Origin of the sequence: Micromonospora sp. WMMA1998 (assembly GCF_027497375.1) — a bacterium.
GTDB classification, from domain to species: domain Bacteria; phylum Actinomycetota; class Actinomycetes; order Mycobacteriales; family Micromonosporaceae; genus Micromonospora; species Micromonospora sediminicola.
This window is the reverse complement of record NZ_CP114911.1, coordinates 6,276,534-6,391,112: the sequence shown is the minus strand read 5'-3', so window position 1 is coordinate 6,391,112 and position 114,579 is coordinate 6,276,534. Positions and strand designations below refer to the sequence as shown.

Annotated in this window: 98 protein-coding genes and 1 pseudogene (2 of these 99 running past the window's edge); 56 read left to right on the top strand and 43 right to left on the bottom strand. The window is 72.8% G+C overall.

Translation table 11 applies throughout. The features are described from left to right. Window positions 1-149, top strand: the end of a protein-coding gene (locus O7600_RS29735) for an aldehyde dehydrogenase family protein (protein WP_281591654.1). The gene continues 1,285 nt to the left of window position 1, outside the view; only the last 149 of its 1,434 coding nucleotides appear in the window; its start codon lies beyond the left edge, outside the window; the stop codon is at window positions 147-149. 60 nt (window positions 150-209) lie between these two features. On the opposite strand, the gene O7600_RS29730 is transcribed toward O7600_RS29735, so the two are convergent. Continuing rightward, window positions 210-614 (bottom strand): ChaB family protein, encoded by a 405-nt coding sequence (locus tag O7600_RS29730; RefSeq protein ID WP_281591653.1) that lies wholly within the window; start codon window positions 612-614, stop codon window positions 210-212. A 143-nt stretch (window positions 615-757) separates the two neighbouring features. On the opposite strand from O7600_RS29730, the gene O7600_RS29725 reads away from it, so the two are divergent. The 5 genes from O7600_RS29725 (at window position 758) to O7600_RS29705 (ending at window position 3,499) form a co-directional block, all read left to right on the top strand. Further along, on the top strand, window positions 758-1,732 hold the full coding sequence (locus O7600_RS29725) for a YihY/virulence factor BrkB family protein (RefSeq protein WP_281591652.1): 975 nt from the start codon (window positions 758-760) through the stop codon (window positions 1,730-1,732). Between the two features lie 87 nt (window positions 1,733-1,819). Then, the gene (locus O7600_RS29720) at window positions 1,820-2,236 is read left to right on the top strand and encodes a DUF2795 domain-containing protein (protein WP_099164666.1); all 417 of its coding nucleotides are present in this window, start codon (window positions 1,820-1,822) and stop codon (window positions 2,234-2,236) included. A gap of 55 nt (window positions 2,237-2,291) precedes the next feature. Further along, window positions 2,292-2,753, top strand: a complete 462-nt coding sequence (locus tag O7600_RS29715; RefSeq protein WP_091578334.1) for an SRPBCC family protein — start codon at window positions 2,292-2,294, stop codon at window positions 2,751-2,753. Between the two features lie 108 nt (window positions 2,754-2,861). Further along, window positions 2,862-3,125, top strand: coding sequence for a hypothetical protein (locus O7600_RS29710; protein ID WP_091578336.1), 264 nt, complete (start codon window positions 2,862-2,864; stop codon window positions 3,123-3,125). 161 nt (window positions 3,126-3,286) lie between these two features. Further along, a complete protein-coding gene (locus tag O7600_RS29705) occupies window positions 3,287-3,499 on the top strand; it encodes a hypothetical protein (protein ID WP_091578338.1) in 213 nt (70 codons plus the stop codon). A gap of 7 nt (window positions 3,500-3,506) precedes the next feature. On the opposite strand, the gene O7600_RS29700 is transcribed toward O7600_RS29705, so the two are convergent. Next, window positions 3,507-3,947, bottom strand: a complete 441-nt coding sequence (locus O7600_RS29700) for a hypothetical protein (RefSeq protein WP_281591651.1) — start codon at window positions 3,945-3,947, stop codon at window positions 3,507-3,509. A 162-nt stretch (window positions 3,948-4,109) separates the two neighbouring features. Here O7600_RS29700 and O7600_RS29695 point away from each other — a divergent pair, with 162 nt between their 5' ends. Further along, window positions 4,110-4,472 (top strand): DUF6401 family natural product biosynthesis protein, encoded by a 363-nt coding sequence (locus O7600_RS29695; RefSeq protein ID WP_281591650.1) that lies wholly within the window; start codon window positions 4,110-4,112, stop codon window positions 4,470-4,472. Between the two features lie 57 nt (window positions 4,473-4,529). On the opposite strand, the gene O7600_RS29690 is transcribed toward O7600_RS29695, so the two are convergent. Further along, window positions 4,530-5,387, bottom strand: a complete 858-nt coding sequence (locus O7600_RS29690) for a hypothetical protein (RefSeq protein ID WP_281591649.1) — start codon at window positions 5,385-5,387, stop codon at window positions 4,530-4,532. 200 nt (window positions 5,388-5,587) lie between these two features. On the opposite strand from O7600_RS29690, the gene O7600_RS29685 reads away from it, so the two are divergent. The 3 genes from O7600_RS29685 (at window position 5,588) to O7600_RS29675 (ending at window position 9,827) form a co-directional block, all read left to right on the top strand. Next, a complete protein-coding gene (locus O7600_RS29685; protein WP_281591648.1) occupies window positions 5,588-7,744 on the top strand; it encodes a SpoIIE family protein phosphatase in 2,157 nt (718 codons plus the stop codon). 9 nt (window positions 7,745-7,753) lie between these two features. Beyond that, the gene (locus O7600_RS29680) at window positions 7,754-8,431 is read left to right on the top strand and encodes an HAD family hydrolase (protein ID WP_281591647.1); all 678 of its coding nucleotides are present in this window, start codon (window positions 7,754-7,756) and stop codon (window positions 8,429-8,431) included. A gap of 100 nt (window positions 8,432-8,531) precedes the next feature. Next, window positions 8,532-9,827 (top strand): cation:proton antiporter, encoded by a 1,296-nt coding sequence (locus O7600_RS29675; protein ID WP_281591646.1) that lies wholly within the window; start codon window positions 8,532-8,534, stop codon window positions 9,825-9,827. An 8-nt stretch (window positions 9,828-9,835) separates the two neighbouring features. Here O7600_RS29675 and O7600_RS29670 read toward each other — a convergent pair whose 3' ends face one another. Continuing rightward, a complete protein-coding gene (locus O7600_RS29670; protein WP_281591645.1) occupies window positions 9,836-10,801 on the bottom strand; it encodes an FAD-dependent oxidoreductase in 966 nt (321 codons plus the stop codon). Window positions 10,802-10,881: 80 nt separating this feature from the next. Between O7600_RS29670 and O7600_RS29665 the strand changes: the two genes are divergently transcribed. Next, window positions 10,882-11,088, top strand: a complete 207-nt coding sequence (locus tag O7600_RS29665) for a DUF3072 domain-containing protein (RefSeq protein ID WP_091583772.1) — start codon at window positions 10,882-10,884, stop codon at window positions 11,086-11,088. A 2-nt stretch (window positions 11,089-11,090) separates the two neighbouring features. Here O7600_RS29665 and O7600_RS29660 read toward each other — a convergent pair whose 3' ends face one another. Beyond that, window positions 11,091-11,591 carry a metallophosphoesterase gene (locus O7600_RS29660; protein ID WP_281591644.1) on the bottom strand — a complete coding sequence of 167 codons (501 nt, stop codon included), beginning with the start codon at window positions 11,589-11,591 and terminating at the stop codon, window positions 11,091-11,093. Between the two features lie 106 nt (window positions 11,592-11,697). Here O7600_RS29660 and O7600_RS29655 point away from each other — a divergent pair, with 106 nt between their 5' ends. Beyond that, window positions 11,698-12,477 carry a helix-turn-helix transcriptional regulator gene (locus tag O7600_RS29655; protein ID WP_281591643.1) on the top strand — a complete coding sequence of 260 codons (780 nt, stop codon included), beginning with the start codon at window positions 11,698-11,700 and terminating at the stop codon, window positions 12,475-12,477. Between the two features lie 7 nt (window positions 12,478-12,484). On the opposite strand, the gene O7600_RS29650 is transcribed toward O7600_RS29655, so the two are convergent. Continuing rightward, window positions 12,485-13,264, bottom strand: a complete 780-nt coding sequence (locus tag O7600_RS29650; protein ID WP_091578364.1) for a glucose 1-dehydrogenase — start codon at window positions 13,262-13,264, stop codon at window positions 12,485-12,487. Further along, window positions 13,261-15,096 carry a glycoside hydrolase family 15 protein gene (locus O7600_RS29645; RefSeq protein ID WP_281591642.1) on the bottom strand — a complete coding sequence of 612 codons (1,836 nt, stop codon included), beginning with the start codon at window positions 15,094-15,096 and terminating at the stop codon, window positions 13,261-13,263. Before O7600_RS29645 ends, O7600_RS29650 begins: the two co-directional genes overlap by 4 nt. A gap of 111 nt (window positions 15,097-15,207) precedes the next feature. Here O7600_RS29645 and O7600_RS29640 point away from each other — a divergent pair, with 111 nt between their 5' ends. Continuing rightward, complete coding sequence (locus O7600_RS29640) at window positions 15,208-15,795, top strand: general stress protein (protein ID WP_091578369.1); 588 nt, start codon at window positions 15,208-15,210, stop codon at window positions 15,793-15,795. A gap of 51 nt (window positions 15,796-15,846) precedes the next feature. Here O7600_RS29640 and O7600_RS29635 read toward each other — a convergent pair whose 3' ends face one another. Further along, the gene (locus O7600_RS29635) at window positions 15,847-16,434 is read right to left on the bottom strand and encodes a DUF1684 domain-containing protein (protein WP_281591641.1); all 588 of its coding nucleotides are present in this window, start codon (window positions 16,432-16,434) and stop codon (window positions 15,847-15,849) included. Between the two features lie 124 nt (window positions 16,435-16,558). On the opposite strand from O7600_RS29635, the gene O7600_RS29630 reads away from it, so the two are divergent. Both O7600_RS29630 and O7600_RS29625 read left to right on the top strand, forming a co-directional pair. Next, complete coding sequence (locus O7600_RS29630) at window positions 16,559-17,041, top strand: MarR family transcriptional regulator (protein WP_281591640.1); 483 nt, start codon at window positions 16,559-16,561, stop codon at window positions 17,039-17,041. Window positions 17,042-17,051: 10 nt separating this feature from the next. After that, on the top strand, window positions 17,052-18,038 hold the full coding sequence (locus O7600_RS29625) for a pirin family protein (protein WP_281591639.1): 987 nt from the start codon (window positions 17,052-17,054) through the stop codon (window positions 18,036-18,038). A gap of 44 nt (window positions 18,039-18,082) precedes the next feature. Here O7600_RS29625 and O7600_RS29620 read toward each other — a convergent pair whose 3' ends face one another. Then, complete coding sequence (locus tag O7600_RS29620) at window positions 18,083-18,211, bottom strand: hypothetical protein (protein ID WP_281591638.1); 129 nt, start codon at window positions 18,209-18,211, stop codon at window positions 18,083-18,085. 143 nt (window positions 18,212-18,354) lie between these two features. Here O7600_RS29620 and O7600_RS29615 point away from each other — a divergent pair, with 143 nt between their 5' ends. Beyond that, window positions 18,355-19,944, top strand: coding sequence for a phospholipase D-like domain-containing protein (locus tag O7600_RS29615; RefSeq protein ID WP_281591637.1), 1,590 nt, complete (start codon window positions 18,355-18,357; stop codon window positions 19,942-19,944). On the opposite strand, the gene O7600_RS29610 is transcribed toward O7600_RS29615, so the two are convergent. After that, window positions 19,893-20,627 carry a hypothetical protein gene (locus O7600_RS29610; protein ID WP_281591636.1) on the bottom strand — a complete coding sequence of 245 codons (735 nt, stop codon included), beginning with the start codon at window positions 20,625-20,627 and terminating at the stop codon, window positions 19,893-19,895. The two genes, O7600_RS29615 and O7600_RS29610, sit on opposite strands and share 52 nt — an antisense overlap. Window positions 20,628-20,947: 320 nt before the next feature. Here O7600_RS29610 and O7600_RS29605 point away from each other — a divergent pair, with 320 nt between their 5' ends. Together O7600_RS29605 and hrpB are read left to right on the top strand one after the other, a co-directional pair. Further along, window positions 20,948-21,772 carry a SigB/SigF/SigG family RNA polymerase sigma factor gene (locus O7600_RS29605; RefSeq protein WP_091578384.1) on the top strand — a complete coding sequence of 275 codons (825 nt, stop codon included), beginning with the start codon at window positions 20,948-20,950 and terminating at the stop codon, window positions 21,770-21,772. Between the two features lie 683 nt (window positions 21,773-22,455). After that, the gene (hrpB, locus tag O7600_RS29600; RefSeq protein WP_281591635.1) at window positions 22,456-24,966 is read left to right on the top strand and encodes an ATP-dependent helicase HrpB; all 2,511 of its coding nucleotides are present in this window, start codon (window positions 22,456-22,458) and stop codon (window positions 24,964-24,966) included. 6 nt (window positions 24,967-24,972) lie between these two features. Here hrpB and O7600_RS29595 read toward each other — a convergent pair whose 3' ends face one another. After that, on the bottom strand, window positions 24,973-25,698 hold the full coding sequence (locus O7600_RS29595; RefSeq protein WP_091578389.1) for a protein phosphatase 2C domain-containing protein: 726 nt from the start codon (window positions 25,696-25,698) through the stop codon (window positions 24,973-24,975). Window positions 25,699-25,914: 216 nt separating this feature from the next. Here O7600_RS29595 and O7600_RS29590 point away from each other — a divergent pair, with 216 nt between their 5' ends. Together O7600_RS29590 and O7600_RS29585 are read left to right on the top strand one after the other, a co-directional pair. Next, window positions 25,915-28,521 (top strand): glycoside hydrolase family 9 protein, encoded by a 2,607-nt coding sequence (locus O7600_RS29590; protein ID WP_281591634.1) that lies wholly within the window; start codon window positions 25,915-25,917, stop codon window positions 28,519-28,521. Between the two features lie 76 nt (window positions 28,522-28,597). Continuing rightward, window positions 28,598-28,918, top strand: a complete 321-nt coding sequence (locus O7600_RS29585; RefSeq protein ID WP_281591633.1) for a multidrug efflux SMR transporter — start codon at window positions 28,598-28,600, stop codon at window positions 28,916-28,918. Between the two features lie 59 nt (window positions 28,919-28,977). Here O7600_RS29585 and O7600_RS29580 read toward each other — a convergent pair whose 3' ends face one another. Then, window positions 28,978-29,490: a GNAT family N-acetyltransferase gene (locus tag O7600_RS29580; protein WP_281591632.1), complete on the bottom strand. Its 513-nt coding sequence runs from the start codon at window positions 29,488-29,490 to the stop codon at window positions 28,978-28,980. Window positions 29,491-30,064: 574 nt separating this feature from the next. Here O7600_RS29580 and O7600_RS29575 point away from each other — a divergent pair. Both O7600_RS29575 and O7600_RS29570 read left to right on the top strand, forming a co-directional pair. Then, on the top strand, window positions 30,065-31,327 hold the full coding sequence (locus tag O7600_RS29575) for an MFS transporter (protein WP_281591631.1): 1,263 nt from the start codon (window positions 30,065-30,067) through the stop codon (window positions 31,325-31,327). Window positions 31,328-31,339: 12 nt separating this feature from the next. Further along, window positions 31,340-31,873 (top strand): GNAT family N-acetyltransferase, encoded by a 534-nt coding sequence (locus O7600_RS29570; protein ID WP_281591630.1) that lies wholly within the window; start codon window positions 31,340-31,342, stop codon window positions 31,871-31,873. A 1-nt stretch (window position 31,874) separates the two neighbouring features. Here O7600_RS29570 and O7600_RS29565 read toward each other — a convergent pair whose 3' ends face one another. Genes O7600_RS29565 through O7600_RS29545 form a run of 5 tightly spaced genes read right to left on the bottom strand, consistent with a single transcriptional unit; the run spans window position 31,875 to window position 36,441 of the window. Further along, window positions 31,875-32,132, bottom strand: coding sequence for a UBP-type zinc finger domain-containing protein (locus O7600_RS29565; protein ID WP_281591629.1), 258 nt, complete (start codon window positions 32,130-32,132; stop codon window positions 31,875-31,877). Then, entirely contained in the window at window positions 32,129-33,709 is a 1,581-nt protein-coding gene (locus O7600_RS29560) for a Na+/H+ antiporter (protein WP_281591628.1), read from the bottom strand. Before O7600_RS29560 ends, O7600_RS29565 begins: the two co-directional genes overlap by 4 nt. A 36-nt stretch (window positions 33,710-33,745) precedes the next feature. After that, complete coding sequence (locus O7600_RS29555; RefSeq protein ID WP_281591627.1) at window positions 33,746-34,711, bottom strand: TIGR03885 family FMN-dependent LLM class oxidoreductase; 966 nt, start codon at window positions 34,709-34,711, stop codon at window positions 33,746-33,748. A gap of 41 nt (window positions 34,712-34,752) precedes the next feature. Continuing rightward, on the bottom strand, window positions 34,753-36,165 hold the full coding sequence (locus O7600_RS29550) for an NADP-dependent succinic semialdehyde dehydrogenase (protein WP_281591626.1): 1,413 nt from the start codon (window positions 36,163-36,165) through the stop codon (window positions 34,753-34,755). Between the two features lie 12 nt (window positions 36,166-36,177). Further along, window positions 36,178-36,441, bottom strand: a complete 264-nt coding sequence (locus tag O7600_RS29545; RefSeq protein ID WP_091578415.1) for a DUF6343 family protein — start codon at window positions 36,439-36,441, stop codon at window positions 36,178-36,180. A 173-nt stretch (window positions 36,442-36,614) separates the two neighbouring features. Between O7600_RS29545 and O7600_RS29540 the strand changes: the two genes are divergently transcribed. Both O7600_RS29540 and O7600_RS29535 read left to right on the top strand, forming a co-directional pair. Further along, a complete protein-coding gene (locus O7600_RS29540) occupies window positions 36,615-37,214 on the top strand; it encodes an antibiotic biosynthesis monooxygenase (RefSeq protein WP_091578417.1) in 600 nt (199 codons plus the stop codon). Between the two features lie 133 nt (window positions 37,215-37,347). Beyond that, window positions 37,348-38,190: a GDSL-type esterase/lipase family protein gene (locus O7600_RS29535; RefSeq protein WP_281591625.1), complete on the top strand. Its 843-nt coding sequence runs from the start codon at window positions 37,348-37,350 to the stop codon at window positions 38,188-38,190. A gap of 28 nt (window positions 38,191-38,218) precedes the next feature. On the opposite strand, the gene O7600_RS29530 is transcribed toward O7600_RS29535, so the two are convergent. The 3 genes from O7600_RS29530 to O7600_RS29520 all read right to left on the bottom strand — a co-directional run bounded on the left by O7600_RS29530 (window position 38,219) and on the right by O7600_RS29520 (window position 40,096). After that, window positions 38,219-38,953, bottom strand: coding sequence for an EcsC family protein (locus O7600_RS29530; protein ID WP_281591624.1), 735 nt, complete (start codon window positions 38,951-38,953; stop codon window positions 38,219-38,221). 37 nt (window positions 38,954-38,990) lie between these two features. Then, entirely contained in the window at window positions 38,991-39,140 is a 150-nt protein-coding gene (locus tag O7600_RS29525) for a hypothetical protein (protein ID WP_172967812.1), read from the bottom strand. Window positions 39,141-39,232: 92 nt separating this feature from the next. Then, entirely contained in the window at window positions 39,233-40,096 is an 864-nt protein-coding gene (locus O7600_RS29520) for a peptidase M23 (RefSeq protein WP_281591623.1), read from the bottom strand. 391 nt (window positions 40,097-40,487) lie between these two features. On the opposite strand from O7600_RS29520, the gene O7600_RS29515 reads away from it, so the two are divergent. From O7600_RS29515 to O7600_RS29505, 3 genes are read left to right on the top strand one after another with little or no spacing between them, the layout of a single operon-like run. Continuing rightward, window positions 40,488-41,408, top strand: a complete 921-nt coding sequence (locus tag O7600_RS29515; RefSeq protein ID WP_091578429.1) for a PAC2 family protein — start codon at window positions 40,488-40,490, stop codon at window positions 41,406-41,408. Window positions 41,409-41,445: 37 nt separating this feature from the next. Next, a complete protein-coding gene (locus O7600_RS29510; RefSeq protein ID WP_281591622.1) occupies window positions 41,446-42,243 on the top strand; it encodes an exodeoxyribonuclease III in 798 nt (265 codons plus the stop codon). Window positions 42,244-42,262: 19 nt separating this feature from the next. Next, a complete protein-coding gene (locus O7600_RS29505; protein WP_281591621.1) occupies window positions 42,263-42,583 on the top strand; it encodes an antibiotic biosynthesis monooxygenase in 321 nt (106 codons plus the stop codon). 275 nt (window positions 42,584-42,858) lie between these two features. Here O7600_RS29505 and O7600_RS29500 read toward each other — a convergent pair whose 3' ends face one another. Then, complete coding sequence (locus tag O7600_RS29500; protein ID WP_281591620.1) at window positions 42,859-43,626, bottom strand: class F sortase; 768 nt, start codon at window positions 43,624-43,626, stop codon at window positions 42,859-42,861. Between the two features lie 5 nt (window positions 43,627-43,631). Further along, window positions 43,632-44,216 carry a hypothetical protein gene (locus O7600_RS29495; protein WP_281591619.1) on the bottom strand — a complete coding sequence of 195 codons (585 nt, stop codon included), beginning with the start codon at window positions 44,214-44,216 and terminating at the stop codon, window positions 43,632-43,634. Window positions 44,217-44,366: 150 nt separating this feature from the next. Between O7600_RS29495 and trmB the strand changes: the two genes are divergently transcribed. From trmB to O7600_RS29475, 4 genes are all read left to right on the top strand, one after another. Then, window positions 44,367-44,993 (top strand): tRNA (guanosine(46)-N7)-methyltransferase TrmB, encoded by a 627-nt coding sequence (trmB, locus tag O7600_RS29490; RefSeq protein WP_281594297.1) that lies wholly within the window; start codon window positions 44,367-44,369, stop codon window positions 44,991-44,993. Window positions 44,994-45,040: 47 nt separating this feature from the next. Next, a complete protein-coding gene (locus O7600_RS29485) occupies window positions 45,041-47,545 on the top strand; it encodes a DEAD/DEAH box helicase (protein WP_281591618.1) in 2,505 nt (834 codons plus the stop codon). A 119-nt stretch (window positions 47,546-47,664) separates the two neighbouring features. After that, window positions 47,665-48,312 carry a hypothetical protein gene (locus O7600_RS29480; protein WP_281591617.1) on the top strand — a complete coding sequence of 216 codons (648 nt, stop codon included), beginning with the start codon at window positions 47,665-47,667 and terminating at the stop codon, window positions 48,310-48,312. A 103-nt stretch (window positions 48,313-48,415) separates the two neighbouring features. Further along, window positions 48,416-49,714: an Nramp family divalent metal transporter gene (locus tag O7600_RS29475; protein ID WP_281591616.1), complete on the top strand. Its 1,299-nt coding sequence runs from the start codon at window positions 48,416-48,418 to the stop codon at window positions 49,712-49,714. Window positions 49,715-49,772: 58 nt separating this feature from the next. On the opposite strand, the gene O7600_RS29470 is transcribed toward O7600_RS29475, so the two are convergent. From O7600_RS29470 to O7600_RS29455, 4 genes are all read right to left on the bottom strand, one after another. Continuing rightward, window positions 49,773-50,717 (bottom strand): iron-siderophore ABC transporter substrate-binding protein, encoded by a 945-nt coding sequence (locus O7600_RS29470; RefSeq protein WP_281591615.1) that lies wholly within the window; start codon window positions 50,715-50,717, stop codon window positions 49,773-49,775. Between the two features lie 38 nt (window positions 50,718-50,755). Further along, window positions 50,756-51,598 carry an ABC transporter ATP-binding protein gene (locus tag O7600_RS29465; protein ID WP_281591614.1) on the bottom strand — a complete coding sequence of 281 codons (843 nt, stop codon included), beginning with the start codon at window positions 51,596-51,598 and terminating at the stop codon, window positions 50,756-50,758. Then, window positions 51,595-52,650 (bottom strand): iron ABC transporter permease, encoded by a 1,056-nt coding sequence (locus tag O7600_RS29460; protein ID WP_281591613.1) that lies wholly within the window; start codon window positions 52,648-52,650, stop codon window positions 51,595-51,597. The genes O7600_RS29465 and O7600_RS29460 overlap by 4 nt, the downstream gene beginning before the upstream one ends. 86 nt (window positions 52,651-52,736) lie before the next feature. Beyond that, complete coding sequence (locus tag O7600_RS29455) at window positions 52,737-53,783, bottom strand: iron ABC transporter permease (protein ID WP_281591612.1); 1,047 nt, start codon at window positions 53,781-53,783, stop codon at window positions 52,737-52,739. Between the two features lie 120 nt (window positions 53,784-53,903). On the opposite strand from O7600_RS29455, the gene O7600_RS29450 reads away from it, so the two are divergent. Together O7600_RS29450 and O7600_RS29445 are read left to right on the top strand one after the other, a co-directional pair. Further along, window positions 53,904-54,836 (top strand): MerR family transcriptional regulator, encoded by a 933-nt coding sequence (locus O7600_RS29450; RefSeq protein WP_281591611.1) that lies wholly within the window; start codon window positions 53,904-53,906, stop codon window positions 54,834-54,836. Window positions 54,837-54,840: 4 nt separating this feature from the next. Further along, window positions 54,841-55,200, top strand: coding sequence for a YciI family protein (locus tag O7600_RS29445; RefSeq protein ID WP_099161654.1), 360 nt, complete (start codon window positions 54,841-54,843; stop codon window positions 55,198-55,200). Between the two features lie 4 nt (window positions 55,201-55,204). On the opposite strand, the gene O7600_RS29440 is transcribed toward O7600_RS29445, so the two are convergent. Beyond that, on the bottom strand, window positions 55,205-55,675 hold the full coding sequence (locus tag O7600_RS29440; protein WP_281591610.1) for a cytidine deaminase: 471 nt from the start codon (window positions 55,673-55,675) through the stop codon (window positions 55,205-55,207). Between the two features lie 133 nt (window positions 55,676-55,808). Here O7600_RS29440 and hrpA point away from each other — a divergent pair, with 133 nt between their 5' ends. Then, window positions 55,809-59,804, top strand: coding sequence for an ATP-dependent RNA helicase HrpA (hrpA, locus tag O7600_RS29435; RefSeq protein ID WP_281591609.1), 3,996 nt, complete (start codon window positions 55,809-55,811; stop codon window positions 59,802-59,804). Between the two features lie 132 nt (window positions 59,805-59,936). On the opposite strand, the gene O7600_RS29430 is transcribed toward hrpA, so the two are convergent. Both O7600_RS29430 and O7600_RS29425 read right to left on the bottom strand, forming a co-directional pair. Then, window positions 59,937-61,592 (bottom strand): D-glucuronyl C5-epimerase family protein, encoded by a 1,656-nt coding sequence (locus tag O7600_RS29430; protein WP_281591608.1) that lies wholly within the window; start codon window positions 61,590-61,592, stop codon window positions 59,937-59,939. A gap of 126 nt (window positions 61,593-61,718) precedes the next feature. Next, window positions 61,719-62,210: an FBP domain-containing protein gene (locus tag O7600_RS29425; RefSeq protein ID WP_281591607.1), complete on the bottom strand. Its 492-nt coding sequence runs from the start codon at window positions 62,208-62,210 to the stop codon at window positions 61,719-61,721. Between the two features lie 67 nt (window positions 62,211-62,277). On the opposite strand from O7600_RS29425, the gene O7600_RS29420 reads away from it, so the two are divergent. Then, window positions 62,278-62,856 (top strand): TetR/AcrR family transcriptional regulator, encoded by a 579-nt coding sequence (locus O7600_RS29420; RefSeq protein ID WP_281591606.1) that lies wholly within the window; start codon window positions 62,278-62,280, stop codon window positions 62,854-62,856. On the opposite strand, the gene O7600_RS29415 is transcribed toward O7600_RS29420, so the two are convergent. Continuing rightward, window positions 62,853-63,785: a LysR family transcriptional regulator gene (locus tag O7600_RS29415; protein WP_281591605.1), complete on the bottom strand. Its 933-nt coding sequence runs from the start codon at window positions 63,783-63,785 to the stop codon at window positions 62,853-62,855. The genes O7600_RS29420 and O7600_RS29415 overlap by 4 nt on opposite strands. A gap of 35 nt (window positions 63,786-63,820) precedes the next feature. On the opposite strand from O7600_RS29415, the gene O7600_RS29410 reads away from it, so the two are divergent. The 8 genes from O7600_RS29410 (at window position 63,821) to O7600_RS29375 (ending at window position 72,502) form a co-directional block, all read left to right on the top strand. Continuing rightward, window positions 63,821-64,552 carry a succinate dehydrogenase cytochrome b subunit gene (locus O7600_RS29410; protein ID WP_281591604.1) on the top strand — a complete coding sequence of 244 codons (732 nt, stop codon included), beginning with the start codon at window positions 63,821-63,823 and terminating at the stop codon, window positions 64,550-64,552. Between the two features lies 1 nt (window position 64,553). Continuing rightward, the gene (locus tag O7600_RS29405; RefSeq protein ID WP_091578476.1) at window positions 64,554-66,488 is read left to right on the top strand and encodes a fumarate reductase/succinate dehydrogenase flavoprotein subunit; all 1,935 of its coding nucleotides are present in this window, start codon (window positions 64,554-64,556) and stop codon (window positions 66,486-66,488) included. Next, window positions 66,485-67,246 carry a succinate dehydrogenase/fumarate reductase iron-sulfur subunit gene (locus O7600_RS29400; protein WP_281591603.1) on the top strand — a complete coding sequence of 254 codons (762 nt, stop codon included), beginning with the start codon at window positions 66,485-66,487 and terminating at the stop codon, window positions 67,244-67,246. The genes O7600_RS29405 and O7600_RS29400 overlap by 4 nt, the downstream gene beginning before the upstream one ends. A 473-nt stretch (window positions 67,247-67,719) precedes the next feature. Beyond that, window positions 67,720-68,904: a zinc-dependent alcohol dehydrogenase gene (locus O7600_RS29395; RefSeq protein WP_098745466.1), complete on the top strand. Its 1,185-nt coding sequence runs from the start codon at window positions 67,720-67,722 to the stop codon at window positions 68,902-68,904. Next, window positions 68,901-69,848 (top strand): SDR family NAD(P)-dependent oxidoreductase, encoded by a 948-nt coding sequence (locus tag O7600_RS29390; protein WP_281591602.1) that lies wholly within the window; start codon window positions 68,901-68,903, stop codon window positions 69,846-69,848. Before O7600_RS29395 ends, O7600_RS29390 begins: the two co-directional genes overlap by 4 nt. Before the next feature lie 80 nt (window positions 69,849-69,928). Beyond that, a complete protein-coding gene (locus O7600_RS29385) occupies window positions 69,929-71,074 on the top strand; it encodes an MBL fold metallo-hydrolase (protein WP_281591601.1) in 1,146 nt (381 codons plus the stop codon). A 109-nt stretch (window positions 71,075-71,183) separates the two neighbouring features. Continuing rightward, complete coding sequence (locus O7600_RS29380) at window positions 71,184-71,861, top strand: sugar transferase (protein ID WP_281591600.1); 678 nt, start codon at window positions 71,184-71,186, stop codon at window positions 71,859-71,861. After that, on the top strand, window positions 71,858-72,502 hold the full coding sequence (locus O7600_RS29375) for a NeuD/PglB/VioB family sugar acetyltransferase (RefSeq protein ID WP_281591599.1): 645 nt from the start codon (window positions 71,858-71,860) through the stop codon (window positions 72,500-72,502). The genes O7600_RS29380 and O7600_RS29375 overlap by 4 nt, the downstream gene beginning before the upstream one ends. 8 nt (window positions 72,503-72,510) lie before the next feature. Here O7600_RS29375 and dgt read toward each other — a convergent pair whose 3' ends face one another. Next, window positions 72,511-74,022, bottom strand: coding sequence for a dGTP triphosphohydrolase (gene dgt / locus O7600_RS29370; protein ID WP_281591598.1), 1,512 nt, complete (start codon window positions 74,020-74,022; stop codon window positions 72,511-72,513). A gap of 62 nt (window positions 74,023-74,084) precedes the next feature. Between dgt and O7600_RS29365 the strand changes: the two genes are divergently transcribed. Both O7600_RS29365 and O7600_RS29360 read left to right on the top strand, forming a co-directional pair. Next, the gene (locus O7600_RS29365; RefSeq protein WP_281591597.1) at window positions 74,085-76,565 is read left to right on the top strand and encodes a Tex family protein; all 2,481 of its coding nucleotides are present in this window, start codon (window positions 74,085-74,087) and stop codon (window positions 76,563-76,565) included. 227 nt (window positions 76,566-76,792) lie between these two features. Continuing rightward, on the top strand, window positions 76,793-77,227 hold the full coding sequence (locus O7600_RS29360) for a hypothetical protein (protein WP_281591596.1): 435 nt from the start codon (window positions 76,793-76,795) through the stop codon (window positions 77,225-77,227). Here O7600_RS29360 and O7600_RS29355 read toward each other — a convergent pair. Then, the gene (locus O7600_RS29355) at window positions 77,190-78,200 is read right to left on the bottom strand and encodes a DUF389 domain-containing protein (protein ID WP_281591595.1); all 1,011 of its coding nucleotides are present in this window, start codon (window positions 78,198-78,200) and stop codon (window positions 77,190-77,192) included. The genes O7600_RS29360 and O7600_RS29355 overlap by 38 nt on opposite strands. 214 nt (window positions 78,201-78,414) lie before the next feature. Here O7600_RS29355 and O7600_RS29350 point away from each other — a divergent pair, with 214 nt between their 5' ends. From O7600_RS29350 to O7600_RS29340, 3 genes are read left to right on the top strand one after another with little or no spacing between them, the layout of a single operon-like run. After that, window positions 78,415-79,545: an aminotransferase class I/II-fold pyridoxal phosphate-dependent enzyme gene (locus O7600_RS29350; protein ID WP_281591594.1), complete on the top strand. Its 1,131-nt coding sequence runs from the start codon at window positions 78,415-78,417 to the stop codon at window positions 79,543-79,545. A gap of 41 nt (window positions 79,546-79,586) precedes the next feature. Continuing rightward, entirely contained in the window at window positions 79,587-80,750 is a 1,164-nt protein-coding gene (locus tag O7600_RS29345) for a glycosyltransferase family 4 protein (RefSeq protein WP_281591593.1), read from the top strand. Further along, entirely contained in the window at window positions 80,750-81,970 is a 1,221-nt protein-coding gene (locus O7600_RS29340) for a glycosyltransferase (protein ID WP_281591592.1), read from the top strand. The genes O7600_RS29345 and O7600_RS29340 overlap by 1 nt, the downstream gene beginning before the upstream one ends. Before the next feature lie 61 nt (window positions 81,971-82,031). Here the strand turns inward: O7600_RS29340 and O7600_RS29335 are convergent, their stop codons facing one another. The 6 genes from O7600_RS29335 to O7600_RS29310 form a co-directional block, all read right to left on the bottom strand. Next, window positions 82,032-83,486, bottom strand: coding sequence for a glycosyltransferase (locus O7600_RS29335; protein ID WP_281591591.1), 1,455 nt, complete (start codon window positions 83,484-83,486; stop codon window positions 82,032-82,034). Then, complete coding sequence (locus O7600_RS29330; protein ID WP_281591590.1) at window positions 83,437-84,711, bottom strand: oligosaccharide flippase family protein; 1,275 nt, start codon at window positions 84,709-84,711, stop codon at window positions 83,437-83,439. Before O7600_RS29330 ends, O7600_RS29335 begins: the two co-directional genes overlap by 50 nt. Window positions 84,712-84,758: 47 nt before the next feature. Continuing rightward, a complete protein-coding gene (locus O7600_RS29325) occupies window positions 84,759-86,042 on the bottom strand; it encodes an O-antigen ligase family protein (protein ID WP_281591589.1) in 1,284 nt (427 codons plus the stop codon). An 86-nt stretch (window positions 86,043-86,128) separates the two neighbouring features. Continuing rightward, complete coding sequence (locus O7600_RS29320) at window positions 86,129-87,136, bottom strand: SDR family NAD(P)-dependent oxidoreductase (RefSeq protein ID WP_281591588.1); 1,008 nt, start codon at window positions 87,134-87,136, stop codon at window positions 86,129-86,131. A 50-nt stretch (window positions 87,137-87,186) separates the two neighbouring features. After that, window positions 87,187-88,083, bottom strand: a complete 897-nt coding sequence (locus tag O7600_RS29315) for an NAD-dependent epimerase/dehydratase family protein (RefSeq protein ID WP_281591587.1) — start codon at window positions 88,081-88,083, stop codon at window positions 87,187-87,189. Next, window positions 88,080-88,808, bottom strand: a complete 729-nt coding sequence (locus O7600_RS29310; RefSeq protein WP_281591586.1) for a sugar phosphate nucleotidyltransferase — start codon at window positions 88,806-88,808, stop codon at window positions 88,080-88,082. The genes O7600_RS29315 and O7600_RS29310 overlap by 4 nt, the downstream gene beginning before the upstream one ends. A gap of 149 nt (window positions 88,809-88,957) precedes the next feature. Between O7600_RS29310 and O7600_RS29305 the strand changes: the two genes are divergently transcribed. After that, entirely contained in the window at window positions 88,958-89,887 is a 930-nt protein-coding gene (locus O7600_RS29305; protein ID WP_281591585.1) for an NAD(+)/NADH kinase, read from the top strand. 6 nt (window positions 89,888-89,893) lie between these two features. Here O7600_RS29305 and pgm read toward each other — a convergent pair whose 3' ends face one another. Next, window positions 89,894-91,537, bottom strand: coding sequence for a phosphoglucomutase (alpha-D-glucose-1,6-bisphosphate-dependent) (gene pgm / locus O7600_RS29300; RefSeq protein ID WP_281591584.1), 1,644 nt, complete (start codon window positions 91,535-91,537; stop codon window positions 89,894-89,896). A 32-nt stretch (window positions 91,538-91,569) separates the two neighbouring features. Beyond that, window positions 91,570-92,802, bottom strand: a complete 1,233-nt coding sequence (gene glgC / locus O7600_RS29295) for a glucose-1-phosphate adenylyltransferase (protein ID WP_099161680.1) — start codon at window positions 92,800-92,802, stop codon at window positions 91,570-91,572. 94 nt (window positions 92,803-92,896) lie between these two features. Between glgC and glgA the strand changes: the two genes are divergently transcribed. From glgA to glgB, 4 genes are all read left to right on the top strand, one after another. Further along, a complete protein-coding gene (gene glgA / locus O7600_RS29290) occupies window positions 92,897-94,090 on the top strand; it encodes a glycogen synthase (RefSeq protein WP_281591583.1) in 1,194 nt (397 codons plus the stop codon). 113 nt (window positions 94,091-94,203) lie between these two features. Beyond that, window positions 94,204-95,016 (top strand): class I SAM-dependent methyltransferase, encoded by an 813-nt coding sequence (locus tag O7600_RS29285; RefSeq protein WP_281591582.1) that lies wholly within the window; start codon window positions 94,204-94,206, stop codon window positions 95,014-95,016. After that, the gene (locus tag O7600_RS29280; protein WP_281591581.1) at window positions 95,013-97,109 is read left to right on the top strand and encodes an alpha-1,4-glucan--maltose-1-phosphate maltosyltransferase; all 2,097 of its coding nucleotides are present in this window, start codon (window positions 95,013-95,015) and stop codon (window positions 97,107-97,109) included. Before O7600_RS29285 ends, O7600_RS29280 begins: the two co-directional genes overlap by 4 nt. Continuing rightward, window positions 97,097-99,202 carry a 1,4-alpha-glucan branching protein GlgB gene (gene glgB, locus O7600_RS29275; protein ID WP_281591580.1) on the top strand — a complete coding sequence of 702 codons (2,106 nt, stop codon included), beginning with the start codon at window positions 97,097-97,099 and terminating at the stop codon, window positions 99,200-99,202. Before O7600_RS29280 ends, glgB begins: the two co-directional genes overlap by 13 nt. 123 nt (window positions 99,203-99,325) lie before the next feature. Here the strand turns inward: glgB and O7600_RS29270 are convergent. Further along, window positions 99,326-99,839 (bottom strand): annotated as a pseudogene (locus O7600_RS29270) (transposase family protein). A gap of 207 nt (window positions 99,840-100,046) precedes the next feature. Here O7600_RS29270 and O7600_RS29265 point away from each other — a divergent pair. Then, window positions 100,047-100,436, top strand: coding sequence for a hypothetical protein (locus O7600_RS29265; RefSeq protein WP_281591579.1), 390 nt, complete (start codon window positions 100,047-100,049; stop codon window positions 100,434-100,436). A 412-nt stretch (window positions 100,437-100,848) separates the two neighbouring features. Here O7600_RS29265 and O7600_RS29260 read toward each other — a convergent pair whose 3' ends face one another. Beyond that, window positions 100,849-107,118, bottom strand: a complete 6,270-nt coding sequence (locus O7600_RS29260) for an RHS repeat-associated core domain-containing protein (RefSeq protein WP_281591578.1) — start codon at window positions 107,116-107,118, stop codon at window positions 100,849-100,851. Window positions 107,119-107,907: 789 nt separating this feature from the next. On the opposite strand from O7600_RS29260, the gene O7600_RS29255 reads away from it, so the two are divergent. Together O7600_RS29255 and O7600_RS29250 are read left to right on the top strand one after the other, a co-directional pair. After that, window positions 107,908-112,083 (top strand): FG-GAP-like repeat-containing protein, encoded by a 4,176-nt coding sequence (locus O7600_RS29255; protein ID WP_281591577.1) that lies wholly within the window; start codon window positions 107,908-107,910, stop codon window positions 112,081-112,083. A 521-nt stretch (window positions 112,084-112,604) separates the two neighbouring features. Beyond that, window positions 112,605-113,969: a hypothetical protein gene (locus O7600_RS29250; protein WP_281591576.1), complete on the top strand. Its 1,365-nt coding sequence runs from the start codon at window positions 112,605-112,607 to the stop codon at window positions 113,967-113,969. A 137-nt stretch (window positions 113,970-114,106) separates the two neighbouring features. Here the strand turns inward: O7600_RS29250 and O7600_RS29245 are convergent, their stop codons facing one another. Next, a protein-coding gene (locus tag O7600_RS29245; protein ID WP_281588100.1) for an IS30 family transposase crosses the window boundary here: on the bottom strand, window positions 114,107-114,579 show its final stretch. It continues 574 nt past the right edge of the window; the window shows 473 of its 1,047 coding nt (coding positions 575-1,047); its start codon lies beyond the right edge, outside the window — the gene reads right to left on this strand; its stop codon occupies window positions 114,107-114,109.

Here is a 114,579-nt window from a genome sequence, read left to right as displayed (position 1 = left end):
TCAACGCGGTCTTCGGCGGCGCGCCGGGCGGCGCGGCCCAGCCGCGCCGGGGCAGCGGCCAGGGCTTCGGGTACGGCCCGGAGCTGCTCGACGAGTTCAGCGCGGTGAAGGTGGTGCACCTGGAGGCGCCGGGCGGCGGCCACTGGTGAGCCGACACCGTCGAGCCCGGGACCTGCGGAGTCCCGGGCTCGACGTCGTACGGTGGCGGTTCAGCGACCGCCGCGCGCCTTGCGGGTGGCGGTGTTGTTGGCCTTCTCGATCGCCTTCACCAGCTCCGGCTTGGTCATCCGCGACCGGCCGCGCACGTCCAGTTTCTTCGCCACCTCCATGAGGTGGTCCTTGGTGGCGTTGGCGTCCACGCCGCCGGCCGTGGGCGCACGGCGGGCCGGTCCACCGCCGGCGGCCTGCTTGTCGCTCGGCCCCTTGCGGCCCTTCGGCTCCCAGTGGTCGCCGACCTTCTCGAACTCGTGCTTGACCGCGGCGAAGGCGGCGCGGTGAGCCCGCTCCCCCTCGCCGTACGTCTCGACCGCCGAGTCGTGCGTCTTCTCCCAGGTCCGCTGCGCCTTGGCCGGGGACCGCTTCAGCGTGCTGGGCAGCACCTCACGCCCGGGCATCTCGTCCACCTCCGTCTCGATCGGGTGTCCCCTGTCGTTCCCTTCCCCTACGGGGACAAACCGGCGCGCGGTTTGTCGATTTCCGCCGTGGGGTACCGCCGGGCCACGCCCGGTGGCGCGGCCGGCGCGTGGAGGAGGCGGTCATGACGGCGACGACACCACCCGCGGTCGGTGACCGGCCCCGGTCCCGTTTCCCGCGACGCATCCGTCAGCTGAACTGGCGCACCTGGCGGGGTGTGCTGGTGCGCAGCGGCCAGGGCTTCGTCAAGGACAACTGCGCCGACTGGGCGGCCGCGCTCACCTACTACGGGGTGCTGGCGCTCTTCCCGTCCACGGTCGTGGTGGTGGCGTTGGTCGGGCTGGTCTCCGACGGTCCGCGCACGGTGGACACCGTGATCGACCTGGCGCGCGAGATCGGGGCCGGCTCGGTGGTCGGCAACGACGCGTTCGTCGGTGTGGTGCGCAACGTGGTCGAGCAGCAGGGGTCGGCGAAGGTGCTGCTGAGCTTCGGCCTGCTCGGCGCGCTGTGGTCCGCCTCCGGCTTCATCGGCGCGTTCACCCGGGCCTCCAACGCGATCTACGGGGTCGAGGAGGGGCGGCCGTTCTACCGCCTGCGTCCGCTGCAGATCGGCATGGCCGCGATCACGCTGCTGCTGCTCGCGGTGGTGGCCACCGGGCTGATCGTCAGCGGCCCGGTCACCGACGCGGTGGGCGACCTGCTGCACGCCGGCGCCCTGGCCCGGACCTCCTGGTCGGTGACGAAGTGGCCGCTGCTGGCCCTGGTCGCGATGACGTTGCTGTCGCTGCTGTTCTGGATCGCGCCGAACGTGCGGCAGCCGCGCTTCCGCTGGCTCACCCCCGGCGGCGCGCTGGCGCTGCTGGTGTGGGTGGCGTCCTCCTTCGGCTTCGGTCTCTACGTGGCCAACTTCGGCTCCTACGACGTCACCTACGGCAGCCTCGGCGCGGTGATCGCGTTCCTGGTCTGGCTCTACCTGTCGAACTGCGCGCTGATGCTCGGCGTGCAGGTCAACGCGGAGCTGCAACGGGGCCGGGCGATGCAGGCCGGGGTGGACGAGCCGGACGAGCCGGTGCTGCCGCCACGCGCGCCGGCCGACTGAGGACCGGCCGCCCGGTTCCGCCCCGGGTGACCGGGTCCCCCGACCCGCGCCGGTTTACCGGCGATCCCCCGGGGCATGTCTGTGGGCATGGAACGTGGCAGCAGCAAGCACTCGCCCAGGGTCGACGATCAGATGAGCAGCGAGGTCAGCGGTCTCGTCCAGGGGCCGGGCACCGGGGGCTCGCGGGTCGACGAGTTCCGCGTCCCCGAGCCGGCCGGCGAGGACCAGCCCGAGGCCACCACGGCCCCGGCCGGAGAGCTGCGCACCGGCGCTCCGCAGGGGATGAGCTCCCAGGACGTGGAGGCGCGCAGCCGCCTCGGCCGGTTCATCGGCATGGCGGCGCTGCCCGGCGACCGCGACACGCTGGTGGCCAACGCCCGGGAGAACGAGGCGCCCGCGGACGTCGTCGCGGCGCTGGAGAGCCTGCCGGAGGGCACGCGTTACCAGACGGTTTCCGAGGTGTGGGCCGCACTCGGGCACAAGAACGAGACGACGCGCTGGTGAGCGGACCGGCCCACGGTCCGCACCACGGCACCGGCGGAACAGGAGGAACCCCGACATGAGCGGCGTTATGGAACACGTGGACGTGGACGTCCCGATCCGGACCGCGTACGACCAGTGGACCCAGTTCGAGGAGTTCCCGCACTTCATGGAGGGCGTGCAGGAGGTACGGCAGCTCTCCGACACGATGACGCACTGGACCGTGGAGATCGCCGGGGTCAAGCGCGAGTTCGACGCCGAGATCACCGAGCAGCTGCCGGACGAGCGGGTCGCCTGGCGTTCCACCGGGGGCACCCAGCAGGCCGGCGTGGTGACCTTCCACCGCCTCGACGAGGGGCACACCCGGGTCACGCTGCAGATGGAGTTCGAGCCGCACGGCGTGGTCGAGCAGGCCGGCGACAAGCTGGGCGTGGTCGACCGCCGGGCCAAGGGCGACCTGGCGCGGTTCAAGACGTTCATCGAGCGGCGCGGTCAGGAGACCGGCGCCTGGCGCGGTGAGGTCGACCGGCCGACTCCCTGAGTCCCCGCTTCCCCCCGTACCGAAGCTTCGATGGCCGCCGGCTCGCCCGGCGGCCATCGCGCTGTCCGGCGGCCGTTTGCGATCATTCCGCCCGGGTACCGCAGGGGAATGACCGACAACGACCGCCACGTGTGGCGCGACGAGGACCGCACTCCCCTGCACGAGCTGGACCAGGCGATCGCCCGGTCGACGCTGGACGGCCAGGCCGACGACGCCACCGGCAACGACGCCGGCGAGGAGGCCGCGTTCGGCCACGGTCCCGAGGCGGTGGACCGGGGCGCCGGCCCGGAGGCCGAGCGGCGGGAGATGACCGACGCGGACCGGGCGTACCGGCCGTCGACCACCGGCCGGACCGGGCCGGACACCATGTGAGGCGCCGGCTCCGGGGGGCCGGAAGCTACCCGGAGCCGGTCACCCTACGCTCGACCGAAACGACAAAAAGTGAGGTACGGGCGGTCGGGAAAACGGACAGCCCATCCAGAATCGGCCGAACGGCTGACGGCGCTCCCCCCATGGCGCGCAAGACTTTCGGGATGGATCAGGGCTCCGCTTTCCTCTCCACCCGTCAGCGCCGCCTCGCCTGGCTGGGCTTCCTGCTCGCCGCCGTCCAGGCGCCGGTCGCCGCGAAGTTCACCGACGACAGCTCCTGGCTCTTCAGCCTGGTGGTCGCGTTGATGGTCGCGACCGTGATCATCGCCGACGACGGCGCGCGCCGCCGTCCGGCCGACGCGCGTTCCTCGGACTGACTCCTCGCTACGCCGGGCGCGCCTCGTGCCCCGGCCGGCCCCGGGAGCGGCGGCGCTCCTTCATCTCCGCCTCGTAGAGGTGCCGCCGGCCGCCGACCAGGTCGTCCCGGGCCTGCCGGTCCATCTCCCGGAACAGCGCGTAGTAGCCGTCGTCGAAGTCCTCGACGATCTGGAAGGTCCACCGTCCGGCGATGACGTTGCGACCGAGCAGGTCGCGGTCGATCCGCTCGGCGAGGGCCGGGTGCCCGGCGGAGCGGAACAGCTGCACCGCGTCGTCCAGCATCAGGTCGGCGTGGCCGATCAGCTGGTGCAGTTCGTAGAGGTGGCCGCGGGCCCGCTCGACGCACTCCAGGGCCTCGCTGAGCTTGCCCAGCGCCTCGACCGTGGCGTCACTCACCCCGTCCGGGCGGCGGTGCGCCCGGTCCGGTCCGTCGTGCGGCTGTCCCATCCTGTTCCTCCACGGGCTCGCTGCGCCGTCCGCGCGGTTTCCTTCTGCCCCGGGACGGGCTGCTCAATCCCGCCGGACGACACCGCCGGTCACCCGGCTGATCCGGGCATCGGCCGGTCGGCCGAGGTCAGCCCGCTCCCGCCGGGGCTAGCCTCGGTCACCATGCGCGTGCCGAACAACCGGGTCGCGACCCCCTCCGCGGCGGTGGCCGCACGGTCGACCCTCACCACGCTGACCACCGCCGTCGGCACCGCCGGGCTCGCTGCGGCCTTCGCGAACCCCGGGCTGCTCGCGGAGGTCGACCAGCACGCCGCCGGCGTGCGCGACAGCCTGCACGGCGACCGCCGGCCGCTGGGCGTGGCGGCCCTCGCCGGCTACGCCGAAGGGCTGCGCGACGCGGCGACGGAACACGGCTGGACGCCCCCGGAGGGGCCGGTCGACTGGTCGGCGCCGGGCTGGCTGCTCACCCGCCTGCTCGCGGTCTGCCTGCTGGCCCGCGGGTTGGACCCCCGACAGCTGGCCTGAGGCACGGCGACGGGGTGTCCGCGATCGCCCCGCGAACACCCCGGTCACCCGCCTCCGTCAGCCGTTGGGCCGGCGGAACTGCTGCGTCTGGTCGCCCGACTGCCCGGAGCGGTAGGTGCCCGCCCCCGACATCGACTCCGGCCCGGTCGGGGTCGGCTGTGCGCCCCGGTCGGCCATCTGCCGCTCGTAGTCGCTGCGACCCGCCTGCTGCGCCTGCCGCTGCTCCCGGAACGCCCGGGACTCCTCGGCGGCCCGGTGCAGCCAGCCGTCCCAGCGGTCCTGCATCGGCTTGATCAGACCACCGCCGACACCCACGATCAGGATGCCCGCCACGGTGGCGAGGAAGGCCACGAGCACCGGTGTGGTCACCGTGGTCGCGATGCCCACCTGGTTGAGCGCGGCGATGATGCCGAGCGCCAGGATGAAGATCGCGGTCACGTCGGCCAGCACCCGGCCGTAGGAGAGCCCGCCGAGCGCGCCGGAGACCAGGTCCCGGACGGCGTTGGCGATGGCGGCGGCGATCACCACGATGACGATCGCCACGAAGGCCCGCGGCAGCCAGGACACCACCCCGCGGATCAGGTCGCTGATCGCGTTGGGCCCCCACACCCCGAAGGCGAACTGCAGGGTGAACAGCAGGACCGCGTAGTAGGCCAGTCTGGCCAGGATGTCGCTGGCGTCGTACCTGGTGCGTTCGAGGGCGCGTTTGATCCCGCCGCGTTCCACGGCGCGGTCGAACCCGACCCGTTCCAGTGCCGCGTCCACGATTTTGAGGACGGCTCGGGCGATGAGCCAACCCACCACGAGGATCGCGATGAACGCGATGGCCCTCGGTACGAAGAGCAGCACCGACCTCCAGAAGTCGGTCCAGGCCGCACTGATGTCGACCTGACCGACCGCGAGGGTTTTCGGCATGATGTCCCTCCTGTCGCGTGAACTGCGCCGCCCGCATACCCGATGACCTCGGCAGCACGCCGAGCCGGACCCGGCCAATTTCCCGACATGCCCTGCCGAACCGGCCCTGACCTGCACTAACGTCCGACCACCGGAGGACCGGGGCCGACTCGGGCCACATGATCGGAACCGGACCGCCACGCTCCGGTTAGGCTGCGGTCATGCCAGGCACCGTCGGTCGGGTTCCCACACCCTCCGTCCCCACTCCGGGAGCATCCGCCGGTCCGGTCGCCACCGGGCCGGCCGCCGCGACCGCCCACCCGTGGGCCGACACGCCCCTGGGTGCGCCGGAGAACTGGGACCCCGCCGTCCGCGCCGTGATGGACGTGGTGCTGGACTCGCCGGTGCCGATGGCGCTGCTTCTCGGCGACGACCTCGTCCTGCACTACAACGAGGGGTACGCGGAGCTGATCGGCGACCGCCACCCGGGCGCGCTCGGCCGGCCGGCGGCGGAGGTGTTCGCCGAGGTGTGGCGGGAGGCCGGCGCCGGCGAGGCGCTGGAGCGCGTCTACCGACTGGGCGAGCCCTTCCTCGAGCGGGAGGCGGTGCTGCCGGCCGACCGGCAGGGCGGGGGCCCGGCCGAGCCGGCCGTGTTCACCCGCGGCCACTCCCCGGTCCGCGACTCCACCGGCCGGATCGTCGGCGTGCTCACCGTGTCGGCGCAGACCACCCAGCTCACCCAGCAGTTGCAGAGCCTGAGCGACTTCGCCGCGGCGCTCTCCGGCACGCTCACGTTGGACGACGTGGCCCGGGTGACGCTGCGCTACTGCCTGCACTCGTTCGACGCCGACCGGGTCTCCCTCGCGGTGGACGAGGGCGCCGCGTGGCGGATGGTCCGGCGCATCCGGGGTGAGCTGCTCGACGAGGCCGACGAGCGACTGCCCCCGCTGTGGCGTCGGCTCGGCGCCGACTCGGCGCTGCCGGCGGTGGTGACGGCGCGCAGCGGTGTGCCCTCGTTCGCCGCCGACGGGCAGCCGCTGCGCGACGTCGCGGCGGACCGGCATGACGAGAAGATCCGGGCGCTCGCCGCGCTGCCGCTGCGCTCCTCGGTGATCCGGGGCGCGCTCACCGTGGGCTATCAGGCGCCGCGGCCCTGGTCCCCGGCGGAGCGGGCGCTGCTCGCCGCGTCGGCCGAGCTGATCGGCCAGGCCGCCGAACGGGCCCGCCGGTTCGAGACCCAGCACGGCACCGCCCAGCTGTTGCAGCGCAGCATGCTGCCCGAGCAGCTGCCCGATCTGCCCCGGCTGCGCATCGCCGCCCGCTACGAACCGGGCGTCGACGGCAACGCCGCCGGTGGCGACTTCTACGACGCGTTCCTGCTGCCCTCCGGCGCGCTGGGCGTGGTCCTCGGTGACGTGGCCGGCCACGACGTGCAGGCCGCCGCCCGGATGGGTCAGGTACGCGCCGCGCTGCGCGCGCTCGCCCTGTCCGACTCCCGCCCGGACGCGGTGCTCGGCGGTCTGGACCGGCTGGTCGGGAGTCTCGGCACCGAGGGCGGCACGCACGAGCTCTTCGTGACCGTGGTGTTCGGCGTGGTCGACGTGGACCGCGAGGCGCTCACGCTGAGCAGCGCCGGTCATCCCGCGCCGCTGATCCGGCGCGGCGGCCCCGACGCCGGCGCCGAGTTCGTCGAGGTGCCGCCCGGCCCGCCGCTGGGCCTCGGCGGCCGGGCCCGGACGGTCACCGTGCCGTTCCGTCCCGGGGACACCCTGCTGCTCTACAGCGACGGGGTGGTGGAACGACGCTGGCAGGACCTGGCGAGCGGGCTGGCCGGGCTGGGCGCGGCGGTGAGCGCCGCGAGCAGTGGCGACCCCCGCGCGCTGTGCGCGGTCGCGACCGCCGCCGTGCCGGGCGCGACCGAGGACGACGTGGCCGTGCTGGCGGTGGAGCACGCGGTCCGACCCAGCCGGTCGGCCGGCATGGAGGTGCCGGCCGAGCCGACCGCGCCGAGCCGGGTCCGGCACTGGCTGACCGCCCAGCTCACCGAGTGGCAGGTCCCCGAGGCGGTGGTCGGCGCGGCGGTGCTGTGCACCAGCGAGCTGACCACCAACGCGCTGCTGCACGCCGGCACCGCAGCCCGGGTGGAGATCGACCTCAGCGCGGAACGCCTGCTGGTCTCGGTCGCCGACTCCGGCACCCGGGGGCAGGTCACCCGGGCCCAGACCGACACGCTGAGCAGCCGTGGCCGTGGGCTCGGCCTGATCGAGGAGCTGAGCGACGCCTGGGGCACCGACCCGACGGTGCGGGGTTCGACGGTCTGGTTCGAGATCCTCATCCCCCGGGGCGGGTCACGCGTCGACGCCCCCGCGGCGGGGTAGGAGGCACCCATGGCCGACGACACGCGCCGCGGCGTCCTCTTCGACGTGGACGGCACCCTGATCGACTCCACCTACCTGCACACGGTGAGCTGGTGGGAGGCGCTGCGTCAGGCCGACCACCGGGTGCCGATGGCCCGGATCCACCGGTCCATCGGCATGGGCTCGGACAAGCTCCTCGACCACCTGCTCGGCGCCGAACGGGACCGCGACGCCGACGGCCGGCTGCGCGACGCGCACGACGCGCTCTACGCCGAGTACTGGGAGCGGCTGGCGCCGTTGCCCCGGGCGCGGGAGCTGCTGCACGCCTGCGCGGAGCGCGGGTTGCGGGTGGTGCTGGCCACCTCCGCGGCCGCGCACGAGGTGACCGCGTTGCGCGCCGCGTTGGACGCCGACGACGTGATCGACACGGTCACGTCCTCCGCCGACGCGCAGGAGAGCAAGCCGGCGCCGGACATCCTGGAGGCGGCGCTGGACCAGTCGGGGCTGACCGCCGACCGGGTGGTCTTCGTCGGCGACTCGGTGTGGGACGTGGCCGCCGCCGGCAAGCTGGACATCCCCTGCATCGGCCTGACCTGCGGCGGCACCGGCCGCGCCGAGCTGGCCGGCGCCGGGGCGGTGGCGGTGTACGAGGACCCGGCGGACCTGCTGGACGCCCTGCCCGAGAGCGCGATCGGCACCCTCGGCTGAACCGCCGCCGAACTGGGCCGCACCGCCAGGCTTAGCCCGACCCCCGACGGGGCACTGCTGGCACCACCGCCCGGCCCACGGGCGACGGAAGGGTGGTGCCGTGGAACCGGTCGATGTCGCGTTCGCTCTGCTGGGCGTCGGTGCGCTGCTGGCGGGGATCCTGCCCCGGATGCTGGAGAAGCGACCGCTGTCCATGCCGATCGCGTTCCTCGGGCTGGGCATGCTGGTCTTCGTGCTGCCGACCGGTCTGCCGGCGCCGGATCCGCTGCGCTCGCCGGAGTTGACCACCCACCTCACCGAGGTGGGGGTGATCGTCGCCCTGATGGGCGCCGGCCTGAAGATCGACCGGCCGTTGAGCTGGGCCCGCTGGTCGTCGACCTGGCGTCTGCTGGCCATCGCCATGCCGCTGTGCATCGCCGCCGTGGCGCTGCTCGGCTGGTGGTGGGCCGGCCTGGTGCCGGCGGCGGCGTTGCTGCTCGGCGCGGCGCTCGCCCCGACCGACCCGGTGCTCGCCTCGGACGTGCAGGTGGGCGAGCCGACCAACGCGGAGGACTCGGAGGACGAGGTGCGCTTCGCGCTCACCTCGGAGGCGGGCCTCAACGACGGCCTGGCCTTCCCGTTCGTCTACGCCGCCATCGCGATCGCCACCACCAGCCTCGCTCCCTCGGACTGGCTGCTCCACTGGCTGAGCGTCGACGTGGTCTACAAGCTCGCCGTCGGTGTGGGCGGTGGACTGCTGGTCGGCTGGTTGCTCGGCAAGCTGTTCTTCCGCGCCCCGAGCGAGCTGCGACTGGCCCGGCACTCCGAGGGCTTTCTCGCCCTGGCCGCGACGTTCCTCGCGTACGGGCTGGTCGAGGTGGTCGGCGGCTACGGCTTCCTGGCCGTGTTCGTGGCCGCGCGGGCGATCCGGGCCGCCGAGCGCACGCACGAGTTCCACTCGGTGCTGCACGACTTCGCCGAGCAGGTGGAACGGCTGCTCACCGTGCTGTTGCTGCTGCTGTTCGGCGGCGCGGTGGTGACCGGCCTGCTCGCCCCGCTGACCTGGCCGGCGGCGCTGGTCGGGCTGGCCCTGGTGCTGGTGATCCGGCCGCTGGCGGGTTGGCTGTCGCTGCGCGGCGCGCCGGGCCGCGCCACCGAGCACTGGGTGATCTCGCTGTTCGGCATCCGCGGCGTCGGATCGTTCTACTACCTGGCGTACGCCACCAGCAAGACCGACTTCCCGCAGGCGGAGCTGCTCTGGGCCACCGTCGGCCTGGTGGTGGTGGTCTCGGTGGTGGTGCACGGCGTCGCCGCGACCCCGGTGATGCAGTTGCTGGACCGGGCCGGCGAGCGTACCCGCGACGGCGCGGAGGAGGGCCGGGCCGCGCAGCCGGTGCTCGACGGCGCCCGGGGCTGACCGCGGGGTCAGCCGGCGCGCAACCGGTCGACGAGCGCGCGACCCAGGTCCCGGCCGGACCGCCAGGCGCTCTGCACCCGGGGCCGCCCGAACGCGTCGCCGGCCAGACCGATCCCGTCGGCGTCCAGGTGGTACGTCCCGCCCTCGGCCACCCGCACCGGCCGGGCGTACGTCCACCGGTGCACGTGGGTCGACGTGGCCGGCTCGGGCAGGCCGAGCAGGTCCCGCACCGCCTGTTCGACGGCCGGCCGGGCGGCGGTGGGTTGGAGCAGGTGCCCGGCGGCGAACTCGGCGGTGGTGTGCGCGACCAGCACCGGGGCCCCGTCGCCGCGCCGGTCGCCGTCGTCGCAGACCAGGCTCAGCACCGGGTGGTCGTTGACGAACGCCCCCCGGAAGTCGGGCCAGCGACGGGACGGGAAGTGCAGCACGGCGGAGAGCGTGGACGCCCAGCGTTGCGCCGCCACCGCCCGGGTGGCCTCGGCGAACGCCGGGTCCAGCAGCAGCGCGGCCTGCGGCCCGGGCATGGCGAGCACCACCGCCTCGGCCGCCCGCCCGTCCACCCGGGGTCCCGGCTCGACGGTCATGACCAGCCGGTCGTGGGTCACCGGAAGGTCGGCGGCCAGGTGTTCGACGAGCGAGCGCAGCCCGCGCGGGGCGGCCCAGCGCACCGGGCCGGTCACCTCCTCGCGCCCGCGCGGCCCGTACGAGACGAGCGTGTCGGTCCACTCCCGCACCAGCCCGGCGGCCTGCCAGTCGGCCACCACGGCGGCGAAGTCCGGGTCGTCGACGGTGAAGTAGGCGGCGCCCAGGTCGGCGGGGCGGCCGTCGAAGCGTTTGCTGGCCATCCGCCCGCCGGTCACCCGGCCGCGTTCGCGCACCTCCACCGGGACGCCGGCGCGGACCAGCTCGGTCGCGCACGCCACCCCGGCGATCCCCGCGCCGACCACCACCACACCCGCCCGGTCCGCCGTCATGTCGTGATCGTAGGCCGCGGCGGGCATGAACCGGCCGGCACGGGGGTAGTGGAACACCTGTTCGAGGAGAGGTGATCAGCATGACCGACCGCAACAACAATCCGGACGCCGCCGTAAAGGACCCGGACGACTGGGTGACCGGCGACGAGCCGCCGACCGCGGCCCAGGAGTCCTACCTGCACACCCTGGCCCAGGAGGCGGGTGAGCAGGTGCCGGACGGGCTGACCAAGGCCGAGGCGTCCCGCCGGATCGACGAGCTCCAGGCGGAGACCGGCCGGGGGCGCTGAGGTCAGCGCGGGGGCAGGCGGTGCAGCTCGACCCGGTCGAGCCGCCCCGTCGCCACCCGCGCGGTCAGGTAGGTCGCGTACGGCTGGGCCCGCCGGTCGGTCGGGGAGCCCGGGTTGAGCAGCCGCAGCCCGCCCGGCGCGACGCTGTCCCACGGGATGTGCGAGTGGCCGAACACCAGCAGGTCGCGGTCGCCGTACGCGGCGGCGCAGCGCTCCTCCCGGCGGGTCTTCGGGCCGGTCTCGTGCACCACCGCGACCCGCAGCCCGTCCAGCTCGACCCGGGCCACCTCGGGCAGCCGGGCGCGCAGCGGCGGGCCGTCGTTGTTGCCGTACACGCCGACCAGCCGGCGGGACCGGGCCTCCAGGGCGTCCAGCAGCGACTCGTCCACCCAGTCGCCGGCGTGCAGCACCACGTCGGCCGCGTCGACCGCCGCCCACAGCGCGGCCGGGAGGTCCTTCGCCCGCTTCGGCACGTGCGTGTCCGCCATGATCACCAGCTCCATTCCCCCATCCTCCCCCACCCCTCGCCGCCGGGCCCCGATCAAGGAGCGCACGACGGCGCGAACTCGTTGATCAACACCTCGGGGTCGGTGGGCCTAGGATGAGGGGGTGGGCGAGGTCGGCGGGCTGCTGCGGGAGTGGCGGACCCGGCGGCGGCTCAGTCAGCTCGCGCTCGCCCACGAGGCGGAGATCTCCCCCCGGCACCTGAGCTTCCTGGAGACCGGGCGCTCCACGCCCAGCCGGGAGATGGTGCTCCGGCTGGCCGAGCACCTGGACGTGCCGCTGCGCGACCGCGACCAGCTGCTGCTCGCCGCCGGCTACGCGCCGGTCTACCCCCGACGCGCCCTCGACTCCCCCGAGCTGAGCCGGGTCCGCGCAGCGGTCCGGCTGGTGCTGCGGGCGCACGAACCCTGGCCCGCGGTGGCGGTGGACCGACGGTGGCGGCTGGTCGACGGCAACGCGGCGGTGCCGGTGCTCACCGCCGGCGCGGCGCCCCACCTGCTGCGGCCGCCGGTGAACGCGCTGCGGCTGACCCTGCACCCGGACGGGCTGGCGCCCCGGGTGCTCAACCTCGGGCAGTGGCGGGCGCACCTGCTGGCCCGGCTGCGCCGGCAGGCGCAGCTCACCGCCGACCCGGACCTCACCGCGCTCCTCGACGAGCTGCGCGGATACCCGGGCGGGACCGACCCGGAGCCGGCCGCGCCGGGGCCGGGTGACGTGGTGGTGCCGCTGCGGCTGCGGCACGGCGACGGCGAGTTGACCCTGCTCAGCACCGTGTCCACGTTCGGCACCCCGCTCGACGTCACCGTGGAGGAGCTGTCCATCGAGACGTTCCTGCCCGGCGACGAGACCACCGCCGCCGCGTTGCGCGCCGCGACGCCGACCTGAGCGCCGCTCAGGCGCCCTGACCCTGGTTCTGCATCAGGCCACCGTCCATGAAGTACGTCGACCCGGTGACGTAGTCGGCGTCGTCGCTGGCGAGGAAGACCGCCAGCTTGGCGATCTCGGACGGCTGGGCGGCCCGCTTCCAGGGGATGCTCTGCACCTGCTCCTCCAGATACTTCGGGTCGTCGATCGCCTCCTGGTTGAACGGGGTGAGCACCATGCCGGGCCCGATGTTGTTGACGTTCATCCGCATCGGCGCGACCTCCAGCGCCAGGCTCTTGGCGAACTCCAGCATCGCGCCCTTGCTGGTGTCGTAGTCGGCGCCGCCGGCCCGGGCCACCTCCTGGTGGATCGAGGTGATGTTGATGATCCGGCCGCCGCCGCCCTGCTCCTTGCGGTGGCGCACGAAGCGCCGGGAGCAGAAGAACGTCCCGTAGACGTTGGTCCGGATGCACCGGTCCCACGTCTCGGTGTCCAGGTCGGCGACCGGGATGCCGGAGGCGTCCACGCCGGCGTCGTTCATCAGCACGTCCAACCGGTCGAACTCGGCCAGCGCCTCGTCGAACATCGCCTCGACCTGGTGCTCGACGCTGATGTCGCCCTGCACCACCACGGCCCGACGACCGACCTTCTCGATCTCGGCCCGGGTGTGGTTGGCCCCGGCGTGGTCGTGCAGGTAGTGCACCACCACGTCGGCGCCCTCCCGGCCGAACTCGATCGCGGTGGCCTGCCCGATGCCCGAGTCCGAGCCGGTGATCAGGGCGGTCTTCCCCGCCAGCCGTCCGGTCATCCGGTTGCTCCCTCCGTGTGGGCCGCGCCGGTCGGCACGGCCGCTCGTTCGCCGGCGCGTCGCGCCACGGCGTCGGTGATCCGGCCCGCGGCGATGATCAGGCCGATGTGCGAGAACGCCTGCGGGAAGTTGCCGAGCTGCTCGCCGGTGGCCTGGTCGATCTGCTCGGCGTAGAGGCCGAGGTCGTTGGCGCGGGCGGTGAGCTGCTCGAACATCTGCCGGGCCCGGTCGATCTCGCCCGCCTCGGCACGGCAGGCGGCCAGCCAGAACGAGCAGATCACGAACCCGGCCGGGTCGTCGTCCCAGCGGCGCAGCAGCCCGTCCCGGGACAACCGCCGCTCGACAACGTCCATCGTGGCGCGCATCCGCGGGTCGTCGGCGGGCAGGAAGCCGACCAACGGCATGATCAGCACCGAGGCGTCCAGGTCGTCGGAGTCGAACGCGCCGGTGAACGCGCCGACCCGCTCGTTCCAGCCCCGGTCGAGCACCACCGCCCGCACCTCGTCCCGGGCGGCGGCCCACCGCGCCACGTCGGCGGGCTCGCCGATGCGTGGTCCGAACCGCACGGCGCGGTCCAGCGCGGTCCAGCACTGGACCTTCGACGAGACGTAGTGCCGCTCCGCGTCGCGCGCCTCCCACATCCCGGCGTCGGGCCGGTGCCAGTCGCGTACCGCCTGGTCGGCCAGCGTGTGCAGCAGGTGGCGGACCTCGGGCGACATCGGGTCGAGGTAGTGCCGCATCAGCCAGGCGGCGTCGAGCACCTCGCCCAGCACGTCGTTCTGTCGCTGCCGCCACGCGTCGTTGCCGACCAGCACCGGCCGGCTGCCCTCGTAGCCGGCGAGATGGTCGAGGTCGTGCTCGGTGAGGTCCCGCTCCCCCTCGACGCCGTACATGATCGGCACCGGGGCGTCGCCGATCCGGCCGATCGCCCGGGCCACCCAGGTGAACTGCCGGTCCGCCTCGTCAGGGCAGGCGGCCCGCCAGAGCGCCTGGAGGGTGAGGCTGAAGTCGCGGAGCCAGACGAAGCGGTAGTCGTAGTTGCGGTCCCCGCCGATCTGCTCCGGCAGTGAGGCGGTGGCCGCCGCGACGACCGCGCCGCTCGGCCCGTACGTCATGCCCTGCACCACCATCGCGCTGCGCCGGACCTGGTCGCGGTACTCGCCCCGGTAGTCGTGCAGGTCGGCCCAGGAGCGCCAGCCGGTGACCGCGTCGGCCACCACCCGGGCGGCGTCGGGCAGCTCCGGGTCGGTGCCGGAGTACGTCGGGGCGTACCCCAGGGTGAACCGGTGGGTGCTGCCGGCGCGGGCGGTGAACCGCCCGACGGCGGCCGCGTCGGTGAGGGTGAGCGGGACGTCGGCGCGCAGGTCCAGGCGGCACACGCCGGCCGCCGCGCTGATCACCCCGTCGCGTTCGACGAGGTAGGCGCGGACCCGGCCGTACTCGAAACGCGGCACGTAGTCGGTCCGCATCGGCACCTCGCCGCTGAGCCCTTCGACCACGCGGGCGAGCACGCGCGGCGGTCGCAGCCCGATCTCGTGGCCGCGCGCGCCGGGCTCCAGCGCCAGCGTGTCGGTGACGGCCGCCGTGCCGGTCGCGGTGGTGAAGACGGTACGCAGGACCAGCGTGTCGTCCAGATAGGAGCGGGTGCTGGTGAACTCGCCCTCGGGGTGGACGCTCCAGTACCCCGCGTCGTCGCCGAGGAGCCGACCGAAGACCGACGGCGCGTCGAAGCGGTGCGGGCACCACCAGTTGACCGCGCCGGCCCGGTCCACCAGCGCCGCGCTGCACCCGTCGGCGAGGAAGCCGTGCTCGCTGATCCGTCCGGTCCGCACGGTCGTGGCTACCCGCCCGGGCCGGAGCCATGCCTGGCCGCATCCGTGCCGTCGGCCGCGTTACCGCCCGCCGCCGACGGGAACGCGGCGGGTTGACGAAGGAGGATGCTCATGACCAGACCCTCGACTCCGACCGCGGCCTGGCGACCCGGAATGCCGGGCGGCGACAACCTCCCGTCCGGCCCGGGCGGTCGCCCGACGCCGCCGAGCGGGGACGGGCACGGGCCGCAGGCCGGTGCGCCGACCGTCACGATCGGTTCGTATCCGGACTATCCGTCCGCCCAGCGTGTGGTGGACTATCTGGCCGACAACCGGTTCCCGGTGGAACGGACCTCGATCGTCGGCACGAACCTGACGCTGGTGGAGACCGTGATGGGGCGGCTCACCACGGGGCGGGCGGCCCTGCTGGGCGCCGGCACCGGCGCCTGGTTCGGCCTGTTCATCGGGTTGCTGTTCGGCATCTTCACCGCGGGCAACTGGTTGGCGGTGATCCTGGTCGGGCTGGTCATCGGCGCGATCTGGGGTGCCGTGTTCGGCGCGGTCGCGCACGCCATGACCGGTGGGCAGCGCGACTTCACCTCGGCCAGCTCGCTGCGGGCCGGCCAGTACGCGGTCACCGTGGAGGCGGAGGTGGCGGAGCAGGCGCGGCAGCTGCTGGGCCGGATGCACCTCACGCCGACCGGCGCCACCGCCCGCTGAGCGGCGCGACACGGCGAGGGAGGGCCCGCGCTGCGGGTCCTCCCTCTCGCGTCAGACGTGGTAGGCCCGCTCGCCGGCGCGCAGGGGCACGTCGACGCGGTTCTCCGGCGGGGCGAGCGGGCAGGCCCACCGGTCGTCGTAGGCGCAGCTCGGGTTGTAGAGGTAGTTCGCGTCCAACCGCACCCGGCCGCCGGGCAGCACCGTCAGGCCGCGTCCGAACGTCCCCTTGACCGTGTCGGTGAGATACCGGCCCCCGCCGTACGCCCCGTCGCCGCAGGTGGCGTCGCGCACCGGCAGGAACAGCCCACCCCCGTACGCCTCGATCCACCAGAGCGTCAGCGGACCCCAGGGGGTGTCGGCGACCGCCACCCGGCGGTAGGAGACCACCCCGTCGGGGCCGCCGGTGTCGATGCTCAGCTCGCCCGAGGTGGGCCGCAGCGGCGCCTCGACCACGGCGTCCGGGTCGGGCGGGAACCAGCGCAGTCCGGTGAAGCCGGGCCGGTCGTCCGGCGGCACCGGGCTGCTCGGGTGGGTGCGAAACAGCTCGTCCCGGGCCGCCCGGAAGCCGGCCAGGTCCAGGTCCGAGAGGTAGAGCCGGGCCACCCGCTCCCGCCAGTCGAGCACGTCGAGATCGTCCATACCCCGACCCTAGCCGGATGGTCAGTTCAAATTTCGACCGACACCTCCTGCCAGCTCCCTGGCGCGCGCTCCGCCGACCAGCAAGGCACTTGTTTAAATTTTAAATAGTGCTACTCTCGGAGCCATGACGGAGAGCCTGGACGCGGAGCGGACGGCCTGCTGGCGCGCCTACATCGAGTCGAGCCAGCGGCTGTTCACCCAGCTGGAGGACGACCTGCGCACCGACAGCGACCTCAGCTTCGCCGACTACCACGTGCTGGTGCTGCTCTCCGAGGCGCCCGGGCAGCGGCTGCGCATGGGCGAGCTGGCCGACCGGCTGGTCTTCTCGCCGAGCCGGCTGACCTACCAGATCACCTCCATGCAGAAGCGCGGCCTGGTGGCCAAGGAGTCCTGCCCGGCCGACCGGCGCGGCAGCGAGGCCGTCCTCACCGCGACCGGGCTGCTGGCCCTGCGCGAGGCCGCGCCGCACCACCTGCGCTCCGTGCGCACCCACCTGATCGACGACCTCGACGACGCCGAGGTCGCCTGCCTCACCCGGGTCTTCGAGCGGCTCGGCCGGCGCCTGCGCGCCGACCGCACCGCGTCGTCCACCCCGGCCGACAACTAGGGAGCCCGCGATGCCCGCGATCACCGTCGACGACGTCCTCGTCCTGCCCCGCCTGCCGAGGCTGGACGAGTCCACCACCTACCGCCCGGTCCGCCGGGTCACCACCGCGCCCAGCGGCTACGAGGGCGAGGGCTTCCCGGTCCGCCGGGCCTTCGCCGGGGTCCCGATGACCGAGCTGGACCCGTTCATCCACCTCGACCAGATGGGCGAGGTGGACTACGCGCCGGGTGAGCCGAAGGGCACCTCGTGGCACCCGCACCGCGGTTTCGAGACGGTGACCTACATGATCGACGGGATCATGGACCACCAGGACTCGACCGGTGGCGGCGGCACCATCACCGACGGCGACACCCAGTGGATGACAGCCGGTAGCGGCCTGCTGCACATCGAGGCGCCGCCGGAGCACCTGGTGACGAGCGGCGGGCTGTTCCACGGCCTGCAGCTCTGGGTCAACCTGCCCCGGGTCGCCAAGATGAGCGCGCCCCGCTACCAGGACATCCGCGGCCGCGAGTCGGCGCTGCTGACCACGCCCGACGGCGGCGGCCTGATCCGGGTCATCGCCGGCGAGGTCGCCGGGCACCGTGGCCCGGGCTCGACCCACACGCCGATCACCATCGCGCACGTCACGTTGCAGCCCGGCGCGGAGCTGAGCCTGCCCTGGCGGCCGGACTTCAACGCGCTGGTCTACGTGCTGGCCGGCCGCGGCACGGTCGGCGTCGACCGGCGGCCGATCCACCTCGGCCAGCTCGCCGTGCACGGTCCCGGCGACGCGCTGCGGATCACCGCCGACCGGACGCAGGACGGCAACACCCCGGCGCTGGAGCTCTACCTGATGGGTGGGCAGCCGATCCGCGAGCCGGTGGCCCACTACGGCCCGTTCGTGATGAACACCCGGGCCGAGCTGATCCAGGCGGTCGAGGATTTTCAGGCCGGCCGGCTCGGGGTGATCCCGACCGGGCGGGTGCCGCACAGCGACGGCCAGGGCGACCGCCCCTGACCTGCTACGGGCGCCCCGGTCCGCCGGGGCGCCCGGCGGCGGTCTCAGGAGACGGCGAAGATCCCGGCCACTCCGAGGATCACCATCAACAGCACCGCCACCAGCGCACCCCGCTCCCCCTCCACCGCCTGGTCGCGGTTGTCGGTCACGGTGTTCGTCGTCTCGGCGGGCATGTCGGTGCCTCCTCGGTTTCGCGTTCCAGGGGTCCGGGGTACCCCAGGCGCGTGCCACCGTCGCCGACCTGCTGCGTCGTGGTGCGGGGCCCGTCCGGGGGTCCTACCGTGTGAGGACGTCGTCGACCTCGGGAGGCTGGAACGTGACCCTGCGGGACTGGTTCCTCACCGCACAGGAACGCGCCAACCCAGGCTCTGAGTTACCCGTCTGGACGAGCGGAAACCTCGCCGAGCCGTTGATTCACGGTGCCACGTACTTCGACCGGCTGGTCCGGGAGGTGGAGGCGCTGACGGCCGGTGACCACCTGTTCTTCACCGACTGGCGGGGCGACCCGGACGAGCGGATGCGCCCGGACGGCCCCACGGTGGTGCAACTGTTCGCGCAGGCCGCCCAGCGCGGGGTGGTCGTCAAGGGCCTGCTGTGGCGCTCGCACCTCGACACGCTCTCCTACAGCGAGGCGGAGAACCGCGACCTCAGCGAGGCGGTCTGCGCGGCCGGCGGCGAGGTGCTGCTCGACCAGCGGGTCCGGCGCGGCGGCTCACACCACCAGAAGCTCGTCGTGCTGCGCCGTCCCGACGCCCCGGAACGCGACATCGCGTTCGCCGGCGGCATCGACCTGTGCCACAGCCGGCGCGACGACGCGACCCACGCCGGCGATCCGCAGCCGGTGGCCATGTCCCCGCGCTACGGCGCGACGCCGCCCTGGCACGACGTGCAGCTCGCGCTGCGCGGGCCGGTGGTCGGCGCGCTGGACACCACGTTCCGCGAGCGCTGGACCGACCCGATGCCGCTGGACTCGGAGAACCCGATGGCCTACCTGCGGGACCGGCTGCGCGGCTCGGACCTGCGCCCGGACCCGCTGCCCGACCAGCCCGCCGACCCGCCGCCCTGCGGGCCGCACCACGTGCAGGTGCTGCGCACCTACCCGGCGGTGCGTCCGCGCTACTCCTTCGCCCCGGACGGCGAGCGCACCGTCGCCCGCGGCTACACCAAGGCGGTACGCCGGGCGCGCCGGCTGATCTACCTGGAGGACCAGTACCTCTGGTCGAACGAGGTGGCCGAGCTGTTCGCCCAGGCGCTGCGCGAGCACCCGGACCTGCACCTGGTGGCGGTGGTTCCCCGGCACCCGGACGTCGACGGCCGGCTCGCGCTGCCGCCGAACATGGTGGGCCGGGAGCAGGCGCTGTCGCTCTGCCACCGGGCCGCCCCCGACCGGGTGCACGTGTTCGACGTCGAGAACCACGAGGGCACCCCGGTCTACGTGCACGCCAAGGTCTGCGTGGTGGACGACGTCTGGGCCAGCGTGGGCAGCGACAACTTCAACCGCCGCTCCTGGACCCACGACAGCGAGCTGTCCTGCGCGGTGCTGGACGACACCCACGACGAACGGTCGCCGGCCGACCCGGCCGGGCTGGGCGACGGCGCCCGGGTCTTCGCCCGAGACCTGCGGCTGCGGCTCTGGCGGGAGCACCTGGACCGCGATCCGAACGGCGCACAGGACGACGACCTGCTGGACCCGGCGGACGCGGTGGCGGCGATCACCGCGGCGGCGGACGAACTGGACCGCTGGCACGCCGGCGGGCGGGTCGGCCCTCGACCGCCCGGCCGGTTGCGGCCGCACCGACCGGAGCGGCTGCCCTGGCGGACGCGGCTCTGGGCGCTGCCGGCGTACCGGCTGGTCTACGACCCCGACGGCAGGCCGCTGCGCGCCCGGCGCGCCGGCACTTGGTGAAGGTCCCCCGCCTCGTCCGGCACCTTGGGGCGGGCGGGATAGGCGAACGACACCCGGGGCGAGTAGAACCCCCAGCAGACGTGCAGCGGGTTGGCCGGCCGGAGCGCGTAGACCGGGTGCTCCGGCGCCAGGAACTCCACCGACTCGACCTCGAACGGTGACACCGGCTCGGCCACGTAGGGGTAGTCGGTCACGATCAGCTCACCGTCGCGGCGGGTGAGGTAGCGGTGGTGGCCGTTGTGCGCCTCGGTTCCGGTGTCTCCGACGCGGGCGGTGACCCGGATCAGCGGCCGGCCGTCGGCCCGGGTCTCCGCGGTGAGCCGGCCGCCGCGCACCTCCAGGTGGGTCTCGCCGTCGGTGGCCGGGGCGCCGCGGGCGGCGGCGTACTGCCGGACCCGAGGGCTGGAGGCCAGGTAGTGCGTCCACCAGCCGCCCGGGGTCTCGCCGTCCGGCGCGTCCATGTCCGCCAGCGAGACACCGAGGAAGGTGAGCGAGTAGGCGCCGAAGCCGGAGGTCTGGGTCCCGTCGTCGACCACGTACTGACAGAGGAAGACCTGCCGCTGGGGGTGCGCCCGGAGGCCGGCCGGCACCAGCGCCTCCGCCGCGCCGGGGTCCGCCGGGATCCAGCTGAACAGCAGCGTCGGGGCGTTGATGACGAGTTGCGGCGCGGCGGGATCGAGCACGGTGCCTCCGTAGACGTGTACCTACGGACGCTACGGGCGGTCCCGTTGGTGGGACAACGACGGAAAGGCGACACTTCGACCGACTGTCGGGTTCTGCGTTGACCGGTCGGATCGAGCGGACCGACCGACCGGACATGGGCCGCCGGTGCGCGATATGCCCCGATCCAGGCCCTTGCTACCCCGATAAGCCTTAAGTACATCATACTTTCGGCTAGATTTCCGTCCGCCGGTCAGGCTAAGGTGGCTTCCGAACGGACCAACTGAAGCTAAACCTAAGCGTCTCTTCTTTTTTCCGCGGACGAGGTGCAGGGAGGACCACCATGACCGCCCACACGATCAGTGCTCCGGCGACATCCGCGCCGGCCGGCTCCGCGAAGCTCGACCCCCGTGCGCTCACCGACAGCGCCGCCGACCTGCTCGCCGCGATGGCCGCGCTGCCCGCGAACCACCCGTCGCGACCGGCCCTGCGCGACCGCGCCATCGAGGCCTGGCTGCCGCTGGCCAACCACCTCGCCCACCGCTACAGCGGGCGGGGCGAGCCCAACGACGACCTGGCGCAGACCGCCGCGATCGGCCTGATCAAGGCGATCGACAAGTTCGACCCGTCCCGCGGCGTCGACTTCGCCGGTTACGCCATCCCGACCATCATCGGCGAGCTGAAGCGGCACTTCCGCGACCGCACCTGGGACATCCGGGTGCCGCGCCGGCTCCAGGAGCTGCGGCTGGCGATCTCCGACGCCAACAGCACGCTGTTGCAGACCCTCGGCCGCTCGCCCACGGTCACCGACATCGCCGCCCACCTCAAGCTCACCGAGGAAGAGGTGCTGGAGGGTCTGGAGGGCGCCCGCGCCTACAACGCGGTGTCGCTGTCCACCCCGACCGGGGACGGCGAGCGCGCCACCGAGCTGGGTGACCTGCTCGGCGGCGAGGACGGCGAGTTCGAGCTGGCCGAGATGCGGGTCGCCCTCGGCCCGGCGTTGGCCACCCTCGACCAGCGCGAGCAGAAGATCCTCACGCTGCGCTTCTACGGCAACCTGACCCAGTCGCAGATCGCCGAGCAGATCGGCGTCTCGCAGATGCACGTGTCCCGGCTGCTGGCCCGGGCGCTGACCAAGCTGCGCGGGCAGCTCGACGGAACGTACTAGGGGGGTGGCGGCGGCCGGGTCGGCGGGCCCGGCGTCGCGAGCCACCCGGCCCGGTCGGCGATGCGCCGGCCGGGCCGTTCCGCGTCCGGGCCGAGCCGGTCCGGACCGTTCCGCGTCCGAGCCGGGCCGGCCCCGAGGCATGGCGGGCGCCGCTCCGTCGCCCGGGAGTTCCGGACAGACACGGCGCCGTCGGCGCCGCGGGCACCGGCGCACGCCGCCTGTCGAGCTGAGTGGTTCGTGATATCGCGAGCCGCCACATCGCGCGCGGCCACCAGCCACCTCCGCGCCCTCCGTCGATCATGGAGTTGTGGCACCTGACAATGCCTGTCAATCCGGGCGAGCCGGGAGCCACAACTCCATGATCGACGCGACCTGTCGACAGATGATCCGGTGGCGCCGACGGGCTGGGCTTCTCACCGGGGCAGGTCGCCGTCGAGGGCGTGCCCGTCTCGGTCGAGCCCGTACCTCACCGCGATCCCCGAGGCGGGCCGCCCGATCCGGGACGCCCCTCTGTGCGCGCATCGCGGTCGGCGAGTGACCGCGTCACCCTCGGACGGCTGCGGACGCACGACGTCGGCGCGCCGGCGACGGAGTGACGGTCGGTGACCGGGGACCGGACACGGCCGACGGTGTCGGGGCGGGGCAGCGCGGACCGTCCGGCGGCGGGGTGCGAGAGTGGGGCCGTGCTCGCCGACGTACCGCTCGACCTGCCGGTCCGACCGGTGCTGCCGGCGTTGGTCGAAGCGCTGCGGGAGCGGGGCGCCGGCATCCTGGTCGCGCCGCCGGGCTCCGGCAAGACCACCACCGCGCCGCTCGCGGTCGCGGACGCGGTCGCCGGTCGGGTGGTGATCGCGCAACCCCGGCGGGTGGCCGCGCGCGCTGCCGCGCACCGGATGGCCGCGCTGCTCGGCGAGCGGGTCGGCGACCGGATCGGCTACGCCGTGCGCGGCGAGCGCCGGGGCGGGCCGCGCACCCGGGTCGAGGTCGTCACCACCGGCCTGCTGGTGCGCCGGCTCCACCACGACCCGGAGCTGCCGGGGGTGGGCGCGGTGCTGCTCGACGAGTGCCACGAGCGGCAGCTCGACGCCGACCTGGCGCTGGCGTTCAGCGTGGAGGCCCGGGCCACGCTCCGCCCCGACCTCTGGCTCCTCGCGATGTCGGCGACGCCGCGGGCCGACCGGTTCGCGGCACTGCTCGGCGGGGACGCCCCCGCGCCCGTGGTGCGGGCGCAGGCCGCGCTGCACCCGGTGGAACGGGTCTGGGCGCCGCCGCCACGTCCGGTGACCCCGCCCGGCGCCGGCCGGGTGGACCCGATGCTGCTGGACCACGTGGCCGCCACGGTCCGCCGGGCGTTACGCGAGCGGGACGGCGACGTGCTGGTCTTCCTGCCCGGCGCGGGCGAGATCGCGGCGGTCGCGGGCCGGCTGGGTGGCCTGCCCGACACCGTCGTCCTGCCGCTGCACGGCCGGCTGCCCGGATCCGCCCAGGACGCCGCGCTCGCCCCGGCCCCGGGCCGCCGTCGGGTGGTGCTGTCCACCGCGGTGGCGGAGAGCAGCCTGACCGTGCCCGGGGTACGGGTGGTGGTGGACGCCGGGCTGAGCCGGGTGCCCCGCACCGATCTGGCCCGTGGGCTGGGCGCGCTGGTCACCGTGCCGGTGTCCCGGGCGGCCGCCACCCAGCGCGCCGGACGGGCCGGGCGGGAGGCGCCGGGCGCGGTCTACCGCTGCTGGTCGGAGGCGACGCACGCCCGGCTCGCCCCGCAGCCGGAGCCGGAGATCGCCACCGCCGACCTGACCGGGTTCGCGCTGGAGCTGGCGGCCTGGGGCGCGCCGGACGGCACCGGTCTGGCGCTGCCCGATCCCCCGCCGCCGGCCGCGCTCACCGTGGCCCGGGAGACGCTGGCCACGCTCGGCGCGGTGGACGCCGACGGCCGGATCACCGCGCGGGGCCGGGCGGTCGCGGCGGTCGGCACCCATCCCCGGCTGGCGCGGGCGCTGCTGGACGGTGCGCCCCGGGTCGGCGCGGACCGGGCCGCCGAGGTGGTGGCGGTGCTCGCCGAGGAGACGCTGGGCGGCGCGGGGGACGACCTGCCGGCCCGGTGGCGCCGACTGCGCGCCGGCGCGGACCCGGCCGCCACCGCCCGCTGGCGGATCGAGGTACGCCGGCTGCGCGCCGCCCTGCCCGCCGGCGGGGCACCGGGGCCGGAGCGACTGCCCGACGATCTGGCCGCGGGGCTGCTGGCCGGTCTGGCGTACCCGGAACGGCTGGCGCGGGCGCGGCGGGCCGGCGGTTCCGCGTACCTGATGGCCGGCGGGACCGCCGCGGAGCTGGCGGCCGGGTCGGGGCTGACCGGATCACCATGGCTCGCCGTCGCGGTGGCCGACCGCTCCCCCGGCGCGCCGACCGCGCGGGTGCGGCTGGCCGCGCCGATCGACGAGGCGACCGCGCGGGAGGCCGGCGCGGGGCTGCTGCGCACCGACCGGGAGGTCGTCTGGTCCGCCGGGGACGTGGTGGCCCGGGAGGTGGTCCGCCTCGGCGCCGTCGAGCTGGTCGAGCGGCCGCTGACCGCGCCGGACCCGGAGCTGGTCGCCGCGGCGGTGCGCGACGGCCTGCGGCAGGAGGGCCTCGGCCTGCTCGGCTGGTCGCCCGAGGCCACGGCCCTGCGTCGCCGGCTGGCTTTCTGTCGGTCGACGCTCGGCGACGACTGGCCGGACGTCGCCGACGCCGCGCTGCTCGACGCCGCGCCGCTCTGGCTCGGGCCGGAGCTGACCCGGGTCCGCCGACGGGGCGACCTCGTGCGGGTGGACGTGGCGGCGGCGCTGCGGCGGCTGCTCGACTGGCGGCAGGCGGCCCGCCTCGACGAGCTGGCGCCGGAACGGCTGCCGGTGCCCAGCGGCTCGCGGATCCGGGTCGACTACACCGACCCGGCCGCCCCGGTGCTGGCGGTGAAGCTGCAGGAGACGTTCGGCTGGCGGGACGCGCCCCGGATCGCCGACGGCCGGGTGCCGGTGCTGCTGCACCTGCTCTCCCCCGCCGGGCGGCCGGTGGCGGTCACCGCGGACCTGGCCTCGTTCTGGCGGACCGGCTACCCGCAGGTGCGGGCGGAACTGCGCGGACGCTACCCGCGTCACCCGTGGCCGGAGGACCCGACGACGGCGGAGCCGACCCGCCGGGCCAGCCCGCGCCGGCGCTAGGCGCGCTCACTCCTCGACGACGTCGGCGATCACCACGGTGATGTTGTCCGGGCCGCCGGCCCGCAGCGCGAGGTCGATGAGCCGGGCCGCGCAGGCGTCCCGGTCCAGGCCCTCGCCGAGCACCTCGGTCAGCGTGTCGGCGCGGACCACGTTCGAGAGGCCGTCGCTGCACAGCAGCCAGCGGTCGCCGGCCCGGGGCACCATGGTCGCGTATGTCGGGGAGACCTGGTCGCCCTGCAACGCCTGGGTCACCACGGCGCGCCGGGGGTGGCTGCTTGCCTGCTCGGCGGTGATCACGCCCTGGTCGACGAGCATCTGCACGAACGTGTCGTCTCGGGTGACCTGCTTGAGCACGCCCTCGCGGAACAGGTAGGCCCGGGAGTCGCCGACGTGCGCCAGCGCCAGGCAACTGCCGGTGCGGGCGAACAGCAGCGCGGTCAACGTGGTGCCCATGCCCTGGCGCTCCGGGTCCTCCTCGACGGCCCGGCGGATCCCCTCGGTGGCCCGTTCGATGGCCCCCTGGAGTGCGGCGACCAGCGCGTCCTCCGGCGTCTCCACGTCCAGCGGGGCGATCGCGTCGATCGCGATGCGGCTGGCCAGGTCACCGGCCGCCATGCCGCCCATGCCGTCGGCGACCGCGACCAGCCAGGCGCCCGCGTGCTGCGCGTCCTGGTTGCCGCTGCGGATCAGCCCACGGTCGCTCGCTCCGACGGAACGAAGCTTCAGGGTCATGGGTCGCAGCCTGCCAGGTCGAGGGCTCGGTTGTCTCTAGGAGATCACCACCATCGTACGTGGCGCGGTGGACCCCCCTGCGCACGGGCGCGCGCCGGCCATCGGGTCGGATCGATTGACAGGGGCGGAACGCGATGGAAACATCGCCCTGATAGTGGGAGCGCTCCCAGCTCCCGTGCTCTCCTCCACCACCCCCGAGCACGGAAGGAACCCTCCGTGACCCGATCCCGTCGTCGGCTGGTCGCGCTCGCCGCGGCCACCACCCTGGCGCTCGCCGCCACCGCCGGCCCGGCCTCCGCCGAGGTGCCGCCGGACGCCCCCGAACAACTGCGCAACGGCGACTTCAGCGCCGGCGTGTCCCCCTGGTTCTCCTACGGCACCGGCGACCTGGCGGTCACCGACGGCCGGCTCTGCACCACCGTCGCCGCCGGCACGGCCAACCCCTGGGACGCCGGCATCGGCCAGGACGCGGTGCCGCTGATCTCCGGGGCCGAGTACGAGCTGTCCTTCGACGTCTCCGCGACCCCCGGCGCGGCCGTCAAGGCGGTGCTCCAGCTCGGCAGCGCCCCCTACACCACGTACGCCAGCGTCGACGCCACCGCCACCAGCACCGCGCGGCACGTCACCACCACGTTCACCTCCCCCGCCGACAACGCCGGCGCCCAGCTCATCTTCCAGATCGGCGGCAGCGCGCAGGCGCAGACGTTCTGCCTCGACAACGTGTCGCTGCGCGGCGGCGAGGCGGCCCCGCCGTACGAGCCGGACACCGGGCCGCGGGTCCGGGTCAACCAGGTCGGCTACCTGCCCGGCGGGCCGAAGCACGCCACCGTGGTCACCGAGGCCACCGGGGCGCTGCCCTGGCAGCTGAGGTCAGCCGGCGGCGCGGTGGTGGCCAGCGGCGAGACCACGCCGCGTGGCACCGACGCCGCCTCGGCGCAGAACGTGCAGACCGTCGACTTCTCCGCGTACCGCACGCCGGGCACCGGCTACACGCTGACCGTCGACGGGGAGACCAGCCACCCGTTCGACATCTCCGGCACGCTCTACGACCGGCTGCGCGCCGACTCGCTCCAGTTCTTCTACGCCCAGCGCAGCGGCATCGCGATCGACGGCGACCTGATCGGCGCCGAGTACGCCCGCCCCGCCGGCCACCTGGGCGTCGCGCCCAACCAGGGCGACACCGACGTGCCCTGCCAGCCCGGCGTCTGCGACTACACGCTGGACGTGCGCGGCGGCTGGTACGACGCCGGCGACCACGGCAAGTACGTGGTCAACGGCGGCATCGCCACCTACCAGCTGCTCAACGCGTTCGAGCGGACCAAGACCGCGGAGACCGCCGACGGCGGCGCGGCCCTCGGTGACGCCACGCTGCGGGTGCCCGAGCGCGGCAACGCCGTGCCGGACGTGCTCGACGAGGCCCGCTGGGAGCTGGACTTCCTGCTGCGCATGCAGGTGCCGGCGGGTGAGCCGCTGGCCGGGATGGTGCACCACAAGATCCACGACAAGAACTGGACCGGCCTGCCGCTGGCCCCGCAGGACGACCCGCAGCCGCGCGAGCTGCACCCGCCGTCCACCGCCGCCACGCTCAACCTGGCCGCCGTGGCCGCGCAGTGCGCCCGGCTGTTCGCCCCGTACGACGCCGACTACGCGGCCCGCTGCGCCACGGCCGCGAAGACCGCGTACGCGGCGGCGAAGGCGCACCCGGCGAAATACGCCTCGGCCAGCGACGGCACCGGCGGCGGCGCGTACGACGACACGAACGTCACCGACGAGTTCTACTGGGCCGCGGTCGAGCTGTGGCTGAGCACCGGCGACAAGGCGTACCTGGCCGACGTCACCGCCTCGCCGCTGCACACCGCCGACGTCTTCACCCCGAACGGCGCGTTCGGCTGGCAGAGCGTGGCCGCGTTGGGCCGGCTCGACCTGGCCACCGTGCCGAACACGCTGCCGGCGGCCGAGAAGACCCGGATCCGCGCCTCGGTGACCGCCGCCGCGGACCGCTACCTGGCCGCGCTCGACGACCAGGCGTACGGCATGCCGACGCCCGGCACCGCCGACGCGTACGTCTGGGGCAGCAACAGCAACATGGTCAACAACGCGATCGTGCTGGCCACCGCGTTCGACCTCAGCCGGGACGCCAAGTACCGGGACGGCGCGGTGCAGAGCGCCGACTACCTGTTCGGCCGCAACGCGCTGAACATGTCCTACGTGACCGGCTGGGGTGAGCAGAACGCCCACAACCAGCACAGCCGGATCTTCGCCCACCAGCTGAACCCGGACCTGCCGAACCCGCCGGCCGGCTCGCTCGCCGGCGGCCCGAACGCGGCCCTCCAGGACCCGTACGCGGCGAACCTGCTCGCCGGGTGCGCGCCGATGTTCTGCTACGTCGACGACATCAACTCGTACGCGACCAACGAGGTGGCGATCAACTGGAACTCGGCGCTGGCCTGGCTCGCCTCGTTCCTGGCCGACCAGGGTGACGCCGGTGCCGTGCCGGCGCCCACCTGCGCGGTCGCCTACACCACCCACGGCAGCTGGCCGTCCGGCTTCACCACCCAGGTGACGGTGCGCAACACCGGCACGACGGCGGTGAACGGGTGGACGCTGCGGTGGGCCTTCACCGGCGGCCAGAAGGTCAGCCACGCCTGGTCGGCGGAGGTGGCCCAGACCGGCGCCACGGTCACCGCGAAGGACCTGTCGTGGAACAGGAAGCTCGCGCCCGGAGCGTCCACCACGTTCGGCCTGAACGGCACGGGTTCCGCGACCCCCAACCCCGACCCCACGCTGGTCACCCTCAACGGCAAGGCCTGCACCGTCTCCTGACCGGTGCTCGTGCGGTGGTGGCGCCTGCCCGGCGTCACCACCGCACGGTCGGCGAATCGCCGGGTACGGTCCCGGCATGGCGTATCTGCTCCTGGCGCTGGCGATCACGGCCGAGGTGGTCGGCACCAGCCTGCTGAAGGCGAGCGACGGGTTCACCCGACTCTGGCCCACGGCCGGCCTGGTGGCCTGCTACCTGGCCGCGTTCGGGCTGCTCGCCCTCGTGGTCCGGGACGTCCCGGTCGGCGTGGCGTACGCGATCTGGTCCGGGCTGGGCACCGCCGCGATCATGGCGGTCGGGGCGGCGTTCCTGGGCGAGCCGCTGAGCGTGACGAAGGTGGTCGGGGCCGGTCTGGTCATCGCCGGCGTGGTGGTGCTCAACCTCGGCGGCGCGCACTGATCCGGTCAACCAGCCGGGAACTCGGGTGGGCGGCGGCCTGCCAGGCCGGCGGCCACCGGTCAGCCGACCGTCCGGCGCATCGCGACCCGGTCGGCCGGGTCGAGCCCGAGCGCCGCCTCGGCGAGCAGCAGCGCGACCAGCCCCGGCGTCAGTGCGGAGGCGTCCAGCTCGCGGAATCCGCAGCGCGCGTAGTACGGCCCGTTCCACGGCACCGACCGGAACGTGGTCAGCGTCAGTGCCGGCAGCCGCTCCGCCGCCGCCCGCCGCGCCACGTCGTCGAGCAGGCCCCGGCCGATCCCGCGCCGGGCGTACGCCGGGTCGACGCTGAGCTGCTGCACGTGCGCCGCGCCGTCGACGAGGTCGACCAGCGCGAACGCGACCGGTCGGTCCGTCGCGTCGACCGCCACCCGCAGCCGGCCGGCGCGCTGCCCGGCGGCGAGCGCGTCCAGCGGCAGCGGCGGCATGTCGGCCACCCGGGTCATGCCGATCTCCCGGAACGGCGCGCCCGAGGCCACCTCGATCCGCTGCACCTCGGCCAGCTCGTCGGCCCGGGCGGTCCTGCTCGCATTCACGGGCCGACCCTGGCAGAACGGGCCGGGCGAGGCGAGCAGATTTCTCCGGCATGTCATCCTGCCGTGCCACCGCCCGGGCGACCTGCGCGCCGGCACACGACGGACCTCGCCGGGGCAGACGGGCAGACGGTGACTGTCGTGCGACATACCGCCTGGTCATATTTATGACTGAGCGGTATACCGCACGTCGCGGCATCGTCGTCCTGCCGCGACGCGGTGTTCCCCCACTCCCGTCGACGACGCAGGGTGGGCCATGGGTGCCTCACGGCCCGGGAGACACCCACCACGTTCCACCCACAGCCCGTCAACGCCGTCGGTGGAGCGCCATGGGTGCGTCGCGGGAGCGGAGACACCCACCCGCCCGGGCGCCGAAGCGCGGACGCCCCGGTCGGGCACCCGTGCGCCAGGGCGGTGCCGGACGTTCCGACGGCGACCGGCCACCCCGCGCGGTGTGACCGACCTCGCCCCGGGCGGGACTCCGACGCGACGTGGTCGTGTCTAGCGTCAGGCCCATGACCCGCAGTCGACGCCACCCGGCCACCGAATCCTGCGCGGCAGCGCCCGTCGGGCACTGATGGGACGCGTCTCGCCGCTCCCGCCGCCCGGGCCGCTGCGCACTCTCGCGCTCGCCACGCTGGCCAACACGGTCGGCACCGGGCTCTGGCTGGCCGGCGGGGCGCTCTACCTGACCCGGGACGTGGGGCTCTCCCCGACGTCGGTGGGTGCGGGGCTGACCGTCGCCGGGCTGGTCGGACTGACCGCCAGCGTGCCGCTGGGCGGGCTGGCGGACCGCTGGGACCCGCGTACGCTGCGGGCCGCGCTCCAGGTCGGCCAGGCGTTCGCCGCGGCCGCGTACCTGCTGGTCGACTCGCTCGCGATGTTCCTGGTGGTGGCGGTGCCGGAGGCGCTGCTCTCCACCGGGAACCTGGCGGTACGGGCGGCGCTCGTCGCCGCCGTCGGCGGCCCGGCCGGACGGGTGCACGCCTTCGCCACGCTGCGCGCGGTGGCCAATCTGGGCATCACCGCCGGCACCGCGCTGGCCGGGATCGCGCTGGCCGTGGACACCCACCGGGCGTACCAGGTCCTGGTGGTCGGCAACGTCGCCACCTACCTGCTCTCGGCGGCGCTGCTGCTGCGGGTGCCACGGCAGCGGGCCGGTGGCGCGGCGCGGCGGGTGAGCGACGCGGCACGGCGGGGCGGACCGTTGCGGGACGGGCGCTTCCTCGCGGTGAGCGGCGCGTCGGCGGTGCTCGGCACGCACCTCACCGTGCTCACCCTGGTCGTGCCGTTGTGGACGGTCGGCCGGGCCGGCGCGCCGCCCCCGGTGGTGTCGGCGGTGCTGCTGATCAACACGTTGCTCACCGTGCTGCTGGCGGTCCGGCTCAGCCGGGGCGCCGACACCGCCGCCCCGGCCGCCCGGAAGCTGCGCCGGGCCGGGCTGGTGCTGGCCGCGGCGACCCCTCTCTACGCGGCGACCGCCGGTCTGCCGGTGCTGCCGGCGGTCGGGCTGCTGCTGGTGGCCACCGCGGTGTGGACGGTGGGCGACCTGTGGCAGGGCGCGGCCGGCGCGGGGCTCGCCTACGACCTCGCGCCGCCGCACGCGATCGGCGCCTACCAGGGGGCGGACGGGCTGCTCGCCGGGCTGGCCCAGGCGCTCGGCCGCGGCCTGCTCACGCTGCTGGTGCTGGGTGGCGGCGCGGCGGGCTGGCTGGTGCTCGGCGCGCTGTTCGCCGCCGTCGGGCTGGCCGCCCCGGCGCTGGCCCGGCGCGCGGTGGCGAGCCGGCCGGCGCCCACCGGAGAGCCGGCCGCCGCCGGGCAGCCGGTCGCACCCGTGTAGCAGCATGGCGGGATGACCGACCAGCGGAGCATCACCATCCGTCCCGGCGGGCCGGACGACGCCCCCACCGTGCTGCGCCTGCTCGACAGCGCCACCGCGTGGCTGGTGGAGCGGGGCCGCACCGACCAGTGGGGCACCACGCCGGCCTCGACCGACCCGCGCCGGATCGACCAGGCCGCCGCGTGGGCCGGCGGGGGCGGCCTGCACCTCGCCGAGATCGACGGGACGGTCGTGGGCGCGCTGGTGGTGGGCGCGGCGACGGAGTACGTGCCACCGCCCACCGAGCCGGAGCTGTACGTGAACCTGCTGGTCACCGACCGGGCGTACGCCGGTCGCGGGGTCGGGGCGCGGCTGCTCGGGTACGCCGCGGAACTGGCCCGCGACCGTGGGGTCGGCCTGCTGCGGGTGGACTGCTACCGCGGCGCGGACCGGGCGCTGGTGCGCTTCTACGAGGGGTGCGGCTTCACCGCCACCGACCCGTTCACCGTCCGGCGGCCGGGGCGGGCGCCGTGGCCCGGGCAGGTGCTGGCCCGCCGGATCGGCTGAGTCAGCCGATCTCCTCGTCGACGAAGCACCAGCGCCACGACTCCCCCGGTTGCACCGACCGCATCACCGGGTGTCCGCTGCTCTCGAAGTGCTTCGTGGCGTGCTGGTAGGGCGACGAGTCGCAGCAACCCACGTGCCCGCAGCTCAGGCAGGCCCGCAGGTGCACCCAGTCGTCGTTGCCGATGGCGACGCAGTCGGGGCACTCGGTGGTGGTGCTCGGCTCGGCCCCGCCCGGCTCGGCCAGGTGCTGGCAGCTCATTCGTCGACCTCCTGTCGCAGCAGGGACTCTTCCAGATCCAGATCACGATAGGCGCGGGTGAGCACCTCCTCCGGGATCCGGCCGGAGTCGCGGGCGGCGCGGAACACCTCCCGCTCGGCGTCGATCATCTCCTGACGCAGCCGCGCGTACGCCTGGGAGGGGGTCTCCCGCTCGGTGCCGCCGAGCCGTTCCCAGGCCACGTTGGCGCGCGACGTGGTCAGCCCGCGCAGGCGTTCCACCACGGCCTCCGGCGCGCCCCCGGCCAGCGCGTCCAGCCGTTCCCGGGCCGCCCGGCTGGCCTGCTGCTGCACCCCGGCGGCGGAGAGCGCGTCCTGCACCGGGTCGTCCGGCGGCAGCCGCAGCCGCCGGGCCAGCCACGGCAGCGTGGCGCCCTGGCCGACCAGGGTGGCCACGATCACCGCGAACGCCAGCCAGATCAACAGCGCCCGCGGGTACGGCCGGTCGTCGGCGAGGGTGAGCGGCAGGCCCAGCGCGGCGGCGAGCGTCACCACGCCGCGCATGCCGGCCCAGCCGATGACGATCGGGAACCGCACCGGTGGCGCGGGGTCGCGCTGCCGTACGCGGGGCACCAGCCGGGCCAGGTAGGTGGCCGGGAAGAGCCAGACGAACCGGGCCAGGAAGACGGCGGCCAGCACCGCCGCGGTGATTCCGGCCAGCGAGCCGATCGGCTCGTCGAGGTCGCGCAGCACCTCGGGCAGTTGCAGGCCGACCAGCAGGAACACCAGCCCTTCCAGCAGGAACTGGATCAGCCGCCAGAACGCGGTCACCTGGAGCCGGGACGCGGCCGACATGAGCAGCGGCAGCTTGTGCCCGATGCCCAGGCCGGTTACCACCACCGCGACCACGCCGGAGGCGTGGATCTCCTCGGCGGCGTACACCACCGCGAACGGGATGATCAGCGACAGCGCGTTGTCCAGCACCGGGTCGGTGGTGCGCTTGTGCAGGTAGCCGAAGACCACCACGCCGAGCAGCCCGACGAGGACACCGCCGCCGGTGGCGACCACCACCTCCCGGGCCACGTAGCCGAAGCTGACCCCGCCGGCACTGGCGGTGGCGGCGACGATCGCCACCCGCAGCAGCACCAGTGCGGTGGCGTCGTTGACCAGGCTCTCGCCCTCCAGGATGGTGACGACCCGCCGGGGCAGGCCGACCCGCCGGGCCACCGCGGTGGCGGCGACCGCGTCGGGCGGCGCCACCACCGCGCCGAGCGCCAGGCAGATCGCGTACGGCAGGTCGGGCAGGAACAGGTGCACCACGGTGCCCACGACGAACGCGGTGAAGATCACCAGCCCGACGGCGAGCAGCAGGATCGGCCGCAGGTTGAGCCGGAACGCCGGCACCGACGTGTTCACCGCCGCCACGTAGAGCAGCGGCGGCAGGATGCCGACCAGCACCAGGTCCGGGTCCAGCCGCACGTGCGGGACGAACGGCAGGAAGGACAGCGCGAGGCCGAGCACGACCAGCAGGATCGGTGCGAGCAGCCCGAGTCGTCGGGCCAACGCCGCGCCGAAGGTCGCGATGGCCAGGAAGACCACGACCTCGAACAGAGCTTCCATGGGGCAGAGCCTAGGCGTCCGGCGGCCGGATCGTGATCACGCGCCCCCGCGCACCTTCGGCAGCACCTCCGCGCCGAACGCGTCGACGAACGCCCGCTGCTCCTGCCCGACGTGGTGCAGCGCGATCTGGTCGAAGCCCAGCGCCACGTACTCCTCCAGCCAGCCGACGTGCCGGCCCAGGTCGGCGGAGACGTTGACGGTCTCGGTGACCTTCGCCATCGGCACGTCGGCGCTGACCGCGTCGAAGTGCTCGGCGGTCTCCAGGTCCCAGCAGACCGGCGGGGCGAAGACGTTGCTGCGCCACTGCTCGTACGCGATCGCCTCGGCCTCGGCCTGCTCGGGCGCCCAACTGACGTGCACCTGCAGGTGCAGCGGTCCGCGCCCGCCGGCGTCTCGGTAGGCGTCGATCATCTGGCGCAGGTGGTCCACCGGCGCGTTGACGGTGATCAGGCCGTCGGCCCACTCGGCGCACCAGCGGGCGGTGGCGACGCTGACCGCGGCGCCGACCAGCGCGGGCGGCTCCTCGGGGCGGGTCCACAGCTTCGCCCGGTCCACCGTGACCAGCCCGTCGTGGCTGACCTCCTCGCCGGCCAGCAACGCCCGGATCACGTCGACGCACTCGCGCAGCCGCGCGCTGCGCAGCTCCTTGCGCGGCCACACGTCGCCGGTGATGTGCTCGTTGCTGGCCTCGCCGGTGCCCAGCGCCGCCCAGAAGCGGCCCGGGTACATGGCGCCGAGCGTGCCGATGGCCTGCGCGATGATGGCCGGGTGGTAGCGCTGGCCCGGCGCGTTGACCACGCCGAACGACAGGTTCGTGGCCTGGAGCGCGGCGCCGAGCCAGGACCAGGCGAAGGCGGACTGGCCCTGCCGCTCGCTCCAGGGCGAGAAGTGGTCGGAGCACATCGCGGCGTCGAAGCCGGCTCGCTCGGCGTGGACCACCGCCTCCAGCAGCTTCGCCGGGTGGATCTGCTCATGGGATGCGTGAAAGCCGAACGCCGTCATGGGCAGCACTCCTACCCATGACGGCGGCCGGCCAACCGTGGCTACTCGGCGTGCGCGCCGGCGCCCACGCCGGCCTCCCCCGCGCCGATCCAGACGGTCTTGGTGTTGCAGAACTCCCGCATGCCCAGGGCGGACAACTCGCGGCCGTAGCCGGAGTTCTTCACGCCGCCGAACGGCAGCTCCGGATAGGACGTGGTCATGCCGTTGATGAAGACGTTGCCCGCGTCCAGGTCCTCGGCGAAACGTTCCTGCTCGGCCGGGTCGGTGGTCCAGGCGTTGGAGCCGAGGCCGAAGCTGGTGCCGTTGGCCACCTCGATCGCCTCGTCGTACGAGCCGACCCGGTAGAGGCCGGCCACCGGCCCGAACACCTCCTCGCTCCACATCCGCATCTCGGGCCGCAGGTCGGTGACCACGGTCGGCGGGTAGAACCAGCCGTCCCCGGCCGGCTTCTCGCCGCCGCACAGCACGGTGGCGCCCTGGTCGACCGCGTCGGTCACCTGCGCGTGCACCTCGTCGCGGCCGCGCTCGCTGGCCAGCGGGCCGACGTCGGTGTCGTCGTCCATCGGGTCGCCGACCCGCAGCGCCGCCATCCGGGCGGCGAACTTCTCGGCGAACGCGTCGAAGACGTCGGTGTGCACGATGAACCGCTTGGCGGCGATGCAGGACTGGCCGTTGTTCTGGCAGCGGGCGGTGGTGGCGACCTCGGCCGCCTTGTCCAGGTCGGCCGAGGGCATCACCACGAACGGGTCGCTGCCGCCCAGCTCCAGCACGGTCTTCTTGATCTCCCGGCCGGCGATCTGGGCGATGGACCGGCCGGCCGGCTCGCTGCCGGTCAGCGTGGCGGCGCGCACCCGCGGGTCGCTGAGGATCCGGTCCACCGCGTCGGAGCCGACCAGCAGGGTGGTGAACGCGCCCTCCGGGAATCCGGCCCGCCGGAAGACGTCCTCCAGGTAGAGCGCGGTCTGCGGCACGTTGGAGGCGTGCTTGAGCAGGCCGGTGTTGCCGGCCATCAGGGCCGGCGCGGCGAAGCGCATCACCTGCCACAGCGGGAAGTTCCACGGCATCACCGCGAGCACCGGGCCGATCGGCTGGTAGCGGACGTACGCCCGCTTGGCCTTGACCGCGGCGGCGTCGGCCGGCTCGTCGGCGAGCATCTTCGGCGCGTTCTCGGCGTAGAAGCGGCAGGCGGTGGCGCACTTGGTCACCTCCGCCTTCGCTGCGGCGTACGTCTTGCCCATCTCGGTGGTCATCAGCCGGGCGGTCTCGTCCCGCTCGGCGTCGAGCAGGTCGGCGGCGGCCAGCAGCCAGCGGGCCCGCTGCGCGATGGTGGTGTCCCGCAACTGCCGGTACGCGAGGTGGGCGCGCTCGATGGCGGCGTCGATCTGTTCGTCCGACATCGCGTCGTACGTCTTGAGCACCTGTCCGGTGGCGGGATTGGTGGTGGCGATGGGCATCTCGTACTCCTGTCACTCGAACAGTGAGTGCCGCACGCCCGGCTCCTCCCGGCGGCGGGCGGCGCGGCGGCGCTGGATCACGACCAGGTCGACCACGGCCACCACGGCGAGGAGCGCGCAGACGACGCCCAGCCAGGCCACGTCGGCGGCGAACGCGAGCACCGCGAAGACGGCCATCACCACCAGACCGAACAGGGCCAGCACGAGGCGCAGGTTGAGCGCGCTGTTCGCGTGGCCGACCGTGCCACGGGCGCGGCGGGGCTGTGATCGGGTCATTCCTCCCGGCTACCCCGGCACGGCCGGGGTTAACCGGTGGGGCGCGCGGCGGCACCGGCGGGCCGGTGATCCGGGACACGCGGCGGGTACGCGGTGGATGGCGCCACCGGGCGGGTGCGTTACATCGGTCTGCCGGTACCGACGGAGATCCCGCGGCGGTGGAGAGGATGGGCATGACCACGACGCAGGCCGTACCCGTGACCGTCGCGGTCTCCCGGCGCGCCGACCCGGCGCGTACCGGTGAGATGGTGGCGTGGATGCGGGCCGGCACGGCGCTCGCGGAGAGTTTCCCCGGTTTCCTCGGCGCGGGCTTCGTCCGCAGCGCGCCCGGTTCCGCCGAGTGGCACGTGATGTACCGCTTCGCCGACGCCGACACGCTGCGCGGCTGGGAGGACTCGCCGCAGCGGCACTGGTGGCTGAGTTCGGCCCAGGGCATCGTCGAGCACACCCGGGTGGAACGCCGCACCGGCATCGAGGGCTGGTTCGACCCGCCGGTGGACCACGTGGTGGAGACGTTCGGCGAGGCCGAGCCGGTCGTGCCGGCCGCGCCGCCGCGCTGGAAGCAGGCGGTCACCATCTGGCTGGCGTTCTTCCCGCTCAGCCTCACCGCCACGCTGCTGACCGCGCGGTTCCTCGCCGACGTGCCGCTGGCCGGGCGGACGCTGCTCATGACGTTGGTCCTGACCCCGCTGATGACGTACCTGGTGCTGCCGCGCATCACCCGGGCGCTGCACTGGTGGCTGCACGGCCTGCCCACGCCGTGGCGCCGGTGAGTTCACGATCGGGTCGCACCACACCCATGTGAACGACGGTCGTCGATGGCAGAAAGGCGACAGAGTTCCCGGACGGACGGTCGAGGCGCATAGGGTCGACGGGCCCGTTGGTGCCGCCGGACGGGGGACCTGAATGCCTCGACGTTGGATCGCCGCGCTGGCCTGCCTCGCGGCGCTGGTCGCGCTGGCCTGCGACGGCTCCGGCTCCGCGTCGCCCCGACCGACCGACACGCCCCGCCCCGGCGACCCCCGGGTGCTGACCGCGCTCGGCGACTCGATCAGCACCGGCTTCGGTTCCTGCCTGGTGCTGGTGAGCTGCGAACGCAACTCCTGGTCGACCGGGGACAGCCTGCGGGTGGAGAGCGTCTACCGGCGGCTGCGGGCGGACGCGCCGGCGCTGCGGGCGTACAACCGGGCGGTGCCCGGTGCCCGCGCGGCCGGGCTGGCCGGCCAGGCCCGGGCCGCGGTACGCGACAAGGCCGACCTGGTCACCGTGTTGATCGGGGCGAACGACGCCTGCCGGGACGACGTCGACGCGATGACGCCGACCGCCACCTTCCGCAAGCAGGTCGACGGCGCGCTGGCCGTGCTGCGCAAGGGCCGGCCGAAGGCGCGGGTGCTGGTGGTCAGTATCCCGGACCTGCACCGGCTCTGGCAGCTCGGGCACACCGAGCCCCGCGCGGTGCGGGCCTGGTCGCGGGGCGTCTGCCCGGCGCTGCTGGCCGACGCCACCTCGACCGCGCCCGCCGCGGTCGCCCGTCGGGCGCGGGTCCGGGAGCGGCTCGAGGCGTACGACGCGCAGCTGCGCGCCGCCTGCCGGGCCTACGGGTCGCGCTGCCGCTGGGACGGCGGCGCGGTCCACCGACACCGGTTCGACCTGGACCAGGTCAACGCGCTGGACTGGTTCCACCCCAACGCCGCCGGGCAGGGCCGGCTGGCGGAGGTGGCCTGGAACGCCTCCCGTTGGAACGACTGACCGGCCCGGCGAGCGGGCCGACCGCCGGTCAGGGTTGGCGCGGCCCGGGCAGTTGGCGGGGGCCGGCGTCGCGGTAGAGCGACCGGGCCCGGTCGGCGAGTTCCTTGGTGGCCGAGGAGTTGGCCCAGGTGCCGAGCACGATGGCGGCGCCCGGGACGACCTTGGCGAACATCCGCTTGGCGGCGCGCACGCCGGCCATCCGGGCCAGCCGCACCCCGAGCTGGAGCATCACCCGGCCCAGCGCCCGGTCGCCGGCCGAGCCGAACAGCGCGCCGGCGCGCTCCCGGCCGGCGGCCACGCCGAGCGCCAGCCGGGCGGTCTCGGCGACCTTGTGCACGCGCTGGAGCACCAGCAGGTCCGTCGCCCGGTCGGTGTGCGTCGGGTCGGCGCCGTAGGCCGCCGCCACGTGCAGCACCAGCCGGGCCTGGGTCCAGGCCAGCACGCCGACGTCGATGACGGCCCCGGGCAGCCCGGCGGCGCCGGAGACCGCGCCGGAGAGCCGGGCGTGGTTGACGAACCGGCGGACCGCCTGGTCGGCCAGGTGCTCGGCCGGCACGTCCGGCCGCAGCGCCCGCTCCCGGGCGGCCCACTGCGCGGCCTCCGGGCCGAGCCGGCGCACCGCCTCCAGGGCCAGGTGCTCAGGCGCGTACTGCGGGTCCTCGCGCATCCGGTCCCAGAGCGGGGCCGGGGGCGCCTCGGGCGCGTCCACCGGCGGGACCGGGGCGGCGTTGTGCTGCCCGTCGACGGGGGCGGGGTCGGTCACGGGGGGCTCCGAGGCTCGTCGGGCGGGGGCGGGCGGGTCAGCGCCGGCGGTTCGACGACAGCCGGGTGGCGATCTGCCGCAGCCGGGCCTGGTTCTCCGGCTTGGCCATCTCCCGCCGGCCGCGGTCGACCAGCTGCTGGCCGCGCGGCGACCGCAGGAAGGCGGTGATCCGTTGCATCAGCGACATGACGTCCTCCTGTCCGCGGTCCCCATCATGTGTACCTGGAACCGGCAAGTCCCTGATACCCGGACCGGCCGTCCGGCAACCGTCCACACCGGTCAGCCCAGGATCTCCGCCACCACCTCGCCGGCCCGCCACTCGTGCTGCGCGTACGCGTCGGGGAACGCGGAGATCTGGACCGCCTGGGCGGCGACCGAGAGCGGCATGTCCTGCCAGCCGGGGATCTCCTCCAGGGCGGAGAGGAACGCCTTGGTCGCGTACTCGGGGTCCATCAGCTCGGCGACGGTGCCCCAGCCGCTGCTCGGCCGCTGCTGGAACAGCCCGACCGAGTCGTGGTCCCAGCCGATCGCCTGGTGCGGGTACTCCTGCGACTCGGGCAGCACGCCGCTGGCGTAGTTGAGCAGGGTGCTCTCCTGCATCGCGGTGGCCACCGCGATGACCAGTCCCCGGCGCGGCACGCCCATCTCCCGGCCGGCCCGCACAATCTGCGTGGCGTTGTCCATCTGGGTCCGGGTCAGGCCGGCGACCGGGACGATCCGCCGCGGCTTCGGCTTCGGCTTGGCCTTCGGCTTCGCCTTGGCCGTGACGGTCGGGGAGGGGGTGGCGCTGGGTGTGGTCGGCGCGATGCTGGGCCGGGCCATGCCGCGGGAGGCGGCGTCCACCGCCGCCCGCTCGGCGGCCTCGGCGGTGGGGGCCGGGGACGGGGCGCGCTCAGGGGCGCCGAAGCCCACCTGGCTGACGCCGACCAGGCCGAGGCAGCAGGCCGCGCCGGTGGCGACCGCGAGCCTCGTCCGGCCGGGCCGGGGGGCCGGCGGGGTGCGCAGGGCCCGGAAACGGGTACGCCAGGTGCCGGCGGTTGCCGGCGAGCAGGAGGTTGTCGGATCGGTCGAGGGGGTATCGTCCGAACGGTCAGCCGGGCGGCCGGGGCCGTTCGGGTCGTCGAGGGTGCCGTCGTCACGCATCCGACGAGGCTAGGCAGGGCAAACCGGGATCACCCAGGCCTAAAGGGTGGCCCTCGCCACACTTTGGTCCGGATCTGCCCGACATTGCCGTACACAGCCCCCCGCTCGTGGTCGGACCTCGCGAACCGGGCCAACCTCCGGTCCGCCGCGAGCGCGGGCGGCGCGGGCAGGAACCTCGCAGCCGCCCACCTCCCGGCCGATGATCCACTAACTCGTCCGTTCGGACGATACGGCGGTGGGCCGGCCGATCCGGGCGTGGCCGAATTGTGATCACCAACCGGGCAGCGGACCGGTCCGTAACGGAATGGACCACACCCCCCGGTACGTTGGCCGAACCGGGGGCGCCGTGCGCGCGGCGCTTCCGTACGCGTCGACAGGGAGGACCCCACCGGTGCTCGACCCACACGAGCTCTACGAACTCACCGACGAGCTGCCCGACCTCGGCCAGCCGGTGCTGATCCAGGCGCTCACCGGCTTCGTCGACGCCGGCAGCGCCTCCCGGCTGGCCCGGGAGCAGCTGCTCACCTCGCTGGACACCCGGGTGATCGCCCGCTTCGACGTCGACCAGCTCTTCGACTACCGCTCCCGCCGGCCCGTCATGACCTTCGTCGAGGACCACTGGGCCGACTACGACGCCCCGGCGCTGGAGCTGCACCTGCTGCACGACGACGACGAGACGCCGTTCCTCCTGCTCACCGGCCCCGAGCCGGACCTGCAGTGGGAGCGTTTCGTGGCCGCCGTCGCCGGCCTGTCGGCCCGCCTCGACGTCCGGCTCACGGTCGGGCTCAACTCGATCCCGATGGCCGTCCCGCACACCCGGCCCAGCGGCGTCACCGCGCACGCCACCCGGCCGGAGCTGATCTCCGGACACGAGCCGTGGTTGCAGAAGGTGCAGGTGCCGGCCAGCGTCGGGCACCTGCTGGAATACCGCCTCGGCGAGCAGGGCCGCGACGCCCTCGGCTTCGCCGCGCACGTGCCGCACTACGTCGCCCAGACCGAATACCCGGCCGCCGCCGAGGCGCTGCTCGCCGCCGTGTCGCGGGGCACCGGCCTGCTGCTGCCCCGCGACGGCCTGCGGACCGCCGCCGAGGTGGTCCGGGTGGAGATCGACCGCCAGGTCGCCCAGACCGAGGAGGCGGCCACGCTGGTCCAGGCCCTTGAGGAGCAGTACGACACGTTCGCCCGGGGCCGCGGCGAGAAGAGCCTGCTCGCCGCCGAGACCGGGCCGCTGCCCACGGCCGACGAGCTGGGCGCCGAGCTGGAACGCTTCCTCGCCGAGCAGACCCACCCGGGCGACACCCCGGAGCGCTGACCCGGCGGGGCGGCCGGGGATGCGGCAGGCTGGGGACATGCGCCTGGCGACCTGGAACGTCAACTCGGTGAAGGCCCGCCTGCCCCGGCTGCTCGACTGGCTGGCCACCACGAAGCCCGACGTCGTCTGCCTGCAGGAGACGAAGTGCCCGGACGGGGCGTTCCCCGTCGCCGAGGTGAGCGAGCTGGGCTACGAGGTGGCCAGCCACAGCGACGGCCGGTGGAACGGGGTGGCCGTGCTGTCCCGGGTCGGGCTGGCCGACGTGGCGGTCGGGTTCCCCGGCGAGCCCGGGTTCCCCGAGCCGGAGGCCCGGGCCATCGCCGCCACCTGCGCCGGCCTGCGGGTGTGGTCGGTGTACGTGCCGAACGGCCGCGCCCCGGACGACCCGCACTACACGTACAAGCTGGCCTGGTTCGCCGCGCTGCGCGACGCCCTGGAGGCGGAGGTGGCCGCCGCTCTCCCACTCGCCGTCTGCGGCGACTTCAACGTCGCCCCGACCGACGCCGACGTGTGGGACCCGGCCCTGTTCGCCACCTCCACCCACGTCACGCCGGCCGAGCGGGCCGCCCTGGCGGCGCTGCGCGACCTGGGCCTGGAGGACGTGGTGCCGACCCCGATGAAGGGCCCGCACCCGTTCACCTACTGGGACTACCGGGCCGGGATGTTCCACCAGAACAAGGGCATGCGGATCGACCTGGTCTACGCCACCGCGCCGTTCGCCCGCGCGGTCCGCTCGGCATACGTGGACCGGGAGGCCCGCAAGGGCAAGGGCCCCTCCGACCACGCCCCGATCGTGGTCGACGCCGACCTGGTGCCCGCCGTCGAGGCGTTCTGAGCCGCCGTAGGGTGGAGGCATGGCAGTCGTGAAGATCAACGCGATCGACGTCCCGCCCGGAGCGGGCGCGGAGCTGGAGAAGCGGTTCGCGGCCCGGGCCGGCGCGGTGGAGAACTCCCCCGGCTTCCTGGGCTTCGAGCTGCTGCGCCCGGTGGCCGGGGAGAGCCGCTACTTCGTCTACACCAGGTGGGAGACGGAGGCGGACTACCAGGCCTGGGCCCAGGGACCGGCGCGGGCCGCGCACGCCGCCCCCGAGGGCGCCGAGCCCCGCAAGCCGGTCGCCACCGGCGCCACCCTGCTGGAGTTCGAAGTGGTCCACCAGGTTTCCCCGACCCCCTGACCCACCCAGGTCCCCCGGCCTGGCGGCTCCGGCACCTCCCGGCCGCACCACGTCTCCGAGTCGCAGCGACAACCCACCCGGCTCCGGCTCGGGCTCCGGCTCCGGCTCGGGCTCGGGCTCGGGCTCCGGCTCCGGCTCCGGTGATCCACATCAGGCTGCGCCGACAGTTCGACTCCGTAGCGATATACCGCCTGGTCATAAATATGACTCGGCGGTATATCGCGCTCGGTCACACCGTCGTCCCGCCGGGAATCCGCTGCGGGTGGCGAGGCTGGTCAAAGGACGCGGGAGGCGAAGACGATCACGTTGTCCTCGTAACCGGTGCGTCCGCCGACCCACTCCCCGCCGCAGGTGATCAGGCGCAGCTCCGACGGGCCGGAGTCGCCGTACACTCGGGCGGCCGGCAGGTTCGCCTTGTCGAAGTACTCGACGCTGTCGACCTTGAAGGTCACCACCGTGCGGTCCGACCGGGTCACCTGGATCCGGGCACCCGGCTTCAGGCTGTGCAGCCGGTAGAACACGGCCGGACCGCTCTTGGTGTCGACGTGACCGACGATGATCGCCCGGCCCGGCTCGCCCGGGACCGCGCCCCGGTCGTACCAGCCGGTCTGGTTGTGCTCGGTCAGCGGCGGCACGTCCACCGAACCGTCCCGCGCCTGGCCGACCGGGGTGACCGGCGCGGTGACCTTGATGGCCGGCACCGCCAGACGGACCGGCAGGCTGGCCGGTTTCCGGACCGGCGCCGGCGCGGGCGGCGGCGGTTGGCTCGACCCGGCCGACGCGTCGGTCCAGTCGAACGGCCCGGCGGTCCGGCCGAGACCGGCGCCGGTGGCGAACACGCCGACCAGCACCAGCACCACGGCCAGCGGCTTCGACCAGGGACCGCGACCCCGGTCCCGCCCCGGCGGCGGGGCCGGCGGGCCGGAGACCGGCTTACCGGAGGGCCGGCCGCGTCCGGGCGGCGGGCCGGCCGGCGGCAGGGCGAACAGCGCCCAGCCGGACAGCCGGGAGCGGCCGGGCGGCGGGACGGTGTGCTCGTCCATCGGACTCAGCGCCCGGCGGCGCCGCGGGACTGCCGGCGGGACGCGGCCACGCCGAGCCCGGCGCCGACCATGGTCACGGCCAGCCCGATCGGCACCAGCAGGCCACCGAGGCCAGGGCCGGCGGTGCCGCCGAACCCGGTCGCCGGGCCGCGGCTGGGGACGTGGCTGGGCTGGTGCGTGGGCCGGTGGGTGGGCTCGGCTTGCTTGACCACCTGGAGCATGGTGGACGCCGTCTCCCCGCCCGGGCACTCCAGCTTGACCCGATAGTTGCCGGGCCGCGTGCGCTCGTTGACCATCGGCGAGGCGGTGAGCAGGCCGCGTTGCGGCTGCACCTGGATCCGGCCGAAGGCGTCGGAGACCACGATCGCGGGCACCGAGTTGTCCCGACAGCTCGCCCGGATGCCGACCAGGTAGCCCGGCTGGACGGTGCCGGGTGTCACCTCGACGAAGATCACGTCGGCCGGGGGCGGCTGACCCGGCACCGGCTCGGCGGCGCGCGGCGCGGCCGGGGCGGGCGCCGCGCCGACCAGCGGGGCGGCGCACGCGGCAACCGCGACCAGCAGCGCCGCACGTCCCCTGACTGACCCCATGAACCCTCCCGGCGTACGGGATGAATCCTCTCACCCCCGGCCGCACATCACATCCGATCCGGGCCGCCGGTCGCGTAGGCTCGGGTCGCTGTGACCACCACCGACACCCCCACCGCCCGCATCCGGACCTTCCACCCGCGTCGCGGTCGGATGAGCGACCGGCAGCGCGACGCGCTGACCCGGCTCTGGCCCGCGTACGGCCTCCAGATCGCCGCCCTCGACGGGCCGTGCGATCCGACGACGCTGTTCGGGCGGCGGGCGCCGCTGGTGCTGGAGATCGGCTCCGGCATGGGCGACGCCACCGCCGCGATGGCGGCGGCCGACCGGGACCGACACTATCTGGCGGTCGAAGTCCACACGCCGGGAATCGCCAACCTCCTCGACCTGGTCGAGCGGCACGGCCTGGACAACGTCCGGGTGGCCGAGGGCGACGCGTTGGACCTGGTGCGGGCCATGCCGCAGGGGTGCCTGGACGCGGTGCACGTCTACTTCCCGGACCCGTGGCCGAAGACCCGCCACCACAAGCGGCGGATCATCGCGCCGGCGCACGTGGCGTTGCTGCGGTCCCGGCTGGCGCCGGGCGGCACGCTGCACTGCGCCACCGACTGGGCCGAGTACGCCGAGTCGATGCGCGCGACGTTGACCGCCGACCCGGAGCTGGTGGATGTGCACGGCGGCTTCGCGCCGCGTCCGGCGCACCGGCCCGTGACGAAGTTCGAGCGGCGCGCGCTGACCGCCGGCCGGGAGATCTTCGACCTGATCCACCGGCGGCGCTGAGCCCGGTTGGCGCGGCGCGGTGTGATCCAGGCACGATGGGAGCCGCCATGACTCTCACCGCCGCGCTGCCGAAGACCGCCGACCCCGACACCCTCTACGACGCGTTCGCCTCCTGGGCGTCCGAGCGCGGCCTCGACCTCTATCCGCACCAGGAGGAGGCGGTCATCGAGATCGTCTCCGGCGCGAACGTGATCATGAATACGCCGACCGGCTCGGGCAAGAGCCTGGTGGCGATCGCGGCGCACTTCGCGGCCCTCGCAGACGACCGGACGACCTTCTACACCGCGCCGATCAAGGCGCTGGTCTCGGAGAAGTTCTTCGCGCTCTGCGAGGTGTTCGGCGCCGAGAACGTCGGCATGCTCACCGGCGACGCCAGCGTCAACGCCGACGCCCCGATCATCTGCTGCACCGCGGAGATCCTGGCCAACCTGGCGCTGCGCGAGGGCCGCCGGGCCGACGTCGGCCAGGTGATCATGGACGAGTTCCACTTCTACGCCGAGCCGGACCGGGGCTGGGCCTGGCAGGTGCCGCTGATCGAGCTGCCACAGGCCCAGTTCGTGCTGATGTCCGCCACGCTCGGCGACACCACCCGCTTCGTCGACGACCTGACCCGGCGCACCGGCCGGCCGACCGCCGTCGTCCGCTCGGCCGAGCGGCCGGTCCCGCTCCTGTTCTCGTACGCGACCACGCCGCTGCACGAGACGCTCGAGGAGCTGCTGGAGACCAAGCAGGCCCCGGTGTACGTGGTGCACTTCACCCAGGCCGCCGCGCTGGAACGCGCCCAGGCGCTGATGAGCGTGAACGTCTGCACCCGCGCCGAGAAGGACATGATCGCCCAGGCGATCGGCAACTTCCGGTTCACCTCCGGCTTCGGCAAGACGCTGTCCCGACTGGTCCGGCACGGCATCGGCGTGCACCACGCCGGCATGCTGCCGAAATACCGCCGCCTGGTGGAGACGCTCGCCCAGGCCGGCCTGCTCAAGGTCATCTGCGGCACGGACACGCTCGGCGTCGGCATCAACGTGCCCATCCGCACCGTGCTGTTCACCGGCCTGTCGAAGTACGACGGGGTGCGGACGCGCCTGCTCAAGGCCCGCGAGTTCCACCAGATCGCCGGCCGGGCCGGGCGGGCCGGGTTCGACACGCTGGGCCGGGTGGTGGTGCAGGCCCCCGAGCACGTGATCGAGAACGAGAAGGCGCTCGCCAAGGCCGGCGACGACCCGAAGAAGCGCCGCAAGGTGGTGAAGAAGAAGCCGCCGGAGGGCTCGATCGGCTGGGGCGAGCCGACGTTCCAGCGCCTGGTCGAGGCCGAGCCGGAGCCGCTGACGTCCAGCTTCCAGGTCAGCCACTCGATGCTGCTCAACGTGATCGGCCGCCCCGGCGACGCGTTCGCCTCGATGCGGCACCTGCTCACCGACAACCACGAGGACCCGGCCGCCCAGCGCCGGCACATCCGCCGGGCCATCGCCATCTACCGGGCGCTGCGGGCCGGCGGCGTGGTCGAGGAGCTGCCCGAGCCGGACGAGACCGGCCGCCGGGTACGCCTCACCGTCGACCTCCAGCTCGACTTCGCGCTCAACCAGCCGCTGTCCCCGCTCGCCCTGGCCACCGTCGAGCTGCTCGACCGGGAGTCCCCGTCGTACGCGCTGGACGTGCTCAGCGTGATCGAGGCGATCCTCGACGACCCGCGGCAGATCCTCTCCGCGCAGCAGTTCAAGGCCCGCGGCGAGGCGGTCGCCGCGATGAAGGCCGAGGGCATCGAGTACGAGGCCCGCCTCGAACTGCTCGACGAGGTGACCTGGCCCAAGCCCCTGGCCGAGCTGCTGGAGGCCGCGTACGAGATGTACCGGCAGGGCCACCCCTGGGTCGCCGACCACCAGCTCTCCCCCAAGTCCGTGGTCCGGGACATGTACGAGCGGGCCATGACGTTCCCCGAGTACGTCCAGTTCTACGGCCTGTCCCGGTCCGAGGGCCTGGTCCTGCGCTACCTCGCCGACGCGTACAAGACGCTGCGGCAGACCGTGCCGGAGGACGCCAAGACCGAGGAGCTGGTCGACCTCATCGAGTGGCTGGGCGAGCTGGTCCGCCAGGTCGACTCCAGCCTGATCGACGAGTGGGAGCGGCTGCGCAACCCGTCCGACGTGGCCGAGGTGGCCGCCTCGCTGGACGACCGGCCGCCGGCGGTGACCCGCAACGCGCGGGCGTTCCGGGTGCTGGTGCGCAACGCGCTGTTCCGCCGGGTCGAGCTGGCCGCCCTGCGCCGCTGGGACCTGCTCGGCGAGCTGGACGCCGGCGACGGCTGGAACGCCGACGCGTGGGCCGACGCGCTGGAGCCGTATTTCGCGACGTACGACGCGATCGGGGTGGGTCCGGACGCCCGCGGGCCGGCGCTGCTGATGATCGAGCAGGGCCGCGAGCGGTGGACCGTGCGGCAGATCCTGGACGACCCGGACGGTGACCACGACTGGGGCATCAGCGCCGAGATCGACCTGGCCGCCTCGGACGAGGTGGGCGCGGCGGTGGTCCGGATCACCGACGTCGGCCAGCTCTAGGACTGCGCGAAAAAGGGCCGCCCGGGATGTCCGGGCGGCCCTTTTCGTGCCCTGGGCGATGTCAGCCCCGTCGATTAGAATGTATGTACTAATCGAGCTTCTGACCTGGGAGGATGCTCGTGACTGCGCCCACCTCCGCTGCCCCCGTCACCCCCTACGCCACCCTGCTCGGGTTCACCCGCTACGTGGATCGCACCGGCCCCACCAAGGCCACCTTCGTCGGCGGCCTGCGTCGCCAGCGAGCGAGTCGGCACGGGTTCAACCCGCACGGCCAGTTCGTCAAGGCACTCAAGGCCGACGTCGCGTTCCACACCGGCGGCACCCACCTCGCCCAGGTGGCCGACCTGGTCAAGCCGCGCTGGCGCCCGCTCTACGAGGCGCTCACGCCCGGCGCGACCCGCTGGCTGCACTCGCTCGGCGAGCCGGCCGGCGTCGACCTGGCCCAGACCCGCGACGCCCTGGCCATGCTGGGCGACCTACCCGTCAAGATCAACCCGCAGTTCGGCGTCCGCTTCGCCGACGGCCGGGCCGAGGCCATCCGGCTGCACTTCGACGAGGCGCCACCGAGTGAGGAGGCGACGCTGGCCACGCTGCACCTGATGGCCCGGCACATGGACGCGGTGCTGCCGCACGCCGAGCCGGTGCTGGTCGACGTGCGTCGTGGCGAGGCGCACCGGATGCCCACCGACGTCAAGCCCGAGCAGATCGAGCAGTGGCTGGCCGGCGAGGCCGCCGCGTTCCGGGCCATCTGGTCCACCGCCGCCTGACCGACGTCTCCGACGGGCGGCCACTCCTCCGAGTGGCCGCCCCGTTGCTCCCCTTTAGGGAATATCTGGGGCATTCGCGAGGCAGGGTCGCGAAGCTCGGCTCATGACACTGCCCGATCGTCTTGCACGGCGGCTGCCGGCTCCGCCGGTGCGCCACGCGCCGCCGGGCCCCGCGCAGGATCTGCCGTCGCGACCGTCGGCCACGCGCGGGCGTCTCATCCTGCTCGGGCCGGCGTTCGTGGCCGCGGTGGCCTACGTCGACCCGGGCAACTTCGCCACCAACTCCACCGCCGGCGCGCGCTACGGCTACCTGCTGGTGTGGGTCGTCGTGGCGGCGAACCTGGCCGCCATGCTGGTGCAGACGCTCACCGCCAAGCTCGGCCTGGCCACCGGGCGCAGCCTGCCCGAGCTGTGCCGGGACCACCTGCCCCGGCCGCTCAACCGGGCCATGTGGGCCCAGGCCGAGCTGGTCGCCATGGCCACCGACCTGGCCGAGGTGATCGGCGGCGCGGTGGCCCTGCACCTGCTCTTCGGCATTCCGCTGCTGCCCGGCGGCGTGATCGTCGGCACCGCCGCGTTCGCCGTGCTGGCGCTGCGGTCCCGGGGCTTCCGCACGTTCGAGATCGCCATCGCGGTGCTGCTCGGCGTGATCGTGCTGGCGTTCGCGGTCAACCTGGTCACCGCCGGGCCGGACCTGTCCGCCACCGCCGGCGGGCTGCTGCCCCGCACGGCGGGCACCGACAGCATGCTGCTCGCCGCCGGCATCCTCGGCGCGACCGTGATGCCGCACGTGATCTACGTGCACTCGGCACTGACCCCGAACCGCATCCGCACCAGCGGCGACGCGCAACGGCGGAGGGTGGCGAGGGGCCTGCGCGTCGACGTGCTGGTCGCGCTCGGCATCGCCGGCGGGGTCAACCTGGCCATGCTGCTGGTCGCGGCCACCAGCTTCCACGGCAGCGGCATTCCCGGCACCGACACGCTGGAGGGCGTGTACGCCGGGCTGGCCGGCACGCTCGGCGCCACGGCGGCGGTCGGCTTCGCCGTGGCGCTGCTCCTGTCCGGCCTCGCCTCGACCAGCGTCGGGACGTACGCCGGCGAGGTGATCATGCAGGGTTTCCTGCGCCGCCGGATCCCGCTGCTGGTGCGCCGGACGGTGACGCTGCTGCCCGCGCTGGCCGTGCTCGCGATCGGCGTCGACCCGACCCGGGCGCTGGTGCTGTCCCAGGTGGTGCTGAGCTTCGGCATCCCGTTCGCGCTGATCCCGGTGGTGGCCTTCACCCGGCGCCGCGACCTGATGGGCAGCCTGGTCAACCGCCCCGCCACCACGGCCGTCGCGGTGCTGATCACCGCGCTCGTGGTGGCGCTCAACGCGTTCCTGCTCTGGCAGCTGGTCGCCTGAACGCGACCGCGCCCGCCGAGGACGGATCCCGGGCGGGCGCGGTGGTGGCGCGAGGTCCTCAGGCGGCCAGGTACTTCTGCAGGTCGTCCAGGATCTTGTTGGCGGCGCCGACGCCGATGCCGGTCATCCACACCTCGTCGGAGACCACGTGCGCCTTGCCCGCCTTGACCGCGGACAGGCCCTGCCAGAGGCTGCCGGTGGTGACCTTGGCCTGCTCGGCGGCGGCCTTCTCGCCGTACGCGGTCACGAACACCACGTCGCCGTCGACCTCGTTGACGCGTTCGGCGCTGACCAGGTCGAAGCGCCGGTCCTCCTTGCCCTCCAGCAGCTGACGCTGCGGGCGGCCGAGACCGGTGTCGCCGACCACGATGCCGGAGAACGAGTCCGGGCCGTACACCCGGATGTTGCCCGGGATGAAGCGCACGATGGAGATCTTCCGCGACGGGGCGTCGCCGAGCGCCGCGCCGAAGTCCTTCGCCCGCTTCTCGTAGGTGGCCAGCAGGTCCTTGGCCTGCTGCTCCCTGCCGAGGGCCTGGCCGTCGAGGAGGAAGTTCTCCTTCCAGGTGATGCCCACCTTCTCGGTGAACACGGTCGGCGCGATGGCGGACAGCTCGTCGTAGAACTTCTCCTGGCGGAACTTGCTGCCGAGGATGAGGTCCGGCTTGAGCGCGTTGATCGCCTCCAGGTCGGGCTCGGTGAGCACCCCGACCTCCTTGATGCCGGCGAGCTTGTCCGCGCCGAAGTAGGTGGGCCAGCTCTTCGCCTCACCGGCGGTGGCCGCGCCGACCGGGGTGACGCCCAGGGACAGCGCGGTGTCGATCTTGTCGGTGTCGAGCACCACCACGCGCTTGGGCTCGGCGGGCACCTTGGTGGTGCCCATGGCGTGGGTGATCTCCCGGGTCTCCCCGGAGCCGGTGCCGGCGACGGGGTCGCTCTCCCCGCAGGCGGTGAGGCCCACCCCGAGGGCGAGGGCGGCGGTGAGTGCGGCGGCGAGACGACGCATCAGGTTCCTTTCCGTGGTGCGGGTGCGGGCCGGCGCGCTCAGGCGTCGCCGACGGGGGCGCCGGCCGCGGCCGGCGTGCCGGCCGGAGCGGCCGAGGTCTGGGTGAGGGCGGGCACCACCAGCGGGGCGCCGGTGACCGGGCAGGGCACGACCACACAGTCGAGCCCGAAGACGTCGCGGACCAGGTCGGCGGTGAGGATCTCGCGCGGCGGGCCGGCGGCCACCAGCGCGCCGTCGCGCATGGCGACCAGGTGGTCGGCGTAGCGGGCGGCCTGGTTGAGGTCGTGCAGCACGGCCACCACGGTCCGGCCCCGCTCGGCGCGCAGCCGGTGCAGCAGGTCGAGCACCTCCACCTGGTGGGCCAGGTCGAGGAAGGTGGTCGGCTCGTCCAGCAGCAGCGCGTCGGTGTCCTGGGCCAGCGTCATCGCGATCCAGACCCGCTGGCGCTGGCCACCGGAGAGCGTGTCCACCGGGCGGTCGGCGAGCGCGGTCACGTCGGCCAGGCGCATCGCCTCGTCGACGGCCCGGCCGTCCTCGGTCGACCACTGCCGCCACCACCGCTGGTACGGCTGCCGGCCGCGCCCGACCAGGTCGGCCACGGTGATCCCCTCGGGCACCAGCGGGCTCTGCGGCAGCACGCCGAGCCGCCGGGCCACGTCCCGGGTGGGCAGGTCACGGATCGCCGCGCCGTCGAGCAGCACCGCGCCGCGGCGCGGCGTGAGCAGCCGGGCCATGGTGCGCAGCAGGGTCGACTTGCCGCAGGCGTTCGGCCCGACGATCACCGTGAACGCGTCGGCCGGCAGGTCGAGCTCCAGCCCGTCCAGCACGGTCCGGCCCTCGTAGCCGACGACCAGGTCGCGGGTGGACAGCAGCGCGGTCACGACCGCCTCCCTCGGGTGCGCAGCAGCACGAAGATCAGGTACGGGCCGCCGATGGCCGCGGTCAGCACACCGGCCGGCAGTTGGGTGGGCGCGAACAGCCGGCGTCCGGCCAGGTCGGCGAGGACCAGCAGCAACGCGCCCAGCAGCGCGGCGCACAGCAGCGGCGGCCGTTCCGCGCGGACCAGCCGGCGGGCCACCTGCGGGGCGACCAGCGCCACGAAGTCCACGGCGCCGACCTGCGCGGTGACGGCGGCGGCGGCCAGCACGCCGGTGCCGGCCAGCCCGATCCGGCGGGCCACCGGACGCAGCCCGATCCCCCGCGCGGTGTCGTCGTCCAGCGCCGAGCCACGCAGCGCCCAGCCGGCCCAGAGCAGCACCGGCAGCAGCACGAGGAGGGTGCCGGCGATCCAGCCGGCCTCGGTCCAGCCCTTGCCGGCCAGGGTGCCGATCAGCCAGAGCTGGGCGCGCAGGCCGTCGATCGGGTCGGCGGTGAGCATCACCACCTCGGTGAGCGCCCGGAACGCGAACGCCACCGCCACGCCGGCCAGCACGAACCGCTGCGCGGCCAGGCCGTGCCGCGCGCCGAGCGCGAACACCAGGACGGCCGCGGCCAGCCCGCCGACCAGCGCCGCCGGGGCCACCAGGACCGCCGCCGCCCCGCCGGTCAGCGCGACGGTCGCGGCCAGCCCGGCGCCCTGGGTGACACCGATGACGTCGGGGCTGGCCAGCGGGTTGCGGGCCACGCTCTGGATCAGCGTGCCGGCCACGCCGAACGCCGCGCCGGCCAGGGCCGCCAGCACCGCGCGGGGCAGTCGCAGGTCGCGCACCACGAGGTCGTACGGCGTGCCCGCGCCGGAGAGCGAGCGGACCACGTCGCCCGGCGCCACGTACGGCGTCCCCAGCGACAGGCTCAGCACCACCGCACCCGCGAGCAGCACGAGAAGCACCCCCGCCACGACCACCGGCCGCCACCGGAACGGCACCGCCACCGCCCCCACCCGCAGCAGCGTCTTCCCCGCGAGCGCCCCACCCCGCGCCGCGCGATCTTGCACTTGCGGCCCCTCGGGCGTCCGATTCGCCTGCTTCGCCGGGGCAGCAACTGCAAGATCGCGGAGAGGGGAGCGGGGGTGGGGGGCGGTCATGCGGTCACGACCTTGGCGCGGCGGACCAGGATCGCCAGCAGGGGGGCGCCCAGCAGGGCGGTGATGATGCCGGCGGGGATCTCGCCCGGCGGGGAGACCAGGCGGCCGGTCACGTCGGCGGCCAGCACCAGGGCGGGGCCGAGCAGCGCGGCGACCAGCAGCGTCCACCGGTGGTCGGCGCCGACCAGCGCCCGGGCCAGGTGCGGCACGGCCAGTCCGACGAACGCGATCGGGCCGGCGGCGGCCACCGCGGCGCCGGTGAGCAGTACCCCGCCCCCGCCGGCGGCCAGCCGGACCAGGGCGACCCGGTGCCCCAGCCCCCGGGCGACGTCGTCGCCGAGAGCGAGCGCGTCCAGCCCTCGGGCGGCCAGCGCGGCGAGCAGCACCCCGGCCAGCACGAACGGCAGCACCTGCCCGGCCACCCCGACGTCCCGCCCGGTGAGCCCGCCGACCACCCAGAAGCGGTACTCCTCGAACGTGCGGGCGTCGATGCTGAGCAGCGCGTACACGACCGCGCCGAGACCGGCGTCGAGCGCGGCGCCGACCAGCGCGAGGGTGACCGGGCTGGCGCCCTCGCGGGTGCGGTTGGCGACGGCGAAGACGAGCAGCCCGGCGAGCAGCGCGCCGGCGATGCCGAACCAGACGTAGCCGGTGAGCGTGCTCACGCCGAACACGGCGATGGCCAGCACCACCCCGAAGGAGGCCCCGGCGCTGACGCCGAGGATGCGCGGCTCGGCGAGCGGGTTGCGGGTGACCGCCTGGAACAGCACGCCGGCCAGCGCCAGGGCCAGGCCGACGACCAGGCCGAGCGCGGTACGCGGCAGCCGCAGCTCGCGGACCACCGTGGTCGCGTCGCCGTCGTCCGGGGCCACCAGCGCGTGCCACACCTGGTCCACCGGTAGGTGGCGGCTGCCCAGCGCCAGGCTGGCCAGCAGGGCGACGAGGAGCAGGAGCGCCGCCGTCAGGGTGACCGCGACGCGGCGGGGGGCGCCGCGGCGGGCGGGGGCGTCGGCCCGCGCGGGCCGGACGGCGACGGTGGTCACGGGGGTGTTCGCCTTTCGGATTAGGTACGCCTTACCTTAACTGACCTGGTAAGGCACACCTAACCGGGACGTGTCGATGGGCTTGCGCCTCCACCGGGGGGAGGCGCGAGGCTGGGCGGCATGGACGATGGCGAGCGCTACTCGATCGGCGACCTGGCCCGGCGGACCGGGGTGCCGGTGAAGACCATCCGGTTCTGGTCCGATCGGGGCGTCGTGCCGCCGACGGACCGCGGCCCGACCGGACACCGCCGCTACGGCCCGGAGGCGGTGACCCGGCTCGACCTGGTGCGGACGTTGCGGGAGCTGGGCGTGGACCTGCCCACCGTGCGCCGGGTGGTGGCCCGGGAGGTCACCCTGCCCGAGGTCGCCTCGGCGCACGCGGACGCGTTGACCGCCCAGATCCGCCTGCTGCGGTCGCGTCGCGCGGTGTTGACCGTGATCGCCCGGCGGGGCGCCACCCCGGACCGGGCCGACCTGCTGCACCGGCTGGCCGGCCTGGCCGCACGCGAGCGGCGGCGGCTGGTCGACGACCTGCTCGACGCCGCGTTCGGCGACCTGACCGATCCGGGGTTCGCGGGGATCCGCCGGTCGCTCACCCCGGAGCTGCCCGACGACCCGGACGACGGCCAGATCGAGGCGTGGGTGGAGTTGGCCGAGCTGACGCTGGACCCCTCGTTCCGGGCCGGGCTGCGGCGTCTGGCCGAGCAGCACGCGGCCGACCGGGCCGGCGCGGAGGGCGTACGCCGGGACGTGGTCGCGGTGGTCCGGGAGGAGGTGACTCCGGCACTGGCCGCCGGGATCGACCCGGCCTCGCCCGACGCCGAGCCGGTCCTCTCCCGGGCGACGGCCCGGTACGCGCGGCTCTGCGGCCGCCCGGACGACGCCGACCTGCGCCGGCGGATGCTGACGCGGTTGGAGACCGCGCACGACCCGCGCCGGGCGCGCTATCTGGAACTGCTCTCCGTGGTCAACGGCTGGCCGCCGGCCGAGAGCCTGGCGCCGGTGCTGGACTGGTCGATCCGGGCGCTGCGCGCCCGGCAGCCCCTACCCTGAGGGCATGCGATTCGACAGGCACACCGTGGTGCTCCTGGTCCGCCCGGACGACGCGCCCGACCTGCCGCAGGACGCCCTCGACCGGATCCAGGACGCGCACCTGGCGCACCAGGCCGGGCTGGTGGAGCAGGGCGCGGTGCTCGCGGCCGGGCCGTTCCTGGACGGCGACGACGAGCGGATCCGTGGTTTCGTGGTGCTGTCGGTGGACCCGGACACGGCCCGGCACCTCTACGCCAACGACCCGGCGGTCAGCGCCGGGCGTCTGGTCGCGCGGGTGACGAGCTGGATGGTGCCGGAGGGCCAGGTCCGCTTCGAGCAGGTGCCGGTGCCCCGGTCGATGCTGGAGGCCGCGGCCGGCGACTGACCGGTCAGTCCTCGGCGGACTGGCGGACGCCGGGCACCACCGGCGTCGGCCACACCCCGGTGCGCGGCACGGCGGCCGGCACCTCGACCTGCTGGTCAGCCCAGACGTACGTCTCGGGCAGCAGGTCGGCGATCGGGACGGCGCGCAGCCCGTCCGGCGGGCCGACGATCACCCGGATCGACGGGAAGTAGTCGAGCAGCACCTGCCGGCAGCGCCCGCACGGCGGGATGACACCGCGCCCCCGGTCCCCCACCGCGACGATCGCCTCCAGCTCGCCGCCACCCTGGGTCGCGGCGGCGCCGAGCGCCACCACCTCGGCGCACGGGCCGCCGGTGAAGTGGTAGACGTTCACGCCGCTGAACACGCGGCCGTCGGTGCTGCGCACGGCGGCGGCGACGCTGTGGTTGTCGCTGCGGCAGCGCAGCTTCGCGACGGCGGTGGCGGCCTGCACGAGCGCCCGGTCGGTGTCCCGCATGATCATCCCCGCCCCTCGTCGGCTGCGTCGGCGGCAACCCTATCCGGACGTGACCGCTCGATCCGGGATGGCGCGCCCACCGCCGGTAACCCGGGGGCGGTACGCCGCGCGGCTGCCTATCCTTGGCGACGTCATGCAGAATCCAGCCGTACCCGCCGCCCCCGAGACCGCTCGCGACCTGCACCGTCGCCTCACCCCCCTGATGTTCCGCGACCAGCGCCGGCTCCAGCGGCGGCTCGACGGCGTACGGCGGCTGCGCGACCCGCAGCGGCGGGAGGCGGCGCTTGCCGAGATCGCGACCGAGGTGACCCGCGCCGAGGCGCGGCTGGCGGCGCGCCGTGCGGCCGTGCCGGCGATCACCTACCCGCCGCAGCTGCCGGTCAGCGAGCGCAGGGACGACATCGCCGCCGCGATCCGCGACCACCAGGTGGTGATCGTGGCCGGCGAGACCGGCTCCGGCAAGACGACCCAGCTGCCCAAGATCTGCCTGGAGCTGGGGCGCGGCGTCACCGGGCTGATCGGGCACACCCAGCCCCGGCGGCTGGCGGCCCGCACCGTCGCCGACCGGATCGCCGACGAACTCGGCACCGAGCTGGGCGACGTGGTCGGCTACAAGGTGCGCTTCACCGACCAGGTGGGCGACAACAGCCTGGTCAAGCTGATGACCGACGGCATCCTGCTGGCCGAGTTGCAGACCGACCGGATGCTGCGGCAGTACGACACGCTGATCATCGACGAGGCGCACGAGCGCAGCCTCAACATCGACTTCATCCTCGGGTACCTCAGGCAGCTCCTGCCCCGCCGGCCCGACCTCAAGGTGGTCATCACCTCGGCGACCATCGAGACCGACCGGTTCGCGAAGCACTTCGCCGACGCCGAGGGCAACCCGGCGCCGGTGGTCGAGGTGTCCGGGCGCACCTACCCGGTGGAGGTCCGCTACCGGCCGCTGGTCGAGGTCACCGAGGCCGAGGAGGAGGACGAGGCCGACGAGGAGAACGTCCGGGACCAGATCCAGGCCATCGGCGACGCGGTCGAGGAGCTGGCCGCCGAGGGGCCCGGCGACATCCTGGTGTTCCTCAGCGGTGAGCGGGAGATCCGGGACACCGCCGATGCGCTGGGCAAGCTGGTGCAGTCCAAGCGGTCGCTGCTCGGCACCGAGATCCTGCCGCTCTACGCCCGGCTCTCCACCGCCGAGCAGCACCGGGTCTTCGCGGCGCACTCCAACCGCCGGGTGGTGCTGGCCACCAACGTCGCGGAGACCTCGCTGACCGTGCCCGGCATCAAGTACGTGGTGGACCCGGGCAGCGCCCGGATCTCCCGCTACTCCAGCCGGCTCAAGGTGCAGCGGCTGCCGATCGAGCCGGTCTCGCAGGCCAGCGCCAACCAGCGCAAGGGCCGCTGCGGGCGCACCTCGGACGGCATCTGCATCCGCCTCTACGACGAGCAGGACTTCGAGTCCCGACCCGAGTTCACCGACCCGGAGATCCTGCGGACCAACCTGGCCTCGGTCATCCTCCAGATGACGTCGATCGGGCTCGGCGACGTCGCGGCGTTCCCGTTCATCGACCCGCCGGACCGGCGCAACGTCACCGACGGCGTGAACCTGCTGCACGAGCTGGGCGCGCTCGACCCGGCCGAGACCGACCCGGCGAAGCGGCTCACCCCGCTGGGCCGGCGGCTGGCCCAACTGCCGGTCGACCCCCGGCTGGCCCGGATGGTGCTCGAAGGGGAACGCAACGGCTGCGCCACCGAGGTCGTGGTGATCGCCGCCGCGCTGTCCATCCAGGACCCGCGCGAGCGCCCGGCCGACAAGCAGGCCCAGGCCGACCAGGCGCACGCCCGGTTCGCCGACAAGGAATCGGACTTCGTCGCGTACCTGAACCTGTGGCGTCACCTGCGGGACAGGCAGCGGGAGCTGTCGTCCAGCGCGTTCCGCCGCATGTGCAAGGCCGAATATCTCAACTACCTTCGGGTGCGCGAGTGGCAGGACATCGTCAGCCAGCTGCGTCAGGTCCTGCGTACCTCGGACAAGGGTGAGGGCCGGCGCGGCGCCGGCGCCGACGTGCCGGAGGAGATCGACACTCCGAAGGTGCACCAGTCGCTGCTGCCCGGCCTGCTGTCGCACCTCGGCCTCAAGGACGCGCAGAAGCACGAGTACCTGGGGGCGCGGGGCGCGAAGTTCGCCATCTTCCCCGGGTCGGCGCTGTTCAAGAAGCCGCCGCGCTGGGTGATGGCCGCCGAGCTGGTGGAGACGTCCCGGCTGTGGGGGCGGGTGGCCGGGCGGGTCGAGCCGGAGTGGGTCGAGCCCCTCGCACAGCACCTGGTCAAGCGCAGCTACAGCGAGCCGCACTGGGAGAAGAAGCAGGCCGCGGTGATGGCCTACGAGAAGGTCACGCTGTACGGCATCCCGCTCGTCACCTCCCGCAAGGTGAACTTCGGGCGGATCGACGCAGGTCTGAGCCGGGAGCTGTTCATCCGGCACGCCCTGGTCGAGGGCGACTGGCAGACCCACCACCAGTTCTGGCGGGACAACCAGAAGCTGCTGACCGAGATCGAGGAGCTGGAGAACCGGGCCCGTCGGCGCGACATCCTGGTCGACGACGAGACCATCTTCGCCTTCTACGACCAGCGGATCCCCGCCGACGTGGTCTCCGGCCGGCACTTCGACTCCTGGTGGAAGAAGACCCGCCGGGAGCAGCCCGACCTGCTCACGTTCACCCGCGAGCTGCTCGTCAACGACGGCCGGGGCGGGGTGGACGAGGAGGACTTCCCGGACGAGTGGCGGGCCGACGGCGTGACGCTGCCGCTGACGTACACGTTCGACCCGACCGCGCCCACCGACGGCGTCACCGTGGACATCCCGCTGCCGCTGCTCAACCAGGTGCCGGCGGAGAGCTTCGACTGGCAGGTGCCGGGGCTGCGCGAGGAACTGGTGATCGCGCTGATCCGGTCGCTGCCCAAGCCGGTCCGGCGCAACTTCGTCCCGGTGCCCGACTACGCGCGGGCCGCGCTCGCCGCGATCACCCCGGGCGAGGAGCCGCTGCTGGCCGCGCTGACCCGGCAGCTACGCCGGATGACCGGGGTGACCGTCCCGCCGGACGCCTGGGACCTGAGCAGGCTGCCGCCGCACCTGCGGGTCACCTTCCGGGTGCTCGGCGAGGACGACAAACCGGTCGCCGAGGGCAAGGACCTGCCGACGCTGCAACGCGAGCTGCGGCCCAAGGTACGCCAGGTGGTGGCCGCCGCCGCGCCGGACGTGGCCCGCAGCGGGCTCACCGGGTGGACGATCGGCACGCTGCCGCGCACCGTCGAGCAGGTCCGCGCCGGATTCGCGGTGACCGCGTACCCGGCGCTCGTGGACGAGGGCGCGACGGTCGGGGTGAAGGTGTTCGACTCCGCCGGCGAGCAGGAGGCCGCGCACTGGGCGGGCACCCGGCGACTGCTGCGGCTGACGCTGCCGTCCCCGGCGAAGTTCCTCCAGGGACGGCTGAGCAACGAGGCGAAACTGGCGCTGTCCCGCAACCCGCACGGCGGGGTGCCGGCGCTGATCGAGGACGCCACCGGCGCCGCCATCGACAAGCTCATGGCGGACGCGGGCGGCCCCGCCTGGGACGCCGACGGCTTCGCGGCCCTGCGCGAGCGGGTCCGCGCCGACCTGGTCGACACCGTGGTCGAGGTGATGAACCGGGTCCGGCAGGTGCTCGCCGCCGCGTACGCGGTCGAGCAGCGGCTCGGAGCGACGCGCAACCTGGCCGTGGTGGCCGCGCTGGCCGACATCCGCCAGCAGCTCGGCGGTCTGGTGCACGCCGGCTTCGTCACCGAGGCCGGTTACGCGCGCCTGCCCGACCTGCTGCGCTACCTGACCGCGATCGAGCGCCGGATGGAGCGGCTGCCCGGTAACCCGCAGCGGGACAAGCAGCAACAGGACCGGATCGCCGTGGTGCAGAAGGAGTACCAGGACATGCTCGCGGCGCTGCCCCCGGCCCGGCGCGGCTCGACGGCCGCGCGGCAGATCCGCTGGATGATCGAGGAGCTGCGGGTGAACGTCTTCGCCCAGGCCCTCGGCACCCCCTACCCCGTCTCGGAACAGCGCATCTACCGCGCCATGGACGACGCCGAGGGCCGCTGAGCCGGCGCGGCGGCCGAACGCCGGCGCGGCGGCCGAACGCCGGCGCGGCGGCCGAACGCCGGCGCGGCGGCCGAACGCCGGCGCGGCGGCCGAACGCCGGCGCGGCGGCCGAACGCCGGCGCGGTGGCCCGGTCAGCGGCGGATCACCGTGCCGAAGCCGAGCCAACGCCCGGCGTACGGCCCCTCGACGAGGCGGACGTGTTCGCGGCCGTTGAGCACGGAGCGGCCGTCGATGGCCACCTGGTCACCGACCCGGTAGGTGGTGGGCACCGACTTCATCAGCCCGGCGGCGTCGATCGAGTACGCCGCCGGGGCGTCGACAGCTATCGTGCCGGGCCGGTGCAGTTTGTAGCCGAACCCGGCACAGATGCCGACCTGGTACCGGTACGGCGAGTACTCCTGCACGTAGTAGCCGGCCAGCGTACCGGCGGTGATCGCGTACCAGATCCCGGTCTGGCGCATGATCTTCACCCGGTCGCCGGACGGCGCGGCGCTGGCCCGGGCCAGCGTCATCTTCGTCCGCGCGGTCACCGTGCCGGCGCTGTTGAACTTGTACGCCGTGTGCGTGCCGGAGGAGAACCGGATGTTGCCCTTCACCCCGTAGGGCGGGTAGTCGGTGTACCAGAGGTCGGCGAGCTGGGCCAGGAACGTGTCGCCGGTGATGGCGTACTGCTGGAGAAACTGGAACATGTGGGTGGAGTGGTACTGCCCGGCGTCGATGCCGTGGGTCAGGCAGTAGCGGCTGCGCCAGTGCCGGACCCGGATCTTCTCCCACACGTCCCGGTAGGTGGTGATCGCGCCCTGCAGCATCAGCTTGGCGTCGGCGTTGCGGGTCAGCACCCAATAGTCGTAGAGGCCGTACGCGGAGAACATGTGCCCGTTGTAGGTGCGGTCGCCGCGGACCGCCTTCGGGTGCGGGTACTCCTCCAGCCACAGCAGACCGTCCACCACGTACACACCCCAGGGCTGACCGGCCGCCGGAGGCAGCAGGTACGAGGCGAACGTGGCGTCCGCGGCACCCTTCCACTTCGACTCGCCGGTGCGCTGGTAGAGCCGGGTGAACAGGCTCAACGCCTGCCCCTGCGCCATCATGGAGTACCACGGGGCCGGGTAGAGGTCGGGGCCGCCGTGCAGCCGGTGGTCGAACGGGTACGGGTAGAACCAGGCCCCGCTGCGCAGCCGGCGGCGGTCGACCAGTCGCTGCGCCTGCAGTCGCGCCCGGTCCAGGTACGCCTGGTTCCCGGTGATCCGGTGGGCCTCCATCAGGTGCAGCCCGTACTGCGCCTGCGCCACCGGGTGGTCGTAGAGCCGGCCGCCGAGGCGCACCATGCGTACCCCGGTGGAGTCGTGCACGCCGGGATCGACGAGCGGAACCGGCGAGGTCATGTGATACGGCTCGATGCCGATCGGCAGCTCCCGGATCTCGAAGTCGTCGTACCGGAACTGGAACGGCACCGAGGCGGTGCCGGCGTACCGGCGGGTCGGTCCGCCGAGCCGGCCGGCACCGGGGGTGGACGGGCCGCCCGGCGCCAGCCGGGCCAGGTCGCGGGGCGGCACGGCGGACAGCTCGGGCAAGGGCTCGCCGTAGGCGGGCGGGCCCATCTCGTAGGCGGGGTCGATGACGTCGGGGGCCGCTGCGCCGAGCCACAGCGACGTCGGCGCGGCGCCTCGGGCCGGAGCGCCGACGAGCAGCGGCGCGGTGGCCGCCGCAAGGGAGCCGGCGACCAGGGCGCGGCGGGTCAACGGTGGGGCGTGGACGGCCAGGAACGACTGATCATGGTGGCGCATGCGAACCTCCCGTGTCCTTCACATGCTGGGCACCTGCCTCCTCATGCTGGGCCGGACGCCCCGGACAGGCAAGGACCTTTCGGTTGGAATGGGTCACCGACGCTCCGACCGGGAGGACGGGTCACCTCAGGAGGTCACCCGGGCGACGAAGGCGGTGAGGTGCGCCACGGTGCGGGCGATCTTCTCCTCCAGCGTGAGCGACTCGGGCAGCCGGGCTCCCGGCCCGGCGTCCTTGCGACCCCGCAGGTAGAGCGAGCAGGCGAGGTCGTCGCAGAGGTAGATGCCCACGGAATTGCCCTGCTGCCCGGACTTGCCCGCCTTGCGCGCGACCATCAGGCTGACGCCGCCGACCGGGTTGGTCAGGCACACCGAGCACATGGTGCGGCGTTGCCGCCCGGGCCCGGGGCTCGGGCGACGCAGGGCGAGGGCGACCGGGCGGCCGTCCGGGACGGCGACGAGGTAGGCGCGGTCGAGCGCCTGGGGATCTCGCCAGCCGAGGAAGTCGAGGTCGTCCCAGGGGCGGGCGCCGAGGTCGCGCGGGACGTGCAGTCGCTTCGCCTCGCCCTTGGTGCAGTTCACGAACGCGGCGCGGATCTGGGGTTCGGTCAACGGGGTCATACACCCGAGGGTAATTTTCCTAAAGGTTTTAGGCAAAGGCATAATGGGTCGTGGTGAGAGGAGACTCATGGCCCGCGCGGGACTCAACCGGGAACGTCTGATCCAGACCGGGGCGGAGCTGGCCGACGAGGTCGGCTTCGACCAGGTGACCGTCTCCGCGCTGGCCAGACGGTGCGGCGTGACGGTCGCCACCCTCTACTCGCACGTCCGCAACTCCCACGACCTGCGGGTCGGGATCGCGTTGCTCGCGCTCGGCGAACTCGCCGACGAGGCCGCCGACGCGCTCGCCGGGCGGGCCGGCAAGGAGGCGCTCACCGCCTTCGCGAACGTCTACCGCGACTACGCCCACCGCCGTCCGGGCCGCTGGACGGCCGCCCAGATGCGGCTCGATCCGCAGACCGCGGCCGGCAGCGCCGGCTTCCGGCACTCGGCGATGATGCGGGCGATCCTGCGCGGCTACCACCTGCCCGAGCCCGAGCAGACGCACGCCGTCCGCCTGCTCGGCAGCGTCTTCCAGGGTTTCGTCGGCCTGGAGATGGGGGGCGGCTTCGACCACAGCGCCCCCGCTCCGCCGGAGAGCTGGGCGCGGGTGCTGGACGCCGTCGACGCCCTGCTGCGCAGCTGGCCCACGGCGGACGCCACCTAGGCCAGCGGCTCCACACCGGGCGGGAGTTCGTCGGTGGCGGTGGCGTCGTGGACGTACTCCAGCAGGATGCGACGCAGCTCGCGGCCGGCGTGGGTGGGCACCACGTCACGGCGGCGGGCCACCGCGATGGTCCGGCGGACGCCGGGTGGGACGAGCCGGGTCACCCGGATGCCGGGCCGGCGGGCCACCACGATGCCGGGGACCAGCGCGACGCCGAGGCCGGCCTCGACGAAGCTGAGCACGGCGTCCATCTCCCCGCCGTCCACCGACAGGGTGGGCTCGAAGCCGGCCGCCCGGCACGCCTGGAGCGTGGCGTCGCGCAGGTCGTAGCCCTCGCGGAACATCACCAGGGGCTGGTCACGCAGGTCGGTGATGCGCAACTCGCCGGCGGGCGAGGCGCCCGGCAGCGGGTCCACCGAGGCGACCACCAGGCTCTCCCGCAGGATCGGGTCGGCGCGCAGCCCCGGATCGGTGCCGGCGGCCGGCATGATGATCAGCGCCAGGTCGAGGTCGCCGCGCAGCAGGTCGCGGACCAGGTCCTGGGAGCCGCCCTCCTCGACCCGCAGGTCGACGGTGGGGTGGGCGTCGCGGAACCGGCGCAGCACCGGGGGCGCCAGCGAGGTGGCCAGGCTGGGCGTGGCGCCCAGCCGGACCCGACCCCGGCGCAAGCCCACCAGCTCCTGCACCTCGCGGGTCGCCGTGTCGACGTCGGCGAGGATCCGCTTGGCCAGCGGCAGCAGCACGTCCCCGGCCGCGGTGAGCGTGATGTTGCCCCTTACCCGCTCGAAGAGCGGGGCCCCCAGGTCGGCCTCCAGGGCGTGAATTTGCTTACTCAACGAGGGCTGGGTGATGCCGACCAGATCGGCCGCTTGGGTGAAATGTCGTACTTCTGCGACCGCTACGAAGTACCGGAGCTGATGGAGCTGCATCTACATAGCTTACGGCTATCAAGACTGCGATTTCGATGCATTGGACGCCTGATCGAACTGCTCCTAGCGTCGGTCGTGTGGTAATCACGAAAACTCGGTCGCCCATCCGCTCCAACGTCGGCCTCAAGGCCGTCATGGCGGTGACGGGCATCATCCTGGTGCTCTTCCTGATCCTGCACATGCTCGGCAACCTGAAGATCTTCACGGGCGAGACCTCGTTCGACCACTACGCGCACTGGCTCCGGGACATCGGCACGCCCCTGCTGCCGACCACCTGGTTCCTGTGGATCCAGCGCACGGTCCTCACGGTGGCGGTGCTGGCGCACATCGGGGCGGCCACCGTGCTCGCGATGCGGGCCCGTGCCGCCCGGCCGGTGGCGTACGCGCACCGCCGCAAGATCCACGTGAACTACGCGGCCCGCACGATGCGCTGGGGTGGTGTGATCATCCTGCTCTTCGTGATCTACCACATCCTGGACCTCACCACCGGTCACCTGAACCCGCAGGGCGACTCGTCCAACCCGTACGGCAACGTGGTCGCTGACTTCGCCCCGGGCCGCTGGTACGTCACGCTCTTCTACACGCTCGCCATCGTGACGCTCGGCTTCCACCTGCGCCACGGCGCCTTCAGCGCGTTCCGCAGCCTCGGCCAGCAGACACCGAGGGGCGAGCGCCGCGCCCGCGCCGCCGCGCTCGTCTTCGCGGTGCTGCTCTGCGCCGGCTACCTGGTGGTCCCGTTCGCCGTACTCACCGGATTGGTGGACTGACATGGATCTGTACACCGAGGGCGACCCGATCGCCGACACCCGCGCCCCGGACGGCCCGATCGAGACCCGGTGGGATCGCCACCGGTTCGAGATGAAGCTGGTCAACCCGGCCAACCGCCGGAAGCTGACCGTGATCGTGGTCGGCACCGGCCTGGCCGGCGGCTCCGCCGCGGCGACCCTGGCCGAGCAGGGCTACCACGTCAGGTCCTACTGCTACCAGGACAGCCCGCGCCGGGCCCACTCGATCGCCGCGCAGGGCGGCATCAACGCCGCCAAGAACTACCGCAACGACGGCGACTCGGTGCACCGGCTCTTCTACGACACGGTCAAGGGCGGCGACTTCCGCTCCCGCGAGTCGAACGTGCACCGGCTGGCCGAGGTGTCGGTCAACATCATCGACCAGTGCGTCGCCCAGGGCGTCCCGTTCGCCCGCGAGTACGGCGGCCTGCTCGACACCCGCTCGTTCGGCGGCGCGCAGGTGCAGCGCACCTTCTACGCCCGGGGCCAGACGGGCCAGCAGCTGCTGCTCGGCGCGTACCAGGCGCTGGAGCGGCAGATCGGCCTGGGCAACGTGGAGATGAACTCCCGCCACGAGATGCTCGAGCTGGTCATCGTCGAGGGCCGGGCCCGCGGCATCGTGGTCCGCGACCTGGTCACCGGCGAGATCAGCACCGAGATGGCGGACGCGGTCGTGCTCGCCTCCGGCGGTTACGGCAACGTCTTCTACCTCTCCACCAACGCCAAGGGCTGCAACGTCACCGCCTCCTGGCGGGCGCACCGCAAGGGCGCGTACTTCGCCAACCCCTGCTACACCCAGATCCACCCGACCTGCATCCCGGTCTCCGGCGACCACCAGTCGAAGCTGACCCTGATGAGCGAGTCGCTGCGCAACGACGGCCGGGTGTGGGTGCCCAAGGCCAAGGGCGACGACCGCAGCCCGCGGGACATCCCGGAGGACGAGCGGGACTACTACCTGGAGCGGATCTACCCCTCCTTCGGCAACCTGGTCCCCCGCGACATCGCCTCCCGCGCCGCGAAGAACGTCTGCGACGAGGGACGCGGCGTCGGCCCGACCGGGCTCGGCGTCTACCTGGACTTCGCCGACGCCATCGACCGGCTCGGCCGCAAGGCCATCGAGGCCAAGTACGGCAACCTGTTCGAGATGTACGAGCGGATCACCGGCGAGGACCCGTACCAGGTGCCGATGCGGATCTACCCCGCCGTGCACTACACGATGGGTGGCCTCTGGGTCGACTACGACCTCCAGTCGAGCATCCCGGGCCTGTTCGTGATCGGCGAGGCCAACTTCTCCGACCACGGCGCGAACCGGCTCGGCGCCTCGGCGCTGATGCAGGGCCTGGCCGACGGCTACTTCGTGCTGCCGAACACGCTGGCCAACTACCTGGCCGCGAACCCGGTCGAGAAGATCGACGCCAGCCACCCCGAGGCGGTCGCGGCGCGCACCGAGGTCGAGGAGCGGCTGAGCCGGCTGCTCGCGGTCAACGGCGACCGCACGGTGGACTCGTTCCACCGGGAACTGGGCCAGATCATGTGGGAGCACTGCGGCATGGAGCGCTCCGAGGCCGGGCTGCGCAAGGCGATCGACGAGATCCGCGCGCTGCGCGAACAGTTCTGGCAGCGGGTACGCGTGCCGGGCGACGGCGAGGGGCTCAACCAGTCGCTGGAGAAGGCCGGCCGGGTGGCCGACTTCTTCGAGCTGGCCGAGCTCATGTGCATCGACGCGCTGCACCGCGAGGAGTCGTGCGGCGGGCACTTCCGGGCCGAGTACCAGACCCCGGACGGCGAGGCGCAGCGCGACGACGACCGGTTCGCCTACGTGGCGGCCTGGGAGTACACCGGCACCGGTGAGCCCGTGCTGCACAAGGAAGACCTGACCTTCGAGTACGTCCACCCCACGCAGCGGAGCTACAAGTGAACCTGACCCTGCGCATCTGGCGCCAGACGGGCCCCGAGGACAAGGGTCGGATGGTGACCTACCCGGTGCCGGACGTGTCCCCCGACATGTCCTTCCTGGAGATGCTCGACGTGCTCAACGAGCGGCTGATCCTCGACGGCGAGGAGCCGGTCGCGTTCGACCACGACTGCCGCGAGGGCATCTGCGGCGCGTGCAGCCTCATGATCAACGGTGAGGCGCACGGCCCGCAGCGCGGCACCACCGCCTGCCAGCTGCACATGCGGCAGTTCTCCGACGGCGACACGATCGACATCGAGCCCTGGCGGGCCCGGGCCTTCCCGGTCGTCAAGGACCTGGTGGTGAACCGCAACGCCTTCGACAAGATCATTGCCGCCGGCGGCTACGTCACCGCGCCGACCGGCAGCGCCCCGGAGGCGCACTCCACCCCGGTGGCCAAGGCCAATGCGGACGCCGCCTTCGAGTCGGCCGCCTGCATCGGCTGCGGCGCCTGCGTGGCGGCCTGCCCGAACGGCTCCGGCATGCTGTTCACCGCCGCCAAGATCACCCAGCTCTCGCTGCTGCCGCAGGGCCAGCCCGAGCGCTACACCCGGGTGATCGGCATGGTGGACGCGCACGACGAGGCCGGCTTCGGCGGCTGCACCAACATCGGCGAGTGCGCGGCGGCCTGCCCGAAGGGCATCCCGCTCAACACCATCGGCCGGCTCAACCGGGACTTCCTCAAGGCGACCACCAAGCGCGCCGGCACCCCCGGCTCCTGAGTCTCCCCCGCCGAACCACCCGACCGCCGCGCCCCGCACCCAGGGGCGCGGCGGTCGGCGTTTCCCGGCTCCCCCCACGGTCCCTCTTTGACCGCCTTTCGAGCTGAGTCGTTCCTGATATCGCCCACCGACAGGTCCACCCGGCGAGCCTCGACCCGGCGGGCGAGACAGGGCGAGTGGGCGACACGGGGCCACACCCGCCGCGGCGAGGCGGCCCGCTCCGACGCGCTCGACACCTGGCCACTCCGGCCGGAAGCCACGGCCACCTCGACGCGCTCGACGCGCCCGACGCGCCAGTCGGTCGGCGCGCGCCGGCGGTGAGTCGTTTCTGATATCAGCTCGAAAGGCAGCGCCGACCCATGCCCCCGGCGCCGCGTGGCACGCCACACCCGGCCCCTTCCGTCGGCGCCGGTTCAAGTCCCTCCTCTCGGGTAGCAGTCCCATGGACGGCACCGGAGAGGGGACATTCAGGCATGAAGGCACTCACCTGGCACGGCAAGCGGGACGTTCGCGTGGAGGACGTTCCGGATCCCCGGATCGAGGAGCCGACCGACGCGATCGTCCGGATCACCTCAACCGCCATCTGCGGCTCCGACCTGCACCTGTACGAGGTGCTCGGACCGTACCTGAAGCCCGGCGACGTGCTCGGGCACGAGCCGATGGGCATCGTCGAGGAGGTCGGCCCGGGGGTGACCCGGCTCAAGAAGGGCGACCGGGTGGTCGTCCCGTTCAACATCTCCTGCGGCTCGTGCTGGATGTGCGAGCGGCAACTCTACGCGCAGTGCGAGACCACCCAGGTGACCAGCCAGGGCAAGGGCGCCTCGCTGTTCGGCTACACGTCGCTCTACGGCTCGGTCCCGGGTGGCCAGGCCGAGTACCTGCGCGTGCCGCAGGCCCAGTTCGGCCCGATCAAGATCCCGGACACCGGGGCCGACGAGCGGTGGCTCTACCTGTCCGACATCCTGCCCACCGCCTGGCAGGCGGTGAAGTACGCGGACACCCCGCCCGGCGGCACCCTGGCCGTGTTCGGTCTCGGCCCGGTCGGGCAGTTCAGCGCCCGGATCGGCCGCCACCTCGGCGCCGGCCGGGTGATCGGCCTGGACCTGGTGCCGGAGCGGCTGGAGATGGCCCGTCGCCACGGCATCGAGGTGCTCGACGTCAGCCAGCTCGACGACGTGCCCGGCGCGCTCATCGACCTGGTCGACGGGCGCGGTCCCGACGCGGTGATCGACGCGGTCGGCATGGAGGCGCACGGCGCGCCGCTGGGCAAGGTCGCCCAGACCGCCGCCGGGCTGCTGCCGGACAAGCTGGCCCAGGCGATGACCGACAAGGCCGGCGTGGACCGGCTCGTGGTGCTGCACGCCGCGCTCAAGGCGGTCCGGCGCGGCGGCACCGTCTCGATCTCCGGGGTGTACGGCGGCGAGCAGGACCCGATGCCGCTGATGGAGATGTTCGACCGGGGCATCCAGTTGCGCATGGGGCAGTGCCACGTGCGGCGCTGGGTCGACGAGATCATCCCGCTGCTGGAGGGCGACGACGACCCGCTGGGCGTCGAGGACCTGCGGACCCACCGGCTGCCGCTGGCCCAGGCGCCGCAGGCGTACGAGATGTTCCAGAAGAAGGAGGACGGCTGCGTCAAGGTCGTGCTCGCGCCGTGACCCGTACCGTGGTCGTCACCGGCGCGACCAGCGGGATCGGCCGGGCGGCGGCCCGGGAGCTCGCGGGCCGCGGGGACCGTCTGGTCCTCGCGGCCCGCTCCCCCGAGACCCTGGAACAGGTACGCCGGGAGTGCGCCGACGCGGGCGGCGCGGACGTCCGGATCGTGCCGACCGACGTGACCGCCCCGGACGCGCTCGACGCCCTGGCCGCCACCGCGGTCGCCGAGTTCGGCCGGATCGACGTCTGGGTGCACACCGCGGCCGTGATGGCGTACGGACGCTTCGAGGAGATCCCGGCGGAGGTCTTCGACCAGGTGGTCCGGACCGACCTGCTGGCCGCCGCCGGGGTCGCGCGGGTGGCGTTGCGGCACTTCCGGGCGACCGGGGGCGGCACGCTGATCCTCACCGGGTCGGTGCTGGGACACATCACGGCGCCCTACATGAGCGGGTACGTGACCAGCAAGTGGGGGCTGCACGGCCTGGCCCGGGCGTTGCAGCAGGAGTCGCGGGACCTGGACGGGGTGCACGTCTGCCTGGTCACGCCGGGCAGCGTCGACACGCCCGTCTACCAACAGGCGGCGAACTACCTCGGCCGGATCGGCCGGCCCCCGCTGCCGATCACCACCCCGGAGCGGGTGGCCCGAGCCATCGCGCACTGCGCCGACAAGCCCCGCCGGGAGATCTCGGTGGGTCGGGTCAACCTGGTCATGCGGTTCGGCTTCACCGCGCTGCCGGCCGTGTACGACGTGCTGGTGGGGCCGCTGATGCGGCTCGGCGGGCTCACCGGACGCCCGGTGCCGCCGACGGACGGGGCGGTGTTCGCGCCGAACCCGGCCGGTGAGGCGGTCCGGGGCGGCTGGCTGCCCGACGTGTCGCGGGTGGTCCGGTCCGTCGGCGACGCCACCGCCGCGGTCGGCTCGGCGGTACGGCGGCGGCTGCGCTGAGCCGCGCCGGGTCGGTCGTCCGCAGGGACCGGCGCGGCGGTGGATACCGTGTACTGCGGGACACGGCGGAGGGGACGACCATGGGCACAGCGGCGGAGCGGGAACCGGAGCGGGCCGGCGGCGGCCGGGCGTGGCGGATCGCCGGGCTGGCGGCCGTCGCCGGCCTGGCCTGGGCGGCGCGGGACATCCCGGCCCAGCTGGGTGGCCGGCTCAGCGGCGCGCGGGCGGAGCGGGCGGCCCGGTCGCCGCGGTTCCGCGACGGCACGTTCCACAACCCGGCCGGCACCAGCGCCACCATGGTCGCCGACCCGGGGCGCAACCTGGTCCGGGAGCTGATCTTCGGCAAGCAGAAGCGGCGGCCCGGCAGCGCCGTGCCGCTGCTGCGCCCGGCCGACCCGGCGCCGTCCGACCCGACCCGCGAGCTGAACGCGGTCTGGTACGGGCATGCGTCCACGCTGGTGGAGATCGAGGGGCACCGGGTGCTGCTCGACCCGGTCTGGAGCGACAGGTGCTCGCCGTCGGCGCTGGTCGGCCCACGGCGCATCCACGAGCCGCCGGTCCGGCTGGACGAACTGCCCCCGCTGGACGCGGTGCTGATCTCGCACGACCACTACGACCACCTCGACATGGACACGGTGCGCGGGCTGCTCGCCCACCAGTCCGCGCCCTTCCTGGTGCCGCTCGGCGTCGGCGCCCACCTGGACCGGTGGGGCGTCCCGGAGGAACGCATCGTCGAGCTGGACTGGTCGGAGAGCCACCGGGTCGGCGGGCTCACCGTCACCGCCACCGCCGCGCAGCACTTCTCCGGGCGCGGCCTGCGCCGCGACGGCACGCTCTGGAGTTCCTGGGTGGTGGCCGGCGCACACCGGAAGGTCTTCTACACCGGTGACTCCGGCTACTTCGACGGCTACGCCGCGATCGGCGCCGAGCACGGCCCGTTCGACCTCACGCTCATGCAGATCGGCGCGTACGACCGGGCCTGGCCGAACATCCACATGTTCCCCGAGGAGGCGGTCGCCGCCCACCTCGACGTTCGCGGCGAGCTGCTGCTGCCGGTGCACTGGGGCACCTTCAACCTGGCCCTGCACGACTGGTCCGAGCCGGTGGACCGGCTGTGGGCCGAGGCGAAGGCCCGGGACGTCCGGCTGGCCGTGCCGCGCCCGGGTGAGCGGGTGGTGGTCGACGAACCGCCAGCGGTGGACGGCTGGTGGCAGGCGGTCGCCTGAGACGCGCCGAAAAAACCGGACAAGGCTTGCTTCTGCGCATATTTGCGTACTCTGTTCGCTGACGAGTCAGCGGCCGGAGGACAGCATGCAGGTTCGCCTCTCCCCAGGCGTGGAAGATCGCTCGACAACACGCTCGTACCGCGACCGCAGTGCGGCCGTCAAGCGCGGCCTCGACGTCGTCGTCGCGCTGACGGCTCTGCTGGTGACCGCGCCGATCCTGGCTGCGGTCGCGGTGGCGGTGCTGATCGGCCTGGGACGCCCGGTGCTCTTCCGGCAGCGGCGCATCGGCCGGTACGGCCGGGAGTTCACCATCCTGAAGTTCCGCTCCATGGCGGGCGGCAGTGGCGCCTTCTCCCCCGGCGACGACCAGGCGCGGCTGACCCCGCTGGGACGGTGGCTGCGGGCCACCAGCCTGGACGAGCTGCCCAGCCTCTGGAACATCCTGCGCGGCGACATGAGCCTCGTCGGGCCCCGCCCGTTCCCGACCAGCTACCGCGACCTGTACACCGCCGAGCAGTTCCGCCGGCACGACGTCCGGCCGGGGCTCACCGGACTCGCGCAGGTCAACGGCCGCAACGAACTCGACTGGGCGGAGCGGTTCGCCTACGACCTGCGCTACGTCGACCACTGGAGCCTCCGCCTCGACGCTCGCATCCTGGCGCGGACCGCGGTGGCCGTGCTGCGCCGACAGGGCATCAGCGCGCCGGGCGCCGCCACCGCGCACGAGTTCCGGGGCACCGTCGCGGAACGGCAGGTGCCGGCGACCGCGGGACGGGGTGCCCGGTGAGCCTCGACCTCGTCGTCGTCGGTTGCGGCGGCCACGGTCGGGAGATCGCCCAGATCGTGGCGGCGGTCAACGACGCCTCCGCCCGGCCGCCGTGGCGGCTGGTCGGCTTTGTCGACGACAACCCGTCGGAGCGCAACCGCAAGCGCGCTGAGGCGACGGGCGCCGGATACCTCGGCACCGTGGCTGCGCTCGCGCAGCTGCCGCCCGAGACCCACGTCGTCCTCGGCCTCGGCGACCCCCGGGTACGGCGGACGGTGGGCGCGCGGGTCGACACGTACGGCAGGCCGGCGGCGAGTCTGGTGCACCCGGACGCGACGGTCGGCCTGGACCTGGTGTCGGCCGAAGGGCTGGTGGTGTTCGCCGGCGGCCGGATCACCACGAACGTCACCGCCGGCCGGCACCTGCACGTCAACCAGAACGCCACCCTCGCCCACGACTGCGTGGTCGGCGACTACGTCTCCCTGCACCCGCTCGCGGCCGTGTCGGGCGACTGTCGCCTCGACACCGCCGCGCTGATCGGCGCGGGCGCGGTGGTGTTGCCGGGCCTGCGGGTCGGGGCCGGCGCGACGGTCGGCGCCGGTGCCTGCGTGGTGCGGGACGTACCGCCGGACCTCGTGGTCAAGGGCGTGCCCGCCGGCTGAGGCGGCCCTCAGAGCACGAAGGCGTCCGTCCACAGCGCCCCGGAGCGGCCGGACAGGGCGTCCAGCATCGCCACCGCCTGACCGTCGGTGAGCTGCGCGACGAAGTCGACGATCGCCCGCCCTCGGGCCCGGCCGATCCGGTCCGGGGTGCGCGGGTGCAGCTCCGCCTCGGCCAGTTCGACCAGGTCGTGCAGGCGGCGGGGCAGCCGGGACTCCTCCTCCGGGTCCAGCAGCCACTCCCAGAGCGCCTCCACCAGCGTGCCCAGCAGCCGTGCCTGGCCGCGCTGGTGCAGGGCCAGGTCGGGGCGGGCCAGCACGAACCGGTGGTGCACGAACTTGAGCACCTGCACCTCGTGCCACTGCGCCCGGTCGAGCCGCACGTATCCCGAACGGAGGTCCGGCTCCGGGGTGACCGTGATGGCGTCGACGAAGCGGGTGGACCAACGGGCGGAGAACCGGGCGACGTACTGCTCCGCCTCGATCGAGCCGTCGAAGGGCAGCGCCAGCAGCCCCTCCACCAGTTCCTCCCGGACGTGCTCGACCGCGGCGGCGAACGCGTCGTCGTCGGCGATCCAGGCGTCCTTGCGGTGCAGCTGGCGGCGCAGTCGTTCGATCGCCGCCCCCGGTCGCCGGCCGGCGGCCTCCAGCGCCGAGGCGGTGATCGAACGCAGGTGCCCGTACTCGCGCTGCCAGGCCATCAGCTCGGCGGCCACCGCCCCCTGCTGGAGCACCCCCACGCGATAGAAGTCCTCCACGTCGTGGATGGCGTACGCGATGTCGTCGGCGGTGTCCATGACGGACGCCTCCGGGGTCTGCTGCCAGTCCGGGATGCGTCCCGCGAACGGCTCCCGGGCCTGCCGCAGGTCGTCCAGCTCGGTGCGGTACGCGCCGAACTTGACCGACCCGCTCTCCGGGTCGTCCGGCGGCGGCGCCGCGCCCCGGGGCGCGGGGTCGAGGTGCCGCGGGTGCGGGTCGGGGTGGTCCAGCCGGGTCCACGGGTACTTCAGCATCGCCGCGCGGACCGCGGCGGTCAGGTCGAGCCCGGTGGTCGCCGCGCCGCGGATCTCGGTGCTGGTGACGATCCGGTACGACTGGGCGTTGCCCTCGAAGCCGTCCGCGAGCCCGAGCCGCTGCCGGGCCAGCCGGTCCAGGACCCGCTCCCCCAGGTGCCCGAACGGCGGGTGCCCGAGGTCGTGGGCGAGCGCGGCGGCCTCCACCACGTCCGGGTCGCAGCCGCCGAGTTTCTCCAGCAGGTCCCGGTGGGCCGGGTCGGCGGTCAGCCGTTCGGCGATCGCCCGGGCCACCTGCGCCACCTTCAGGCTGTGGGTGAGCCGGTTGTGCACCAGCAGCCCGGATCCACCCGGGCTGATGACCTGGGTGACGCCGTTGAGCCGGGCGAAGAACGGCGAGCCGACGATCCGGTCCCGGTCGGCCCGGAACGGGCCGGCGGCCAGGTCGCCGAGCGCCCGGGCGCTGCCCCCGAAGAGCCGCCGGGCCCGCGGATCCGCAGGTACCTCCATGATCGCCACGCTAGCGCAGCTCGCGGCGGGCCGGGCACAGCCGGTCGGAGGCGAACGGCACAATGCAGGGCGGAACCCACCCGAGAAGGCGGATGACAATCGTGACCCAGTCTGTGCACCAGCGGATCGCCGAGGAACTCGGCGTCGCCGAACGTCAGGTGCGTGCGGCCGTCGAGCTGCTCGACGGCGGCGCCACCGTGCCGTTCATCGCCCGCTACCGCAAGGAGGCCACCGGCCTGCTCGACGACGCGCAGCTGCGCACGCTGGAGGAGCGGTTGCGCTACCTGCGCGAGCTGGACGAGCGGCGCGCCGCCGTGCTCGAGTCGATCCGCAGCCAGGGCAAGCTCGACGAGGCGCTGGAGGCGCAGATCCTCGCCGCCGACTCGAAGTCCCGCCTGGAGGACATCTACCTGCCCTACAAGCCGAAGCGGCGCACCCGCGCGCAGATCGCCCGCGAGGCCGGGCTGGAGCCGCTCGCCGACACGCTCCTCGCCGACCCGACGCAGGACCCGCGCGCCACCGCCGCCGGCTTCGTCGACGCGGACCGGGGCGTGGCCGACGCGGCGGCCGCGCTGGACGGGGCGCGGGCGATCCTGATCGAGCGTTTCGCCGAGGACGCCGACCTGATCGGCACGCTGCGCGAGCAGATGTGGTCGCGGGGCCGGCTGGTCTCCCGGGTACGCGAGGGCCAGGAGACGGCCGGCGCGAAGTTCGCCGACTACTTCGACTTCGCCGAGCCGTACCCGAAGCTGCCCTCGCACCGGATCCTCGCCATGCTCCGGGGCGAGAAGGAGGGCGTGCTGGAGCTGACCATGGACCCGGAGGCCGAGGGCGACGCCGACGCGGCCACCGGGCCCAGCCGTTACGAGGCCGCAGTCGCCGGCCGGTTCGGCGTCAGCGACCAGGGGCGGCCCGCCGACCGGTGGCTGGCCGACACGGTGCGGTGGGCCTGGCGTACCCGGATCCTCATCCACCTCGGCGCGGACCTGCGGATGCGGCTGTGGCAGGCGGCCGAGGAGGAGGCGGTCCGCGTCTTCGCCACCAACCTGCGCGACCTGCTGCTGGCCGCGCCCGCCGGCGCCCGCCCCACCATGGGCCTCGATCCGGGCCTGCGTACCGGCGTGAAGGTCGCCGTGGTCGACGCCACCGGCAAGGTCGTCGCCACCGACACGATCTACCCGCACGAGCCGCGCCGGCAGTGGGACGCCTCCCTGCACACGCTCGCCACGCTGGCCGCCGCGCACGGCGTCGAGCTGGTGGCGATCGGCAACGGCACCGCCAGCCGGGAGACCGACAAGCTGGCCGGTGACCTGATCAAGCAGCATCCCGAGCTGAAGCTGACCAAGGTGGTCGTCTCCGAGGCCGGCGCGTCGGTCTACTCCGCCTCGGCGTACGCCTCGCAGGAGCTGCCCGGCCTGGACGTCTCGCTGCGCGGCGCGGTCTCCATCGCCCGCCGCCTCCAGGACCCGCTCGCCGAGCTGGTGAAGATCGACCCGCGCTCGATCGGGGTCGGGCAGTACCAGCACGACCTGTCCGAGGTGAAGCTGTCCCGCTCCCTCGACGCGGTGGTGGAGGACTGCGTCAATGCCGTCGGCGTGGACGTCAACACCGCGTCCGCGCCGCTGCTCACCCGGGTCTCCGGCATCGGCGCCGGGCTGGCCGAGAACATCGTGCTGCACCGGGACGCCAACGGGCCGTTCCGCACCCGGGCCGAGCTGAAGAAGGTGGCCCGGCTCGGGCCGAAGGCGTTCGAGCAGTGCGCCGGCTTCCTGCGCATCCCCGGCGGGGACGACCCGCTCGACTCGTCCAGCGTCCACCCCGAGGCGTACCCGGTGGTCCGCCGCATCCTCGCCTCCACCGGGCAGGACCTGCGGGCGCTAATCGGGAAGTCGGCCATCCTGCGCGGCCTGCGCGCGACCGACTTCGTCGACGACACGTTCGGCCTGCCCACCGTCACCGACATCCTGGCCGAGTTGGAGAAGCCCGGCCGCGACCCGCGTCCGGAGTTCCGCACGGCCACGTTCGTCGAGGGCGTCGAGAAGATCGGCGACCTGACGCCGGGCATGGTGCTGGAGGGCGTGGTCACGAACGTGGCCGCGTTCGGCGCGTTCGTCGACGTCGGCGTGCACCAGGACGGCCTGGTGCACGTCTCGGCCATGTCGCACACCTTCGTCAAGGACCCGCGCGACGTGGTGAAGTCCGGCGACGTGGTCAAGGTCCGGGTGCTCGACGTGGACGTCCCGCGCAAGCGGATCTCGCTGACGCTGCGGCTGGAGGACGAGGCGCCGGCCGGGGGCGGACGTCCGGCGGGCGGCGACGGCCGGCGGGAGCGCGGCGGACAGGGCGGTGGCAGGCGCGGCGGCGGCCCGCGGGGCGGCGGACAGGGCGGCAGCCCGCGGGGCGGCGGTGAGGGTGGCGGTCAACGCGGCGACCGGGGTGGTTCGCGCGGTGGTCCGCAGCAGCGGCAGGGGCGCGGCGGCGGGGCGCCCGCACCGGTCAACGACGCCATGGCGGAGGCGCTGCGCCGGGCCGGCCTGGCCTGACCTCGTCGCGGCCTGTCGAGCTGATGTCACGAACGACTCAGCTCGACAGCGTCCGCCGAGGGGAGCCGACCGGCCCGCCCGCGTCGAGGTGGCAACGACCTGACACGCCGCGAACGCGCGAATGCGGTGCAGGATTTGCCCGGTCCGCGCGCCGGCGCGCGGACCGGGGCGAGCGCGGACAGGGCCGGGCGGGTCAGTCGCCCGGATGCGGGCGTACCCTCGCTGGGGTGAGCGGGGACGACGACGCACGGTGGCGGGAGCGGCATCGTCACGCGGTACGGGCGCACGCGGAGGCCGACGCCCGGGAACGCGCGGCGGAGCAGGCTGAGGCCGCCGAGTTGGTGGCCCGGTTCGCAGCCGAGGCGCGGCGGCGCGGGTTGCCCACCGACCGGTTGACGGCGACCGGCCACGACGGGCGCGGCCGCTACCGCACCCGGCTCACCGGTTGGTACGTAGACCGCGCACATAGCCGGGCAGTGGACACCGAGGGACGCTTCTACCTGCTCACCGTGCCGCCGAGCCTGCGCTCCCGGCTGCTCGGGGCCGAGCCGCGGCCGACCGCGCCACCGCTCGTCGTCGGGCGGGGTGGCCGAGACGGTGAGTCGGTATCGCTGGCCACGCTGCTCAGCCGACGTCTCGAGGCGGGCGACGACTGGCGCTGACCGGGGCCGGGCCACCGTCGGCCCGCTGCCGCGGCAGCGCCTGCCCGGCCCGCCGCGCCACGTGCCGCCACCAGCGCAGCTGGACGACCAGGGTGAGCAGGCCGGCTAGCACGATGGCGGCCAGGTTGATCACCAGTTGTAGGGCGGAACCCGCAGCCTCGTGCCACACCCCGTACGCGACCGCGACGGCCACGTTCGCGGCGGCCGGCACGGTGGTCACGGAGATCAGCACGCCGACCAGCGAGCCGGACTTCTTCGAGGTCAGTGAGAGCATGCCGGCGACGCCGGCGAGCAGCCCGACCACCCAGGAGAGGGCGTCCGGGCGCCAGATGAAGTCTGTCAGCGGCCGCTCCGCCAGCAGCATGCCCCGGTCGAAGAGCCCGGCGGCGGTGAGCGCCCAGGTGCTGAGCACGGTGGCGACCATGGCGGCGAGGAACCCGACCGTCAGGGCCCGCACCGACCGAGCGATGACCGGCGGCTGACGCCGCAGCAGCGCCACGCAGAGCGCGGCGAGCGGCCCGAACTCGGGGCCGACCACCATCGCGCCGACGATCAGGATGGGTTGGTCCAGCAACACACCGATGCCGGCGATCATGGTGGCGACCACGATCAGGGCGAGGAACGTGCCGGTGAGCACGGTCTGCTCGCCGGTCTTCGCGGCGATCTCGTCCCAGACCACGGCGTCCTCGCCCTGGCCGGGTGCCTCCTCGGCGGCCCGGTCGGCCGCGGCGGAGAGAGTCAGCTCCACGTCGTCGGCGGCGATTGCCCCGTGCGCCTCGACACCCATCTTCTGGAGCCGGCTCAGCACGCCGTCGGCGCTCTCCCGAACGACGTCGCAGGTCACGTAGTCGCCTGCGGGTTGGCGGGCAGCGCCGGGCAGCACCACGAGGTGCGTGACGCCGGAGTCGGCGGCCAGTAGTTCCACTACCGCCGACGACTGGTCGCTCGGCGCGATCACCCTCAGGTGCAGCACTCGGGGCTCCTGGATTGTCGATTCATGGCGCGGCCGCCGAACACTACTCGCTCTGGAAGATAGCGGTCCCCACCCCATGTACGCCGCCCGGCCCGATCGGGTGCTTTTCGGCACGAACCCGGCCTACGCCATCACTCCGCGGCAGGTCGTCCGTTTTACCGTCCGTGACCCTTCGCTGCCATGACCGTGATCCCGCTGCGTGGACGGAGGCTCGATGACCGGCCGGATCTATCTGTCCCCACCCGACGTCGGGCCCCTGGAGGAGTCCTTCGTGCTCCGCGCGATCCGTTCGGGCTGGGTCGCGCCGCTCGGGCCCGAGGTGGAGGCGTTCGAGCGGGAGGTCGCGGAGCGTGTCGGGGCGGCTCACGCGCTGGCCCTGAACTCCGGAACATCCGCGCTGCACCTGGCCCTGCTCGCCCTGGGGGCCGGGCCGGGAAGCGTGGTGGTCGCGCCGACCATGACCTTCGCGGCGACCGCTAACGCCGCCGTCTACACGGGCGCCGAACCGGTCTTCGTCGACTGCGACCCGACGACCGGCAACATGGACGTGGCCGCACTCTCTGACATGCTCGACCTGCTGGGCCGGGCCGGTGAGAAGGTCGCGGCGGTGCTGATCGCGGACATGTTCGGCACCTGCGCCGACTACGATGAACTGCTGCCGGTCTGCGAGGCGGCGGAGGTGCCGGTCGTGGAGGACGCCGCGCAGGCCTTGGGCGCGACCTACCGCGGGCGTCCGGCCGCCTCCTTCGGGCGGCTCAACGCGCTGTCGTTCAACGGGAACAAGATCATCACGACGTCCGGCGGAGGGATGCTGCTCTCCGACGACGACGCGTTGCTCGCCCGCTGCCGACACCTGGCCACTCAGGCACGCGAGCCCGTGCCGCACTACGAACACGTCGACGTGGGTTACAACTACCGACTCAGCAACCTGCTCGCCGCCCTGGGTCGGGCGCAGCTGCACCGGCTGGACGGGATGATGCACCGCCGCCGGCTGCTCCGCGAGCGGTACGCCAAGCTGTTCTCCGGCGTTCCCGGGGTCCGTCTGCTCGGGGACGGGGACGAAGGCTCGAACTGCTGGCTGACCAGCATAGTGGTCGACGCCGAGCGGAACGGGTGGTCAGCGGCCGAACTCGGGGCGTACCTGGCCACGTGGGACATCGAGACCCGGCCGGTGTGGAAGCCGATGCACCGGCAGCCCGTGTTCGCCGGGTGCCGATCGGTCGTGACGGGCGCCTCGGACCGCCTGTTCGCCCAAGGTCTCACCCTGCCCAGCGGGTCCGCCCTGGACGACGACCGGGCGGCGCGGGTCATCGGCGCCGTCGAGCAGTTCCTGGACGCCCGGTGACGGCCCACGGGGGCAGGCGGCCCCTGCGGATCGCCGTCCTGTTGAAGACGGACCAGGGCGGACTCTGGATCCTCCCCCAGGTGGAGGAGCTGCGCCGCCGCGGGCACCAGGTCGTCGCGGTCCTGCCGCGTGCGACCGGGCGCCTGACCGGGGAACTCCGGCAGCGAGGTGTTGAGGTCCACGACTCGCCGTTCGACTTCCGCTTCCGGCCGCGCCCGTCGACGCTGCGGGACCTGTGGCGGCTCCGCCGCCTCATCCGCCGGCTCCGCCCGGACGTCCTTAAATACCACCTGTACGCGTCCGCCCTCGCCGGCCGCTTCGCGAGCCTGCGCCTGCCGCTACGCCGGGTGCACATGGTGGCAGGGCCGCTGTACCTGGAGTCTCCTCTGATCAAGCTCGTCGAGCGGCCGCTGTGGCGGCTCGACCACGTCACCATCTGCGGCACCGGCCACACTTCCGGCCTCTACGGCGCGCTCGGGTGCCCCGCCCCCCGACGCCCGGTCGTCACCTACGGCGCCAGGACCGCGCACTTCGCCGAGCTCGACGGCGCTTCCGGCCGGCGGGAGGTCCGTGCCAAGGCGCGCGCCGAACTCGGCATCGAGGAGGGCGCGTTCGTCGTCATCATGGTCGCCTACGTCTATCCACCGCGGCGACTGGTCCACAAGGGACGCGGCATCAAGGGCCACGACGTGCTGCTGGCGGCCTGGCGGGAGTTCCGCGCCGACCACCCGGACGCCCGGCTGCTCCTGGTGGGCGCCGGTTTCTCGCCGGCCGGAGAGGCACACCGGCGCGAGTTGGTGAGGCGCTTCGAGGTCGACGGGGATCCGAGCGTGACGTGGCTGACGTCGGTGTCGGACGTGCGGGACTGCTACCGCGCCGCCGACCTGAGCGTCAGCCCGTCCCTCTCCGAGGGACACGGCGCGGCCTGCGAGGCGGGGGCCTCCGGGGTGCCCAACATCGTCAGCGACGCCGGCGGCCTGCCCGAGACCGTCGACGAGACGACCGGCTGGGTGGTGCCACGCAACGATGTGGCGGCGTTGGTCTCCGCGCTGCGGCAGGCCCACCGGGAGTTCACCGACGGCCGGCTTCGCCTGCGGGGAGAACGGGCCCAGCAGTTCGCCCTGCGGCACTTCGACAACACGGTGGCGGCCGCCGCCGTCGCCGACGTGGTGGAGGCGACCTGCCGAACCGGCGGGAGATCTTGATGCGGGTCGTGGTGACGTCGGAGTCGCGCTTCAGCCGGACTCCGGACGGTGCGGTGTGGGTCGAGGCCGGCCCGGACAACTCGATCTGGCGGCGGTACCTGGTCGCCTTCGACCGCGTGCGCGTCGCCGCCCGGGTCCGCGACGTCGCGCGGCGGCCGGCGGCCGCCGCCCGGGTCGACGGGGACGGCGTCGAGGTCTGCGCGTTGCCGTACTACGTCGGCCCGCGGGGTTATCTGCTCGGGCGGCGGGCGATCGCCAAAGCGGTGACCGCCGCGGCGGCCCCCCGGGACGCCGTGGTGCTCCGGGTGCCCTCGCCGATCGGCTCGCTCCTGGCCCGAGCGCGGAGCCGGGCCAATCTGCCGTACGCGCTCGAGGTGATCGGCGATCCGTACGACGTGCTCGCTCCGGGGGTCGTCCGGCATCCGCTGCGTCCGCTGCTGCGTGCGCTGTCCACCCGGACACTGCGCAGTCAGTGCCGGGAGGCCGGCGCGGTCGCGTACGAGACGGAACGGTGCCTGCAACTGCGGTACCCCACACTGCCCACCACGCCGACGGCCGGCATCTCCAGCGTCGATCTGCCACCCGCGGCGTTCGTGCCGCACGCCCGACCGGTCCGGCAGCCGCCGCCAGAGGCGACACTGGTGTCGGTCGGCTCGCTCGAGCAGCTCTACAAGGGAATCGACACGCTCATCTCGGCGCTGGCGCTGATGCCCGCCGAGGGGCCGAGCGCCCGGCTCGTGCACGTCGGCGTGGGTGCCTACCGACCCCGTCTGGAGCAGTTGGCCGCCCGGTCGGGCGTGGCCGACCGGGTGAGCTTCACCGGCCCTCTTCCCGACACCGAAGCGGTCCGCCGGACGCTGGATTCGGCGGACCTGTTCGTGATGCCGTCCCGCACCGAAGGTCTGCCCCGGGCGCTCATCGAGGCGATGGCCAGGGCGCTCCCGGCCGTGGGTTCGACCGCCGGCGGCATTCCGGAGTTGCTCACACCGGACTGCCTGGTTCCGCCTGACGACCCGGCCGCCCTCGCCGCCACCATCGCCGCGATGCTGGCCGCCCCGGACCGGCTCGCGGAGGCCTCGGCCCGCAACCTCGACCGGGCCCGTGATTTCTCCGCCGCGACGCTCGACGCCCGCCGGGCGGCGTTCTACCGGACTGTCTCCGAGATCGCCGCCGGCCGGCCGGGCCGACGATCACCGGTCGCCCTCCGGTCCGGACACTGACGTCCCGCGCATCTCAAGGCGTCCCGCACCCCAGGTGCGGGACGCCTTCCAGCCGGGGCGCTCAGGTGAGGAAGCGCCCCGGGACGTCCAGTCGCGCGACGCCCCGAAGGATGTCCAGGTACCGGCCGAGTTGGTCCTCACGGAACAGCCCGTCGAGTGCGGCGGCGGGCACCGACGGCACCCGTCCGGTTCGCTCCTTCACGGCGAGCCACTCCCGCAGTCGGGCCGCGATCGCGGCTGGATCGTTCGCCACGACGCCCGCGCCACGATCCCGCAGCAGGCGTGCGGCCACGCCGTCCGCGTAACCGAGCAGGAGGACGGGACGGCGGGCCTGGAGGTAGTCGAAGATCTTGCCGGTCATCGTGCCGGCATCCCGGGGATCGTTCCACATGAGTAGCACGAGCGCGTCCGCGTCCGCCTGGATCCGCCACGACTTCTCCGGCGAGACCTGGCCGAGGAGGGTGACGGAGTCGGTCACGCCGGCTCGCTCGGCGGCGGCGCGGACGATGCCGTGGTCCTCCCCCGCGAAGATCACGTGCACCTTGCCGGCGTCCGGACCAAGCAGGGCGATCGCGTCGAGGAGCGGGCCGGGATCACGCTTACCCGGATAGATGTAGCCGGTGTGCGCCAGAGTGAGTGTGCCCGACGACGCCTCGATGCCGGCCGGGGTCGCCGCGGAGCCCGCCGGTACGGGCCGGCGGTCGATACCGTTCATGACCACGTGCGTCCGCACCCCGAACGTGCGGCGGATCGTCTCGGCCAGCGGCTCCGAGATCGTCACACACGCCGCCACGGTACGCAGCACCCGCCGTTCCAGCCGTTCGTCAAACGCTCGGCGCAGTGGTGTCCGCACCCAGTGGTCGTTTCCGACCGACCACAGATCCCGGTAGTCCGCGACCCAGGGCACCCGGAACCGCCGGGCGAGCGTCGCGGCTACGACGAAGCCGGAGAAGGGGGGACCGGACACGAGGATGATGTCCGGGCGCCAGCCCGCCGCGAACCGGTCGAAGTTTCTCACCGGCGGTCGGATCCAGTTGAGCTGCGGGTCCGGCAGCAACAGCTCCATGCCGGCCTTGAGCAGCCGACGCTCGGCACCGGTCCGGATCCGACCGAGCCGGGAGCTGGTCGGGGCCGTGCCGCCCGCGGCCGGGCCACGCCCGCTTCCGCCGGGGCGCGGAAGTCGCGGTGCCGGCGCGATCCGGATCAGTCGCTCCTCGGACACCGGGACGGGCACTCCGCCCTGGTCCGCAACGACGGCGGTGAGCACCCGGACATCCCACCCCTGTCGCGTGGCGAACGCCGCGAGGGCGGCGGGCCGGCGGGCACCGACGGTCTCCGCCGGCGGGAAGTGGTACGAGACGATCAGCAGGCGCGGTGCCGGATCCGGGTATGGGTCGTCCATCATAACGGGATCAACGATTCCTTCCGGTACAAGACATGACGAAGAGAACCGTCCGCCGACGGCGTCAACTCTGCGGAACGAGTCGCGGCGCGGGACGCGTTCGGCCGCTGTCACGTCCGGCCGCCGTCACGACTCGCAGCGACATCAACCACCCGACGCCGTACGTCAGCGCGCCGGACACCCCGAACGTCCACACCGCGGTCAGCGCTGACCCGCCGACCAGCGCCACCACCGAAACGGCACCGGCCACCACCACGACACGGCCCGCGTCCCAGGCGAGTTGGAGAGCCTGGCGTTCGAATACGACAAGCGTCTGCGACAGTGGCGAGACGACGAGCTGAGCCGCCATGAAGACGGCCAGGGCCTGTGCGTAGACACCGCTGCTGTGCCACTGCGGCCCGAAGACAAGGCTGAAGGCCGCGGGCGCGCCGACCACGACGAGGAGCGCGACGAGACCGGCGACCAGGGCCAGCTTCCGGCTGGCGCCGAGAAAGACGCGCCGGCCCTCCCGGGGCTGCTTCCGGGCGATCCGGGCGATCTCCCCCAGGTAGACCTGCGCCACCGCGGACGCCACGAGCGCGGCGGGCATGGCGATCACCCGCTGGGTCAGGCCCAGCCAGCCGGCCACCGCAGAGCCGTACCAGTAGGCGATGAGCAGCACCGGTAACTGCGTGCCGAGGATGTTGAGCAGACCGGACGGCGCCAATAGGAAGGGAAACCGCCGGTACCGGCGCGCTACCGCCAGCAGGCGCGGTTGCGGCGGACGGGTCCGGGCGGTCCCACCGCGTCCGCGGACGTCCCGGAGCAGGACCACGGCGGCCGCCACCTGGCCGAACCCGAAGCCGAGCGCCAGGCCGCCGGGGCGAAGCCCCGCCCCGCCAGCCGCGATCTGGGTGACCACGACCGACAGGGACTGGAGGAGATTGCGCCGGCCGATCACGCCGTAACGGCGATGCCGCACGGCGAACTGGTTGAGCACGAGGACCACACCCATCGCCGCGGCGGAGGGCGGCACCACCCAGAGCCAGTGATCCAACTCGGGCTGGCCGAACCAGGCAGCCAGCCGATCCCCCGCCAGCAGGACCACGACCGACCCCAGGATCGCCGTGCCTGCGGCCGCGGCGATGCCGAGCCGCACCAGCGCACGCGCATCCTCCTCCCGTTCCGGCAGCGGGACCGCCATCTCGAACCGGAGCGCGGCCACCGTGCCCACGATCAACACCAGTGCGGCGATCACCGCGAGGACGCCGAAATCGGCCGGGCGATAGAGCCTCGCCAGCAACGGCGCCGCGGCCAGCGCCAGTAGTTGACCACCGGCCGATCCGGCGGCGATACCCACCACTCCGCGCCGCCCGCCCGAAGGAGCGAGCCGCCTGGCACGCCACCTCATGCAGAGACACCCCGCCGGCCGGCCTGGCGCGTCCGTCCGGCGCGGGCCGGCAGACCGGCGCGCAGCGTCGCGCCGGACATCACGAGCACGCCGAGAGCCAGTGCGGCGAAGAGCGGACGGCCCGCGTTCACGTCGCCGGACGTCGACACCGCCACCACGTTGAACGCCAGCACCGCCAGGACGAACCCGGCCACCGGGTCGCGCCGGGTCGCGCGCCAGAGCCCCGCCGCCACGATCAGGGTGGCCAGGATGAAGGCCCCGCCCACAAACCACCCTGCCTCGGCCGGCAGCTCCAGCCACAGGTTGTGCGGATAGTTGTGCACCAACATGCCGGAGTAGTCGGACCAGTTGCCGTAGCCGACCCCACCCGGATGCTCGGCGATCATCGGCACGCTGACCTGACGCATCTCCGCCCGGGCGGTGTCGAACATCTCCTCGCTCGGGTCGACCAGGAGCGCGTACACCCGGGGCGGCAGCAGCGACGGCATGGCGATGACGGCCAGCACCAGGGCACCCATCAGACCCAGACCGACCCACTCGCGCCGGCCGCGCCGGAGCTTGAGGCGAAACCCGGCCAGCACCAGGACGAACAGGGCAACCACAGTGGCCAGTAGCGGCCCCCGGGAGCCGGTCGCGAAGAGAGCGAGGCCGAGGAGCACCGCAAAGCCCGCCGCCCACCAGGCCGCGACCCGCTTCTGCAGGTAGAGCCAGGTGAGAGCGACGAGCGCACCCCCGATGGCCCGAGCCAGCCAGATCGGGTTGGAGCCGAAGCCGTCGGCTCGCCCGTCGTGCGGATCGCCGTTGAGCGTGGCGATGGCGAGCACCACCCCCGACACCACGAAGACGGCGGCGAACATCTCGACGTCACGCCGGCCGCGCAGCACCGCCACCGCCAGCGTGGCGAACAGGGTCAGCGTGAGGAGCAACAGGAACTTCTGCCGGCCGTAGTCGGTCTCCGGTGGGTGCAGGAAGCCCGGCAACGCGAGGACGCCGAAGACCACCAGGACCCAGAAGATCACTGTTCGGGCCCGCGAGGACGGACGGAGAATCTCGTGCAGGAGCAACGGCACCGCGAGCACGACCGCGGCGATGAGGAATCCCCGACCGACCGTACGCGTAAACTGGTCGAAATTGAGCAGCAGCACGACGGCGGTGGCGCGCAGCACCGCCGAGACGAGACCACTCGTGCGCCGCACCGGCGTCTCCGCCCCGGCGGACGCGGCGACGCCGCGAACGGTACCGAACGCCGACGACCGGCGGTTGTCCTGCATCACCATCATGTTCGAGCCTCCTGCGGCACCGGCCGTCCGGCCGACAAGGTGGAGAAGTGGGCGGCCGAGCCAGCCAGCAGCGAGCGAGGAATCCGTCACACGGCCCGGTCGGAGCGATAGCGCGCGAGGTTGGCCGGATCGAGAAACCACTCGACCGTCGCCTTGAGTCCCTCGTCGATGCTCGTCGCCGGCCGCCAGCCGGTCCGCGCGTGAAGCAGACCGGGGTCGCCGAGCAGGCGCTCGACCTCCGACTCCGCGGGACGGAGCCGGTCCTCGGTCACCACCACCTCCGGCTGGACGCCGAACATCGCGGCGATCTTGCGCACCAGGTCGCCGATCGAGGTCTCCCGACCGGTCGCGGCCTGGAACACGCCGCCGACGACCGCGTCGTCAGGCGCCGTACCGACGGCTTGGAAGGCCGCCACGGTGTCCGTCACGTAGAGCAGGTCGCGGGTGGTGCGCAGCGCGCCGAGCCGGACCACATCGCCGTCCTGTGCCAACTGGCTGACGATGGTGGGAATGACCGCCCTGGTCGACTGCCGCGGGCCGTACGTGTTGAAAGGCCGGAGCGTGACCACCGGCAGACCGAAACTGAGGTGGTAGCTCTCGGCCAGCTTGTCCGCGCCGATCTTGGAGGCCGAGTACGGCGACTGCCCGCGCAGCCGATGCTGCTCGGTCATCGGAACCGTGGTGGCCGTTCCGTACACCTCGCTGGTGGAGGTGACGACGACGCGGCCAACGCCGGCCGCCCGCGCGCTCTCCAACACGTTGAGCGTGCCGGTTATGTTCGTGTCGACGTAGGACTGCGGCGCGAGATACGAGTACGGAATGCCGCCCAACGCGGCCAGGTGGTAGACGGTGGAGGCGCCGTCGACCAGCCGCTGCACCATCCCCCGATCACGGATGTCCCCCGCCACGACCTCGACGCCCGCCAACTGGTCCGGGTCGAAGGTGTCCAGCCAGCCGTGCGATCCGGCGCCGTTGTAGTGCACGAGGGCGCGTACCGGTTGGCCTGCGGTGACGAGGGCCTCGACCAGGTGGGACCCGATGAAGCCGCCGGCCCCGGTCACCACCACCGGCCCGCCGGACGAGTGTGCCGTCATGGTTCGCTCCTCCTCTTCGACGGTCCGGCCGCAACCGGTACCGGATCGGCTCAACGCGTCGGTGCCGCCGCCGGAGCCGCCTGGCTCCACAACGCACCGACCGAGTCGTACAGGTCGTGTTCGGGCGCCCACCCGAGGACCGAGGCGGCGCGGCGGATGTCGGCGCGCACCCAGCTCACTTCGGCGGATCGGGGAGACGGCGGGCGGTCCTCCCGGACGCGGACCGGCCGGCCGGCGACCGAGACCAGCAGGTGGACAGCCTCACTCACCGGCACCGCACGGCCGCTCGCCACGTTGAGGACACGGGCCCCGGGCGCCGTTACGGTCACCGCCCGGCTCACCGCGGTGGCCACATCCCGTACGTCGACGAAGTCCCGGTACGTGTCCAGCGGACCGGTCCGCAGGTCGTCGCCGGGCGCGAGGCGGGCGAGCAACGCCGCCACCCGGCCGAGCAGTGTCGTGGCGGGCATGCCGGGACCGACGGGGTTGAACACCCGGAGCACGACCGCGTCCACCCGGCCGGCGGCGGCCGCCAGCTCCATGAGCCGGGTCGCCGCCGCCTGACTGACGCCGTAGACGCTGACCGGAGACGGGGGAAGGTCCTCGGCGGCCGCGGTGCCGAACGGAACCGGACCGTACTCGGCAGCGGAGCCGAGACGGACCAAACGCGCCTCGGGGGCGGCGTCGGCGACCGCGTCCACCAGCTTGGCGGTCGCCATCGTGTTCGCCCGGACGAGATCCTCGGCCGCCCCGCTCACCGCTCCCGCGCAGCTGACCACCGCGTCCGGCCGGACCCTGTCGAGCAGCGCCCGCAGCGCGTCCGGCGTCGCGGTGACCAGGTCGCACTCGCCGCGCGACGGACACGCCACGTCGGCCGTGGTCTCCAGCTCCCGTCGCACGTGACCGCCGATGAAGCCGGAGGCTCCGAAGAGGAGTACGCGCCTCATGCCCGGGCCGACATGCCGGCGGGCAGGAGGATGTCCCGGACGTCGGCGAAGCACCGGTTGGCCTCGTCGTAGTCCTCGGGGCGGCCGATGTCGAGCCAGTAGCCGTCGAACTCGTAGCCGGCCGGCGGCTCCCCCCGACCCAGCAGGTCGAGCACCAGTTGGTCGAACCCGAACGGTTGCCCCACCGGGTAGTGGGCGATGGTGCTCCGGGAGAGCCCGTAGACACCCATGCTCACCCGGTAGTGCAGGACCGGCTTCTCGGCGAACGAGGTGATCTTGTCGCCGGCCAGCTCCAGCACCCCAAAGTCGATCTTGACGGTACGCCGGTAGGTGGCGACCGTCAGCGGCGCGCCCGACCGGGCGTGAGTGGCCAGCAGGTCGGCGTAGTCGAGATCGGTGAGCACGTCGCCGTTCATCACCAGGAAGTGCTCGGGCAGGCGGTGCCGGATCCCGAAGAGCGGACCGATGGTCGACAGCGGCTTGTCCTCCTCGACGTAGTCGACGTTCAGCCCGAACCGGGAGCCGTCGCCGACGAACGCCCGGATCAACGCGCCGAGGTGGTTGATCGCCAGCGTCACGTGGCTGAAGCCGCGGTCGGCGAGCTGACGCAGCACGATCTCGAGGATCGCGTAGCTCTCCCCGATCGGCACGAGTGGCTTCGGCAGGGTGGAGGTGTAGGGACGCAGTCGAACCCCCGCACCGCCCGCCATGATCACAACATGCATCGGCTCTCCACTCGTCCCCCGCTTCACCTCGCGTCCAACGAGCCGGGCCTACGGTTGGACACGGAAAACACCTGTTCGGGGGGCGATTCCTGGCGTCGTGCCGTCCGGTAAGCCCTACGGTCCACGCGCCGCTGTGGTGAGCTGTACCGGTGGCGGGCTATGTGTTCGGGCTGGTGCTGCACCCCACCCGCGACGTCTCCGAGGTGGTGGGGACGATCGCGCGCTGGGCGGGCCAGCACGGCAAGACCCTGGCCGTCCGCTGCGAGGACCGGCACCGCGTGCCGATCTCGGTGGAGGCGGTGCCCGCCTGCGACCTGGCCGACCACTGCGACGCGCTGATCAGCATCGGCGGTGACGGCACCATACTGGGCGCGCTGCGGATGGCCGTCCGCGACCCGAAGCCGGTGCTCGGCGTGCACCTGGGACGGGTGGGCTTCCTGGTCGAGGTGGAGCCGCCGGACCTGCCCCGGGCACTGGAACGGCTCGTCGCCCGTGACTTCACCGTCGAGTCGCACGCCTGTCTGGCCTGCGACGTGTGCGGCGACGACGTGGTGGCGTTCAACGACATCGCGCTGGTGCGGCAGCCCGGCGCCGGCTTCGTCACGGCCACCCTGGCGGTGGACGGCCAGCGGTACGGCTACTACCGGTGCGACGCGCTGGTGGTGAGCACACCGACCGGCTCGACCGCGTACAGCTACGCCGCCGGCGGGCCGTTGATCTCGCCGGCGACGGAGGCGCTGGTGGTGACGCCCTCGGCCCCGATGGCCGGGATCTCCCGCTCGGTGCTGCTGTCGCCGCACGAGAGCGTGCACCTGGAGCTGCGGCCGGACTCGGCGCCGGTGGCGGTGGAGATGGACGGGCTGCTGATCCGCGAGGCGGCCACCGAGGGTTCGGTGCACGTCCGGTACGTCCCGGACGCCGGCCGGGTGGTCCGCCTCGATCCGCGCCGCTACCAGGAGCGCAACCAGCTCAAACTGAGCCTGCTGGACCTGCCGCTGCTGCCCGACCAGCTGCGTGAGCTGCTGCCGGACGGGTTGCGGGAGCAGCTCAACCGCCGTGAGCTGCCCCCGCCCCGCTGAGCCGGGTCAGGCGTCGCCGAGGACGCCGTCGACCAGCGACTTGGCCTCCTCCTGGATTCGGGCCAGGTGCTCCGGGCCCTGGAACGACTCGGCGTAGATCTTGTAGACGTCCTCGGTGCCCGACGGCCGGGCGGCGAACCAGCCCGACTCGGTGGTCACCTTCAGCCCGCCGATCGCGGCGCCGTTGCCGGGCGCGGTGGTGAGGACGGCGGTGATCGGCTCGCCGGCCAGCTCGGTGGCGGTGACCTGCTCCGGCGAGAGCTTGGCCAGGACCGCCTTCTCCTCGCGGCCCGCCGGGGCGTCGATCCGGGCGTACGCGGGGGCGCCGAAGCGGTCGGCCAGGTCGGCCCAGTGCTCGCTCGGCGTCCGCCCGGTGGTGGCGATGATCTCGGCCGCGAGCAGGCAGAGCAGGATGCCGTCCTTGTCGGTGGTCCAGGTGCTGCCGTCGCGGCGCAGGAAGGACGCGCCGGCGCTCTCCTCGCCGCCGAAGCCGACCGCGCCGTCGAGCAGCCCGGGCACGAACCACTTGAAGCCGACCGGCACCTCCAGCAGCGGCCGGCCAAGGTCGGCCGCGACCCGGTCGATCATCGAGGAGGAGACCAGCGTCTTGCCCACCGCCGCGGCCGGGCCCCACTGCTCGCGGGTACGGAACAGGTGGCCGATCGCCACCGCCAGGTAGTGGTTGGGGTTCATCAGCCCGCCGTCCGGGGTGACGATGCCGTGCCGGTCGGCGTCGGCGTCGTTGCCGGTGGAGACCGCGAACCGGTCGCGGGCGGCGATCAGCGAGGCCATCGCGTTCGGCGAGGAGCAGTCCATCCGGATCTTGCCGTCGCCGTCCAGCGTCATGAACCGCCAGGTGGGGTCCACGGTCGGGTTGATCACGGTGAGGTCGAGGCGGTGCCGCTCGGCGATTTCCCCCCAGTACGCGACGCTCGCCCCGCCCATCGGGTCGGCGCCGATGCGCACCCCCGCGTCGCGGATCGCGTCGATGTCCAGCGCGGCGGGCAGGTCGTCGACGTAGCGGGCGAGGAAGTCGTACGTCCCGGTGGTGTCGGCCGCGCGGGCCCGCGCGTACGGGATGCGCTTCACCTCCTTGAGCCCGGCGGTGAGGATGGCGTTCGCGCGGTCCTGGATCCACTTCGTGACGTCGGTGTCGGCGGGGCCGCCGTTGGTGGGGTTGTACTTGAAGCCGCCGTCGGACGGCGGGTTGTGCGACGGGGTGATCACGATGCCGTCGGCGAGGGCCGAGGTGCGGCCCTGGTTGTGGGTCAGGATGGCGTGCGACAGGGCCGGGGTGGGCGTGTAGCCGTCCCGGCTGTCGCGCAGCACGGTGACCTCGTTGGCGGCGAGCACCTCCAGCGCGTCGGCCTCGGCGGGCGCGGAGAGCGCGTGGGTGTCGCGGGCGAGGAACAGCGGGCCGTCGAGGCCCTGCTCCCGCCGGTAGTCGCAGAGCGCCTGGGTCACGGCGAGGATGTGGTCGGAGTTGAACGCGTTGCGCAGGCTGGACCCGCGGTGCCCGGAGGTGCCGAAGGAGACCTGCTGCGCCGGGTCGCTCGGGTCGGGGTGCTCGGCGTAGTAGGCGGTGACCAGCCGGGGCACGTCGACCAGGTCGGCGGGCTCGGCGGGCTGCCCGGCACGGGGGTGGGCCACTGCGGGATCCTCCTCGGGAACGGTGGTACGGGTCAGGGCTCGACGCGCTGGCCCTTGCCGATGACGACGATGCCGTTGTCGGACACGGTGTAGCGCTGGCGGTCCTTCTCCAGGTCGACGCCGATCTCGGCGCCCTCCGGAACGTAGACGTTCTTGTCCAGGATCGCGCGGCGGACGACCGCGTGCCGGCCGATCTCGACACCCTCCATCAGGACGGCGCCGTCGACGTGCGCCCAGGAGTGGACCTTCACCTTCGGCGACACGATCGAGTTCTCCACCAGCGAGCCGGAGATCACCGAGCCGGGCGAGACCATCGAGCTGACCGCCCGGCCGACCCGCTCGCCCCAGGCGTGCACGAACTTGGCCGGCGGGTACGGCGGCTGCTCGGTGTAGATCGGCCACTCGAAGTTGTAGAGGTTGAACACCGGGTGCACGTTGATCAGGTCCATGTGCGCGTCGTAGAACGAGTCGAGCGTCCCGACGTCGCGCCAGTAGCCGCGGTCCCGGTCGGTGCTGCCCGGCACCTCGTTGTCCTTGAAGTCGTAGACGTTGGCCTCGCCGCGCTCGACCAGCATCGGGATGATGCTGCCGCCCATGTCGTGCTTGCTGGTCTTGTCCTCCGCGTCGCGCTCGACGGCCTCGCAGAGCGCCCGGGTGGAGAAGACGTAGTTGCCCATCGAGGCGTAGATCTGGTCCGGCGCGTCGGGCAGCCCGACCGCGTCGGTGGGCTTCTCGCGGAACGCCCGGATCCGCCGGCCGTCCTCGCCGACCTCGATCACGCCGAACTGGTCGGCCATCGACAGCGGCTGGCGGATGCCGGCCACGGTCACCCCGGCGCCGGAGGCGATGTGGTCCTCCACCATCTGCCGGGGGTCCATCCGGTAGATGTGGTCGGCGCCGAAGACGATCACGTGGTCGGGCTGCTCGTCGTTGATCAGGTTGAAGCTCTGGTAGATGGCGTCGGCCGAGCCGGCGAACCACCACGGGCCGCGCCGCTGCTGGGCGGGCACCGGGGTGACGTAGTTGCCGAGCAGCGTCGACATCCGCCAGGTCTTGGTGATGTGACGGTCCAGCGAGTGGGACTTGTACTGGGTCAGCACGACGATCTTGAGAAAGCCGGCGTTCGCCAGGTTGGAGAGGACGAAGTCGACCATGCGGTACATCCCGCCGAAGGGGACGGCCGGTTTCGCCCGGTCGGTGGTCAGGGGCATCAGGCGCTTGCCCTCCCCGCCGGCCAGGACGATCGCGAGCACCTTGGCAGCCATGCTCAGACGCTATCCACCCCGCCGCGACTTCACCACTCGGACGCCCACACTTGCGCACCCGGTGCGACACGCCGCTCTGCACTAGGGTGCGGGCATGGCACCGATGCGCGTCGACCTGCTCACCCGTGAATACCCGCCGGAGGTGTACGGCGGCGCCGGGGTGCACGTGGAATACCTCGCCCGCGAGCTGCGCCGACTCGCCGACGTGCGGGTGCACTGCTTCGGCGCGCCGCGGGACGAGGCGGGTGTCACCGCGTACGCCGAGCCGGCCGGACTGGCCGGCGCGAACGCGGCGCTGCGCGTCATGGGCGTCGACCTGGAGATGGCCGCCGGGGCCGCCGGCACCGACGTGGTGCACAGCCACACCTGGTACGCCAACCTGGCCGGGCACACCGCCAAGCTGCTGCACGGGGTGCCGCACGTGGTGACCGCGCACAGCCTGGAGCCGCTGCGACCGTGGAAGGCCGAGCAGCTCGGCGGCGGGTACGCGCTGTCGTCCTGGTGCGAGCGGACCGCGTTCGAGGCCGCCGACGCGATCGTCGCGGTGAGCGAGGGCATGCGCCGCGACGTGCTCACCGCGTACCCGGCGGTGAACCCGGACCGGGTGCGGGTGGTCTACAACGGCATCGACACCGCGCAGTACGCCCCGGACCACGGCACGGACGTGCTCGACCGGCTCGGCATCGACCCGGGGAGGCCCAGCGTGGTCTACGTCGGGCGGATCACCCGGCAGAAGGGCCTGCCGTACCTGCTGCGGGCGGCCAGGGAGCTGCCCGCCGACACGCAGCTGGTGCTGCTGGCCGGCGCGCCGGACACGCCGGAGATCGGCGCCGAGGTGGAGGAGCTGGCCGCCGAGCTGCGGGCCACCCGCTCGGGGGTGGTGTGGGTAGCGGCCATGCTGCCCAAGCACGAGGTGATCCAGGTGCTCACCCACGCCACGATCTTCGTCTGCCCGTCCGTCTACGAGCCGATGGGCATCGTCAACCTGGAGGCGATGGCCTGCGAGACGGCCGTGGTGGCCACCGCCACCGGCGGCATCCCGGAGGTGGTCGCGGACGGTGAGACCGGGCTGCTGGTCCCGATCGAGCAGGCCGGCGACGGCTCCGGCACCCCGCTGGACCCGGAGCGCTTCGTGGCCGACCTGGCGGCGCGGATGAACGAGCTGCTGGCCGACCCGGACCGGATCGCGGCGTTCGGCGCGGCGGGGCGGCGGCGGGCGGTGGAGCACTTCTCCTGGGACGCGGTCGCCCGGCAGACGCTCGAGGTGTACCGCTCGGTGGGAGCGTAAGGAAGGGCACCTTCTTAACGCCTCCGGTAGAGGAGGGGCCCCTTCCTAACAGCCCGCCAGCGGCACGCCGCAGACGTCGCCCGGTCGCGGCCCGCGGCGGATACAGTCGCCGGATGCCGGATGCGATCTTCGCCCATCCTCGGCTCGCGCCGGTCTACGACGCGTTCGACGGCGACCGGGACGACCTGGACGCGTACCTGGCGATCGCCGACGAGCTGGGCGCGCGTGTGGTGCTCGACCTCGGCTGCGGCACCGGGAACCTCGCTCTCCTGCTCACCCGGCACGGCCGTACCGTCGTGGGCGTCGACCCGGCCGGGGCGTCCCTCGCCGTCGCCCGGTCGAAGGACCGCGAAGGCCGCGTCCGGTGGCTGCACGGCGACGCCACGACGCTGCCGCCGGTGCACGCCGACCTGGCCGTGATGACCGGCAACGTGGCGCAGGTCTTCTGCGCCGACGACGACTGGGCGCGCACCCTGCGGGGCGTCCATGGCGCGCTGCGGGCGGGAGGGCACCTCGTGTTCGAGACCCGGCGTCCCGAGCGCCGGGCGTGGGAGGAGTGGGCGGCCGACACCGCGCCGGTGACCCGGGACGTGCCGGGCGAAGGGCCGGTGCAGCGGCGTCTCGAGGTCACCGCCGTGGACCTGCCGTACGTGTCCTTTCGGTTCACCTACCGGTTCCCGGCCGACGGCGCCGTCGTCACGTCGGACTCGACGCTGCGGTTCCGCGACCGGGACGAGGTCGAGGCGAGCCTGACCGCCGCCGGCTACCGGGTGCTCGACGTACGGGACGCGCCCGACCGCCCCGGCCGGGAGTTCGTCTTCGTCGCGCGCCGCGCGGAACAGCCGCGTGGACCAGCCGCGCGGAGAGGGTGCATCCGGGGCGCAGCCGAGCGCGAGAGGATCTCGCGCAGTAGGTTGAGCGGGTGACTGGACGGTTCCCGATCGAAGACGTCTCCCCCGTCGTCTCCTGCGGTCGCTACCCGGCCAAGGCCGTGGTCGGTGAGCTGGTGCCGGTGTCGGCCCGGGCCTACCGCGAGGGCCACGACGCGTTGGGCTGCAACGTGGTGTGGCGCGGCCCGGACGGCGACGCCCGCCCGTTCACCCGGATGCGGCCCGGCGAGCCGGGCCAGGACCGGTGGCACGCCACCATCCGCCCGGACGCGGTCGGCGAGTGGCGCTTCACCGTGGAGGCGTTTCAGGATCCCTACCTGACCTGGCAGAACGCGGTGACCAAGAAGCTGGCCGCCGGCCAGGGCGCGGCCGAGCTGGCCAACGACCTGGCCGAGGGCGTCCGGGTGCTGACCGCCGCGCTCGACCTGGTGCCGAAGGCCGACCGGGACCGCGTACGCGAAGCCGTGACGACGCTGCGTGACGAAGAACTGGAGCTGCCGCGGCGGGTGAGCCCGGCGCTCGACCTGGCCGACCTGCTCTGGGAGCACCCGGTCCGCGAGCTGGTGACCACCGGCGACGAGCGCACGCTCTGGGTGGACCGGTCGCGGGCGCTCTTCTCCGCCTGGTACGAGTTCTTCCCCCGCTCGGAGGGCGCGATCCCGGCCACCGTCGACGCGCCGGCCCGCTCCGGCACGTTCGCCACCGCCGTCGACCGGCTGCCCGGCGTCGCGGCGATGGGCTTCGACGTGCTCTACCTGCCGCCGATCCACCCGATCGGCCGGGTCAACCGCAAGGGCCGCAACAACGCGCTCACCGCCGGGCCGGACGACGTCGGCTCGCCGTGGGCGATCGGCGCGGCCGAGGGCGGCCACGACGCCATCCACCCCGACCTGGGTACGCCGGCGGACTTCCGCGACTTCGTCGCGGCCGCCGCCGAGCAGGGCCTGGAGGTGGCGATGGACCTGGCGTTGCAGTGCGCGCCGGACCACCCGTGGGTCACCGAGCACCCGGAGTGGTTCACCACCCGGGCCGACGGCAGCATCGCCTACGCGGAGAACCCGCCGAAGAAATACCAGGACATCTATCCGTTGAACTTCGACAACGACCCCGAGGGCATCCGGGCCGAGGTGCTGCGGGTGGTGCTGCACTGGGTCGGCGAGGGCGTGAAGATCTTCCGGGTCGACAACCCGCACACCAAGCCGTTCGACTTCTGGCACTGGCTCATCGCCGAGGTCAAGAAGGTGGACCCGGACGTGCTCTTCCTCGCCGAGGCGTTCACCCGGCCGGCGATCATGCACGGGCTCGGCAAGATCGGCTTCACCCAGTCGTACACCTACTTCACCTGGCGCACGACGGCGGCCGAGATGCGGGAGTACTGCGAGGAGCTGGTCGCCTCCGCCGACTGGATGCGCCCGAACTTCTGGCCCAACACGCCGGACATCCTGCACTCGTCGTTGCAGCACGGCGGGCCGCCGATGTTCAAGATCCGGGCGGTGCTGGCCGCGCTGCTCTCCCCCTCCTGGGGCATGTACGCCGGCTTCGAGCTGTTCGAGCACGTCGCCCGCCCCGGCGCCGAGGAGTACCTGGACAACGAGAAGTACGAGCTGCGGCCCCGGGACTGGGACGGCGCGCTGGCGCAGGGGCGGTCGCTGGCGCCGTTCATCAGCACGCTCAACCGGGTCCGCCGGGACAACCCCGCCCTGCACCAGCTGCGCAACCTGCGCTTCCACGACATCGACAACCCGGCGCTGCTCTGCTGGTCCAAGCACGACCCGGAGACCGGCAACGCGGTGATCGTGGTCTGCTCGTTCGACTCCCGCACCGTGCAGTGGGGCAACACCACGCTCGACATGCCGGCACTCGGCTTCGACTGGCACGAGCGGTTCACCGTGCACGACGAGCTGACCGGCACCGGGTACGACTGGGGGCAGCGCAACGCGGTGCGCCTCGACCCGTACCTGCAACCGGCGCACGTGCTCACCGTGCGCCGCCCGGCGCCGCCGGCCGCCGCCGAGCCGGAGCACCCGGCCGCGCCGGACCTGACCGTCGAAGACGTACCCGCCGACCTCTCCGGCGGCACCGCACCGACCGCACCGGCCGAGAAGGACGACGCACGATGGACCAGCTGATCGCCGGCGAGGTACACGACCCGCACGCCGTGCTCGGCGCGCACCCGGCCGACGGGAGCACCACGATCCGGACGCTGCGCCGAGGCGCGGGCGAGGTGACGGTGCTCGTCGACGGCGAGCGGCACCCGACGAAGCGGGTGCACGACGTCGGCGTCTTCGAGGCGGTGCTCCCCGGCGAGGTGCTCGACTACCGGGTCGAGGTGGACGGCACCACGCACGACGACCCGTACCGGTATCCGCCCACGCTCGGCGAGCTGGACCTGCACCTGATCGGCGAGGGGCGGCACGAGCGGCTCTGGTCGGCGCTCGGCGCGCGGGTCTTCGACGAGGGCGTGGCGTTCACCGTCTGGGCGCCCAACGCCCGCGGCGTGCGGCTCGTCGGCGACGTCACCGGCTGGGGCCCGGACGACGGCTGGCCGATGCGCTCGCTCGGCTCCAGCGGCGTGTGGGAGATCTTCGTGCCCGGCATGCCGGCCGGCAGCCGGTACAAGTACCGCGTGCTCGGCGCCGACGGCCGCTGGCGGGACAAGGCCGACCCGATGGCCGCCCGCGCCGAGGTGCCGCCGGCCACCGCGTCGGTGGTGCACGAGTCACGGTACGAGTGGAACGACGCCGACTGGCTGGAGCGGCGGGCGAGGCGGCAGCCGCACCAGGAGCCGATGAGCGTGTACGAGGTGCACCTGGGCTCCTGGCGCCCCGGCCTGAACTACCGGGAGCTGGCCGAGCAGCTCACCGCGTACGTGCTCGAGACGGGCTTCACCCACGTGGAGTTCCTGCCGGTGATGGAGCACCCGTTCGGCGGCTCGTGGGGCTACCAGGTCACCGGCTACTACGCGCCCACCGCCCGGTTCGGCGACCCGGACGACTTCCGCCACCTGGTCGACCGGCTGCACGCCGCCGGCATCGGGGTGATCCTCGACTGGGTGCCGGCGCACTTCCCCAAGGACGAGTGGGCCCTGGCCCGCTTCGACGGCACCCCGCTCTACGAGCACCCCGACCCGCGCCGCGGCGAACACCCCGACTGGGGTACGTACGTCTTCGACTTCGGTCGCAACGAGGTGCGCAACTTCCTGGTCGCCAACGCGCTCTACTGGCTCGACGAGTTCCACGTCGACGGGCTCCGGGTCGACGCGGTCGCCTCGATGCTCTACCTCGACTACTCCCGCGAGGAGGGGCAGTGGGCCCCGAACGTGCACGGGGGCCGGGAGAACCTGGAGGCCATCGCGTTCCTCCAGGAGGTCAACGCCACGGTCTACCGGCACCACCCGGGCGTGCTCATGATCGCCGAGGAGTCCACCGCCTGGCCCGGCGTCACCAGGCCGACCTCCGAGGGCGGGCTCGGGTTCGGGTTCAAGTGGAACATGGGCTGGATGCACGACACCCTGCTCTACACCTCGAAGGACCCGATCTACCGGCAGCACCACCACCACCAGCTCACGTTCTCCCTGGCGTACGCCTGGAGCGAGAACTACGTGCTGCCGATCAGCCACGACGAGGTGGTGCACGGCAAGGGGTCGTTGACCGGCAAGATGCCCGGTGACACCTGGCAGCGGCTGGCGAACGTGCGGGCGCTGCTGGCGTACATGTGGGCGCACCCCGGCAAGCAGTTGCTCTTCATGGGCTGTGAACTCGCCGACGACCGCGAGTGGAGCGAGGAGCGCGGCCTCGACTGGTACCTGCTGCACGACCCGGCGCGCGCCGGGGTGCAGCGGCTGGTCGCGGACCTGAACCGCGCCTACCGGGCCACGCCGGCGCTGTGGGCGCAGGACACCGACCCGGCCGGCTTCCGCTGGATCGCCGGGGACGACGTGGCCAACAACGCGGTGTCGTTCATCCGGATCGCCCCGGACGGGCAGACCCTGGTCTGCGTGGCGAACTTCTCCGCGCTGCCGCTGGAGGACTACCGGATCGGCCTGCCCGCCGGCGGGACGTGGACCGAGGCGCTCAACACCGACGCGCACCACTACGGCGGGTCCGGGGTGGGCAACCTGGGCGCGGTGCACGCGGAGAACGTGCCGTGGCACGGGATGCCGGCCTCGGCCGCGTTGCGGGTCCCGCCGTTGGGCGTGCTCTGGCTCCGCCGAGGCTCATGAAGGCACCCCTGCCTTTGCCGGCACAACCGAGAATCGTGCCCTTGATCCGCATGCCTTTCCCATCGCGGCTTCAAGGGACGCCTCGTAACTGGGTGAAGGCGTTGCCCGGCGTCGGTCCGGCGGTCAGCTCGCGAGGAAGATGTTGTGGAGGTTGGCGATGCCGGAAGCGGCGTCGGCTATTGTGTGGGCGGCGAAGCTGTAGTCGCGCAGGATCTTGAAGCACTTCATCCTGGCCAGGGCGTGCTCGACGCCTGCTCGGACCGTTGCGGTGTTCGACGTTGAGGGCTTGCTTCCAGTCCGGTAGATCGCTGCCGTCAGTGGGCTTGCGGTACGGCATGATCACCTCGGGGTTGCCGCGGTAGCCGCCGTCGGCCATCACCGGCCGCCCGTTCAACTTCTCCTCGATGCCGCTGGTGCGGTAGACGATCGTGTCGTTGCGGTTGCCGGGCTGCGGGTCGCCGACAGCGGTGATCAGTCGGGTGCTGGCGTCGATGGCGACCTGCAGCACCCGGTCGGGCAGGTCAAGGGCCTACTGCCGGCCCGGCCGGCCGTCGGCGATCCCGTCGCCGCCACGCTCAGCGACCAGGCGGACCAGCTTACGAAACTGGGCCGGCTGCAACCCCGTGAACGGAAAGATCCACTCGGGCCTGGCTGCGGGTCATCACCCGTACCCAGGTATCCTGCTCGACCATCCTGACCAGGCAGACGCCCGGGGTTACGTGGCGTCCCTTAGCCTCGGCGGGTGGATGACGAACTTCTTCGCCGGCCTCCGGGCCGAATAGGCCCGGGCGCTCCTCTACGACACCGACCCGCACCATGCGGTGATGCTGGCCGCGACCTGCTGGTGGCCGGCGTCAGCGGCGACGCCGTGCTGGCGCTCGCGGCAGAGTCCGCTCGGACACTGCCGGCGCATGACGCGAAACGGCGCTTGGCAGCGGTCACCGTGGAACTCGGACTCCCGGAGCCGGAGCTACCGACGGCGGTGGCGCTGATCGCGACCGACACCTGCGAGCGGATCCTCGACCGCAGCATCCCAGCCGAGGTAGGAATTCACGAACTCAACGTGGTGGGACACGAGGGCAGCCCGCTGAACGACCTGCTCCCAACGGTCGCCGGCCTGGCCGCGCATCTCGAAGACGACCTCGGCGGGCGGGCCGACGACGACCTGCAAACCCGGCTCGCCGCGCTGGCCCGGGCCATCCTGGACCGCCTGACAGCTGGGAACTCGGCTTGAGGCTGCGCTGCCCGGTGGGCATCGGCGACCGCCGACACGCGTGCGCCTGGTCGCCTGCTGCACAATCCCGTGCACATGCCTTCGAAAATTAACAAACGGTGCGTACCGGACCGCCGTTGCGTTACGAGACATCCCTTAGCGCCCACTCGACAGCTCCGATGAAAGTCGCGGTGGAGCTACCGAGTGGGCAACCGAAGGGCCGACCTAAATCAGAAAGTGCCAATGAGCGAGACGGCGAGCAGGAGGGATCCCGCAATAAGTCCCACAATCGGGAAGATCAGCGCCTGACCAAGCACTATTCGACGCCGAAATATCCCGACGACCGAAACCAGAATAATCATTAGACCAACGATGATTCCAACTTCCGGTTGCGGATTTTCACGAGCGCCGGCCGCAAAAATCAGCCCTTGCCTTACCACGCCATCACCTGCCGCTGCCAGGTAGGTCCGGCAGAGATGCCAATTCCAACGTTCACCCCTGCTCCAATCGCTGGATCTGAGTAGCCCTTGTTGGGCTCGGTGACGGAGACGCAGGCACCGACACCAAGTGAGGCGCACGCCCCGCCGGCCCATTCGCCCTGCGCCATACTCGATGTCGAGGTAACTCCCAACGTGCCATTAACGCCGAGACTCGCCGGATACGCCAGCCCTCCTGCACCCGCCCATAGCCCATCGGAGTTTACTGTCGCAACCAGACAACCGAGCATGCAAACCTGGATCATAAAGAACACCTGAGGACCACCATGGTCGCGGGCCTTCTGGCGAGCCAAGACGTCTGCCACGTTCGGGTATTCTGGAGAAGCTGGCGGAGCTTTAAAGACTTTACACAGAGACGGACAGAGGTTCTTACGCTCCCAAGTCTCCCGCTTGTAGTCCGTAATTGCTGCAGCGTACTCTCGATCCGCAGTCGCATAGGTTTCGCTGCAGTGAGCCGGTGAAGTAAAGGCCGAGTTGTACGAGGCACAAGGGTTCGGCGGCGTCGCGGCCTGCAACTTGGGCGTAACAGCCGGAGCCACCATTGGCGGCCGCCAAGGGAGAATGACTGGACTCCACAATGCAGGAGTCCATCCACTCTTTGCTCCTGAACCCAAGAAGGGGCCTGCATTGATCCCGTTTCGATGAATGCGTGCACGGGTGGTGCTTGCCCCGCTCTTTCTGCCCCACTTTACATTGTCGGTGCTTCCACACCCATGCGGACAACCCTTGGCTGGGTTATAGCCGAAGCAATCGAAATACTTGCAGTCGTCGGGTATAAGTCCGGTGGGGTCACTATACGAGACGGGCGTATTGTTAGCGTAGGAGTAACCATTCCACTGTTGAGGCCGACCGACGTCTAGCAGTGGATCAACTGAAAGAAATCGACCCAATGCGGAGCTGTAGCCGCGCGCTCCGACGACGGTTATGCCCGCGGGGCTTGTCGGCTTGTTGAGGAAGCCTCGGTTGTCCGGTGCCGTGACGGCAGCGCCCCGAGCTGCCCCGTACGGCGAGTACTGCCGCCAGGTGGGGTTCTGCGCCGTGTTGTCCAGGTACAGCGACGGCGTGCCCTGGTGGTCGAAGACCGCGAACGTGTACGCGCTGCTGCTGCCGGTCCGGACACAGCTACCGCCGCCCGGCAGCTCGTAGTAACGAGCACCGTCGACGGCGTTGGTGCCGGTGTTCAGGGTGAGCTGCTGCCCGGGCAGGTAGAGCGTGTTCTTGCCCGGCTCCTTCTGGAGCATCAGGTTGCCGTCGACGTCGTAGATGAAGGCGTTCGAGCCGCTCGTGCCACCAGTGACACCGCTGAGCTTGCCCGCGTCGTCCCAGGTGAGAGTCTGGTTCCCCTGGGCCGCGTTGCGGCCGGTGGTGTTGCCGGCGCCGTCGTAGCTGTACGAGCTGGTGCTGGTGGTCGTCGTCCCCGTCTTGGTGGTGGCCGAGGTCAGGGTGTGGGGCTTGTTCTGACCGTTGCCGTCGTAGGTGTAGTCGGTGACGATGTTGGCCGCCGTCCCCAGACCGTGCTCGGTCTGCTGGGTCCGGTTGCCGATGACGTCGATGCTCCAGCTCGTCCAGTACGCGCTGCCGCCGCCGATGGTGTTCCCGACCATGCCCTTGCTGGCGTCGGTCGGGGTGGCGGCGCAGTCGTCGGTGGCGGTCCACGCCTCGGTGAGTCGGGCGAGGCCGTCGTAGCCGTAGCACTGGGTCTCGGCCGGGGTGCTCGCCCCGTACCGCTTGCTGGTCTTGCGGGTGATGTTGCCGGCCAGGTCGTACTCGTAGGCCTGCTCGTCGACGGTGCTCGGCGTGGTCTTGTTCCGGGTGACGAGCTGGTTCTTCAGCCGACCGTTGTGCGTGTCGTAGGTGTTGGTGACGTAGGCGGCACTGGTGGTGCTGCCCAGCGTCTGCTGGTTGACCCGCCCCCACGCGTCGTAGGTGACCCCACTGGCGTAGGCGTTCGTTCCCGCCAGTGTGGTCGGCAGGTCGAGCACACCCGAGTAGCCGTGCAGCACCATCTCCGACGGCAGGCTGCCCTTGGCCGGGTAACTGTCGATCAAGGGGAGTCTCAGCACCGAGGTGTAGGTGTGCCCGAACACGTACGAGCCGGCCAGCGCACCTTCGCTGTCCGGAATGGTGACCGTGACGCCGAGGCTGTTGCCGAAGACGTCGAAGGCCTTCTGCTGGCTGGTGTACGCCTGGCCGTCGCGGTAGGCGACCGTCGTGGTCAGCTTCCCGGTGGCGTTGGTGACGCCGGCGACCGCGTTGCTGTTGTCGTAGACCCACGCCGCCCGCTGATTCGCTGCCGACTGGTTGGTCACCGACGAGGCGAACTCACCGGTCTTGCGGTCCAGCGCGTCGTAGGTGTACGACAACGTCTTGCCCCGACCGTCGGTGGTCTGGGTCAGGTTGCCGTTCGCGTCGTAGACCATCGAGCTGTTCCCGGCGTCCGGGTCGGCCTTGGCCACCACCTGACCGAGCAGGTCGTAGGTCGAGGTCCACACATTGTTCTTGGCGTCGGTCAACGTGGCCTGGTTGCCGTGACCGTCGTAGCCGTACTTGCTGACGGTCGTGGTGCCGCCGGTCACGGTGAAGGTGCCGGTGAACGTGTCCGCCGGCGTGGCCACCGTCGGCTTCGCCGAGTACTCGCGCACCTCGGTGTTGCGGCCGAGCGGGTCGGTGACGGTCGTCTTGACGACACCGCCGGTGGGCGGCACGACTGTGGTCCGGTCGCCGCCGTGGACGGTCGTCGTCTTGGAGACGGTCAGGCCGTTCTTGGCGGCCTCGACGATCACCGCGCGGCCGAGACCGTCGTAGGTGTTGAACGTCTGGTTGGGCACCTGCTTGCCGAGGTCCGCCGCCGACACCGGCATGCCGACGGTGGGCAGGGTGGCGTCGTCCCACCAACCGTTGTACGTCGCCCTGGTCCAGCCCCGGGTGTCGTAGAAGGTGTCCGAGATCATGCGGCCGCCCTGTGGAGTGACCGCCTGGGTCTGACGCTCCCGCAGCAGAGCGTCGTAGAGCAGCACCGTCTTCTGGTACCCGTTGGAGTTGTTCAGCTTCTCCGTGGTGACGGCGCTGACGCCGGTCTTCGAGACCGTGTAGGTGAACTTCTGGTTGGCCGCCGTGCTGGTGGCCCGGTTGTTCAACCACACCGCGGTGCTGCGCCCCAACGCGTCGTACTGCTGTCGGGTGACCACCAGGTTGGCGTCGGTCGCGGTCAGGGTGCTTCCCCGACGGGGGTTCACCGTGGTGGACGCGCTCTGTTGCAGGGCATTGGTGGCCGTCACACCGGTGACGAGATTGACCGCGTTCATGGTGTAGGCGGTGGTCGACTTGTTGCCCTTGCCGTCGAACGAGTCCTTGGCCCGGCCGTACGAGTCGTAGGTCGTCCGGCCCGCGGTCTGCCAGACGTAGGCGCCGGAGGTGTAGTCCGTCGCGGTCCGGGTCATGGTGACGTCGCCCTCGCTCGGGGCGGCAGTCTGCGGGAAGGTGGTGCTGAAGTTGGTGTCGTCGTAGAAGGTGCGTTCGGCCTTGACCACCTGCGCCGGTCGGCTGACCGCGCTCGGGGCGGAGAGCGTGTTGACACTGCCCGGTTCCGAGGCCGGCGAGCCCTGGGTGAAGCCGCCGCACGCCACCGACACCGTTTCGGTCTGGGCAACCAGGCCGACCAGGTTCCTACCGGCGTTGACCGGGGCGTAGGTGTAGGTGGTGCACTGGTCGTAGGCGGCGTTGGTCGGCACCGTGTAGGTGTAGGTGTTCGTCATCTCGCCGAAGGTGGCGCTGGCGGTGTTGGCGTCGTAGCTGTTCTCCGACGCCGTGTAGCGCCACGTCACCGTGCCGCTGCTGGTGACCGCCTGGCGGGTGTAGGTCTTGATCGGCTCCACCCACTTGGCGGCGAGCGCGCTCAGACCGGTGCGGGAACGGGTCGCGGTCGCGCCGGAGACCCAGTACGAGGTGATGGTCGAGGAGTCCACCCGCCCGTTCTCGCCGAGGTAGGCGGTGGTCTCGAGTTCCTTGCCGGCGAGTTCGTCGACGTCCTCGTGGGTACCGCCGGCGGAATCGGTCAGGTTGACCACCGTGGAGTTGTTGTTCCTGCTCATGCCGCGGTAGTAGGCGGTCTCGGACTGGGTGCGGCGGTCGTTGACCCCGTCACCGTTGAACGTCCGGACCTTCGCGTAACCGCGGAACTGGCCGTAGGTGCGGTACTTGGCCTTCACGACCTCGTTGTCGTCGTGATGCCAGGCCGCGCCGCCGAGGTACTCGTAGCTGGTCGCCGTCAGCGGCGCGCCACCGGTCGGGTCGCTGCTGGTGACCCGGGTGACCGCCCACTTGTTGAACCAGTCCTTGGTCGGGTTCGTGAAACCGTCCGGGGTCCAGTACACCGGGTAGCAGGACCTGGTGTTCGTTGCGGGATCAGTCGTCACCGGTGCCGTGCACGGCACCGGCAGCTCGTAGCTGGGCGAGATCACCGACCCGGTCTCGGTGGTGATCGTGGCGACCCGCCGGCGGTAGAAGTTCGGCAGTCCACCGGTGACGTCGACCCGGTTGGCGAGCTTGATGTCGGTGAACGACACCGACGGCAGGGTGATCGGCGCCGAGGATCCACCGGCGGACGTGTCGTGGCCCGTGCGGGTGATCGAGGACAGCCACAACGTCGGCGACGTGGCGTCGCCGGTGGCCGGCAGCGACTGCGCCAACGCGTACGAGTCGACCTTTTCGTACGCCGAGGTCGCGGTGTTGTACTGCCGCGCCTCGATCGACGTCAGCCGGACCGTGGAGAAGAACGACGGGCTGAAGTCGTCGCAGTTCGCCCCCGACGCGCAGATGAGGTCGAACGGCACGTCCGGCCAGTTGGCCTTGTTCGCCGCGTTGAGCGGCTGGCAGGTACCGGAGAGACAGCGGTCACCGGTGTTGAACACCACCTGGTTGGGTGGCGTGCCGTAGGCGTTGCCATCGGTGAACCCGTAGTCGATCCGCGACAGGTAGCTGTCCCGCACGTACGAGACGTCGGTCGCGCCCTTGTTGCGGCCGTAGAAGTTGGTGTCCTGCTTGTAGTAGTACGACATCGCGTTGCCGTGGGCGTCGTACACGTAGTCCAGGTTCCACCGGTAGGCCATGGTGCAGACCGACGACGAGAACCCGGCCGCGTTGTAGCAGGGGTCCCCCGAGTGCGACGAGTACACCGGCACGGTGTCCACCGAGTTCGTCTCGGCCTTGTTCGACGCCCATCCGGGCAACCGGTTCCGGCCGAACTCGTAGGTGGTGCCGTCGCGCAGCGTCACCCGCCAGTAGTCGGTGTTGTAGGTGCCGGTGCCGTTGTTCGCGTTCTCGACGTGGGTGACCTTCTCCCCGTTGTCGGACTCCGGCTTCCACACCTTCTTCGTCGCATCCCAGACCAGCGACGTCGACGATCCGTTGAGCGCGAGGGTCAGGATCGGCCCGTCGTAGCAGTGGTCGTACGTCTTTACCGGTGATGCGCTGCCGCCCGGGTCGTCCATGCAGGAGGCGAAGCTCTGCTCCACGAACGAGCGCGGCGTCGACCATCCGTCACCGACCCAGGATGCCTGCGCGTTCGTCGAGGCGGTCTGACCGTCCACGCTGCCCGAGTCGTAGGACAACGCCACGGTGGGCGCGAGGCCGGAGGCCGCCGGCGGCACCGTCAGCGGGTAGGAGTAGGTGAACGAGCCGGTGTTGCCGCCGCCGGCCCAGGATCCGGACGGCTTCAGGTCGGTCGCCTCGTAGGTGCCTCCCGCGCCCCCGCCCTCGGCGGTGGCCGCCAACACCGTCATTCCGGCCGCGGCCGCCATCGACACCTCGGCCGACACGGTCCGTGCCGCCGGGTCGTTGGTCGACATCAGCGGCGTCGCCGTTCGGCAGTTCGGCACCGACGGCGTGGTCAACGCACAGGCCGGCAGCGTGACCAACCGCAACCGGGAGCCGAAGTTGCCGCCGTACGCCTCGGCGAACGCCGCGTAGTCCACGCCGACGCGCACCGCGCCGGCCCCCGCGTCCGGCCGCACCGACACCAGGACACCATCGACGCCGGCCGCCTCCGTCGCACGTCGGTCGGCAACGGTCACCGCCAACCGGCTCGGGCCCGTCGACCGGGCGTTCCTCGCCGCGACCGGCTGGACCCACACAGGCGTTCCCCCCGCCCGCATCCGGCCGCCGGCCGTCCGTGCGGTGCTCGCCGACGCGGTCAGGTCCAGATCCACCGAGGCTGCCCTCGGCCAGGTCGTCCGTGTCGGCTTGTACGTCGTCCTTGCCGTGTCTTTCGGGGAGACGAACCGGGTCGGCAACGGCTTCACGCCCTTGACCGAAGGCCCCGGCGACACGGCCGGCGGCTTCGCCGGCTCGCCAGCCTTCGGCTTCGCCGACGCCGGCACTCCCACCATGCCACCTACCAGTGACGCCGCAGCGACCACCGCAACCAGGCGTCTAGGACGAGTCCACAGTCGTGGACCCCCGCGCTCGACCATTCGCATCCTCACCTCTAGCGGACAGCAGAATCCACGCAGGGTGACAGGTCGCGCACCCCCGTGGCGCGAACAATCTTTCACGTCCCCATCCATCGAAGATCACGAGATCATAACGATGTTCGTCAGACGTCGACCAAATGATCAGCAGTGACGACAAACCCGGCGATGAGTTGTGACGGGAGGCGTTTCCCCCGGATGGCTGGGCTGCTTCACTGTGCCCTCGTATCGGGCGCGGCCGCGTCCGAGTCCACGAATACGGGGAGTCAGCAGGTGCTGTCGAGATCCACGAGTTCACGACGGAGGCGGTTGGCCGCCTCCGTCGCACTGGCGGGACTGGTCGTGACCACCGCGCCAGCCGTCCTCGCACCTCCGGCCGTGGCCATTGGCCCCGGAGGCACGAAGGTCGCCGACGGAGACCTCTCGGTTGCCCAGGCGGCGGCGCAGGCGCGTCGGTCTGGCCGGGCGGTGGAGGTGCCGTCGGCGGGTACGTCGTCCTCGCGGTTGAGTGTGTTGCCGGACGGTTCGATGGAGTTGACGCAGTCGGCGGTGCCGACGCGGGCCCGGGTCGACGGCCGGTGGCAGACGTTGGACCCGACGTTGGTGCGCTCTGCCGACGGTGGCGTGTCGGCGCGGGTGACGACGAACCAGGTGCGCCTGTCGCCCGGTGGCACCGGCCCCCTGGCGGAGTTGGTCAGCGGCGATCGGGCGGTGACGTTCTCAGCGCCCATGGCACTGCCGGCACCGGTGCTGTCGGGTTCGACCGCCACCTATCCCGAGGTGTTGCCGGGGATCGACCTGACGGTGCGGGTGAGCCCGGAGGGCGGGTTCTCCCACGTGTTCGTGGTGAAGACCCGGCAGGCCGCGTCGGACAGGCGTCTGGCCGCCCTGGAATTGACCACATCCGGCCGGGGAGTGTCGTTGGCCGCGGACGCAGCGGGCAACATCACCGGACGCGACCGGGCCGGCCAAGCGGTGTTGACCGCTCCCGCGCCGACGATGTGGGACTCCAGCGCCTCCCCCGCGTCGGCGTCGGTCACCGCCGGGCGAGGCGCCCTGTCCAGCACCGTCGCCCCGGGACGGACGGCACGGACCGCCCGGGTCGGAGTGAGCATCGGTGCGGGCAAGCTGCGACTGACCCCGGACCGGGCATTGCTGACCGATCCGAAGACCGTGTTCCCGGTCTTCGTGGATCCGGCCTTCTCCTGGACACCGGCCGGGTCGAAGATGTCCGGCTGGGCGTCCATCTCCTACCAGCACCAGTCCACGAACTACTGGAAGTCCACACCGGACCTCATCGGGCGGATGCAGGTCGGCAACGCCGGAAGCCAGCGCTCCAACACGCTGATCAACTTCCCCGTCCCCTACGGCACTCTCACCGACGCCGAAATCTACGACGCCATCTTCAAGATCACCAACACCCGATCCTGGTCCTGCGACGACAAGACCGTCAACGTCTACGGCCCGTCGACGGTCCTGTCCTCCTCGAACGCCACCTGGAACTACTGGGAAGGCGTCAGCAAGGGCAGCGTCATCGCCTCGGAGAGCTTCGCCCACGGCTATTCCGGCTGCGACGCCGATGCCGTGTCCTTCGACATCACCGGCCAGATCCGCACCGACGTCACCAACAAGAAAGCCACCCGCACCCTCTGGATGGTCGCCGCCAACGAGGCCAGCGACCCCGAGAGCTGGAAAGAGTTCCTCGAAACCAGCCCCACCCTCACCATCCGCTACAACCACAAACCCAACACCCCCACCGGACTGACCACCTCCCCGAAGACCGCCTGCGCGGGCGGCTCCACCGTCGGTGACGGCGCCGTCACGCTCTACGCCCCCGTCTCCGACCGCAACAACGGGACTCTCGGCACCACCTTCCGACTCTGGAAGACGAGCGACGCCAGCCAGACGCCCATCGCCACGTCCGACCCGAATCTCCTCACGTCCAGTTCCGGCAGCACGGCGGTGCTGGTCGTACCGGTCGACAAGCTCCGCACGGCAGCCAACGGCGCCATGACGAGCCTGTCCTGGAAGGTCCAGACCACCGACTTCCGCACGCCCAGCGCCTGGTCGACCACCTGTACCTTCACCTTCGACCCCACCCGACCGGGGCAGCCCGTGGTCGGTGAGCCGTCCGCCGGGGCGACCATCGGGCAACCGGTGACGTTCACCGTCACCAAGGGCACCAGCACCACGGTCCCGAGCAGCTACGTCTACCAGCTCAACGCCGCCGCGCCGGTCGAGGTCGACGCCGACGCCACGGGTGCCGCCACCATCACCATCTCGCCCACCCGCTTCACCAACACGGTCACCGTTTCCGCACGCTCGGCCGGCGGCAACTTCGGCGACAGCGCGAGCAAGACCTTCATGGCGATCCCCGCCGCCACCGCCACCGACGGTGATCTCACCGGGGACGATGTCGCGGACCTGCTCACCGTCGGCGCCTCCAACAACATCCCCTCCGGCCTCTGGCTCGCCAACGGCAAGGGCAGCACCGGCATCGACCGGATCGGCACCAACATCGGCGCCCGAGGTAACGGTGTCACCGGGGACAACGCACCCCAGGACTTCGACGGGGCCCAGGTGATCACCGGTCGCTTCGGCGGCACCGGCATGCAGGACCTGTTCGTCTACTACCCCACCGGCGCGAACGCCGGCGGTGCCGGCGTCCTGCTCGCCAATGGTGACGGCTCGGTCATCCGACCTCAGGAGAGCGGCAACCAGTTCAGCGTCGTCTCCGACCAGTTGCGCGACGAACTCGGGAACTCACCCCGGGAACTGGCGAACGCGGGCGACAGCCGGCACGTCGACTCCGCCTTTCCCGATCTGATCGGCATCAGCGGAGACGCGGGCAACAAGTTCCACCTGACCTACTATCCGGCTACTTTTCCGATGATCGGCGGTTACTACGGCACCGTCCGGACGACCGCTCTCACCCCCTCCGGTGGCGACGACTGGCAGAACTGGACGCTGGCGACCGCCCAGATGCCGGACGGCACAGCGATGTTCCTGCGCAACCGGTCCACCGGTGCTCTTCACCTGTGGACCAGCCTCAGCATGAACCCGGACACGCAGCAGCTCACCTACACCGCCTTCCAGCTCAGTGCGAGCTGGAACCCGGGTGTCCCGCTGGTCCTCCGCGCGTCCGACATCAACTCCGACGGCATCCCCGACCTGTGGGCGGTCGGTGCGCAGAGCGAGGTGACCACGTGGACGGTCTCCAACCTGAACGCCACCGCGGGAAGCGGTGTCATCTCGGCCGCGCCGAAGCAGAACCTGATCACCGCGAATCACGCGTGGCAGCTCGCCGACGGGGAAAGTGGTCCGGTCGTGAACGAGGCGGCAGCCGCGGACGCGGTCGGGAACCTGGACGCGAGTGGAAGTGCCGCGCGTTGGCAGACGGGTGACCTCTTCGAACCCAGCGTGCTCTTCGGCGGCACCAGCAGCGTGCTCGCCACCACTGGCTCGGCCTTCGCCACGAATGCGGACTTCACAGTCTCGGCCTGGGTGAAGCCCAACGCGGCGGGCGGCACGGTGGTGTCGCAGAGCGGAGCGAGCGCCGCCGGATTCAAGCTCTGGATCGATGCGTCCGACAACAGTTGGCGAGCGGCGATGCCTCAGAGCGACGCGGCCAGCCCGGTCTGGGACACGGTCACGGCGGGCGCGAACAGCGCCCGACTCGGGGTGTGGACGCACGTCACCGTCAGCTACGAGCGGGCGAACGGGCGTCTCGGTCTCTACCTGGGCGCCGTCAACAAGGGCGTCGGCATCCACACCAGTGCCTGGAACGCGACCGGACCGTTCCTGATGGGCGCGCACAAGACGTCGGCGACCGCCACCGGCGGTTGGTTCTCCGGGCAACTCAGTGAGGTGCTCGCGTGGAACCAGGTCGTCAGCCCCGTGCAGGCGAAGCCGGCCGGACCGAACCGGGACTTCGACGGTGACTCAATCCCGGACGTCATGGCTCGGTACACGCCCACCAACGACATCCTGCTCTACAAGGGTGACGGTGCCGGTCGTTTCCAGTCGGGCTCCACTGTCATCGGCGGCAACTGGGTCAACTTCCAGGCGGCCTTCTCCCCCGGTGACTTCGACGGCGACGGCTACTCCGACGTGATCGCCTGGCACAAGAGCACCAAGGATCTCTACCTCTACCGGGGCAACGGTCATGGTGGATTCCTCCAGGGATGGACCATCATCGGTGCGAACTGGTCCGCCTTCGACACCGTCTTCTCACCGGGAGACTTCGACGGCGACGGCAAGGCCGACGTGATGGCCCGTTACACCGCGACGAAGGACATCTGGCTGTACAAGGGTGACGGCCGGGGCCACATCATCACCGACTCCGCGTCGATCGTGGGATCGAAGTGGTCCGCCTTCGACACGATCTTCTCACCGGGAGACTTCGACGGCGACGGCAGGACCGACGTGATGGCGCGCCATGCCACCACCAAGGACCTGTACCTCTACCGCGGCACCGGCAGCGGGCGGATCGCCACCGGCTACAGCATCGTCGGCTCCAACTGGGCCTACGTCGACCGGATCTTCTCGGTGGGTGACATCAACATGGACGGCAACGCGGACGTGATCGCCCGCTACGCCTCGACCAAGGACCTGTACCTCTACGAGGGCAACGGCATCGGACGGTTCAGATCCGGATACAAGGTCATCGGAGCAAAATGGTCCGCCGTCGACCTGATCTTCTGACGCACCGCCCTTGACGGGAGGACGCGGGGGGAGCCCTTGGGGCTGCCCCCGCGTCCTGTACACCAGACGCACGTCATCGATGCGCGTGTCGTTCATGGCTCCGCGCGCAACTGCCCTCCTACTGATCCACGGAATCTGACTCCACCGGCCTTGAGGATCTCGAAGGCGGCGGTGGACGTCCCGCGCCACCACGACAGCGGCTCCGGCGGCGAGAACCCAACAGGTGTACGCAGGGTAACGAGTCGTGGCACGGAGTGCCGGCTCTGCCGTCCTGGGCATGCCTGGCGCGACGACATCACGGGCATTCCCCGTCCTGATGTCACGCTGGGTCATCAGGCCTACGCGAGATCATCTCCCCCGACTCCTGATTCGGTCACCCTCAGTAGTCTAATCAGCTCCCTGCATCACTCTGCGTCGAGGTCAAACGCTCCCTGACCCATCCGCCTGAACCGGCTTGGCTCGACTCCCCGTATCCCCGTACGGATGCCGGACACCCGTGACGACGAGGCGGAGGAGCTTCGATGGCGTGGAGCAGGGGCACAACCAGGCGGCGTAGGGCGACGGCGGGCCCGTCCCGCAACCGGAAGATCGCCGGCGGGGTGGCGTTGGCGCTGACGGCGGGGGCGGCGTTCGCGGTCGCCACCGGCACCGGCCAGGCGGCCGAGAACTGCGCCGGCCTGGACGGCGCGCTGCGCAACAACCTCACCTTCATCGCCGACCAGCGCCGCGACCCGGACGCCAACTCGGCCGATCGGATCGCCAACCGGCTGGCGGTCGTCGACCTGATCCGGCAACGGCGGGCCGCGGCCGGCTGCGCCGGCACGATCGAGGTGGCCGGCGCCGCCTGCCCGGGCGTTCCCTGGGAGCAGGCGATGGGGGTCGAACTCGATCGGGCCTGGGCGGTCACCGAGCAGATGCGCGGCGAGCGCTCCGGGCAGCTGGTCGACCCGCAGCTGACCCAGGCCCGGGTCCAGCGGCTCGGCGGCATCTTCGGCGGCATCCGAGGCATCGCGCGAGGCGCCCAGCAGGCGCAGGCCGGCGCCGCCGGTCCCGGCGCCGGCGGTGGCGCCGGTGCGGGTGCGGCCGGTGCGGGTGCGGCCGGTGCGGGTGCTGGTGCGGTGGGTGGTGCGGGACGGGCCGCCGGCATCATCAACGCGGTCGGGGGCCTGATCGGCCAGATCGCCGGAATCGTGCAGGCCGCCCGGGCCGCCCGGCAGCAGAAGCAGCAGGCCGCCGGAGAGGACGGTCAGCAGGGCGGCGCGGATCAGGCCGGCGCGCAACAGGGCGGCGCGGCCCAGGACGACCCCCAGACCGGCGCCAACGACCAGACCGGCGCGAACGACCAAGCCGGCGCGAACGATCAGGGCGCCGGGGGTGAGCAGGCCGGTGACGGCGGGCAGCAGGGCGAGGCCGGTGAGCAGGCGGGCGACGCCGGTGACCGGGTGGCCCAGCGGATCCAGCAGATCCGGGCGCGGATCCAGCAGCTACGCGCTCTGATCCAGCAGATCCGCGCTGCCCGTCAGGCCGCCCGCGATCAGGGCGCGGGCCAGGATCAGGGCGCGGAGCAGAACCCGGGCGACGCGGCAGGCGCAGCCGGAGGCCAGGACGGAAACGCGGCGGGCGGGCAGCCGGGCGCCGATGCCGGCCTCGCCCCGGGCCAGGACCAGAGCGCCGACCAGAACCAGAACGCCGACCAGGCGGGCCAGGGCGGCCAGGACCAGGCGGGCCAAGGCGCTCAGGACCAGGCGGGCCAGAAACAAGGACAGGCAGATCAGGGGCAGGCAGGTCAGGTGTACCAGGTGGCCGACCCCCGCGTCCCCGGGTGCGCCCCCGGTGACCCCGGATCGGACGCCGTCACCCCCGCATCCGCCCCACCCACCCGCTGACCCCCCACAGCCTCAACCACCCACCGCTGACGTCGATCATGAGGTTGACGGCAGTTTAGAAGATCCACAAGGCCGTCAACTTCATGATCGACGCGGCGGGGTTGAGATCTTGGTAGGAAATGGCCCCTCTGGCGGACTCAATCGGTGGTTGCAACACCTAGTAGCTGGGTCATCTTCTCACCGGGGGTGGCCCAGCCCAGGGTCATGCGGGGGCGGTCGTTGAGTTCGTCGGCGATGGCGTTGAGGCCGGTTTGGTCGATGGTGGTGAAGTCGAACTGGCCTTTGGGGAAGTACTGGCGTAGTAAGCCGTTGGTGTTCTCGTTGCTGCCGCGTTGCCAGGGGCTGTGTGGGTCGCAGAAGTAGACCGGGCAGTCGGTGGCGATGGTGAAGTCGCGGTGCCGGGCCATCTCTGTGCCCTGGTCCCAGGTCAACGAGGCCCGCAACCGCTGCGGTAGCCAGGTCATCGCCGCAGCCAGCTGAGACACGACGTGTTCGGACACCTTGCCCTCGGGCAGCCCGACCAGGATCACGAACCGGGTAGCACGTTCCACCAGGGTCGCGATCGCGGAACCACCGCGTCCACCCCGACGTACTCCCTCGAGCAGGTCGC

Bases quoted from the DNA above. Each gene is read 5' to 3' on its own strand.
- O7600_RS29730 (WP_281591653.1), bottom strand. From the start codon at position 614: ATGCCCGGGCGTGAGGTGCTGCCCAGCACGCTGAAGCGGTCCCCGGCC.
- O7600_RS29725 (WP_281591652.1), top strand. From the start codon at position 758: ATGACGGCGACGACACCACCCGCGGTCGGTGACCGGCCCCGGTCCCGT.
- O7600_RS29720 (WP_099164666.1), top strand. From the start codon at position 1,820: ATGGAACGTGGCAGCAGCAAGCACTCGCCCAGGGTCGACGATCAGATG.
- O7600_RS29715 (WP_091578334.1), top strand. From the start codon at position 2,292: ATGAGCGGCGTTATGGAACACGTGGACGTGGACGTCCCGATCCGGACC.
- O7600_RS29710 (WP_091578336.1), top strand. From the start codon at position 2,862: ATGACCGACAACGACCGCCACGTGTGGCGCGACGAGGACCGCACTCCC.
- O7600_RS29705 (WP_091578338.1), top strand. From the start codon at position 3,287: ATGGATCAGGGCTCCGCTTTCCTCTCCACCCGTCAGCGCCGCCTCGCC.
- O7600_RS29700 (WP_281591651.1), bottom strand. From the start codon at position 3,947: ATGGGACAGCCGCACGACGGACCGGACCGGGCGCACCGCCGCCCGGAC.
- O7600_RS29695 (WP_281591650.1), top strand. From the start codon at position 4,110: ATGCGCGTGCCGAACAACCGGGTCGCGACCCCCTCCGCGGCGGTGGCC.
- O7600_RS29690 (WP_281591649.1), bottom strand. From the start codon at position 5,387: ATGCCGAAAACCCTCGCGGTCGGTCAGGTCGACATCAGTGCGGCCTGG.
- O7600_RS29685 (WP_281591648.1), top strand. From the start codon at position 5,588: ATGCCAGGCACCGTCGGTCGGGTTCCCACACCCTCCGTCCCCACTCCG.
- O7600_RS29680 (WP_281591647.1), top strand. From the start codon at position 7,754: ATGGCCGACGACACGCGCCGCGGCGTCCTCTTCGACGTGGACGGCACC.
- O7600_RS29670 (WP_281591645.1), bottom strand. From the start codon at position 10,801: ATGACGGCGGACCGGGCGGGTGTGGTGGTGGTCGGCGCGGGGATCGCC.
- O7600_RS29665 (WP_091583772.1), top strand. From the start codon at position 10,882: ATGACCGACCGCAACAACAATCCGGACGCCGCCGTAAAGGACCCGGAC.
- O7600_RS29660 (WP_281591644.1), bottom strand. From the start codon at position 11,591: ATGGAGCTGGTGATCATGGCGGACACGCACGTGCCGAAGCGGGCGAAG.
- O7600_RS29650 (WP_091578364.1), bottom strand. From the start codon at position 13,264: ATGACCGGACGGCTGGCGGGGAAGACCGCCCTGATCACCGGCTCGGAC.
- O7600_RS29640 (WP_091578369.1), top strand. From the start codon at position 15,208: ATGACCAGACCCTCGACTCCGACCGCGGCCTGGCGACCCGGAATGCCG.
- O7600_RS29635 (WP_281591641.1), bottom strand. From the start codon at position 16,434: ATGGACGATCTCGACGTGCTCGACTGGCGGGAGCGGGTGGCCCGGCTC.
- O7600_RS29630 (WP_281591640.1), top strand. From the start codon at position 16,559: ATGACGGAGAGCCTGGACGCGGAGCGGACGGCCTGCTGGCGCGCCTAC.
- O7600_RS29625 (WP_281591639.1), top strand. From the start codon at position 17,052: ATGCCCGCGATCACCGTCGACGACGTCCTCGTCCTGCCCCGCCTGCCG.
- O7600_RS29620 (WP_281591638.1), bottom strand. From the start codon at position 18,211: ATGCCCGCCGAGACGACGAACACCGTGACCGACAACCGCGACCAGGCG.
- O7600_RS29605 (WP_091578384.1), top strand. From the start codon at position 20,948: ATGACCGCCCACACGATCAGTGCTCCGGCGACATCCGCGCCGGCCGGC.
- O7600_RS29595 (WP_091578389.1), bottom strand. From the start codon at position 25,698: ATGACCCTGAAGCTTCGTTCCGTCGGAGCGAGCGACCGTGGGCTGATC.
- O7600_RS29585 (WP_281591633.1), top strand. From the start codon at position 28,598: ATGGCGTATCTGCTCCTGGCGCTGGCGATCACGGCCGAGGTGGTCGGC.
- O7600_RS29575 (WP_281591631.1), top strand. From the start codon at position 30,065: ATGGGACGCGTCTCGCCGCTCCCGCCGCCCGGGCCGCTGCGCACTCTC.
- O7600_RS29570 (WP_281591630.1), top strand. From the start codon at position 31,340: ATGACCGACCAGCGGAGCATCACCATCCGTCCCGGCGGGCCGGACGAC.
- O7600_RS29565 (WP_281591629.1), bottom strand. From the start codon at position 32,132: ATGAGCTGCCAGCACCTGGCCGAGCCGGGCGGGGCCGAGCCGAGCACC.
- O7600_RS29560 (WP_281591628.1), bottom strand. From the start codon at position 33,709: ATGGAAGCTCTGTTCGAGGTCGTGGTCTTCCTGGCCATCGCGACCTTC.
- O7600_RS29555 (WP_281591627.1), bottom strand. From the start codon at position 34,711: ATGACGGCGTTCGGCTTTCACGCATCCCATGAGCAGATCCACCCGGCG.
- O7600_RS29550 (WP_281591626.1), bottom strand. From the start codon at position 36,165: ATGCCCATCGCCACCACCAATCCCGCCACCGGACAGGTGCTCAAGACG.
- O7600_RS29545 (WP_091578415.1), bottom strand. From the start codon at position 36,441: ATGACCCGATCACAGCCCCGCCGCGCCCGTGGCACGGTCGGCCACGCG.
- O7600_RS29540 (WP_091578417.1), top strand. From the start codon at position 36,615: ATGACCACGACGCAGGCCGTACCCGTGACCGTCGCGGTCTCCCGGCGC.
- O7600_RS29535 (WP_281591625.1), top strand. From the start codon at position 37,348: ATGCCTCGACGTTGGATCGCCGCGCTGGCCTGCCTCGCGGCGCTGGTC.
- O7600_RS29525 (WP_172967812.1), bottom strand. From the start codon at position 39,140: ATGTCGCTGATGCAACGGATCACCGCCTTCCTGCGGTCGCCGCGCGGC.
- O7600_RS29520 (WP_281591623.1), bottom strand. From the start codon at position 40,096: ATGCGTGACGACGGCACCCTCGACGACCCGAACGGCCCCGGCCGCCCG.
- O7600_RS29510 (WP_281591622.1), top strand. From the start codon at position 41,446: ATGCGCCTGGCGACCTGGAACGTCAACTCGGTGAAGGCCCGCCTGCCC.
- O7600_RS29505 (WP_281591621.1), top strand. From the start codon at position 42,263: ATGGCAGTCGTGAAGATCAACGCGATCGACGTCCCGCCCGGAGCGGGC.
- O7600_RS29500 (WP_281591620.1), bottom strand. From the start codon at position 43,626: ATGGACGAGCACACCGTCCCGCCGCCCGGCCGCTCCCGGCTGTCCGGC.
- O7600_RS29495 (WP_281591619.1), bottom strand. From the start codon at position 44,216: ATGGGGTCAGTCAGGGGACGTGCGGCGCTGCTGGTCGCGGTTGCCGCG.
- trmB (WP_281594297.1), top strand. From the start codon at position 44,367: ATGAGCGACCGGCAGCGCGACGCGCTGACCCGGCTCTGGCCCGCGTAC.
- O7600_RS29485 (WP_281591618.1), top strand. From the start codon at position 45,041: ATGACTCTCACCGCCGCGCTGCCGAAGACCGCCGACCCCGACACCCTC.
- O7600_RS29475 (WP_281591616.1), top strand. From the start codon at position 48,416: ATGACACTGCCCGATCGTCTTGCACGGCGGCTGCCGGCTCCGCCGGTG.
- O7600_RS29470 (WP_281591615.1), bottom strand. From the start codon at position 50,717: ATGCGTCGTCTCGCCGCCGCACTCACCGCCGCCCTCGCCCTCGGGGTG.
- O7600_RS29450 (WP_281591611.1), top strand. From the start codon at position 53,904: ATGGACGATGGCGAGCGCTACTCGATCGGCGACCTGGCCCGGCGGACC.
- O7600_RS29445 (WP_099161654.1), top strand. From the start codon at position 54,841: ATGCGATTCGACAGGCACACCGTGGTGCTCCTGGTCCGCCCGGACGAC.
- O7600_RS29440 (WP_281591610.1), bottom strand. From the start codon at position 55,675: ATGCGGGACACCGACCGGGCGCTCGTGCAGGCCGCCACCGCCGTCGCG.
- hrpA (WP_281591609.1), top strand. From the start codon at position 55,809: ATGCAGAATCCAGCCGTACCCGCCGCCCCCGAGACCGCTCGCGACCTG.
- O7600_RS29430 (WP_281591608.1), bottom strand. From the start codon at position 61,592: ATGCGCCACCATGATCAGTCGTTCCTGGCCGTCCACGCCCCACCGTTG.
- O7600_RS29425 (WP_281591607.1), bottom strand. From the start codon at position 62,210: ATGACCCCGTTGACCGAACCCCAGATCCGCGCCGCGTTCGTGAACTGC.
- O7600_RS29420 (WP_281591606.1), top strand. From the start codon at position 62,278: ATGGCCCGCGCGGGACTCAACCGGGAACGTCTGATCCAGACCGGGGCG.
- O7600_RS29415 (WP_281591605.1), bottom strand. From the start codon at position 63,785: ATGCAGCTCCATCAGCTCCGGTACTTCGTAGCGGTCGCAGAAGTACGA.
- O7600_RS29410 (WP_281591604.1), top strand. From the start codon at position 63,821: ATGCATTGGACGCCTGATCGAACTGCTCCTAGCGTCGGTCGTGTGGTA.
- O7600_RS29405 (WP_091578476.1), top strand. From the start codon at position 64,554: ATGGATCTGTACACCGAGGGCGACCCGATCGCCGACACCCGCGCCCCG.
- O7600_RS29395 (WP_098745466.1), top strand. From the start codon at position 67,720: ATGAAGGCACTCACCTGGCACGGCAAGCGGGACGTTCGCGTGGAGGAC.
- O7600_RS29385 (WP_281591601.1), top strand. From the start codon at position 69,929: ATGGGCACAGCGGCGGAGCGGGAACCGGAGCGGGCCGGCGGCGGCCGG.
- dgt (WP_281591598.1), bottom strand. From the start codon at position 74,022: ATGGAGGTACCTGCGGATCCGCGGGCCCGGCGGCTCTTCGGGGGCAGC.
- O7600_RS29365 (WP_281591597.1), top strand. From the start codon at position 74,085: ATGCAGGGCGGAACCCACCCGAGAAGGCGGATGACAATCGTGACCCAG.
- O7600_RS29350 (WP_281591594.1), top strand. From the start codon at position 78,415: ATGACCGGCCGGATCTATCTGTCCCCACCCGACGTCGGGCCCCTGGAG.
- O7600_RS29340 (WP_281591592.1), top strand. From the start codon at position 80,750: ATGCGGGTCGTGGTGACGTCGGAGTCGCGCTTCAGCCGGACTCCGGAC.
- O7600_RS29325 (WP_281591589.1), bottom strand. From the start codon at position 86,042: ATGATGGTGATGCAGGACAACCGCCGGTCGTCGGCGTTCGGTACCGTT.
- O7600_RS29320 (WP_281591588.1), bottom strand. From the start codon at position 87,136: ATGACGGCACACTCGTCCGGCGGGCCGGTGGTGGTGACCGGGGCCGGC.
- O7600_RS29315 (WP_281591587.1), bottom strand. From the start codon at position 88,083: ATGAGGCGCGTACTCCTCTTCGGAGCCTCCGGCTTCATCGGCGGTCAC.
- O7600_RS29310 (WP_281591586.1), bottom strand. From the start codon at position 88,808: ATGCATGTTGTGATCATGGCGGGCGGTGCGGGGGTTCGACTGCGTCCC.
- glgC (WP_099161680.1), bottom strand. From the start codon at position 92,802: ATGGCTGCCAAGGTGCTCGCGATCGTCCTGGCCGGCGGGGAGGGCAAG.
- glgA (WP_281591583.1), top strand. From the start codon at position 92,897: ATGGCACCGATGCGCGTCGACCTGCTCACCCGTGAATACCCGCCGGAG.
- O7600_RS29285 (WP_281591582.1), top strand. From the start codon at position 94,204: ATGCCGGATGCGATCTTCGCCCATCCTCGGCTCGCGCCGGTCTACGAC.
- glgB (WP_281591580.1), top strand. From the start codon at position 97,097: ATGGACCAGCTGATCGCCGGCGAGGTACACGACCCGCACGCCGTGCTC.
- O7600_RS29255 (WP_281591577.1), top strand. From the start codon at position 107,908: ATGGAGTTGACGCAGTCGGCGGTGCCGACGCGGGCCCGGGTCGACGGC.
- O7600_RS29250 (WP_281591576.1), top strand. From the start codon at position 112,605: ATGGCGTGGAGCAGGGGCACAACCAGGCGGCGTAGGGCGACGGCGGGC.